Origin of the sequence: Lautropia dentalis (assembly GCF_003892345.1) — a bacterium.
Lineage (GTDB): Bacteria > Pseudomonadota > Gammaproteobacteria > Burkholderiales > Burkholderiaceae_E > Lautropia > Lautropia dentalis.
Window position 1 is genome coordinate 1,557,421 of the sequence record NZ_RRUE01000001.1, and the last position, 115,343, is coordinate 1,672,763.

The following is a 115,343-nucleotide window of genomic DNA, read 5'->3' on the forward strand; positions in this document are numbered from 1 at the left end:
GCTGCGTCGGAGAAGCACATGAAGACGATCGCGTTTTTCAACAACAAGGGTGGCGTCGGAAAGACTTCGCTTGTGTACCATCTGGCGTGGATGTACGCCGATCGTGGCCTTCGGGTACTGGTGGCCGACCTCGATCCGCAGGCCAACCTGACAGCCATGTTCATCGATGACGACAGGCTGATCGATCTGTGGGAAGGCAAGCCGGGCAATACGGTTGTCGACAGCCTGAAGCCTCTGGTGGAAAGAACAGGGGACATCCGGGAGCCTCATGTCGAAATGGTCGGTGGTCAGGGGATCGGGCTCGTTCCCGGCAACCTGGCGTTGTCCCGCTTTGAGGATTTGCTCTCCCAGAACTGGCCAGATTGCCTGTCTGGCGTGGTTGCTCCCTTTCGGGTCATGTCGGCATTTCACCGGATCGTCATGATGGCGACGCACCAGATTCAGGCAGATATTGCGCTGATCGACGTTGGCCCCAATCTGGGGGCCATCAACCGGGCTGCCCTGATTGCGGCCGATCAGGTCGTTCTGCCGCTGGCACCAGACCTGTTTTCCCTGCAGGGGCTCCGAAATCTGGGTCCCACGCTGCGCAGCTGGCGAAAGGACTGGAAGAAAAGGCTGGGTGAGTTTCCAGCGGGTGAAGACCTGGATGTTCCCGAAGGAAACATGCTACCGCTTGGTTATGTGGTCATGCAGCACGGAGTTCGCGAGAGTCGGCCGGTCAAGGCATACCAGCGCTGGCTGAACCGTATTCCTTCGGTCTACCGAACGGCTGTTCTGGATGAATCCATCGACCAAAGGGATGTACCCGCGGTGGATGCAGATCCTCACAGGCTTGCCCTGCTCAGGAATTACAGGTCCCTGATGCCGCTGGCCATGGATGCGCACAAGCCCATGTTTTTCCTGAAAGCTTTCGATGGTGCCATCGGTGCACATGCGGCTGCCGTCAAGGCGTGCTACGACGATTTTCTGGATCTGGGTACGCAGATTTCCCTGAAGTCCGGGTTTGAGATGAATTGATTCCGCCCTTTCAGGCCAGGGGGCCGAAGTGCTCGCCCATTCCAGCCCAGGCTCCAATGTGCTCGAAGATTTTTGCAGAGACCTCTTGTGTTTCAGCGCTTTTGTTTTTCTGTTTGATCAGGAATGCATTGATGAATATTTCGGTATGGATGACGTACGGTGGCTAATGTCGAATTCAAACCCCAGGCCGCCATCCTGCTGGTCCAGCTGGGTACGCCCGACAGCACCTCGGTGCCCGATGTGCGGCGCTACCTGCGCGAGTTCCTGTCCGACCGGCGGGTGGTGGAAACCTCGCCCTGGATCTGGCAGCCCATCCTGCACACCCTGGTGCTGCCGCGGCGTCCGAAGGAATCGGCCCAAAAATACGCCGCCATCTGGACGGAGGCCGGCTCGCCGCTGCTGGTCAACACCCGGCTCACCGCCCAGGCCCTGTCCGAAGAGCTGAAGATCCGTGGCCGGCTGGTGGAGGTGCACTGGGCCATGCGCTATGGCAACCCCGGCATGGCCCAGGCCCTGCGTGACCTGCGCGACCGGGGCTTCGACAAGGTGCTGGTCGTACCCATGTACCCCCAGTATTCGGCCACCACCAGTGGCACGGTGTTCGACGTGATCGCCCGCGAGTTCCTCACCTGGCGTGACATCCCGTCGCTGCGCTTCGTGAAGAGCTTCCACGACGATCCGGGCTACATCGAGGCCGTTGCCGACAGCATCCGCCAGCGCTGGCGTCAGGCCGACGGGGGCAGGCCCGACCGGCTCATCTTCAGCTTCCATGGTCTGCCACAGTCCTGCGTCGACCAGGGGGACCCCTACCAGAAGCAGTGCGAGGAGAGCGGCGCCCTCATCGCCGCTGCCCTGGGGCTGGCGCGGGACGAATGGCTGGTCAGTTACCAGTCGCGTTTTGGCCGGGAAGAGTGGATTCAGCCCTACACCCAGCCCACCGTGGAGAAACTGGCGGGGCAGGGCGTGAAGACCATCGACGTGGTCTGCCCGGGTTTCCTGTCCGACTGCATCGAAACGCTGGAAGAGATCGACATGGAGGTGCACAACGCCTTCATGCGGGCGGGGGGCAGGCGCTTCCGCTATATTCACTGTCTCAACGATGCGCCGCTGTGGATCCACGCGCTGGCCGAAATCGTCGGCAGCGAGCTGTCCGGCTGGAAAACCCGCGAGGTCGATCTGGTTCGTCGCCGGTAGAAATTCGCGACCCATGGCCTCGCGGCGTGCGTCACGGGACATTGGCACGCCGGGCCGGCCCGGACAACCCGAAGCAGTCGACGATGAACAGCCCTTACCTGACAGAGTTTCTCAGCGTAGCCCTCGTGCACCTGCTGGCGGTGGTGTCGCCCGGGTCGGACTTCGCCGTGGCGGTTCGTCAGGCCGTGCAGCACGGCCGCCAGGCCGGCCTGATCAGCGCCGTGGGCTTTGGCCTCGGCATGCTGGTGCATGTGGTCTATACCCTGATCGGCCTGGCGGCCCTGTTGCGAACCGTGCCCGCCGCCATGCGGGCGGCCCAGCTGGTGGGGGCGGCCTATCTGGCCTGGCTGGCCATTCACTTCATGCGCAGTGCGCCACCGGCGGGTGATCCGCTCGATGCCGATGAGACTGCCGATCCGTCAACTGGCCCGGCATCGCCCGGATATTCACACAGGCCATACCAGCAGGCCCCGTCCTCCCGGTCTGTCCAGTCGCCTGCGCTGGCTACCCAGCCTGCCCAGTTCATCCAGTCAGACCGGTCCGCCCAGTCAGAGCCGTCCGCCCGGTCAGAACAGTGCTCTCAGTCAGAGCAGTCCACCCGGTCTGTCCACACCCAGTCCACCCGCCAGGCGTTCCTGACCGGCTTCTTCACCAACGCCACCAACCCGAAGGCCACGATGTTCTTCCTGGCCGTGTTCACCACCCTGGTCAGCCCGCAGACGCCGCTGGAAATCCAGACGCTCTATGGCCTGTGGATGTGCGTGGCCACCTCGATCTGGTTTGCCATCGTGGCGGTGCTGTTTTCCCACGAGGCGGTACGCCGCCGCTTTCTGGCCCACGGCTACTGGTTCGAGCGCATCATGGGGGCCTTCCTGCTGGCTTTTGCGCTGAAGCTGGTGTTCTTCTGAGCAGATGCCCGCGCAGGGGCGGGCATCATGGCCGGGCTGACATGCCCCCGGCAGTGAGCGCGCCGCCCGCTGCCGGCGGTATTCACCGGAGGGCAGACCTTACTGCGGCGGGATGCGCAGCGTCTGGCCCGGGTAGATCCTGTCGGGGTGCGACAGCATCGGCCGGTTGGCCTCGAAGATCCTGTTGTACAGGTTGGCGTTGCCGTAGAAGTCCTTCGCGATCTTCGACAGCGTGTCGCCCTTGACCACCGTGTAGAACTTCGCCTCGGGGGTGCTGCTGGCCACGGTCAGCTCGTCATTGACCTTGTCCACGCCGGCCACGTTGCCGCAGCAGAGCAGGATCTTCTCTTTCGTTTCCTGGTCGGCGGCCTGACCCGAGACGGTCACGGCGCTGCTGGCACCGTCGAACTGCACGGCCAGATTGTCGGCGCTCAGGTTCTGGGCGCGGATGTAGGTGAGAATGGCATCGGCAGCGGCCTGGTTGGCAGCCTCGGGGTTGCTGGCCGGGGTGGCGGCCTGGGCACTGCTGCCGCCAAAGAGTTTCTCGCCGGCTTCTTTCATGAAGGACATCAGACCCATGGTGTTTCTCCTGTCGATGAGGGGGAAGGCCCGCCGCCGTGATCCGGGGACCGTGCAGCGGGAAGGGGAGGGTGCAACGGGCGGGGCGTACCCGGTTCCACCAGCCCGCCGCGCAGGCTGCCGCCCGTGCAGAAACCCCGATCATAAGGGATGAGGTGCCGGCATGGCGGGGATGTGGTCAAATCCGGCTTGTGAATCCTTGTGTCGTTCCCATATGAGGGTCAACACAACGATTCAGCCAGATTCACATACGACAAGGGGTACTCCAGGACATGAATCATTCCAGGAAGGGCGGTTTCTCGCGTCATTCCGGCTACCCGGAGCAGGGACAGGGTACCGGTGAGCAGCCCATGTTCGCCAACGACGATCAGCACGGTTACACACGGTCCGGACACGCACAGGGCCAGACCCGCTTCGGTCCCGAGGCCAATCCGCAGTGGCAGACCCAGCCCGGGCAGCAGGCCACCCAGGCGCCGGATGCCGGCGCACCCGCGGCCCAGGGCCTCCACACCCAGTCCCAGACCGGCTGGGAACAGCCCGGTCCCGAAGAGGCCATGCATGCCGCACCGCCCGAATCTGCAGCCGGTTCCGATGCCGGTGCCGTCGAAGCCCTGCAGGCCGAAATCGAAGCGCTGAAGGCCGAGCTGGAGGCCGCGCAGAAGCAGGCCGCCCACAACCAGGAGCAGTTCGTACGTGCCAGTGCCGAAACGGAAAACGTCCGTCGCCGCGGCAAGGAAGAGCTGGACAAGGCACGCAAGTTTGCCATCGAGGGCTTTGCCGAATCGCTGCTGCCGGTCTGTGACAGCCTCGAAATGGCGCTGAAGGTCGAGTCTCCGTCGGTCGAGAGCATCCGCGAGGGGGCCGAGGCCACGCTGCGCCAGCTGCTGCAGGCGCTGGAGCGCAACAAGGTGCAGGTGGTGGACCCGGTCGGCCAGCGCTTCGACCCCAACACCCAGCAGGCCATCTCCATGCAGCCCACGCCGGGCGTGGCGGCCAATCACGTGGCGGCCGTGCTGCAGAAGGGCTACCTCATCAACGACCGGGTGCTGCGCCCGGCCATGGTGGTGGTCAGCCAGGGCTGATGTGCCAGGGCGCCAAAGCGCTGCAGGACTTTGGCAGAGGCTCCCCGGGGGATGTGCGCCGGAGGGCGGTCGCGGTGTGTGCGGTTCGTGGCCGATGTGCCGTGAGGCCGGCGACGTTCGCCGGTCCGCCCTGCGCCGCTGGCGCGTGGCGCCCCGGGACGGCCATGGGCGGGGCGACAAATTTTTGTTCCTGCCCCCCTTGAAAGCCATCGGGCCATCCCCAATTGCTGAAACATCTTTGAACCAGATTTCGCGGGAGCCGCGCCGGCGGGCCCCTCCGGCCCCCTGCATCGGGGCGGACGAGGCCCTGCAAACCGGCCGGCTCCCCGGCATACAAGAGGAAAAACATGGGAAAAATCATTGGTATCGACCTGGGCACCACCAACTCGTGCGTGTCGGTCATGGAAGGCAACACCCCGAAGGTCATCGAGAACGCCGAGGGTACGCGCACCACGCCGTCCATCGTCGCCTACATGGATGACGGCGAGATCCTGGTCGGTGCACCGGCCAAGCGTCAGGCCGTCACCAATCCGGCCAACACGCTGTTCGCCATCAAGCGCCTGATCGGCCGCAAGTTCAGCGAAGACGCCGTCCAGAAGGACATCGGCCTGATGCCCTACAAGATCGTCAAGGCCGACAACGGTGACGCCTGGGTGGACGTGCGCGACAAGAAGCTCGCCCCGCCGCAGATTTCGGCCGAAGTGCTGCGCAAGATGAAGAAAACCGCCGAAGACTACCTCGGCGAGGAAGTGACCGAGGCCGTCATCACCGTGCCGGCCTACTTCAACGACAGCCAGCGCCAGGCCACCAAGGACGCCGGCAAGATCGCCGGCCTGGAAGTCAAGCGCATCATCAACGAGCCCACCGCCGCGGCCCTGGCCTTCGGCATGGACAAGGGCGGCAACAAGGACCGCAAGGTCGTCGTCTATGACCTGGGTGGCGGCACGTTCGACGTGTCCATCATCGACCTGGCCGACGTGGATGGCGAAAAGCAGTTCGAGGTGCTGTCCACCAACGGTGACACCTTCCTGGGTGGCGAGGACTTCGACCAGCGCATCATCGACTACATCATCGGCGAGTTCAAGAAGGACCGCGGTGTCGACCTGTCCAAGGACGTGCTGGCCCTGCAGCGCCTGAAGGAAGCCGCCGAGAAGGCCAAGATCGAACTGTCGTCGAGCAGCCAGACCGAGATCAACCTGCCCTACATCACCATGGGTTCGGCCGGTCCGGAGCACCTGAACATGAAGATCACGCGCGCCAAGCTGGAAGCGCTGGTCGAAGACCTGATCGAACGCACGATCGAGCCCTGCCGCACCGCCATCAAGGATGCCGGCATCAAGGTGGGCGACATCGACGACGTGATCCTGGTCGGCGGCATGACCCGCATGCCCAAGGTGCAGGAGAAGGTCAAGGAGTTCTTCGGCAAGGAACCGCGTCGTGACGTGAACCCGGACGAAGCCGTGGCCGTCGGTGCGGCCGTGCAGGGTTCCGTGCTGGCCGGCGACCGCAAGGACGTGCTGCTGCTGGACGTGACGCCGCTGTCGCTGGGCATCGAGACCCTGGGCGGCGTGATGACCAAGATGATCAAGAAGAACACCACCATCCCGACCAAGTTCAGCCAGGTGTTCTCGACGGCCGACGACAACCAGCCGGCCGTGACCATCAAGGTGTTCCAGGGTGAGCGCGAAATCGCTTCCGCCAACAAGGCGCTGGGCGAATTCAACCTCGAGGGCATCCCGCCGGCACCCCGTGGCATGCCCCAGATCGAAGTGACCTTCGACATCGACGCCAACGGCATCCTGCACGTGTCGGCCAAGGACAAGGCCACCGGCAAGGAAAACAAGATCACCATCAAGGCCAACTCGGGTCTGTCCGACGCCGAGATCGACAAGATGGTGCGCGACGCCGAGGAGCACGCCGACGAGGACAAGCAGCGCGTCGAGCTGACCCAGGCACGCAACAACGCCGATGCCCTGCTGCACTCGGTCGAGAAGTCGCTGAAGGAACATGGCGACAAGGTCGACGCCGACGAGAAGGGCAAGATCGAGTCGGCCCTGGAAGCCGTGCGTGAAGCCGTCAAGGGTGATGACAAGGCCGCCATCGACTCGGCCAGCGAGGCCCTGACCGCCGCTGCCCAGAAACTGGGCGAGAAGGTCTACGCCGATGCTGCCGCCGCCGCGGCGGGTGCTGCCGGCGCAGCCGGTGCCGAACAGGCCGGTGCTTCGTCGGCCGAAAGCACCCATTCGGCGGAATCCGCCGGCGACGATGTGGTCGATGCCGACTTCAAGGAAGTCAAGCGCGACTGATCGCTGTAAAGTCCGCGGCTGACGCGGAAGGCGACCGGACCGGATATCATCCGGGCCGGTCTGCCGGTATCCGCTGGGCAGGGGACTCGAGGCGCTTCTGCAGAAGTCCTGCTGAACGGCCCGCCCGCGGATGATCCATACCCAATACCCGGTGCGCCGGGTATCTTTCTTTGTGCATATCCGGAAGGTGCCTGCACGAAGGTTTGACCAAGACCGGACCGCTTCCTCACGCAAGGGAGGGTACGCCGCTTGCAGCCGGAGCCCAGTGCGCAGTGCACTGGACTGCAGCGCGCAGCGAGCTGGGTGCCGGCGTCCGGTCAAACCTTTCCGGGGCCTTCAACAACCTGTCTGTCATGGCCAAACGCGACTATTACACCGTGCTCGGGGTGGGCAAGAACGCCACCGACGAAGAGATCAAGAAAGCCTATCGGAAGATGGCCATGAAGTACCACCCGGACCGCAATCCGGGTGACAAGCAGGCCGAAGACAAGTTCAAGGAAGTGGGCGAAGCCTACGAGGTGCTGGGCGACCGCAGCAAGCGCGACGCCTACGACCGCTACGGTCACGCCGGTGTCGACGGCATGAGTGGCATGGGCGGTATGGGCGGCATGGGGGGCGCCGGTGGTGGTGGCTTCGGCGGCTTTGCCGAGGCCTTCGGCGACATCTTTGGTGACATTTTCGGCGGCGGCAATCGTGGCGGCGGCACCGCCAACCAGATGTACCGGGGTGCCGATCTGCGCTATGCCATGGAAGTCACGCTGGAGCAGGCAGCCAACGGCTACGAAACCGAAATCCGCATCCCCTCCTGGGAAAACTGTACGACCTGCAAGGGCTCCGGCGCCAAACCCGGCACCAAACCGCAGACCTGTGCCACCTGTCATGGCCAGGGCCAGGTGCGCATGCAGCAGGGCTTCTTCTCGGTGCAGCAGACCTGCCCGACCTGCCATGGCAGTGGCAAGACGGTGAAGGATCCGTGCGAAGCCTGCAGCGGGGCGGGCCGCATCAAGAAGAACAAGACGCTGCAGGTCAAGGTGCCGGCCGGCATCGACGACGGCATGCGCATCCGCTCGGCGGGCAATGGCGAGCCGGGTGTCAACGGTGGCCCGTCGGGCGACCTGTACGTGGAAATCCGCATCAAGGAGCATTCGGTCTTCAAGCGTGATGGCGACGACCTGCATTGCGAGGTGCCCATCAGCATGGTCACGGCCGCGCTGGGCGGCACCATCCAGGTACCTACGCTGGGCGGCAGTGCCGAGATCGAGCTGCCCGAAGGCGTGCAGCCGGGCAAGGTGTTCCGCCTGCGTGGCAAGGGCATCAAGGGCCTGCGTTCGGCCGAGCCGGGGGCGCTGTATGCACACATCACCGTCGAAGTGCCGGTGCGCCTGACCGACAAGCAGAAGCAGATGCTGCGCGAGCTGGACCAGAGTCTGTCCGACGCCAAGCACAGCCCGCAGACCCGTAGCTGGAAGGACCGGTTGAAGGAGTTCTTCCAGTAAGGCAAACGCAGGAGCTTCCTCCGTAAGTTTCAGCACATCGACCCGCCTGTGCCTTCCATGTTGAAATGGAGCTGCACAGGGCGGGTTTTTTTGTGCGGAGAGAGGACTGGCCCTGGTAAAGGGCGGGCAATATGGGAGGCTGCCGTGAGTCTTTATGAACAGGACTTTTGGGCATGGTGCCGTGTGCAGGCGCAGGCCCTGTGTTCAGGGCATCTTGCAGGTCTGGATCTGGTCAATCTGGCAGACGAGATCGAGGAGGCCGGGCAGGCAGATGAAAACGAGCTGCTCTCCCGCCTCGAAGTCCTGTTCATCCACCTGCTGAAATGGCGTTTTCAGCCTGCGCGTCGTGGCCGGAGCTGGCGGCTCTCCATTGCCGAACAGCGACGCAAGATCGCGCGCCGGCTGGAGCGCAGCCCCAGCCTGAAGCACAAACTGCCCGGCATTCTCGTGGACGCCTACGGTGACGCCGTACTGGGGGCCGAGCGGGAAACCGGGCTGGACGCCAGCGTCTTTCCGGCCGAAAGCCCCTGGACCTTCGAGCAGATCATGGACGCAGCATTCCTGCCAGAAGAGGGGCACTGAGTCAGCCCATCGCCGCCGCCAGGCTCTTCTCTGCCAGCGCCACGGTCTGGTCGATATCCGCGTCCGTGTGGGCCGATGACAGGAAGAAGGCCTCCACCGGCGAGGGGGGCAGATAGACGCCGCCGTCCAGCATCAGGTGGTAGAAGCGTTTGTACTGCTCCAGATTCTGGTCGGTGGCTTCCTCGAAATACGTCGGGGGCGTGGCGCGGAAATACATGCCGCCCAGGCCGCCGAGCGCGCGGGCGCTGAAGGCGGCGCCGGTCTTTTTCGCGGCGGCGTTCAGGCCGTCCACCAGCCGATTCATCTTCCGGGTCAGTTCGTCATGAAAGCCCGGTTTCGAGATCAGGTCCAGCGTGGCGATGCCGGCCGCCATGGCAATCGGGTTGCCCGAGAGCGTGCCGGCCTGATAGACATTGCCCAGCGGCGCAAAGCGCTCCATGATTTTCGCCGGTCCGGCCACGGCACCCACCGGCATGCCGCCCCCGATCACCTTGCCGAAGGTGGTGAGATCGGGCGTGATGCCGCACCAGCCCTGGGCGCCCGTGAGCGTGACCCGAAAGCCCGACATCACCTCGTCGAAGATCAGCAGGGCGCCGTACTGGGTACACAGGTCCCGCAGCCCCTGCAGGAAGCCCCCGACCGGGACCATCAGGTTCATGTTGCCCGGAATGGGCTCGACGATCAGGCAGGCCACATCATCCGGGTACTGCTCGAAGAGCGCACGCACGCTCTCCAGATCGTTGTAGCGGGCGATCAGCGTATGCTTGACCACATCTTCCGGCACGCCGGCCGAGCTGGGGTTGCCGAAGGCCAGGGCGCCGCTGCCGGCCTTCACCAGCAGGCTGTCGGCCGTACCGTGGTAGCAGCCCTCGAACTTGATGATGCGGTTGCGCCCCGTATAGCCGCGGGCCAGCCGCAGTGCCGACATGGTGGATTCCGTGCCGGAACTCGTAAAGCGCACGCGTTCCACGTGCGGGAACATGGCGCAGATCTTCTCGGCGAGCACGCTCTCGTTCACGCAGGGCGCGCCATACGACAGCCCGTTGGCTGCAGCGGCCTGCACGGCGGCAATCACCTCCGGGTGGGCGTGCCCGACGATGGCCGGCCCCCAGGAACCCACATAGTCGATGTAGCGCTTGCCTTCCACATCCCACAGGTACGCACCCCCGGCCCGCTGGATGAAGCGCGGCGTGCCTCCCACGGCCCGGAAGGCCCGTACGGCCGAGTTGACCCCACCGACCAGAACCTGGCTGGCCCGGTCGAATTCCTGCTGGTTGGTCTGCTGCGTCATGCTGGTTCCTTGCAATGCGGATGGAGAAGACGGATGCCCCGCATTGTGCGTCCATCGGTGCGCGGATGCAAAGATCACCGCGCAGGGTTGCTGCAGCCGCAGCGCCCCGTTCTGCCCCGTCCGTCGGCCAGAGGCATCCTTCCATCGTCCCTGGCCCATGTGCATCCCCCGTTTTTGTTGGTCTGTTTCTACACGGACGATCCAGTGCCCCCGCTGGCCAGTATGATGCGTGACAGGTCTGTTCTACTGTGAAATACCACCATGAAAAAACTGATTTCCGTTGCCCTGGGCGTTTCCCTGCTGGGTCTGGCCGGTTGTGCCACCGAAGGCTCGCGCGTGGTCGAGAGCCAGAAGGTCAACACCTACAACACGCCTTACCACGGCCAGAAGTCGCTGATCGCCGTGGGCAAGTTCGCCAACAAGTCCAGCTACATGAACGGCATCTTCCAGGATGGTGAAGACCGTCTGGGCAACCAGTCCAAGAGCATCCTGATGACGCACCTGCAGCAGACGGGGCGCTTCCGTGTGCTGGACCGCTCCAACATGGACGAAACCGCCCAGGAAGCGAAGATCAGGGGCCAGGCCCAGAACATGCAGGGCGCAACCTACATCATCACGGGTGATGTGACCGGGTTCGGTCGCAAGGACGTGGGTGACAAGCAGCTCTTCGGCCTGCTGGGCCGTGGCAAGCGCCAGGTGGCCTACGCCAAGGTCATGCTCAACGTGGTGAACGTCAACACCACAGAAGTCGCCTTCTCGGCCGAAGGTGCCGGTGAATACGACCTCTCCAGCCGTGAGGTGCTGGGCTTTGGCGGTACCAGCGGCTATGACGCCACGCTCAACGGCAAGGTGCTGGATCTGGCCATCCGCGAGGCGGTGAACAACCTGGTGGCCGGCATCGAATCGGGCCGCTGGACGCCGGACAACTGAGCAGGGGGTCGGCCATGAAAAGCCGGTTCTGCCGACTGGCGCTGGCAGCGGCCCCCGCGCTGCTGCTGGCTGCGTGCGCGTCGGCGCCGAAGCCCCTCTTTCACTGGGGGGAGTATCCCGATGCCGTCTATGGCTACTACCAGGACAGCGGTGACTGGGACAGCCAGGAAAAGGTGCTGACCAAAGCCATCACCGAGGCCCGCTCGAAAAATCTGAAGGTGGGCCCGGGCATCTACGCGCAGCTGGGCCTGGTCATGGCCAAACAGGGGCGGGATGCCGAAGCGCAGGCGGCGTTCAGGCAGGAAGCCATGCTGTATCCCGAATCTGCCGTGTTCATGCAGCGTCTGACCGGCATGAAACGGGGCGGCAAGGACACCTCCGGCACGCCGCAGGCCCCGAAGGATGATGCGCCAAAGGCCGGGCAGGGAGGTTCTGCATCGTGAAGCTCATGTCTGTCTTGCTGCCCGCCCGGGGAGGCCCTGCATCATGAAGAAACTGACCATTTCGCTTGCCGTGCTGGGGGCCATGCTGCTGGGAGGCTGTGCGTCCCAGAAGCCGGGCTACGATTACACGGCATTTCGCCAGGCCCGTCCGCGCTCGATCCTGGTGGTGATGCCCACCAACGATTCACCGGACATCAAGGGCGCAACCAGCGTGCTGGCCCGTGCCACGGTGCCGCTGGCGGAAAAGGGGTATTACGTCTTTCCGGTGGCGGTGGTCGATGAGATGTTCCGGCAGAACGGCCTGACGGGTGGACACGACATCCAGTCGGCCCCCATCCGGAAGGTGCGGGAAATCTTCGGTGCCGATGCCATTCTGTACCTGCACGTGGAAGAGTACGGTACCAGCTACCAGATCCTGAGCAGCGACACGCGCGTGTCGGTGAGCGGCAAGCTGGTGGACCTGAAGACCGGGCAGACGCTCTGGGAGGGCCGCGCAAAACACGTGGACAACGGTTCGAACGGCGGCGGCGGCCTGATCGCCTCGCTGGTTTCTGCGGTGGCCAACCAGATCATCGGATCGGCCACGGACCGTGGTTATCAGGTGGCCGCCACGGCGGATGCACAGCTCTTTTACTACGGCGATCGGGGTGGAGTGCTGATGGGGCCGTATCACCCCGATTACCAGAAGGATTACCAGAACGACCGATGACGCCTGCGCGCCTGCCTTCAGGACGGGGGCAGGCAACAGTTGCAGTGAAGGCAGCCCGACAGCTGCCCGATGGCGGCTACCACCACATGGCGGCTTCATGAGCCTGCTCCCGCAAGGGAGGGGGACATGAAGTCGCCATTTCTGTTGGCATGGCAGTTCTGTCTGTAGTCGTGGCAGTTCTGGCAACGCCCCGGATCTGCGGGGCGGAGCTTGATGGTGCAGGGGCTCCCATGTCCGGAATGCACATCCATTTCGATCCTGCCTTCCGGGCAGACATATCCTCTTTGGTCCTGCCTTCGGGGAAGGCCGAAACTTGCCAGAAGCTTCGCCGTATCAGGGTAATTTCTCCCCCGGAGTTTCCCGAAAAAACCGGTGTGCAGAAATATTTGCTGACAAAACCGGCTGTTGGTTCACATGCACGCCTGTCTGCCGTGTCAGTCTGCAAACCGTGGCCTGGTGAATGAATGCATGACACGCTCAAGGGCGGGGGGGACAGACATGGCGCACGGTTCGGAGCCTGTTCGTGTGGGCATGATTGCCAATCCGGTATCGGCAAGAGATGTACGGCGCGTGCTCTCGGATGCGGCGGGGCTTACCCTGGGAGAACGTGTGGCCATGCTGCTGCGCGTGCTGCGGGTGCTGGCTTCGATGGGCGTGGACGAGGTGCTGCTCATGCCCGAGCGCGAAGGGCTGCGGGCGCTGCTGGATCGCCAGCTGCTTCGGGAGAGCAGTCAGGCGTATCGCCGGCTGCCCACGCTGCGCTGGCTGGACATGACGGTCAGCGGATCGGTGGCGGACACGCTTGCGGCGGCATCGCTCATGCGTGATCAGGGGGTGCGTGCCCTGATGGTGATGGGCGGCGATGGTACGCATCGCGCAGTCGCCTCGGTATGCAGGGATGTGCCGATCGTGGGAATTTCCACGGGTACGAACAACGCATTTCCGCCCATGCGGGAAGTGACGGTCACCGCCATGGCCACCGCGCTGTATGTCAGGGGGCGTATTCCGGAAGCCGTGGCGGTCAGAAATGAAAAGCGCCTGGATGTGCGCTGCATCGATACCCAGAGGGAGCGTGTACGGGAAGATATTGCGCTCATCGATGTGGGCGTGCTGAACGAGCGGATTCTGGGGGCGAGGGCCATCGGTGATGCCGGCTCGCTTCATACGATTCTGGTGACGCAGGCTTCTCCCGAGGCCGTGGGGCTGTCCGGCGTGGCGGCGATGCTGCAGCCGGTAGGGCGTCATGAACCGGGGGGCCTGATGGTGAGACTGGGCACGGGGGACGAAACCCTGCGGGAAGGGCAGATGCATCGCGCACCGTGGACGCTGCATGCGGCGCTCGCCCCCGGGCTGATCACAGCAATACCTGTCCGGTCGTGGCGATGGCTGCCTGCCGGGGAGATCTGGGAAATCAGCGGACAGGATGGCCTGCTGTCACTCGATGGCGAGCGGGAAATGGCATTCCGTTCCCATGAGCGGGTGGAAATCTGCCTGCATGATCAGGGCCTGAAAACACTCGATGTCCCGGCCTGTCTGCATTACGCGGCACGGGAGCACCTGCTGCTCGAACATGAAGCGGCAGGATGACGCGTCGCGCTGCGCGTCCCTTCCGGAATTTGCTGCACACACGCAAGTATCCCGAATACACCAGATACCAGGACACCCTGGGAATCTCACGCCACCGATGACAGCATGGGGAGCGCGCCCCCCCATCCTGCACCGCCCAGTCCGGTGCGGGCATTTCGAGCCCGGGCGCACAGGAGGAGAACGATATGAGTCATGAAACGCCGCTCGACCGGGAGACACTGCTGGATGTGTACCGGAAGATGCGCACGATCCGCGATTTCGAGGAGCGTCTGCACATCGATTTTTCCCGGGGAGACATTCCGGGATTCGTGCATCTGTATGCCGGAGAGGAAGCCGTAGCCGTGGGTGTGCTGCGTCATCTGCATGACGACGACCGCATTGCCAGTACACACCGGGGACACGGGCACTGCATTGCCAAGGGCGTGGATGTGCACGGCATGATGAAGGAGATCTACGGCAAGCGTGATGGCGTCTGCCATGGCAAGGGCGGGTCGATGCACATTGCCGATCTGTCGCGCGGCATGATGGGGGCCAATGGAATCCTCGGTGCGGGCGCACCGCTGGTATGCGGCGCAGCACTGGCAGCGAAATACCGGGGCAAGGGAGATGTGGGTGTGACCTTCTGCGGGGATGGTGCCGCCAACCAGGGCACGGTGCTGGAGAGCCTGAACCTTGCCGCGATCTGGAACCTGCCTGTCATCTTCGTGGTGGAAAACAATGGCTATGCCGAATCGACCTCACGCGATTATGCAACGGCCGTCAGCAGCTTTGCCGACCGGGGCGCCGGGTTCGGCATTCCGGGCGTGACCGTGGATGGCAATGACTTCTTTGCGGTTCATGAGGCTGCGGGCGAGATCATCCGCAGGGCGCGCGAAGGCGGGGGACCTGCGCTGCTCGAATGCAAGACCGACCGCTTCTATGGCCATTTCGAGGGGGATGCGCAGACCTACCGGGCGCCTGGTGAGGTGGACATGCTGCGTGCCGACCACGACTGCCTGAAGATCTTCCGGGCCCGGGTCGAAGAGGCAGGCGTGCTGGAGGCAGCCGAACTGGACGCCATCGACCGTGAGGTGGCCACGCTGATCGAGGCCTCGGTCGTGGCGGCACAGGCCTCGCCCGAACCGTCGGCAGCCGATCTGCTGGCCGATGTCTACGTGAAATACTGATTCAGTGCCCCAGCGCTGCGGAGACGGCAAACCGGCAGCGGCGCGAAGCACAGCATGAAGGAGACGAACAAATGGCCAGAAAACTGAGCATGAAGCTGGCGATCAATGAAGCCATTGCCCAGGAAATGGCACGCGATGAAAGCGTGATCATGATGGGAGAGGATATCGTGGGGGGCGCAGGTGCTGCAGGTGAGGACGATGCCTGGGGCGGTGTGCTGGGGGTGACCAAGGGGCTGTACCAGAAATTCGGCAATCGCCTGCTGGATACTCCGCTGTCGGAATCGGCATACATCGGTGCGGCCATCGGTGCGGCATCCTGCGGCATGCGACCGGTTGCCGAGCTGATGTTCATCGATTTTGCCGGGGTCTGTTTCGACCAGATATTCAACCAGGCCGCCAAGTTCCGCTATATGTTCGGCGGCAAGGCACGTACCCCGGTGGTGATCCGGGCCATGGTGGGCGCGGGCTTTCGGGCGGCTGCCCAGCACAGCCAGATGCTGACGCCGGTATTCACGCACATTCCGGGCCTGAAGGTGGTCTGTCCATCCAGCCCGTATGACACGAAGGGGCTGCTGATTCAGGCCATCCGCGATGATGATCCGGTGATTTTCTGCGAGCACAAGAGCCTGTACGGACTGGAAGGCGATGTGCCTGAGAGCAGTTACGCCATTCCCTTCGGTGAGGCCAATGTGGTGCGCGAGGGCAGGGATGTCACCATCGTGACCTACGGCCTGATGGTGCACCGGGCGATGGAGGCTGCAGCGCAGCTGGAAAAGGAAAGGATTTCGTGCGAGGTGATCGACCTGCGTACCCTGTCGCCGCTGGACATGGATACGGTGCTGGAATCGGTGGAGAACACCGGGCGCCTCGTGGTGGTGGATGAGGCCAGCCCCCGCTGCAATATCGCCACCGATATTTCCGCACAGGTGTGCCAGGAAATCTTCGATGCGCTGGAAAGCGGCATCCAGATGGTGGTGCCGCCGCATACCCCGGTGCCATTTTCGCCCACACTGGAAGACCTGTATCTGCCCTCTGCCGAAGGCATTGCCGCGGCTGCCCGCAAAACCATGAAAGGAAACTGAGAGATGGCTGAAATCACACCGATCGTCATGCCCAAATGGGGCCTTTCGATGAAGGAAGGCAAGGTCAACGCCTGGCTCGTGGAGGTGGGTACGCGTATCGAAGTGGGCATGCCCATTCTCGATGTGGAAACCGACAAGATCGCCAATGAGGTGGAAGCCCCGGATGCGGGACTGCTGCGCCGTCAGCTGGCGGCCGAAGGTGACGTGCTGCCAGTCAAGGCACTGCTGGGCGTACTGGCCGAAGAAAGTGTTTCCGATGCGGAGATCGATGCGTTCATCGCCGCCTATCAGGTACCCGATGAAGGGGACGGGGAAGAAGATGAAACCGGCCCCAGCGACCAGCATGTCGAGGTGGACGGCATTCGTGTGCGCTACCAGCAGACCGGCAGCGGAAGCCCTGTACTGCTGATCCATGGATTCGGTGGCGATCTGAACAACTGGCTCTTCAACATCGATGAGCTGGCCAGCCGGCATACGGTCATCGCGCTGGATCTGCCGGCCCATGGCGCATCGGACGTGCGCTTGCCCGCATCGCACGACCTGGCGGGCATGGCAGCCTTCGTCCACCGTTTCCTGCAGGAAACCGGATACACCAGGGTGGACATCATGGCCCATTCGATGGGTGGTGCCATTGCTGTACAGTTGGCGCAGGATGTACCCGATGCCGTTGGCAAACTCGTGCTGGTGTCGCCCTGTGGATTTGGCGAAGCCATCAACATGGGTTATGTGGATGGCTTCATCGATGCCGAATCGAGGCGGGATCTGAAGCCGGTGCTGGGCCTGCTGCTGGCAGACCCTTCGGCCGTGACCCGGGCGATGGTGGACGAGAGCCTGCGCTACAAGCGGCTCGATGGCGTGCAGGATGCCCTGCGGGCACTGCGTGACGCGATGTTTGCCGATGGCCGCCAGCGTGCGCTTCCCGGCCTGGCACTCGATGTGAAGCGGCATCCGCTGCTGCTGCTGTGGGGGCGGGATGACCAGGTGGTGCCCGTTGCGCACGCAGAGGCGGTGCCGGACGGTACGAAAACCGTGCTGTACGAGGCTTCCGGGCACATGTGCCACATGGACCATGCGGCCGAGGTGAATCCGGTGGTGCTGGCGTTCCTGGAAGGGAGCTGATCTGCTTCCCTGGTCGTGGGGTCGTGGGGTCGTGGGGTCGTGGGGTCGTGGGGTCGTGGGGCGTGAGGCGTGGGGGTGAGACCGTTGCGCCCCTGCTGTTGCGGGGAATGGCCGCCGAAAGTCCATGTTCGTGTCCAGACTGCGGGCAGGCGTGGTTACACTATGCCCCGTATCAGGACACACCCCCATGGCCAAAGCAGACTACCCCGTTACCACCGCCGTGCGCTTTCTCCGGGCGCACGGCATCGACTTCATTCCCCACGTGTACGAGTACGAAGAGCACGGCGGCACGGCCCAGGCCGCCCGTGAAGTGGAGGCGCCGGAGCATGAGGTCATCAAGACCATCGTGCTGGAAAATGAACAGAAAAAGGGCCTGATCGTGCTGATGCACGGTGGCCGGCAGATTTCCACGCGCAACCTGGCGCGCGAGCTGGGCATGAAGCACATCGAGCCTGCCGACCCGAGGCAGGCCAACAAATGGACCGGCTATCTGGTGGGGGGTACCAGCCCGTTCGGCACGAAGACGAAGCTGCCGGTGTATGTGGAGCGTACCATTCTGGATCTGCCGCGGATTTTCATCAATGGCGGCAAGCGCGGGTTTCAGGTGGAGATTTCACCGGCCGCGCTGAAGGCGCTCGATGCGCAGCCGGTGAGTGTGGCGACGGAGTGAGCAAGATGACAGGTTTCTGACAGGGGCTGCCCGGTTGCCATGTGCCAGAACAGGACCGGCTGCTGTTTGCCAGTCCTGTGCAGGGGTGAAGATTCACCCCACCAGCTGCGTCGTGATCCGGATCCGCACCGTCAGCGTTTTGTGCACCGGGCACTTGTCGGCAATCTCCAGCAGCCGCTGGCGCTCGGCATCGCTCAGCTCGCCTTTCAGCGTGATCTGGCGCTCGAACACGTCCTCGGTCTGGGTACTGCCATGGCTGGCAGCCCCCGCTGTGGAGGATGATTCCGCACTTCCGGTGCTCCCTGCCGGCAGGGTCTCGCGCCGGTGCACCAGATCCACCACCACATCATCGAGCTTCATTCCCTTGCGGTTGGCGTACATGCGGATGGTCATCGAGGTGCAGGCACCCAGCGACGAGAGCAGCAGCGCGTAGGGGTCGGGCCCCAGATCGCTGCCGCCCATGCGTACGGGCTCATCGGCCAGCCAGGTGTGGCGGCCAGCCTGGATGCCACGCAGGAATCTGTGATTCAGTTCCGTCAGGCGCACGGTACCAGCCGGCAGGTTCGGATCGAACGGAATGGTTGGCACGTCCAGTGCGTCCCGGGTTGCCGGGGAAGCGAAGGGGGCAGAGGAGGCAGCGGATTCTCCCGACGTTGCGCCAGCCGGTGACGCAGCGGCCTGTGACGCAGGTGTGCCTGTGGCGGCGCGGGATGCATCCGCCGGTGGCTGTGTGCCCCCATCCTGGAAACTGCGCGCGGCAGCCGCCAGCGCCCCCGGTGTCACATAGCGCGAGGCCCAGGCAACGATGCAGCTGGCCACGTATTCGGCGTCCTGTGCGTTGCTGAGCAGGTGGTCGGCGTCGTCCAGCGAGATGAAGCTCTTGGGGTGACGGGCCGCCTCGTAGATTTTCTGGGCCTGCTCGATGTGGACGGTGGCGTCCTTTGGCGAATGGAATACCAGCAGGGCCTTGCCCAGCTGGGCGATGCGGCTGGCCTGATTCTGTTCGGCCACGTCGTCCAGAAACTGACGCTTGATGGTGAAGGGGCGACCGGCCAGCGAGACGGTGGACTGGCCCTCCGTGCGGATGGTGTCCACGCTGCCGCTGAACTGGCGCAGGATGTGGCTGGCCTCGGCCGGGGCGGCAATGGTGGCCACGGCTTTTGCCTCCGGCACGGCGTGAGCGGCGGCGAGCACGGCGGCGCCGCCCAGACTGTGGCCGATCAGCAGGGCAGGGGCCTGGTGGTTCTGGCGCAGCCAGTCGGCGGCGGCCAGCAGATCGGCCACGTTGGAAGAGAAGTTGCTGTCGGCAAAATCGCCGTCGCTGCCGCCCAGACCGGTGAAGTCGAAGCGCAGCACGGCTACGCCGCGGTCATGCAGCGCACGGCTGATGCGGGCGGCGGCCTTGATGTCCTTGCCGCAGGTGAAGCAGTGCGCAAAGAGGGCAAAGGCGGTGGGAGATTCGGGCAGTTCGAGCACGCCGGCCAGCTGGTGGCCCTGGGCGTTCGGGAAAGTGATGCGATTGATCATGGCGGCGACTTTGGCGGAAGGAGAAAAGCATGTGTCCTTTTTGGTCGCCGCGCCATCCGGTTCTCTTACAGGGACGGCCCGGGCCGGTGAGCGGCCGCCGGACGTGGCGCAGGGACCGCATGGGGCCGTGCGTCCCGCCGGTACGTCACAGCCCGGCACGCCTCAGGTGATGAGCGCGAGTTTGCGGGTGTGGGGAGTCATGAGAAAAATCTCCTTCGACGGGGTGTTGCAGGGATCCTCCGGCCACTGTGTCCGGATAACCACAGCCAGTATGGAGGCTTCGGGACGGGCTGTGGGCGTTTTTGGCCAGGATCCCGGCAAAACAGGGAGGGGTTGCAGTGGCAGCGGGGACGCATGAGTCCCTGACGCACGCCAGCCACGCCCTGGCGTGCGCTATCGATATTGAGCACAACACGCCTCACCCTAACCCACGCCAGCCACGCTCTCTCTAGCCCTGTACCGGAGGCAGGCCGGCCCGCTGCCGCAGGGCGTTCACATAGGCGCTGGCATCCAGCGGGCGTCCGTGGCGCTGCGACTGCCACAGGGCCTCGACCAGGCATTCCTGGGCCTGGTGGGCGGCGTCATGGGCACTGCCCAGCTGGCGCTCCAGTACGTCCATGGCCTCGCGGATGCCCCGCGGCTGGTCGATGGCGCGCTGTTCGGAAATGGCCAGGTGCAGCGACAGGTGCAGGAAGGGGTTGCTCCGGCCGGCCTCCGGGCTGTATTCGGCCTCCAGCGCCCGGTTCACGTCGGCCAGCTCTTCGTGATACTCGGGGTGCTGCCTGATCCATTCCCAGGCCACCATCTCCAGTGGTTCCATGGGGGTGCCGTTCTGATGTTTGTTCCAGATGCCGCAGAAGTAGCGGCGGACGTCGGCGACGGAGGGGTTGAAGAGCATGGTGGCGGGGGATGAAAACGCGGGGATGAGGGGATGGTGCTGGCTGGACAGACCGTTTGACCATCAGGGGGCGTCCGGTGCAGGACGGGCTGTTCAGTGGGGGAGCGGGGCGTCCGGCCCGTGGCCGGGACTGTATGGTGCCGAAGTCGTCCGGGTCCTGGGCAGGGCTTCGTGGCGTCATGGCCCCTGGTCCAGCGCCGACCTGCGGGGTGGGGGCAGCGTCTTGGGCTCGAAGGCGCAGAGGTCGCTGATGGGGCAGCGCCAGCATTCGGGCGTGCGGGCCTTGCAGATGTAGCGGCCGTGCAGGATCAGCCAGTGGTGGGCGTGCAGCCGGTATTCCTTCGGCACCACTTTCAGCAGCTTCTGTTCCACCTCGTCCACGTTCCGGCCGGGGGCCAGGCCGGTGCGGTTGGATACGCGGAAGGTGTGGGTGTCCACGGCGATGGTGGGGTGCCCGAAGGCCACGTTCAGGATGACGTTGGCGGTCTTGCGGCCCACGCCGGGCAGGGCTTCGAGGGCCTCGCGGTTATCCGGTACCTCGCCGCCATGCTGGTCGATGAGGATCTGGCTCATGGTCAGCAGGTTCTTTGCCTTGTTGCGAAAGAGCCCGATGGTGCGGATGGTGTCGGTGATGCGCTCCAGCCCCAGTCCGACCATGGCCTGTGGGGTGGGGGCCAGCGGAAAGAGCCGCCGGGTGACGAGGTTGACACTTTTGTCGGTGGCCTGGGCGGACATCAGCACGGCGGCCAGCAGCTGGTAGGGGCTGCCGTACTCCAGCTCGGTCTCGGGTTCGGGGTTGGCCGCGGCCAGGCGGCGGAACATCTCCAGCCGGTGCTTTGGGCTCATTCGGCAGCCGGCCGGGGGTGGGCCGGTTTCATGCGGGCACGGATGGCGGCCAGTCGCCGGGCCTTCTCGTCGGTGCTGGCGAGCGCAATGTTAGGGTCGCGGCTGGCGGTTTCGGCCCTTCCTGCCTCCACCCGTATTTTTGCCCCTCCTGTCTCTTCTGGCCTTTCTGACGTTTCCGCCGTTTCCGTCCCGATGGACGGGTCGATGGGCCTTGCAGCGACCGGCGAAACCGGGCGGGGGGCGGGGACGGGACGGCGTGCCTGCAGGCGATGTTCGCGGCGCTGGTGATGGCGGCGGCCGTGGCTGGCGTCGGCATCCTGCCAGGGCTGCTGCACGGGAACCAGCGAGATGCAGTCCACCGGGCACGGAGGCAGGCACAGCTCGCAGCCGGTACATCGGTCGGCCAGCACCTGATGCTGAAAGCGCGGGGCGCCGACGATGGCATCGACCGGGCAGGCGAGGATGCACTTGGTACAGCCGATGCAGTGCAGCGGGTCGATGTGCACGACGTGCCGCACGGGCATGGGGTCGAGATCGCCGGCCAGCGGCAGCGCCGGGCGCCCGAGCAGCTGCGACAGGGCCGCGATGGTGGCATCGCTGCCCGGCGGGCACCGGTTGATGGCGGCCTCGCCACTGGCGATGGCCTGCGCGTAGGCGTGGCAGTCGTCGTAGCCGCAGCGCCGGCACTGGGTCTGCGGCAGCAGCTGGTCGATGCGGTGGATGAGGGCAGTGGAAGCGGTCATCGGCGGGGATGGGGGGGTCGCGGGGATGAGTGGGTCCATAACACGCGCTCGGGGCCATTGTAGCGGTCTGCTCCTGCTGCAGTGAGTCACCCCTGCCGCCGCGCGATGCGGTGGCGCGCGCCAGCGCCGGCATTCATGCGGTTCCGGTTGGAGCGTACGGCTTGCTGCTGCCAGCGCCTGCCCATGTCGTCTGCGCTGGAGCGAGCTGGCCATGTCGTCCGTACCGGGCCGGTCTGACCATGTGTCACAGAATCCGTGTGGCAAAAAGCCCGATAACCCCACGGGGAGCAAGGCGGAATATCCCTGATGGAGAGCAGTTAATGAGAGCGGTACGCAGTCGTATAATGGTTAACCGAAAAAGACGGGATGAAAGGAGGCGCTGCTGCAGGATGGATACGAAAGGGCCAGCGGCAGGTGCGGGAGGCTTTGCCGGCGGCTGCCGGCGGGTACGGTCAGTAGTCTTCGAGGAAAGGCAGCTTGTTGGGGGTGCCGTTGAGGTCGTCGGCACCCGGCAGCGGGGCCTTGCTGCGGGTGATGGCGGGCCACTTGGGCGCCTTTTCCGCGTTGAGCGGAATGAAGTTTTCCTGGTCGGCAGGAACGTCTTCTTCGGCGACAATGGCTTCTGCCGGGCATTCCGGCACGCAGACGGCACAATCGATACACTCGTCGGGGTCGATGACGAGCATGTTGGGGCCTTCGCGGAAGCAGTCCACCGGGCATACATCGACACAGTCGGTGTATTTGCAGCGGATGCAGTTATCAAGCACGATGTGGGCCATTGCAGGATGGGAGCGAGGTAGGAAAGGATAGGGGGAGCCCCGTATGGGGGAAGGCCCGTATTTTATCCCCTTGCATGCCCGTCTGGCGATCTGAATTCATGGAAAAGTCGATGATCATTGCCTCTTTACTCGATACCGACCTGTACAAGTTCACGATGATGCAGGTGGTGCTGCATCACTTTCCCGGGGCGCAGGTGGAGTACCGCTTCAAGTGCCGCAACGAGGGGGTGGACCTGGTGCCGCTGATCCCCGACATCGAGCACCAGATCGAGGCGCTGTGCTCGCTGCGCTTCACCGAGGCGGAGCTGGACTACCTGCGGCAGTTCCGCTTCCTGAAGAGCGACTTCATCGACTTCCTGGGGCTCTTCCAGATGAACCGGAAGTACATCGCGATCAGCCCGTCGGCGGCCGGCAACGGCGAGATCGACATCGTCATCAAGGGGCCATGGCTGCACACCATCCTGTTCGAGATCCCGGTGCTGGCCATCGTCAACGAGCTGTACTTCCGCCGCATCGCTCCCAGCCCGGACTACGCCGAGGGCCGGCACCGGCTCGACGACAAGATTGCCACCATCGTCGATGACCCCGAGATGCGCGGCATCCGCATTGCCGACTACGGCACGCGCCGGCGCTTCTCGGCGCGCTGGCAGGAGGAGGTGCTGCAGGTCTGCTCCGACCGGCTGGGCGAGGTGCTGACCGGCACGTCGAACGTGATGCTGGCCATGCGCTACGGGCTGCGGCCGCTGGGCACGATGGCACACGAGTACCTGCAGGCCTGCCAGGCGCTGGGCCCCAGGCTGCGCGATTCGCAGATCTTCGGTTTCGAGACCTGGGCGAAGGAGTACCGCGGGGATCTGGGCATCGCACTGTCGGACGTGTACGGGCTGGATGCCTTCCTGCGCGACTTCGACATGTACTTCTGCAAGCTATTCGACGGCGCGCGGCACGACTCGGGCGATCCGTTCGAGTGGGGCGAGCGGCTGATCCGCCACTATGCGGCCAACCGGGTCGATCCGTCCACCAAGACACTGGTGTTCTCCGATTCGCTGACCTTCGACCTGATGAAGGCGCTGTACCTGCGCTTCCGTGACCGGGTGATCGTGCGCTTCGGCATCGGCACGAACCTGACCAATGATCTGGGCTACACGCCGCTGCAGATCGTCATCAAGATGGTGGCGTGCAATGGCCAGCCGGTGGCCAAGATCTCCGACAACCCGGGCAAGAACATGGTGACGGACCTCGACTACCTGCAGTACCTGCGCAAGGTGTTCGACATTCCCGCCGAACTGGCGCCGGCACCGGTGTCGCCCGTGGGGCAGATTGCCGGCGGGGAGTGAGGGTCTGCGCAAGGGACCGTGCTGGCAGTACCCTGAAACCATCGGGGATTCTGTGACACTGCTGCCCGGACTCCACGCTTCCTGTCCGTTCCCGCTCCTCCCCGTCAATGCTGTGATACTGTCGCCCAGACTCCACACTTCCGGAGAGGGCACGCGCTGTCGCCTGCTGTGTTCAGAAGAACAGCCGGATGCCCAGCAGCACGAGGCTCTCGGGGCTGGCGCTGCCCGACTCGGCCGCGTAGCGGCTCTCGGCGAAGGTGGCCATGTCGCGCGACAGGCGCGAGGTCAGGCCCAAGCCGATCATGCCATGCGTCTTGTAGCGCTGCCTGATGCTGCCGGTGCCCTCGGTGATCTGGTGGCGCAGTTCCAGCTGCAGGCGCGGCTGGATCGAACCCAGAAACCCGAACCAGTCGGTCTCCATGATGCTGCCGAACGACAGGCTCGAAAGCTGCCGGTTGCTGCGCAGGCCCTGTCCCTGGAGGCTGTCGCTGTCGAGCTGGGTGGCCACGAGGTCGTAGCGGCTGTAGGGCGAGAAGGTCCAGCCGAGGAGATTCTGCGGTGCCCGGTTGATTTCCAGACTCAAGGCCTGGGAGTGGCCGGAGATGCCCAGACCCGGTGCCGTGTAGCCCTTCAGGAATTCGTGGCGGGCGCGGTGGGCGCCCAGCGAGATGCTCATGTCGACCAGGACGGCCGGCAGGGGCTGCAGCGACAGATAGGCCGACAGCAGGGTGCCCGAAGCCTTGCGGGTGCTGATGCGCCCGGCGGCAAAGCCGATGGCCACGTCCTCGTTGACCTGCTGGTCACTGCCGATCATGGTGTCGGGGGTGGTCAGCCCCAGGCCACTGCTGTTGTTGATGCTGTAGAGCGTGCCGCGCACGTACACATTGGTCTTGCCCGGGGCGCTGTTGAGCAGGCGGGCGTAGCCGGGTTGCGGGCTGCTGGCCACGGTCAGCGGGATGCTGCTGGCACGGTCCTTGAGCTGCAGCTGGTTCTGGAAGCGCGGCACGTCGCGGCTGCTGGCCTTGGCCAGCCGTTTCTGGCGGGCGCGGATCTGTGCCTGGTGGGTGGTGATACCACCCTGGGCCTGGTCGAGAAACGATTGCGAGGCCTTTTCCTGGCTGGCGACCCAGTCGGCCTCCGTGGCATGGGCAAGGGCAGGCAGGGTCAGCAGCATCGCCAGGAGCAGGGGAGCGGTGGGGCGTCCGGTAAACTTCGACCGGCCGGCGATGAGGACCGGTGGACGCGAGGGCGATGCAGGGGCGAACATGGTTGCTACACGCTCAGGGACGTTGTTACAGGGTCAGCGCGTTGCCGGTACCCGGTTCGGGGTGTGGGAGAAGGCTGGTGTTCTCCCGCAGCAGAATGGATTTCCTCACAGGAGTCATGATTTTTCGGGAAAACGCGGCGGCTTCCACCGTGGCCGGATGAGTGGTCGCAAGCGGCCATCGGCCGGCGGGTGAGCCTGCAGCGCGCCGGCCGATGCCCGCACGGGCGCTGGCAGGAGCGGCGTCCGTGGACGTTCACTGCCGACCCAGCACGGGCACCGGCAGGAGCGCCGTCCGTGGATGTTCACCGCCGACCGGCACAGGCACCGGCAGGAGCCCCCCGGAGTGTTGTTGCGAAAGCCATGGCGGGCTTTTGCCGCAACGTTCCTGGCTGTATTGTCGTCCTTTTATTTCAGCAGCGCGTCTTTTGTATCAATATGGAAACATCGATGCCCAGAAACAGTGTCCCTGACCCCAGAAACAGCGGCCCTGACCTCAGAAACAGCAGTCCTGATCCCAGAAACAGCAGCCCTGACGCCGGAGCGCGGGCAGGGGCGTCCCCGTCCGTGCAGGGCTTTCCGCGTCCGCGGCTGGTGGGGCTGATTCCGGCGGCCGGGCGGGGGACACGGCTTTCACCGCTGCCGTTCAGCAAGGAGCTGATGCCGGTGGGCTTCACCCATGCCAGCGAGGGCGCCGACCGCAAGCCCAGGCCGGTGTCGCAGTACCTGCTGGAGCGGATGCGGCTGGCGGGCGCCGAGCAGGTGTTCTTCATCACGCGGCCGGGCAAGGGGGACATTGCCGACTACTACGGCGACGGCAGCCGGCTGGGCCTGCGGTTTGCCTATCTGCAGGCCGGGCTGCCATGGGGGCCGCCGTTCTCGCTGGCGCAGGCAGTGCCCTTCATTGGCGATGCACGGGTGGTGTTCGGCTTTCCGGACATCCTGATCGATCCGGTGGATTCGTTCTCGCCGCTGCTGGCCCATCAGGACGAGACGGGGGCCGACGTGGTGCTGGGGCTCTTTCACGCCACGGCCTGCGAGCCGGGGGATGTGATCACGCGCGACGACGCCACGGGGCGGATCCTGAACCTCGAGACCAAGGAAGAGCGCCCGCAGCGGCCGGATCATTACACCTGCTGGATGTTTGCGGTGTGGAACGGGCGTTTCTCGATGTTCCTGCACAAGGAATGTGGCCGGCTGGCGGCGCAGGCCCGGGCACGCATCGCGGCCGATCCGCAAGGCAAGGCGCCGGAATGGCCGGTGGGGGCGGTGATTGCCGCGGCCATTCGCGCCGGGCTGCATGTGAACAGCGTGTGGTTCCCGCAGGGGCGTTTTCTGGACATCGGCGAGCCGGATGGCATCACGGCGGCGGCGGCCTTTCCGGGGGTGTGGGACGGGCTGGGGGCATGACCTTTGTTCACGAGGGTGCGGTGCGTTCACGCGTCGCACGGGCGCTTCAGGGAGAGAGCAGGCCGATGCTGCCCTGCGCCTGGTGGCTGCTGCCGGCGCAGCCGCAGCACGCGCGACTGCAGCGGCTGATCGGCCAGCTGGCCGGCGAGTTCGGCGGACCGGTGTTCGAACCCCACATGACGCTGGCGCTGGGCGAGTTGCCGGCCGCGTGGCTATATGCACAGACAGGGGGTGTTGCCGGTGAGTCGGGGCGGGCATGTGCGACTGGGGCGGCCGGAACGGCAGGGCCAGTGAGGCCTGATGATCCGAGGGGCAGGGCAATTGAAGCGGGAACCCTGGGTGCGGGCGGTGCGGCAGCCGGTACGGCAGGTCCTGCGGGGACACCGGCGCCTGCGGCACGCTGGGCGCAACGGCTGGCCGGGCTGCTGCCTGCCATCACACTGAACACCGATGGCATTGGCCACGTACCGCATCATTTCCGGATCTTTCATCTGCGGCTGGCACCGTCGGCCGGGGAGCGGGCCATGCTGACGGCGTGGCGGGCCTGGTTGCGCGCGGCTCTGAGGGCGGCCCAGGTGTCGCGGCTGGTCGTGGATGTGTGCGACCCCGGCTTTCGGCCCCATCTGAGCCTCGCCTACGGCGACTGGCCCGAAGCGCAGCGGGCGGCGCAGGCCATGCGGGTGGCGCCGATGCTGCCGGCATGCCTGGCGGCCGGGGCGGGTAGCCATGGTGCCGGGGAGGGAAGCCGTGGCAACGGTCTCCTGCAGTTCGACACCCTGCTGGGCATCTGTCCGCGGCCGGGGGCACAGGACATGGCGCGCGTGGCGGACTGGCACGTGTTTGCGCGCGTGCCGCTGCGGCCCTGAGTTCATGCCAGTGCGCCAGCCCTGTGGCGGCCAATGCTGCAGGATTGCGGCAACAGGGCAACAGAAAGCTTCCCGGAGGGCCGTGGGCAGGGATATCCCCAATCGGCCTGCGGGGCGGCGAGGCGTACGATGATGCAGTGCGGGAGTCACAGGTCCATCGTGCGGCCGGCAGTGGCCGGTGGATGTCCCGCCCGGAACCAGCCCCGTGGGGTCTGGTCGGACCTTTCACGGGGAGCGGTTGTCTTCCGTGTCCGTTGGGCTGCGCCCGGCAAGGTGGCGCGGCCCGGAAGGCAGCGGAACCGCAAGCGGACATCGCATGACCGGAGGAGGGTTACGTCATGTCCAGTCTCGAAGCCGATTTCAGGCGCGCCCAGCTGCAGGCCAGTTCGCTGCAGGATTCGCTGGAACGCATCGTTCGGCTGCGGCTCTATGCGCTTTTCATGCAGGCAACCTCCGGCGACGCCAGCGGGCACCGGCCCGGTTTTTCCGATTTCGAGGGGCGCTCGCACTGGGACGCCTGGCACGCCCTGTCCGGGGTGAGCCGCGAGGACGCCATGGCCGAGTACGTGTTCGAGGTCAGCCGGCTGAAGTCGCGCCAGCTGCAGGGAGTGACGGAGTAGGTCAAGCCCCCATCCACTTTGGATTTTCCGGTTTACGCGCTATCATCCCGAGTTCCTTGCCACACGGCCAGACAGACGGTCCGGCCGGGCGCTTCGGGGTGTTTCCGATGCGGCCCGCCCGTTGCTGCCGGTGGCTTTCTTCCCACGGAAATCCACAAGGGTAATCCATGCGACATTATGAAATCGTCTTCATGGTCCATCCGGACCAGAGCGAACAAGTGCCTGCCATGATCGAGCGCTACAAGCAGATGGTCGAAGGCGCCAATGGCAAGATGCACCGCATCGAGGACTGGGGGCGTCTGCAGCTTGCCTACCCCATCCAGAAAATCGGCAAGGCACACTATGTGCTGATGAACGTCGAGTGCGACCAGCACACCCTGGGCGAAATCGAAAACGCCTTCCGCTTCAACGACGCCGTGCTGCGCCACCTGGTGGTGCGCATGGATAAGGCCGAGACCGGCCCGTCGGTGATGAGCAAGCGCCTGCAGAAGGAAGAGTCCCGCAAGACGGGTGGTTCCGACGCACCGGCCGCAGCCGGCGAAAACGCGGCTGCCGAGTAATCGACGCCCGCGTGCCGGATGCATGCACCCGAACAGCCGGTGAATCCGCCTTCCGACGCCCCCCTGACGGCAGGGGAAGACGGCGAGAACCATCTGCTGCTCACCGCCACGCTCACCGGGCGGGAAACCCTGCGCTACAACCTGTCGGGGGTTCCTGTCACGGAATGCACGCTGTCCCACGCTTCCCGGCAGCTCGAGGCCGGTATCGAACGCCAGGTCAGGCTGGACATCTCCGCCGTGGCCCTGGGTGATCTGGCCAGGGAGCTGGCCGGTATCGATCCCGGAACGCGGCTGACGGTCAGCGGTTTTCTGACGCCGCTGCGCCGCTCCGGACGTGCACTGTGCCTGCATCTGACACGCATCGATCAGTACTGACAAAATTCTCAAGAGGTTTCATCATGGTTGGTTTTCGTCGCGGCAGCAAAGACCGCAAACCCAAACGTCCCGCCCAGTCCGCCCTGTTCAAGCGCAAGAAGTTCTGCCGCTTCACGGCCGAGAAGGTGGAGTGGATCGACTACAAGGATGTCGATACGCTGAAGGACTTCGTCACCGAGCAGGGCAAGATCATTCCCGCACGCCTGACCGGTACCCGTGCCCACTACCAGCGCCAGCTGGGTGTTGCCATTCGCCGCGCCCGCTTCCTGGCCCTGATGCCCTACACCGACAACCACTGATTCCCCACCGCGGGGCCGCAACAGTGCCCGCCTTCACTGAAGGGGGCGCGCGGCCCGGCAGGAGCGCATGATGCAGATTATTTTGCTTGAAAAAGTCGTCAACCTCGGCCAGCTGGGTGACGTCGTCAAGGTTCGCGATGGCTACGCCCGCAACTACCTGATCCCGCAGGGCAAGGCCCGTCGTGCCACCCAGGCCGCCGTGGCCGAGTTCGAGGCCCGTCGTGCCGAGCTGGAACGCATCCAGGCCGAGAAGCTGGCTGCCGCCCAGGCCGAAGGCGAGAAACTGGCCGGTCGCCAGTTCTCGCTCACCGAGAAGTCCGGTGTGGACGGCCGCCTGTTCGGCTCCGTCACCAACGCCAACATCGCCGACGCCCTGCACCAGGCCGGCTTTGCCTCAGTGCAGAAGTCCATGGTCCGGATTCCCGAAGGTCACATCAAGACCATCGGCGAGCACCCGGTTCAGGTGGCCCTGCACACCGACGTGCTGGTCGACATCACCATCAACGTGATCGGCGACCACGCCTGATGCCGGCGGGGGCTTCGGCCCCTGCGGTCGTGCGGTCTGCCTGCCGGCAGACAGCCGCAATCGGGTTCGGGCGTTTGCCCGGGTCTTGCACGAAAAAGGGGCGTCCCTGCGGACGCCCTTTTTTCGTCGATGTCTGCTGCCCCTTTCCTGGGCGACAGCTTTCCGCCAGGTGTCGTTGTGCCCGAACCATGGGCATGTTCACGCCATGCCGTACCATGCCATGTTCAGGCGATGCCGGCGTTCCGGCGCGTGGTGCGGGCGTCTGCTGCTTTTCGTTTCTCCCGATTCTTGCCTCATGGACAGCGAAGTTGCACAACTGCGGTTGCCGCCGCATTCGGTCGAAGCCGAACAATCGGTGCTGGGCGGTCTGCTGCTCAACAACAGTACCTGGGAAGACATTGCCGACATCATCAACGATGATGACTTCTACCGCCATGATCACCGTCTGATATGGCAGCACATCTCCATCCTGCTGCGGGCCGGCAAGCCGGCCGATGCGCTGACGGTCAAGGATGCGCTGCAGCTGGCCGGGCGTCTGGAAGATGCCGGGGGCGAGCAGTATCTGGTGATGCTCTCCAATGCGGTGATCTCGGCCAGCAACATCCGCCACTATGCCGAGATGGTGCGCGACCGGGCCGTGCTGCGCCGGCTGATTGCCGTGTCGGACCAGATCGCCACCGAAGCCTTCAATGCGCAGGGCCGGCCGGTCAACGAGGTGCTGGACGCGGCCGAGGCCGAGATGTTCAAGATTGCCGAGGACAGCGGCAAGAAGCGCAACGATTTCCAGCACATCGGTCCGCTGTCGGGCAAGGTGTTCCAGCGCATCGACGAACTCTACAGCCGCGACAACCCCAGCGAGATCACCGGCATTGCCACCGGTTTCATCGATCTGGACCGGATGACCTCCGGCATGCAGCCGGGGGATCTGATCATCGTGGCGGCCCGTCCTTCGGTGGGGAAAACGGCCTTTGCACTGAACATCGGCGAACACGTGGCCGTGCACGAGAAGCTGCCGGTGGCCGTGTTCAGCATGGAGATGGGTGCCGAGCAGCTGGTGATGCGTCTGATCGGCTCCACGGGGCGCATCGATCAGCAGCGGCTGCGTACCGGCCGGCTGACCGAGGACGACTTCATCCGGCTGACCGACGCCATGGGCAAGATGCAGGATGCGCCGATGTTCATCGACGAGACGCCGGCGCTCAATCCCTTCGAGCTGCGGGCCCGTGCCCGACGCCTGGCGCGCCAGTACGGCCACCTGGGGCTCATCGTCATCGACTACCTGCAGCTGATGACGGGGGCCAATCCGGGCGGGCGCGAGAACCGGGCCACCGAGGTGGGCGAAATCTCGCGGGCACTGAAGTCGCTGGCCAAGGAGCTGAAGTGCCCGGTCATTGCGCTGTCACAGCTTTCCCGCGAGGTGGAAAAGCGCCAGGACAAGAAGCCGATCATGAGTGACCTGCGCGAATCGGGCTCGATCGAGCAGGATGCGGACGTGATCTTCTTCATCCATCGCGACGACCGCTACGATCCCGATGCCGAGACCAAGGGCATGGCCGAGATCATCATCGGCAAGCAGCGTAACGGCCCGATCGGTTCCGTCACGCTGGCCTTCCACGGCCAGTACACGAAGTTCGACAACTTCGCCGCGGGGAATTGAGGTCGGGCCGCGGGGAATTGGGGTCGGGGGAAGATGCCTGACCGGTGCCCGGTGGGTACCGATGCCTCGCAGTGCAGGGGAGTCAATGTCCTGCTGCCCGGAAAACAGACAGGCCGGCCCCGCATGATGCAGAAGCTGGCCTGTTTTTTGCGTGATGGTCTGTACCTGTACCGCGGGGGATGAACCCTTCAGGGGGTGGGCGCCCGCAGGTTTGCAGTGGTCACGACAGTGGTCACGAACCCTGCACCCGTGCCGCTGCTCCGCCGGCGGCTGCCCCCAGGGGCGCCTGGCGGACACCCGTGCGGCCGGGCCGGCCTTTTCTGTCCGGCCCACCGCTACCCCGCGGGGTGTCGCGCCGGCTGTGCAGCAGCTTGCGGCTCAGGTAGTTGCGCACCGGCAGCTCATAGAGCAGGTAGGCGGCGGTGGCCACGGTCAGCGCGGCGGCAAACATCACGGCCGTGTAGGCCGGCAGGCCCAGTTTCAGTGCGCCCAGCCGCTTGAGCATGCCCATCACATAGATATGGAAGATGTAGATGGGGTACGACAGCTCGCCCAGGAAGTTGATGCCTGTCTTCACGGGCTGGCCCAGCCGGCGGAATGCCTGCTCGCAGGCCAGCGTGAGCACCACCAGGGCGGTGCTGGGCAGGCCGATGGCCAGGATGCGCTGCCATTTGACCAGGGCGATCTGCTGGGTGATGAAGCCCGTTTCCGGCAGCAGCAGCCAGCAGTAGAGGGCCAGGCCCGCCACGGCGGCCACGATCGGCAGCCGGGCGTGTTCGATGAAGCGGGTGCGCAGGATCAGCTGGGCCAGCAGCATGCCGTAGATGAATTCGATGATGTAGGCATCGCTCCAGAAGGCCAGTGCCGATTGCGGCGCGGCCAGCGGATGCAGCAGGGCCAGACCCACCAGCAGGGCCGAGGTGATCAGCAGCCGGTGGGGAAACGAGATCTTCAGGGCCACGAAGAAGATCAGGTAGAAGAGGATCTCGTAGTTCAGCGACCAGCCCAGCAGCAGCAGTGGCAGGTGGTACTGGAACGATTCATTCCAGACCGGAATGAAAAAGAGCGAGCCCAGCAGCGTGGTCGCATCGAACTGCAGGCCGTGCAGCATGCTCGGTGCCTTCATGGCCACGCCGGCCAGCAGCAGGGTGCCCAGCCAGTACAGCGGCACGATGCGGATCAGCCGGCGGGTGAAGAACTGCGGCGCACCCTCGCGGGTGACGTAGTAGATGATGAAACCGGAGATGACGAAGAACACGTCCACGCCACTGCTGCCGAAGGGGGTGAGCCGGAATTCGGTACGGATGTGGCTGATGACCACCAGGGCCGCAGCAATGAAACGCAGGGCCTGCAGCGAGTAGAGCGTCCGGTCGGCGGCAGGCGCGCCGCCCCTGCCACTGGTGGACTTCGGACCGTGACCAGCCCGGGGATCGAGGGGGCCGGTGGCGGCGCGAGAGGGGAGCGCTTGGTTACTTTTCATCATGAATGCCCGCAGAACGCAAACATGCTAGAAAAGTTTTCCGACACCGTCACCGAAAAATGCAGGTCATCCGACAAGAATCATATTTCGTCATGAAAATGATTCATAGGTTATCGAAGGGACAGTGGGACGAAATCGCCCATTTGCTGCCTAACAGCCGTCATCTGGCGTCAACAGCGGGCATCGGGCTTCCTGGAGGGGCTTTGGCGCGGCCGGGGGGACCGGGACGTGCCGGGCGGACGGGCCTGCAGACCCGTCAGGGGGCTTCGGTTGTTTCGCAACGCAGCCAACCGTTCGTGACCGAAATGCTGCCGTTCGTCGGCGAAGGCTGTATGGGCGGGCGGGACAAGGCGGCAGCGTCACAGAATCCCCGATGGCTTCAGGGCACTGCCAACACTGTCATCCATGCCCAAAGGAGGGGTGGATGGATGCCATGACACGCACTACAGCACGTCGGCCGCAAAATCGGCCAGCCGCGAGCGTTCGCCGCGCTGTAGCGTGAGGTGCCCGCCGTGCTTCCAGCCCTTGAAGCGCTCGACCACGTAGGTCAGGCCGGACGATGCCTCGGTGAGGTAGGGCGTGTCGATCTGGGCGATGTTGCCCAGGCAGACGATCTTGGTCCCCGGGCCTGCCCGGGTGGCCAGCGTCTTCATCTGCTTGGGCGTGAGGTTCTGTGCCTCGTCGATGATCAGGTACTTGTTGTTGAAGGTGCGGCCGCGCATGAACGACATGGATTTGATGCGGATGCGCGAGCGGATCAGGTCGGCGGCGGCCGCCCGGCCCCATTCGCCGCCGGCGCTGCCCTGGTTCAGCACTTCCAGGTTGTCTTCCAGCGCACCCATCCATGGCGCCATTTTCTCTTCCTCGGTGCCGGGCAGGAAGCCGATGTCGTCGCCCACAGGTACGGTGGCGCGGGTCATGATGATTTCGGTGAAGCGCTTCTGGTCCAGGGTCTGGGCCAGGCCCGCCGTCAGGGCCAGCAGCGTCTTGCCGGTGCCGGCCTGGCCGAGCAGGGTCACGAAGTCGATGTCCGGATCGAGCAGCAGGTTCAGTGCAAAGTTCTGCTCGCGGTTGCGGGCCGTGATGCCCCAGATGGCGTGGCGCGCCTGGGTGAAGTCGCGCACCACGCGCAGCACGGCGGTGTTGCCTTCGCGCTCGCGTACCTGGGCGAACAGCGGTGTGCCGCCATCTTCCAGATAGAGGAACTGGTTGACGAGCATCTGCGGCACCAGCGGGCCACGGATGCGGTAGAAGCTGGCGCCATTGTCCTGCCAGGCTTCCATGTCCCTGCCGTGGGTCTCCCAGAAGTCGGCGGGCAGGGCGAGCGAGCCGCTGTAGAGCAGGTCGAGGTCGTCGGTGACCTGATCATTGAAGTAGTCCTCGGCCGGCAGGCCCAGCGAGCGCGCCTTGATGCGCATGTTGATGTCCTTCGACACCAGCACCACCTGCTGGGCCGGAAACACCTGGCGCAGGGCGGCCGTCACCGACAGGATGCGGTTGTCGGCCTTGCCGGGGGGCAGCGCCTCGGGCAGCGGGGCATCGAGCACGCGCGTCTGCAGGAACAGCCGCCCGGTGGCGTCACTGTGGCCCAGCCGGTTCAGGGGGATGCCCTGTTCGATGCTGCCTTCCACGTCGGCCAGCAGTTCGTCCAGGCTGCGGCTGACCTGCCGTGCATGGCGCGAGACCTCGCTCATGCCGCGCTTGTGGTCGTCCAGCTCTTCCAGCGTGATCATCGGCAGGAACACGTCGTGCTCCTGAAAGCGGAACAGCGCCGTCGGGTCGTGCATCAGCACGTTGGTGTCCAGCACGAACAGCTTGCGGGCGGTGGCGTCCGTACCGGTGGCCCGGTGACGGCGGTGGTGCGCCCGGGTGCCCTGGCCGCCAGCGGTGGTGGGGTCAGAGGTGACGGCCTGGGGTGTGTCGCTGGCAGGCGCGGCGGCGAAGGCCGGGATGCCTGCAGGTGCTGGTGTGCCTGCTGGTGTCTGGGCCGGTATGGCGGCAGCCGTTCGTGGGGTGGTACCTGCCACCCCCGGTGCCGTGGCCGTCGTGTGTGATGCGACGCCTGTCGTGGTGCGGGTCTCGACCTGTTCCAGCGGCAGCGGCGCATCGGGCCGGGCGGCAGCGGCCCGGCGGGCACGGCCCCGGGTGGCAGCGGCCGGCTGCGGGGCTGCAGGCTGGGCGGCTGCCGACCCGGCGACGGCAGGCCCGGCAGCAGCAGGCTGGTCGGTGGCGGGCTGTGGTGCCGGCGCGGCGCTCAGCAGGGCAGGTTTCTGTGCACTGCCCGGCTGGCCGGTCGGTGGCAGCGGTGTGGCCGTGACCTGCGATGCGGGGATCGTGGCCTCGCTGTCGGCCCCCGCGTCGGCCGCACGGGTCCGGCGCCGGCGGGCGGCCGGCAGTTTGGCCTTGTGCCGGGACGCTTCCTTGATGTCGAGGCGTTCACCGGGGGTGGTCGGAGCTTTGGGCAGAGGCATGATGGTCAGTGCAACGGAAAGATGGGGGTGTTCCGGTATGTCACCGGAACACCTGGGACGCAGAGATGCGGAACCCCGCGCAGGGCAGTGGCCTGATACGGTGCCGGAAGGGGCTGGTCACCCGGAAACGGGCAAACCGGCGCCTGATGGGGCATGCCGGCATGAAATGGGGGAAGCATCGGTCAAGAATCATGGGCCAGTACGGGGGCGGATGCATTCATGACACCTGTCAGCCCTGGGGCAGGGTTCCGTGGTCACGATAGTGCCGCACGGCGGCCAGCACCTCGGCAACGTGGCCGGGCACCTTCACCTTGCGCCAGGCCTTGACCAGCACGCCGTCGCGGTTGATCAGGAAGGTCGAGCGCTCGATGCCGCGCACCTGCCTGCCGTACATGTTCTTGAGCTGCATAACACCGAACAGTTCGCACAGCGTCTCGTCCGGGTCGCTGACCAGCTCGAACGGCAGTTCGCGCTTTGCGCGGAAGCTGGCGTGGCTCTTCAGGCTGTCGCGCGAGATGCCATAGACCTCGGCGCCCGCCTTCACGAAATCCTGCCAGGCGGCGGCAAAGTCGCCGGCTTCCGTGCTGCAGCCGGGGGTGTTGTCCTTCGGGTAGAAGTACAGCACCACCAGCTTGCCGTTGAGATCGGAAAAATGCAGCGGGCCGCTGGTGGTTTCGGCGGTGAAATCGGGTACGGTGTCGCCAGGCTGCAGGGCAGGGCGGGTGGCCGGGGAGGTCTGTTCCATGAAGCAGAAAAACGGGAGAAATCGAAGAGAGGGACTGCAGTGTACGGCGATGTGAGAAATCATCCCGTAGGCAGCAGCGCGGCCAGGACCTGGCGCCCCTCGGCCATCAGGATGTTGTAGGTGCGGCAGGCCGCCACCGTGTCCATGGCCTCCAGGCCGATGCCGGCCTGCTGCAGTGGGCGGGTCAGGCGCGGATGCGGAAACTGAAGCCGGTTGCCGGTACCCAGCAGGATCACCTCCGGCCGGGGGAAGGCGGGCGCGTCGCCCGATGTGGCGTTTGCCGGCAGGCCACCAGGGTGGTCGTGCCCCGCCTGTGGTGGGAGCACTGTTTCCGGCGTGGTATCGGTCTGCAGGGGAGTGGCACCGGTTCGCATCGGGGGAGGGGCGGCCTGCACCGGGGGCGCCGCTGTTCCTGCGGCAGTACCGGCAGGCACCGTGCCAGCTGCAGGTGCCAGCACCGTCGGCCCGCCCAGCGCCAGCAGGATGTCCGGCGTCAGTGCCTCGAAGCCCGCCACATCCCAGGGCAGCACCGGCCCCTCCGGGCGGATCAGCAGGGCGCCCCCGTGACGGATGCCGCTCACTTCCACCCAGCCCTCACCGTAGGCGGTGATGGCATTGAGATCGTCGTGGCGGTCGGCGTGCAGTTTCATCGGGTGGGAAAACCAGTCGTTCGGCGGGACGTGCGGCGCGTGTGCGGGGGTCGTTCACGGCCCTGCGGGGGCAAATACGCTCATCACACGTTTCAGTGGTCGCGTCCCGGTGTACATTATGCGATTGCTTCCATAGTAACGCACCTTGGGGGAAGAACCGGGGGCGCTTCAATGGCCTGCAGGGCACCGGCAGCAAGTCTGGCCCCGGTATCCGCGCATCGCCTGCGTTGCCGCCCCGTTCCGGTGGTGTCCCCTGTCTCATCATGAAAACCATCCACAAGTCTGCAAAACTGGCCAACGTCTGTTACGACATCCGTGGCCCCGTCCTTGCCCGGGCGAAGCAGATGGAAGAAGAAGGGCAACGCATCATCAAGCTCAACATCGGCAACATGGCGCCGTTCGGCTTCGATGCACCCGACGAAGTGCGCCAGGACATCATGGCCAACCTGGCCGATGCCTCCGGCTACTCCGACTCCAGGGGCCTGTTCTCGGCCCGCAAGGCCGTCATGCACTATTCGCAGCTCAAGGGCATTCGCGGTGTGACGGTCGACGACATCTACATCGGCAACGGCGTGAGCGAGCTGATCGTGCTGTCGCTCAACGCGCTGCTCGATGCCGGCGACGAGGTGCTGGTGCCCACCCCCGACTATCCGCTGTGGACGGCGGCCGTGAGCCTCTCGGGGGGCACGGCCGTGCACTACATGTGCGACGAGGGCGCCGGCTGGCTGCCCGATCTGGACGACATGCGCGCGAAGGTCACCGAGCGCACGAAGGCCATCGTCGTCATCAACCCCAACAACCCCACCGGGGCGCTGTATCCGGATGACGTGCTGCAGGGCATCATCGAGATCGCCCGGCAGAACGAGCTGATCATCTTCGCCGACGAGATCTACGACAAGATCCTCTACGACGGCGCCACCCATACCTCCATCGCCTCGCTGGCCGACGACGTGCTGTTCATCACCATGAACGGCCTGTCCAAAAACTACCGGGCCTGCGGCTATCGCGCCGGCTGGATGATCGTCTCCGGCGACAAGCGCCACGCCGGCGACTATCTGGAGGGGCTGACCATGCTGGCCTCCATGCGGCTGTGCGCCAACGTGCCCGGCCAGATGGGCATCCAGACGGCACTGGGCGGCTACCAGAGCATCAACGAACTGGTGCGCCCGGGCGGGCGGCTGGCCCGCCAGCGTGACCTGGCCTGGGACATGGTCACCAGCATCCCGGGCGTGAGCTGCGTCAAGCCGCGGGCCGCACTGTACCTGTTCCCGCGGCTGGACCCGGCGTTCTACCCGGTCAAGGATGACCAGCAGTTCATCCTGCAGCTGCTCGAGCACCAGAAGGTGCTGCTGGTGCAGGGGACCGGCTTCAACTGGCCGGAACACGACCACTTCCGGGTGGTGTTCCTGCCCAATTCGGATGACCTCACCGAGGCGCTCACCCGGGTCGACCGTTTCCTGGCCGACTACCGGGCTGGCCGCGTCAAGGGGGTCTGAGGCCATGACACGCTCTGGGGCCAGGGATCGTTGCCCTGTGGCCGTCAGGGCGAGCCGTTACCCGGACGGGTGCCACGTTGCGGTGAGGGGGCACGCCGTTCATGCACCGCCGTCCAGCCGGTTGCCTTCGCCGAAGTGGCGGGGCCGGACAGGACACATCCGCCCGGCGGGCGGATACAGACAGACAGGGGGCTGCGCCGGCACGGGCATCGATGGATGCCTCACCCGGCGGCCCGCCACACAACCAGGAGTCATTACCAGCGTATGAAAGAGATCAAGGTCGGACTGCTCGGACTGGGAACGGTCGGCAGTGGTGTGTTTGAAGTTCTGAAGAACAATGCCGACGAAATCAGCCGGCGCTCCGGCTGCCGGATCCGCGTGACGCGGGTGGTGTCCCGTGGCCTGGATGCGGTCCGCAAGATGGTCGGGCCCGACATCGCCATCAGCGAGGATCCTTTCGACATCGTCAACGACCCGGCCATCGATGTGCTGGTCGAGGTGATGGGCGGCACCACCGTGGCCCGTGACGTGGTGCTGGCTGCCATTGCAAGGGGCAAGCAGGTGGTCACGGCCAACAAGGCGCTGCTGGCCGTGCACGGCAACGAGATCTTCGCAAAGGCCCGCGAGCAGGGCGTGATGGTGGCCTTCGAGGCCGCGGTGGCGGGGGGCATTCCCATCGTCAAGGCGCTGCGCGAGGGGCTGGCTGCCAACCGGATCGACATGCTGGCCGGCATCATCAACGGCACCACCAATTTCATCCTCTCGGAAATGCGCGACAAGGGGCTGTCGTTCGACGCGGCACTGGCCGACGCGCAGCGGCTGGGCTATGCCGAGGCCGATCCCACCTTCGACATCGAGGGGGTGGATGCCGCGCACAAGGCCACGCTGCTGGCCTCGATGGCCTTCGGTGTGCCGGTGCAGTTCGACAGGGCCTACATCGAGGGCATCAGCAGGCTGGCGGCCGAGGACTTCACCTACGCCGGCCGGCTGGGCTATCGCATCAAGCTGCTGGGCATTGCCCGCCGCCGTGCCGACGGCATCGAGCTGCGCGTGCACCCCACACTGATTCCCGAGCGCCGCCTGCTGGCCAACGTCGAGGGCGCCATGAACGCCGTCTGGGTCAAGGGCGATGCCGTGGGCGAGACCCTCTACTACGGTCCGGGTGCCGGCAAGCTGCCCACGGCCAGCGCCGTGGTGGCCGATCTGGTGGACGTGGCGCGGATGACCGACGTGGCCGACGAACACCGTGTGCCCTATCTGGCCTTCCGCCAGGACCAGCTGCAACCCGTGCCCGTACTGCCGGCCGACCAGATGGAAACCGCCTACTACCTGCGCGCGCAGGTAAGGGACGAGCCAGGCGTGCTGGCCGACATCACGCGCATCCTGGCCGACGAGGGCGTGTCGATCGATGCCGTGATCCAGCGCCAGCCGGCCGAGGGCGAGCCCACCACCGACATCATCCTGATGACGCACCGCACGGTGGAACAGCGTATCGATGCCGCCATCGGGCGCATCGAGGCCCTGCCGTCGGTGCCGTCCAGCGTGGTGCGGCTGCGCGTCGAACAGCTCAACTGATGGCCTGACCGGCCCGCCACGGCATCACCGTCCGCGGGCCGGGTCTGGCTTTTGCGACCCATTCCGTACTCATTGTTGCAGGGCGCACGGTACTTCTGCCCAATCTGAACAGGACGACCATGGAATATCTGTCCACCCGGGGCGGCATGCCCCCCCAGCGTTTCTCCGACATCCTGCTCGGCGGCCTGGCGCCCGATGGCGGCCTGGTGATGCCGGCCAGCATTCCGCAGATCGACGACGCCACGCTGCAGTCGTGGCGCGGCCTGTCCTACGCCGACCTGGCCTTCCAGGTGCTGTCGCGCTACTGCGATGACATCCCGGCCGACGACCTGAAACGCCTGATCGACGAGACCTACACGCCGGCCATCTTCGGCACCGAAGACATCACGCCCCTGGTGCCGCTGGAGCCGGCCTCGGACGCGCAGGGCCCGCTGTACATCGAGCAGCTCTCTAACGGCCCCACGCTGGCCTTCAAGGACATGGCCATGCAGCTGCTGGGCCGGCTGTTCGAGTACACGCTGCTCAAGCAGGACCGCTGGCTGAACATCGTCGGTGCCACCTCGGGGGATACCGGCAGCGCCGCCGAGTACGCGATGCGCGGCCGCCAGCACCTGCGCGTGTTCATGCTCTCGCCGGCCGGCCGGATGAGCGCCTTCCAGCGCGCGCAGATGTTCAGCCTGATGGACGACAACATCTACAACATCGCCATCGAGGGCGTGTTCGACGACTGCCAGGACCTCGTGAAAGCCGTCGCCGGCGACCTCGCCTTCAAGGAAAGGCACAGCATCGGCAGCGTCAATTCCATCAACTGGGCACGCGTGGTGGCCCAGGTGGTGTATTACTTCCGGGGCTATCTGCTGGCCACGGCCGGCCAGCCGTACGGCGCCGACGGCCAGCCGCAGCAGGTCTCGTTCACCGTGCCCAGTGGCAACTTCGGCAACGTGCTGGCCGGTCACATCGCCAAACGGATGGGCCTGCCCATCCGCCGGCTGGTGGTGGCCACCAACGAGAACGACGTGCTGGACGAGTTCTTCCGTACCGGCCGCTATCGCGTGCGCAGCGCGCGCGACACCCATGCCACCTCCAGCCCGTCGATGGACATCTCCAAGGCGTCCAACTTCGAGCGCTTCGTCTTCGACCTGCACGGGGGGGATGCCGAACGGGTCAGGGCACTGTGGCAGCAGCTGGGCGAAACCGGCGAGTTCGACCTCGCCGGTACCGATGCCTTTGCGAAGGCGGCCGCATGGGGCTTCGTGTCCGGCCGCAGCACCCACGCCGACCGGCTGCAGACCATCCGCCACTGGCACCAGAAGGCCGGCGTGCTGGTCGACACCCACACGGCCGACGGCCTGAAGGTGGCGCAGGCGTACCGCGAGCCGGGCATTCCCATGCTCTGCCTCGAAACCGCGCTGCCGGCCAAGTTTGCCGAAAGCATCGTCGAGGCCATCGGCCAGCAGCCGCCGGTGCCGGCCGGACTGGAAGGACTGGAGGCGCGTGCCCAGCGCTGGGTGCGGATGCCGGCCGACGTGCGCCAGCTCAAGGCCTACGTGGCCGCCCGGACCTGAGCGCCATGGGTGAGCGTGCCGAAACCGCAGACCATGCCTTCCCGGCGGCGGGGCAGGGCGAACGGACTCCCGTCGGGGCAGGCGGGAATCCTTCGCCGGTGTACCGGCAGGAACAGGCCGGGAAGGACGTGGCGCCGGTACAGCCCGGGCCGGTGGTCTTTGGTTTCGCCGGCTGGTCCGGCTCCGGCAAGACCACGCTGATCGAGCAGCTCATTCCCCGCTTTATCCGGGCGGGGCTGACGGTGTCGGTCATCAAGCACGCCCACCATCGGGTCGATATCGACAAGCCCGGCAAGGACTCGTGGCGCCACCGCGAGGCCGGTGCCACCGAGGTGCTGGTTACCACCGACCAGCGCTGGGCGCTGATGCACGAGCTGCGCGGCGCCCCCGAGCCCACACTCGAAGAGCACCTCGCGCACATGAGCCCCTGCGACCTGGTGCTGGTCGAGGGCTTCAAGCACGCCGCCATGCCCAAGATCGAGGTGCATCGCCCCGGCGTCGGCAAGCCGCTGCTGTATCCGGACGACCCGGACATCGTGGCCATCGCCACTGACGAAGCGCTGACGGTGCCGCTGCCGCAGCTCGACATCAACGACCCGGATGCGGTGGTGGCGTTCATCCTGCAGCAGACCGGTCTGAAACGCGCCTGCGCGCTGTGCGGCACGGCGCAGTGAGGCTGCCGTGAGCGGCCTGGTGCCGGAGTGGGGCAGGGTATGGGGCAGATTTGGGCAGGATATGGAGCCGGAATGAGGGCGGGCGTGTGTCCGTTTGCGTGGTGACGGGAAGGGGGACCAGCGCCGGGACCGTGGACCCTGTCTCCGTCCGGTAACGGCCGCGGCATCGCTGGCAAGCGGACCGGCGCGCAGGCTGCAGGAAGATAGTTGTAAAAAGTAGTAATTAATTGTAACTATTTGATCCGCCCGAAATGCCGGGAGGATGGTGTACAGGCTCCTGCCGGCTGGCGATGCTGAAGGGTGGGGACACCTGCCGGAAAGGACCGGTTTCGGGCAGAACCGGAATAGCGCTTTTGCAGGTTGCCGGGGGCGTGGGTGAGCGGAGCAAAGGCAGCATGAGGTGCGCCAGAAACGAGGTGCAGGAATAGCGCTTCGGGCGCCCGCAGGGGGCAGGGCGCAGGCGTGGAAATGGCGGGTAAATGCCCGTCGATTCAGGCGATTTTCATCTGGCGGCAGCGCTTACAGTAGATACAGCCCTTGCGACGATGGCGCATGAAGTGGTGGGTTGCGTGACAGAATCGCGCGGCGCGTGTCCCCGTGCCGTGCCCACAACCGCTACTCCGCGCTCAAACCGCATCCTCCGTTCGTCTGTTTTCGACCATCCTGCCGGATGGCTGCCACCTTTCGGACCTGCCCGATGTCATCACTGCTCGCCTTTGACGAGGCCTTTCAGCGCCTGCTCGCGCGTGCCCAGCCCCTGCAGGGTATCGAAGTCGTTCCGACCATGCAGGCGGACGGCCGGGTGCTGGCCGAACCCGTGATCTCGATGATGGACATCCCCGCCTGGGATACCAGCCAGATGGATGGCTACGCCGTGCGCGCAGCGGAGCTGGAGGCGGACCCGGACCGGGTGTTCCCCATTTCCCAGCGCATTCCGGCGGGGCATCCCGGGCTCGCCCTGCGCAAGGGGACGGTCGCACGCATCTTCACCGGCGCCGCCCTGCCGGTCGGGGCCGATGCCGTGGTGATGCAGGAAGACGCCGAGGAAGTGCCGCTGAAGGATGGCAGCAAGGGCGTGCGTTTCCGCCTCCGTGTCCAGCCGCAGCCCGGTGAACTGGTGTGCCGCAAGGCCGACAATGTGCAGGCGGGCACCGAAATCCTGCCGGCGGGTACGGCGCTCACCCCGGCAGCCATCGGTCTGGTGGCCTCGGTCGGTCTGCCCGAGCTGACCGTGCGCCGCCGCCCGCGGGTGGCGTGCTTTTTCACCGGCGACGAACTGCTCATGCCCGGCCAGCCGCTGTCGCCCGGTGCCATCTACAACTCCAACCGGTTCGTGCTGGCGGCGGCCCTGCGGCGACTGGGCTGCGAGGTGATCGACCTCGGCATCGTGCCCGACAGCCTGGAGGCCACGCGGGCGTCCCTGCGCCAGGCCGCGCTGGACGCCGACCTGATCATCACGGCCGGCGGGGTGTCGGTGGGCGAGGAAGACCATGTGCGCCCGGCCGTCGAGGCCGAAGGCGAAATCGATCTGTGGCGCATCGCCATCAAGCCCGGCAAGCCGCTGGCCTACGGTCGCGTCCGGCGTACACGGGATGCCGGCCCGGAAGGCTACGCCCACTTCATCGGCCTGCCCGGCAATCCGGTGTCGTCGTTCATCACCTTCCTGCTGCTGGTGCGTCCCTTCATTCTCAAGCTGCAGGGAGCCCGCAGCTGGGAACCCCGCCGCATCCAGATGACGGCCGACTTCGCCTGGCCACGTCCCGACAAGCGTCGCGAGTTCCTGCGTGCCGTGTTGCAGCCCGATGGCAAGCTGCTGAAGCTGTTCCGCAACCAGGGCTCGGCCGTGCTGACCTCGGCCGTCATCGGCGATGGCCTGATCGACAATCCCCCCGGGCAGCCCATCCAGCCCGGCGATACGGTACAGTACATCCCGTTTGCCGAACTGTTGGGGCTGCGCTGAACCGACGGGGCCTGGAGCCTCTGCGGAACAGTCGGAGCCGCGTTGGCTGGTCGGCCCCAGGTCTCAGGACCATCCCGGTCTGCGGCCCGGCGTCGTCATGCGGGCAGAATCCGTTCGCCGGCATCCGTATGCCGGCACTCCTGCGCCCGGACGCCGGTGTCCATGCACCTGAATGTCGGTGCCCCGCGCTCGGCTCCCATACACCGTCCCCGTCATACCGTCATGAAGATCGAACTGCTGTTTTTTGCCAGCCTGCGCGAGCGGCTTGGCACGGCCCGCGAATCACTGGTGCTGCCGGCCGGTGTCGGCACGGTGGCCGACCTGCGGGCGCATCTGGCGTCCCGCGGCGGGGTCTGGGCCGAGGTGTTCACCCCGCCGGCCACCGGCCGCGACACCCTGCGCGCCGCCGTGGCACAGGATCTGGCCACGCTGGATACACCGCTGGCCGAGGGTGCCGAGGTGGCGTTCTTTCCGCCCGTCACCGGGGGCTGAGGGGCTGCGCCATGAGCACGACCGCACCGGATTCGGCCCGGCCCGTGGGAAAGGACACGGTGCAGGATGCGCCGCAGGCCAGTGAACCGGCGCCGCCAGAGCATTCTGCGATCACGGCCGCTGCGGGCGTCGAGCCCATCGGGAGAGCCACGGCTACGAAGTCTCGTCATATCTGCGTCCAGACCGGCGATTTCGACGTGGGGGCCGAGCTGCGCCGCCTGCAGCGCCTCACGCTGGAAACCGGGGGTGTGGCCTCCTTCGTCGGCTATGTGCGTGACACCAACCAGGGCGACACCATCGGCGGTTTCACGCTGGAACACTATCCCGGCATGACCGAACGTTCACTGGAACGGATCTGCGCGCAGGCCGAGGCCCGCTGGCCGCTGCTGGGCGTGACCGTCATCCATCGCGTCGGCCCCCTGGCACCCGGTGACCAGATCGTGCTGGTGGCCACCGCCTCCCGCCACCGCGATGCAGCCTTCGAGTCCTGCCGCTTCATCATGGACTACCTGAAAACCGAGGCGCCGTTCTGGAAAAAGGAAAGCACGCCCGATGGCGAGCGCTGGGTGGATGCGCGCGACAGCGACGAGGCGGCGCGGAGGCGGTGGGAATAACTAACTGATGGTGGCCACGGCTGGCGGGCCCGTTGTCCGGTTTTCGTGGTGAAATATCCGGAGCGTGTCATCCGCGGCCCTGACCCGCACGCCCAAGGGGGTTTCGTGGGGACGAATGGGTCCATGACACGCGCCAGTCGCCTGACCCTGCAGCAGCCACAGGGTGTTCACTCACGAGTATGGACGCAACGGCCCGAGACGTACCCATGAAAACCCGTATCCACATCGAACAGATGGACTGTCCCACCGAAGAGGGGATGATCCGCAGGAAGCTGGGCCGCATGTCCGGTGTGGGGGCACTGCAGTTCAATCTGGTGCAGCGCATCCTGACGGTCGAGCACGACGAGCACCGGCTGCCCGAGGTGCTGGCCGCCATTCGCAGCCTGGGTTTCGAACCGCAGCTCGAGCTGCCCAGGCGCAGAAGGCATGCCCAGCCCGCGACGGCCGGGGGCGGCGGCGGGCATGATCATGCCCATGGTGAGGAGCATGGTCACGGTCATTGGCCAGCAGCGGCAGCAGGTGACCGCCAGGGAGCGGGCGATCATGGCCACAGCCACAGTCAGGCTCAGGCTCAGGGTCACGGCAGCGGACACGAATGCTGCAGCGGCCATGAGCATGCCGGGTCTTCCGGCCACGCCCACCGGAACGCCTCCGGGCAGGATGCCCACACGCACGCCGACATGGGCACGGCGACTTCATCCTGTTGTGGCAGCACACCCGAAGCCGGCGGGGAGGACACTGCCACGCCCCTGCATCTGCCTTTTCTGGCCGCGCGCCTGTACGCCTTTCTCACCGCCACGCCCCTGCGCCGTCTGGGCAATGCGGCCATCCTTGCCATCCTGTCCGAGGCCTGCCACTGGTTTGCGTATCCGGAATGGCTGACGGCCATGCTTGCGGTGGGAGCCGTGCTGCTCTGTGGCCTGAGCACGTACCGGAAGGGCTGGATCTCCATCCGGACCGGGACGCTCAACATCAACGCCCTGATGAGCATTGCGGTCACGGGGGGCCTGCTGATCGGGCAGTGGCCCGAAGCGTCGATGGTGATGGTGCTGTTCACACTCTCGGAGATGATCGAGGCACGCTCGCTGGACCGTGCCCGCCACGCCATCGAGGGCCTGATGCGTCTGGCGCCCGACACGGCCACGGCACAGCAGTCCGATGGCAGCTGGCAGTCCGTGCCGGCCGGGGAGGTGGCGGTGGGAACCCTGGTGCGGGTCCGGCCGGGCGAGCGCATCGCGCTGGATGGCCAGGTGGAGCAGGGCGCTTCCACGGTGGACCAGGCGCCCATCACGGGCGAAAGCCTGCCCGTGGAAAAGGCCGCGGGTGATCCCGTGTTTGCCGGCACCATCAACCAGTCCGGTTCCTTCGACTTCCGCGTGACGGCCGAAGCCGGTGACAGTACGCTGGCGCGCATCATCGAGGCGGTGGAGGCGGCGCAGGGCCAGAAGGCGCCCACCCAGCGCTTCGTCGACCGCTTTGCCGCCGTCTACACGCCCATCGTACTGGTGCTGGCCATCGGGGTGGCGCTGGTGCCACCTTCCTTTTTCAACGGTGACTGGTTCGGCTGGATCTACAAGGCACTGACGCTGCTGGTGATCGCCTGCCCGTGCGCACTGGTCATTTCCACCCCGGTCACGGTGGTCAGCGGGCTGACGGCTGCCGCGCGGCAGGGCATTCTGGTCAAGGGCGGCGTGCATCTGGAAGAAGGTCGCCACCTGAAGTGGCTGGCCCTGGACAAGACCGGCACGATCACCCATGGCAAGCCCGTGCTGACCGAGATGGCCGTCTTTCTGAACACGCAGGTGCACCGGCTGGCGGCCTCCCTGGCGGCGCGCTCCGACCATCCCGTGTCGCAAGCCATCGTGGAGGCGTTCCGCGCAGGCCGGCAGGCGGGGGCATGGGATCCTCCCGCGGAGGCTGGTCTGTCTGGCCAGTCCGTGTCCTCCAGCCCATCCGTGGCCTTCAGTCCGTTTGCACCGTCTGGCCAGAAGATGATGAACCGGTCCGCCCAACCGGCGGCACATGCCGCCCACGCGACCGGGCCGGCACGGTCCGCGGCTGCCGGCCAGAAGCATGGTGCAGCGTCTGCTTCACCGGCGGCCCCGTCCGCCTCTCCTGTCCCGCTTTTCAGCGTCGATGCCTTCGAGGCGCTGGCCGGTCGCGGTGTGCAAGGCCGCATCGATGGCGTGCACTACGTGCTGGGCAACCACCGCCTGATCCACGAGCGCGGCCAGTGTTCGCACGAGCTGGAAGCACGCCTGCTGGAACTGGAACGGCAGGGAAGGACCGTGGTGGTGCTGGCCAGCGAACAGGTCGTCATGGCCCTCTTTGCCGTGGCCGATACGGTGAAGGAGAGCAGCCGCGCCGCCATGGCCGAGCTGCACCAGCTGGGTGTCCGCACGCTGATGCTGACCGGTGACAACCAGCACACGGCCGATGCCATCGCCCGCGAGGTGGGTATCGATGAGGCGCAGGGCAATCTGCTGCCCGAAGACAAGCTGGCCGTCGTCGACGGGCTGGTGCGTCGTGCACAACCGGTCCACGAGGCCGGTGAGGTCTCCCGCGTGGGCATGGTCGGCGATGGCATCAACGACACGCCCGCACTGGCCCGGGCCGACATCGGCTTCGCCATGGGGGCGATGGGCACCGACAGCGCCCTGGAGACGGCCGATGTGGCCCTGATGGACGACGATCTGCGCAAGATACCGGCCTTCGTGCGCCTGTCGCAGGCCACACACCGCATTCTGGTGCAGAACATCGCGTTCGCGCTGGGGGTGAAGGCCGTGTTCATGGCGCTGACGCTGGCCGGCTACGGCACCATGTGGATGGCCGTGTTCGCCGACGTGGGCGCCAGCCTGCTGGTGGTGGCCAACGGGCTGCGCATGCTGCGGCGGTGAGCAGGGAGACGAAGCCTGCTGCGCGGTGCATGCACCATCTGGCATGCAGACCGACCCGTTTGACATTTGGAGGGACATCACCCCCCGGATCATGGATGACCGGGGCAGCAATCATGCCGGGTCTGGCTGGCCAGGCCCTGGTTGTCCGGGACACGAACATGGTAACGGGGCATCGCCGGGTTCATAATGGTTTCCTGATTTGCACGGGCGGTGCCCGGGGGCATCGACCATCGATACAAGGAGAGACCCATGAAACATGCAGTTCTGGCCGCCACGCTATTGACCCTGGGGGCACCCGCCTGGGCCGCGGGTGCGTTCACGCTGAAGGCCGATGACATTCCCAATGGTCACTTCGGCAAGGCCCAGCAGCTGAGTGCGCGCTACGGCCTTGGCTGCTCCGGTGACAACGCCTCGCCGGCCCTGTCCTGGCGCAACGCCCCGAAGGGCACCCGCAGCTTCGTGCTGACCATCCATGATCCGGATGCACCCACCGGTGTGGGCTGGATGCACTGGGTGGTGGCCAACATTCCCGCAGATGTGAATCACCTGCCCGACGGCATCACGGCCGAGGGAGACAGGCTGCCGGCTGGTGCGCTGCAGACCCGCACGGACTTCGGCGTACCGGGCTATGGTGGCCCCTGCCCGCCGCAGGGCAGCCGCCACCGCTATGTCATCACGCTGACGGCACTCAAGATCGATCGCCTGCCCAACATCACGGCCGAGGCCACACCGGCCATGGTGGGCTTCTTTGCCAATGCCAACGCACTGGGCAAGGCGAAGGTGGTCATCATGGATCAGCGCTGAAGCCGCCGGCAGCAGGGGGAGGCATGACACGCTCTACAGCAGCGGCGCCGCCAGCCGCGCAAGGCTTGCCACCAGCCGCTGGTTGAAGCTGTCGGGCTGGTGGTCCGCATGCAGCTGGGTGGATGATTCCAGATCCTTCAGGAACTGCCGCGCCATGTCCGACGTGGTCTTCTTGTCGTAGATGGCCGCCATCACCTCGAAGTTCAGCCGGAAGCTGCGGTTGTCCATGTTGGCCGTGCCGATCACCGACAGCTCGTCGTCGATCACCAGCGTCTTGGCGTGGATGAAGCGCGGCACATAGGCATACACCTTCACCCGTCGGGTCAGCACCTCTTCCACGAAGGTGGAGGCCGCCAGCCCGGTCAGCAGCTGGTCGGATTCCATCGGAACCAGCAGCCGCACGTCCACACCGCGACCGGCCGCGGTGGTCAGCGCCACCATGATCGCCTCGTCCGGGATGAAATAGGGCGTGGTGATCCAGATGCGCCGCCGCGCCGATGACATCGCCGCAAAGAAGAAGCGGTAGATGGCGTATTCGCTGCGGTCCGGCCCGGAATCGATGATCTGCACCCAGGGCTGGGCCTCGGCCGGGCGGTTCTCGCCACGCTTTTCCGTGTCCCTCTCCCGGTTTTCCTGGTCTTCCCGGTTATCCCGGTCTCCCCGGCCTTCCGAGCCTTCCCGATTCTCCCGCTCTCTCCCGGCCAGCCGCTCCCGGCTTCCGTCGCGCCCCCCGTCACCTTCCGGTGCCGGCGGAAACCACGCCAGAATGTCCTGCGGCGTGGTCAGGGCCTTGTCCAGCCGGGCCAGATGCACGAAACGGGCGCCGGCATACAGCCAGTCTTCCAGAAAGAGACGCTGCAGATCCTGTGCCGCGTGGCCCCGCAGTCGCAGATGGGTGTCACGCCAGGCGCTGTCCCCGGTGCAGCGGGCCGATTCGATCTGATCGATGTTGATGCCCCCGGTGAAACCCACGTGCCCGTCGATGACCACGATCTTGCGGTGATTGCGGAAGTTCACCATGCTGGGCCGGAACGGCACGACCTTCGGCGGATTGAATACCCGCACCTCGCCCCCTGCCTCCAGCAGCGGCTGCCAGAAGCTCATCCGCCGGCAGCGGGGCGAGCCCACGGCATCCACCAGCATGCGCACCTTCACGCCGGCCTGCGCCTTCTCCGTCAGCAGGTCGCGCCAGCGTGTGCCGATCTCGTCTGCCTTGAAAATGTAGTACTCCACGTGGATGTGGTGCCGCGCCGCCTGCATGGCCGCTTCGATGGTCGCATAGGTGGCATCCCCGTCCACCAGGATCTCCAGCTGCTCCACCGGCCGGGGCGGGGCGCTGCCGCATTCGGTGGCTACCCGGGCCTGGGCCAGCAGCCAGTGGCGCGAGGCCAGCGTGTCGGGCAGCTGCTGGTGTCGGTGGGGGCCATGATGGGCGGCCTGGTGCCGCGCCAGCTCGCGGCGCACGTTGCGGCGCTTGAGCTTGCGGGGCCCGAACAGGAAGTAGAAGCCCACACTGAGCACCGGTACGAACAGGAAGGCCAGGATCCACGACAGCGTGGCCAGCGGCGGCCGGCGCTGGCCGAGGATGTACAGGATGCTGCCCAGCTCCAGCACGCCATAGAGCAGCAGCTGGTGCGATACCGGGATGCTCTCCCAGATGGCCGGGATATCCTTGAGGAACTGGAGCAGGTGGCTCATGGGGGACGGGATCAGGAGGAACGGAAGAAGGCGGCGCGCTGCCGGCGTTGCCCTGCATGCCAGGGCGGCCAGCTCTGCCTGCGCAGTGTGTCTTGCAGGCCCCCGTATCTGGGGCCGGCGCGGGGAAGAACGCGTTCATGACACGCTCTGGCCGGAAACCATATCACACCCTCCCGTCACACCCGCGCGACGGAGGGGGCAGGTGTTGCGGCTGCGCGCGTTGCCGGGATCAGCGCGGGGAAGAATGGGGCCGTGCCATCGCCAGGCCATGCCGTCGGCCCTGTCCGCAGCCTTCTCTCCCGTGCAGCCCGGTGCCATTCGGGCGCAAAACGCCGGTCCTGTCTGTGCAGCCTGTGCCCCGGTACGGTTCCGTGGTCGTTCAAGCGCAAAAAAATATTGCACGCAGGGGGCTTTCATGTCTTGAAACCCGACAGGCAAGCCTCATCTGCTGATCATTCGAAAAACCGAAACAGAACATCATGCGTATAGAAAAACTCACCACCCAGTTCCAGCAGGCCCTGTCCGATGCACAGAGCCTGGCCGTCTCGGCCGACAATCCCTACATGGAGCCGGTACACGTGCTGGCCGCCATCATCGCCCAGCCGGACGGTTCCGGCCGTGCGCTGCTGGAGCGCGCCGGCGTGCGCATCTCGGTGCTCAAGCACTCGGTCGATGCCGCGCTGAAGAGCCTGCCGCAGGTCAGCGGGCAGTCCGGCCAGCCGCAGGTCAGCCGCGAGCTGCTCAAGCTGCTCAACCAGGCCGAAAAGGATGCCGAAAAACGCGGCGACCAGTTCGTGGCCATCGAGATGTTCCTGCTGGCCCTCACCGACGGTGACGGTCGCCAGGGCGGCGAGGCCGGCCGGCTGCTCGTTCAGGCGGGCCTGACCCACAAGTCGCTGCAGGCGGCGGTCGATGCCGTGCGCGGCGGCCAGGCCGTGGAGTCGCAGGACGCCGAAGGCCAGCGCGAGGCGCTCAAGAAATACACGACGGACCTCACCGAGCGGGCTCGCCAGGGCAAGCTCGACCCGGTCATCGGCCGTGACGACGAGATTCGCCGCACCATCCAGATCCTGCAGCGCCGTTCCAAGAACAACCCCGTGCTGATCGGTGAGCCCGGCGTGGGCAAGACCGCCATCGTCGAAGGGCTGGCGCAGCGCATCGTCAATGGCGAAGTGCCCGACTCGCTGAAGAACAAGCGCGTGCTGGCACTCGACATGGCCGCGCTGCTGGCCGGTGCCAAGTACCGTGGCGAATTCGAGGAACGCCTGAAGGCGGTGCTCAAGGACATCGCGGCCGACGAGGGGCGCACCATCGTCTTCATCGACGAGATCCACACCATGGTCGGTGCCGGCAAGACCGATGGCGCCATGGACGCGGGCAACATGCTCAAGCCGGCGCTCTCGCGCGGCGAGCTGCACTGCGTCGGTGCCACCACGCTGGACGAATACCGCAAGTACATCGAGAAGGATGCCGCGCTGGAGCGTCGCTTCCAGAAGGTGCTGGTGGGCGAGCCATCGGTGGAATCGACCATTGCCATCCTGCGCGGCCTGCAGGAACGCTACGAGATTCACCACGGCGTGGAGATCACCGACCCGGCCATCGTGGCCGCGGCCGAGCTGTCCAACCGCTATATCACCGACCGCTTCCTGCCCGACAAGGCCATCGACCTGATCGACGAGGCCGCCTCGCGCATCAAGATGGAAATCGACTCCAAGCCCGAGGTGATGGACCGCCTGGACCGCCGGCTGATCCAGCTCAAGATCGAGCGGGAGGCCGTGCGCAAGGAAACCGATGACGCCTCCAAAAAGCGCCTGGAGCTGATCGAGCAGGAAATCAACCGGATCAGCAAGGAATACGCCGACTACGAGGAAATCCTCAAGGCCGAGAAGGCCGCCGTGCAGGGCAGTGCGCAGATCAAGGGCGAGATCGACCAGCTGCGTGCGCAGATGGCCGAACTGCAGCGCAAGGGCCAGTATGAAAAACTGGCCGAGCTGCAGTATGGCAAGCTGCCCGAGCTGGAAAAACGCCTGGCCGAAGTCAACGACGCCGAGAAGAACCTCAAGGAAGACGAGGCTGCTGCCAGCGGCAAGCCGAAGCTGCTGCGCACGGTGGTGGGCGCCGAGGAAATTGCCGAAGTGGTCTCGCGTGCCACGGGCATTCCCGTGTCCAAGATGATGGAAGGCGAGCGCGAAAAACTGCTCAAGATGGAAGAAGAGCTGCACAAGCGGGTGGTTGGCCAGGACGAGGCCGTCACGCTGGTGTCCGACGCCATCCGCCGTTCGCGTGCAGGGCTTGCCGACCCCAACCGGCCGTGGGGCTCCTTCCTGTTCCTGGGGCCCACCGGCGTGGGCAAGACGGAGCTTTGCAAGGCGCTGGCCCGCTTCATGTTCGATTCGGAAGACCATCTCATCCGCATCGACATGAGCGAATTTATGGAGAAACACTCGGTAGCCCGCCTGATCGGGGCGCCTCCGGGCTACGTGGGCTATGAAGAGGGTGGCTACCTGACCGAGGCCGTGCGGCGCAACCCGTACAGCGTGATCCTGCTCGACGAAATCGAGAAGGCGCACGCCGACGTGTTCAACATCCTGCTGCAGGTGCTGGACGATGGTCGCCTGACCGATGGCCAGGGCCGCACCGTGGACTTCCGCAACACCGTGGTGGTGATGACCAGCAACATCGGTTCGGCCGAAATCCAGCGCCTCTCTGCCGACCGGACGCTGAACGACCCGGACGTGATCAAGGAGGCCGTGATGGGCGAGCTGCGCCAGCACTTCCGGCCCGAGTTCATCAACCGGATCGACGAGGTGGTGGTCTTCCATGGTCTGGATGCCAAACACATCCGCAGCATCGCCGGTATCCAGCTCAAGAGCCTGGAAAAACGCCTGGGTGAACGCGACCTGAAACTCTCGGTCAGCGAGGCGGCGCTGGACGAGCTGGCCAAGGTGGGCTTCGACCCGCTGTATGGGGCCCGGCCGCTGAAACGCGCCATCCAGCAGAAGCTGGAAAACCCCATTGCCAAACAGGTGCTGGAAGGCAAATATCCCCCGGGGGCGACCATTCCGGTGGACTTCCGTGACGGGGCGTTCACCTTCGCCTGATGCAGGAATCCGGGCCGGGCAGGGTACTGCCCGGCTCGGGGGCGGGACAGGCAGCGCGTGCCCTCCATCATGAATCAGGTAGCCATGCCAATCAGGCTCCCTGTCCGGAAGCCCCTGAAGCTCCTGTCCTGCTATCAGCTCCCTTTGACAGCACAACAGCCCGGCCCGTGTGCCGGGTTTGTTTTTTGTGTCGCGGCCTGGCGCTGCCAGATGGCGTTTTCTGGCTCATCCCGATCAGGGGCTCGAGCGCTCGCACACTTTTGCAGGGATGCTTTGGAGCATGGCCATCTCATGACGGTACGTTCATGCCATTCCCGGTGTCATGGTTGTACCCGGCAAAACCGGTAGGGGGTCCGCGCTGACAGAATGTGATTTTCTGGTCTGGCGATTCTGCATTTTCGTTGTGTTGTTCACACCCGCAGGACATGACAGGCATCCGTTCGTTATTTGCCGGACATCATGCAGGCTTTGCTGCATTGAATTGAAATAAAAACAATCATAACGTCACAATTGCGCGTGACGAACGGTGGTCGGGCGTCAACCGGTTTTCATTTTCTGACCATGATGTCTGAATTAGCATGGCCGCTCCATTCACGAACAGGAGCAGGTCAAGACCATGCTGATCAAGGCAAATTCCTCAACCGCACCCGCAACCAGACCCCTGTTGGGGACGGCGCTGCTGGCACTGGTGCTGGCGGGTTGTGGTGGGGGTTCCGACGGTGGCGGTACCAGTGATGCTGGTGCCAGCGATGCGGGGGCGATCACGCCCAAGACCGTGGCGAACGGGGCTCATCAGGACACCTCCAGCGCCAGTGGCGCTGCGGACAGCGGGCATGCCGCGGCCGGTGCCGATGGCCAGAATGCTGCCCAGAACGGCGGAAATGCCGCGCCTGCAGATGGCAGTGCCGGTGCAGCGGCACAGCCCGCCAGCGGCGCAACGCCCATTACCGAGGCGGGTATCAGTACCGAACTGTTCGCGCAGATTCTGAGCACGCAGACCGCCTATGTGAAGCTGGGTCAGCGTGACATCCCGATCATGTATGGGTACCGGGCTGCGGAGCTGGAAAGTACGAACGATGGTCAGCGCCCGCCGACACTCGACAAATGGAAGGAGAGCGGTGCGGCAGATTTCGTGTCGTACCAGCAGCCGGTCGATGGCAAATTCGTGGTCGAATCCTGGGGCCTGGATCGCAACCGCGACAAGGAAAAACCCGAAGGCGAACATATCAGCGCCCGCGCCTTCTTCGGATATGCTTTCCCGAAAGCAGGCGATGCGGCCGGTGGGCGTGTGACCCTGACGAGCGAAGCCGAACTGAAATACGGCTACCAGCAGGCCCAGGGCGGTGGCACGGAATATCGTGAAACCCTGCCGCTGAAGGCCGATGCCGACAAGGTCATCCCGCGTGATGGCGTCATTGCCTTCAATGAGCCTGTGCAGACCTGGAGAGACGCAGGTGGTCCGTTACCGCAGATGACTTTCGGCGGCCTGCTGGAGCTGCGTATCGAAAAAGGGGATGCCGCAGATGAGGTGTTGTTCTGCCTCGAGCAGCGTTCCAGAAGCCTTCCGCAATCCGTGGATACCAGTGGCAACCCTGGCGGGCCAACGCGTGCGGATGTGCAACGCAAGGTCTGCAGCGAATGGCAGGTGCCGGCCACCTGGAAACCGCAGCAGAAACTGATCTATCGCGGTATCTACGTGATGGATGACCTGGCGACGGATGACAGTGGCAATCCGGAGCTGATCCATTTCTATCACACGAAACCAGAGCGCTCCGGACGCGCGGCGTCTGCCAGCGACGCAGCTGCGGCCGGTAACGCCGGTGCCGCTGCGCAGCCGGCCGGCCAGGCCAGCGCCTCTGCGGAAGCAACGGCTGACGTCACGGCGTCCATCACGCAACCGCCTGCCGATGCAACCGCGGTAGCCAGCGCGGCTGCCCAGGCCGACAGCAGGGGCAACGGCGCCCTGTCCGTCGACACCTCGTCCGGTGCGGCAGCCATTGCAGCACAGCAGAACGGTGGGGCGGCAGGCGATGCAGCCCAGGCCGGTGCCGCTGCGGGCAACGCAGCCCAGAATGGTGCTGCAGCCGGCAATGCTGCCCAAACGGGTGCCACGGCTGACCAGGCTGCAAACCAGAGTGGTGCTGCCGCGGGTGCTGCGGCCCAGCCCGCTGCTTCCGGTGACGCTGCTGCCCAGCCTGCTCCGGCTGCCAAACCGGATGCTGCTGCGCCGGCTGCAGATGGCGCTGCGCATGCGGCTGATACGTCTGCCGCAGCCGCCTCCGGATCGCAGCATGCTGCAGGTGACACGCATGTGGCAACCGGGCATGATGCCGGTAACCAGCACGGCGCCGACAGTGGCAAGCATGATGCCGACAGTGGCAAGCACGGCGCCGACAGTGACAAACATGAAGGCGACGGTGACAGGCATGGCGCCAGCGGTGACAAACACGACGTCGGTGACAAACACGATGATGGCGATGACGACGACGAAGACCGGGACGATGAAACGACCTGAGCGTTCGTGAGCCGATAACCGGCCTCTTCTGGCCGGTATGTCGCCGGTGGCCTGAAGCGTTTTGTCGTGACAGGCCATTTCCCTGAACCCGCCGGGAGGATGCGTTCTCCGGCGGGTTTTGCGTGTGCGCCCAGCATGGGCGCACACCTGCGGGTGCAAGTCCCGCCACAAGCTGGCCACAGTGAGTGAAGTGAAGCGCAACTGCACAAGGGCGACCGAGTGTGGGAAGGAAGCGTGGAGCGTAATCTGCGGGCCGATGTACAAGAACCGGATACAAGGCGTTGCCGAGCAGGGCGAACGGGCATGTAACCGCGAAGCTCTTGTGGCCAAGGCGAGGTGACGTAAATCCGGCGGTCGTGCAGAGAAGGTGTGCGTTCTTACCTGGGGAGATCTCGCCTTATGCTCGAAAGGGCGACGGTGTCGAGCCGGAGCGAGAAGTCAGCAGAGGTCGTAGTAGCAGGACCAGCCCCATGATGGGACACAGGTCAGGCGAAGGACCGAACGAGAGGATGTGTTGACAGGATCATGTCGATGTCAAAGGCCATGCATCAGAAGCCTGCACGAGTGGGGCGACATGCAGTGAGTAGGGGTGAAGCCCCGAGGGGCGCATGTCGTGATGAAGCCTGCGGCCCGCGACATGACACCGAAGACACAGGAGCAGGGCTGCTCGATGCAGTTCTGGAAAGAGCCAACATGCAGCGGGCGTGGAGGCGGGTGAAGGCCAATCGGGGAACGGCCGGTGTGGATGGTCTGGACATCGACCAGACAGCCCGGCAGCTCAAGACCGAATGGCCGCGAATCCGCGAAGCACTGTTGCAGGGGACGTACCGGCCCAGCCCGGTACGACGGGTCATGATTCCGAAGCCGGGAGGTGGACAGCGAGAGCTGGGCATCCCGACGGTAACGGACAGACTGATCCAGCAGGCACTGCTGCAGGTACTGCAGCCGATGATTGATCCGGGCTTCAGTGAACACAGCTACGGCTTTCGGCCGGGACGGCGTGCGCACGACGCGGTGTTGGCCGCGCAGTCGTACATCCAGTCCGGCAGGAAGATCGTGGTGGATGTCGATCTGGAGAAGTTCTTTGACCGGGTCAATCACGACATCCTGATGGATCGCGTCAGAAAGCGCATTGGAGATGATGGCGTATGCCGTCTGGTCCGGGCGTATCTGAACGCGGGAATCATGGATGGCGGCGTGGTCGTAGAGCGGCACGAGGGGACACCGCAAGGTGGACCGCTGTCGCCGCTGCTGGCCAACCTGCTGCTCGATGAGGTGGACAAGGCGCTGGAGGCGCGCGGGCATTGCTTCGTTCGGTATGCCGACGACTGTAACGTATATGTGCACAGTCGTCGGGCAGGCGAACGGGTGATGCAGCTGTTGCGCCGGCTGTACGGCAGGCTGCATTTGCGGATCAACGAATCCAAGAGTGCGGTGGCCAGCGTCTTCACTGGCCGCAAGTTTCTGGGCTTCAGCTTCTGGATGGCTCCGAAAGGGGTCGTCAAACGGAGGGTGGCCCGGAAAGCTGTGATGGCCTTCAGGCAGCGTGTGCGCTGGCTGACCCGCCGCAGTGGCGGACGCAGCATACAGCAGGTGGTCGATGGGCTTCGCCCATTGCTGCTGGGATGGAGAGCCTATTTCAGACTGGCGCAAACGACAGGCGTCTGGCGAGAGCTGGATGAATGGATACGTCACCGGCTGCGGGCCATCCAGCTCAGGCAGTGGAAGCGGGGCAAGACCATGTTCAGGGAGTTGTGCGCCATGGGCGCAAGCACGGAAGTGGCCCGGAAAGTGGCGGCAAACAGCCGGCGCTGGTGGCACAACAGTGCGATGCTGCTCAACAGCGTGCTGACCCTGTCATGGTTCGACAGTCTTGGCCTGCCCCGTCTGGCATCATCCTGAATGTCCTCTCGAACCGCCCGGTGCGGACCCGCATGCCGGGTGGTGTGGCAGGGGTGCAGCCCAGAGGGCTGCCCCCTATGCCGATGAGCGGTGTGCGCTGCAGGAACGTTGTGTTTTCTGGCCGTCGGGTACATGGGCAAGGTGACCTCTTGCCTGTCCATTCCCCCGTACGCCGCAGAGGGCAGTACGCGGCAGGGACAGCAGGGGACGAGCAGGTTCATGAACGCGCACCAGATCGACAGGTCCATGGGAATTGCCCGGCAAAAACGGTAGGGGTATTGACGGCGCAAACATGAATTCAATTTGAAGAAAACATGAATTTTCCGGTGCGGGGCAGTGTCTGCAGGACCAGCCGGAAGGAGGCCACCTTTTGGGGCGCGCATGACCGTGCTCGGCGGGCCTGAAGCCATGGGTAGTTTGTGGCCCTGCTGTCTTGGGAGCCTTTGCAAAAAGCCCTGCCCATCCCAAAAAGGAGGTTTCGCGGTGACGAATGCGTCCATGACACGCGCCAGGCAATAAGCAATGCGTGATGAACGCATGGCAGAAGCGCCGCATTGCCAGAAAACGAACACAACGAAATGTGTGCAAACACTGTCATAAATGGTTGCCGGTCAAGTTATGGGTTTTCCCGTGTGGAGGTGGAAGCTCAATTAGCATCGCTGGCTGATGAAGGGGAAGCGGACGGAAACAAACATCGATCCATATTTTTGCTCCCCCTTTTTTTCATCCCTATCCACAGATTTCACGACACGGAGGCCTCACCTCATGCCGATCAAGCCACACACTTCAACCCCGCCCGCCACCAGGCCCTTGGTCGGCGCGGCCCTGCTTGCGCTGGCGCTGGCAGGGTGCGGCGGGTCCAGCAGTGGTGATTCCGGTGGCGCCGGTGCCAGCGATGCTGGTGCCATCACGCCGAAAACCAATGGCTCGCATGCATCCAGCGGGGGCGATGCGGCCGCCGCCGGCAGCCAGAATGCCGCTCAGAACGGAAACGCTGCGTCGTCGGGTGACAGCAACGCCGATGCAACGTCCAAACCCGCCAGCGGTGCAACGCCCGTGACCGAAGCGGGCATCAGCACGGAGCTGTTCGAGCAGATGCTGAGCACGCAGACGGCCTATGTGATGGTCGGGCCGCATGCGGTTCCGATTTCTGCAGGCTATGCGGCCGAACAGCTCAGAGGATGGGACCCGAATACCCAGACCGTCGATCGCAACGACTGGGGTGATCCAGGCAACCCCAACAGCCGGGCAGATATCCTGTCCTACCAGTACACGGGGGGTGATCGCTTCTTCCAGACGGTTCGTGACTACGACAGCACGGGCAAGCGAACCGAGGAACAGCATCACCTGTACAGCGAAAGCTCGTTCGGTGTCGTTTTTGCCAAGGAAGGCGAATCGCGCGACCAGCGGCTGACCATCAAGACCGATGCGACGATCAAATATGGCACCAAACCCGGAAGCCACGAGCTGACCGAAACGGATAATCTGACCGCCCCGGCCGATAAAGTCATTCCTCGCGATGGCGTGGTGCCGTTCGATCAGCCCGTCCAGGAATGGACGGGGCCGGACGAAGCGGGCCCTGATGGCCACCAGTGGGGGCCTGCCTGGATGAAACTGACCGTCGAGAAAGGCGATGCTTCCGATGAAGTGCAACTGTGCCTGTACAGCTACAGTCTCAAGAAGGCCAAGGAAGGCAACAATGTACCGCCCAACCCCCGGGGAGATCTGCAGCGCAAGGTCTGCAGCGAGTGGCAGGTTGCCAATGACTGGACCAGCTCGCAGCGGCTGACCTATCGCGGGATTTTCGTGGAGGAGGACAACACCACGGCAGATATCCCGAATCAGGAGAACAGCTGGTACTTCCGCACCAGACCCGAGCCGGCAGGCCGGGACGCCACGACCGGCAGTAACGGTGGCGCGGCGGCCGGTGGCAGCAGCACCGAAACGGTGACCCAGGCGCTGACCAATCCGCCGGCGGTGGCAACCGAGGGTGCCCGTATCGCCCAGACCCAGGGCGCCGGTGCGCTCTCCGTCAGCACGGCATCGGGTGCTGCTCTGGTCGCTTCCCGTCAGTCCAGTGCGGGTGGAGATGCGTCCGGGCAATCCGGGTCGGGGACGGGCGGTGAGGCCGCCCAGCAGTCAGGCGCCGCCGCGACGCCGTCCACGGGAGGCGCCGCATCCGGAACGGATACTGCCAAACCTGACGCCGCTGCCCAGCAGGGCTCCGCTGCGCAGGGTGATGCTGCCCAGACCACCCCGGCCGCTGACGCCACGGCGAAACCGGACGCTGCTGCCCAGACCGCACCGGCCACGGATGCAGCCGCCAAACCGGGCGCTGCAGCGCCTGCTGCCGACGCCACCACCCCGGCACCTGCCGATGGTGCCGCGGCGAAACCCGACGCGGCTGCCCAGCCCGCTCCTGCGGCCGATGCAGCCCAGCCTGCAGGCGATGCCGCGACCGCGCCGGCAACCGGCAATGCAGCGCCCGCCCCTGCGGCTGATGCCACGCCGGCAACGGGTGATGCCGCCGCCAACCCGGCGCCTGCCGCCCCCGCAACGGGCAATGCCTCGACCGGCAACGCTGCCAATGGTGAGGCCGGCGCCGATGCGGCCGTACCGGCCGATGAGCCGCAAAGCAGCTCGCTGCCGGCTTCCTCGGCACATCACACCGATGCCAGCACCTCGGCCAACGACAACCCGCCGGACAGTGATCCGATTGGTGCGCTGGTCAAGTGATGATCCTGGAGCCGTCTGACTGAACCCGCCTTCCGGGGCACTCCCTGGTCAGACTGTCGTACCGAAACCCGCTGCAGCGTCATGATGGCCTGCGGCGGGTTCTTTCGTGTGGGGATTACCGGGGCGTTTTCCTGCCGGTCAGTCTTCCCTGTTCGCAGGTTTTTTCAGGAGGCCCCCGACCCCTTCGTCGGTCGTCTTCGGCCGGCTGTGTCCGGATGTAGGTTTTTTGCAACGCCGCGTGCTAACGTGCCACCGTTCACAATCTCCCCCGGAGTGGCACGATGTCTGGCAGCAGTCTTCTGAAACGGTGCGTCGGCGGTGCCACGTCCCTGGCCGTGCTGGGCGTCGTGCTGACGGGCAGCCCGGGGGATGCCTTGGCGGCACCGCGCAAGGCGGGCAGGGGGACTTCTGCCGCGGTGGCGAAGTCCACGACTGCCGCAGGCACGGGAGCAGCTGCTTCCTCGGCAGTGGGGGCTGGCGTTGGCACGGCAGCCGTGGCTGGCACGACAGCGGCGACCGGCGTGGCTGCTGGTACCACCGCCGCAGCAGGGGGGGTACAGCGTGGTGATCCCTCCCGGCGGGCGGTGTCGCCTGCGGAGGCTCTCCAGGACAAAAACGCCCGGGAGACAGCCCGGGAAACGCCGTCAGCCAGCCTCCGGTCCGGCATCGATTTCGGTACCTTTCGTACCTGGGCCAATGAGGATCTGGCACGGCTCGATGGTGGCTACCGGATTCCTGCCTCGGCCCAGCCCGAAGACAGCGGTGCGTCGCCCTGGCGGATCGCCCGCATTCTGCTGAAGGATGGGCTGCTGGCCATGGTGTTCGTCGATCCGCAGCGTGGTCATGTGGTGCGGATCATGTCGATGGTCAGCCCGCTGGGGGACATCGAGACGATCATCCGCAATGCCGTGGGGGGCATTCTGCTGGCCAGCGCGGCCGATGGAGAACAGGGCGAACGTACCGTGCAGCCCGCCATGATGCAGCTCTTCCAGCGTCTGACGGACGAGGCGCTGAATACCTCGGGCCTGAAGGGCGAGGTGGAAGACGGTTTCGTGAGGGAAGGGGTGCGCTACACGGTGAAGGTCAGCAAGACCATGGGTTTCTGGTTCACGGCCGAGCTGGAGGGCATGAAGAAGCTGTGACCCGGCTCCGTTCGGCCTTGCAGTCGAACGAACGGGGTCTTTCGGTCTTGCGGCAAAGCCCCGGGCCACCCTGCCGGCCACCCGGGGCTTTGCAGTCGGGTGCTCGCCCGTCAGCGCGCAGCCTTCATCACCCGGTTCACCAGCAGGGTGGCGCCGACCACGAAGGCGGCCAGGCCCAGCCACGAGGCGGCATCGTCCCAGTTCTCCAGTGACAGGGCCAGCGGCGCATCGGAGCCGCCGCTGGTCACCGAGAAGGTGATGATGAACGCCATGATCACGCCCATCAGGCTCTCGCCGACGATCAGGCCGGCGGCCATCAGGGTGCCGGTCCGCTCGGCCCGCTTCAGGTACGGCTCCGCCTGCGTCTTGCCGCCATGGCGGCGCTGGATGCGCTTGCGCACGAGGGTGGCCAGCACCATGCCGATCACGATGGGCATGGTGACCGCGGGCGGCAGGTAGATGCCCATGCCCACGGCCAGGACCGGCAGGCTCAGGTTGGTTCCCGGGCGGGACCGCAGCAGCCGGTCGACGATGATCAGCGCCACGCCGATACCGATGCCGGTGAAGATGTAGTTCCACTGCAGGTTGTGCGAGAAGATACCGGTGGCGATGGTGGTCATCAGCGTGGCCTGCGGGGCGGCCAGTGCCTGTTTCACGTCCATGCCCTCACGCGGCATGGCGCCGGTGAAACCGTAGGCCTGATAGAGCATTTCCAGCACCGGCGCGATGACCAGTGCACCCACCACGCAGCCGATGATCAGCGCCACCTGCTGTCGCCACGGTGTGGCCTGGATCAGCCAGCCGGTTTTGAGATCCTGCAGGTTGTCGTTCGATACGGAGGCTACCGACACCACGGCCGAGCCCACGAACAGTGTCAGCGCCAGCATGAACTGCCGGTTGCCCTCATGGGCAAAGAGACCCGCCGATTCGCCATAGACCAGCAGCACCAGCGAGACGATCACCACCGAGACGATGCCCACGCCGGAGATCGGGCTGGACGACGAACCGACCAGGCCGGCCATGTAGCCGCAGGCGGCCGCCACCAGAAAGCCGATGAAGAAGGCCATCAGCGTGCCCAGCAGCACCAGTACCCAGCCGGCCGTGTCGGAAATGGCGGCCGAGTCCACGAAGTGGTGAAAGCTCAGTCCCAGCATCACCAGCATGCCGACGGTCCAGCCGATCATGGCCCTGGGGCTGAGATCCTGCTCGACGCGGCTGCGCTGGTAGTCCCGCGGGGCGCGCATGGCGGCAAGCGACAGGCGCATGCCCTCGGCCACGGGTTTGAGCAGCATGATCAGGGTCCAGACGGCGGCCACACCGATGGTGCCGGCGCCGATGAAGCGCACCTTTTCCTTCCAGAGCGTGAGGGCGAAGGTGGCCATGTCCACATCGGCCGGCTGGGGCAGGGTGGCCGAGAAGTACGGCACCAGCACACCCCAGGCAATGACGATGCCCAGCAGGATGGCGATGCCACCGGCCAGCCCCACCATGTAGCCCGCACCCAGCAGGGCCAGTGAGTAGCCCATCGGGATCTGGAAGATGGCGTTGCCGGCCTTGAACCAGTAGCTGGCGCTGTCGGCCACCACCCGCAGGCCGCCTGCGCAGAAGCTGAGGACGCCCGAAATCAGCCCGCCGGTGGCGATGTCGGCAATGCCGCTGCTGGTCTCGTCCTCGTCACTGTGTTCGGCACTGCCGGCCTTGAGAATCTCGGCGGCGGCCACCCCCTCGGGGTAGGGCAGCGTGCTGTTGACCACCATGGCGTGGCGCAGCGGTACGGTGAAGATCACCCCCAGAATGCCGCCCGACATGCAGAGCAGGGCGGTCTGCCAGAATGGAAAGCCGCTCCAGTAGCCGGCCATCAGCAGGCCGGGCAGGATGAAGATGACCGAGGACAGGGTGCCGGCCGCAGAGGCCTGGGTCTGCACCATGTTGTTCTCGAGGATGTTGCTGCCTTTGGCAAAGCGCAGTAGCGCCATCGAGATGACGGCAGCCGGGATGGATGACGCGAAGGTCAGGCCCACTTTCAGGCCCAGATACACGTTGGAGGCGGTGAACACCACGGTGATCAGCGCGCCCAGGATCATGCCGCGCAGCGTCAGCTCGCGGTAATCGGCGTAGGGGTCCTGCGCTGCCGGCGCGGTGGCAGAGGGCGGTGCGGACATCGAGCTTGCTCCTTTGTCGTTGTGCAACATGAGTCCCCGTTTCGGGGACGGCGGGGGCGGCTGCTTCAGACGCGCCTGTGGAGGATGGGACCAGACCCTGTTTCAGGGCCTGTTGTATTTTCCATCATCATGGAATGTTGTGTCATGCAGAGGTGGCTGAATTTCCAGCCAGTTCCTGGCGTGCCGAAAGGGATGCCGGGACGACCGGAGCCGGGCGCGGGAACGAAATGGGGCCATGAGATGCGCCGCAGTCCGCCTGTCCATGGTGGCTCAGCGCCCGGGTTCGCCTGCCGGTCCGGCAAAGCCGGGCCAGTAGTGGCTGTCGGGCAGGGCACGGGCACCGAAGATGGCCTGGCCCACCCGCACCACGGTGGCGCCTTCCTCGATGGCGATCTCGTAGTCGCCCGACATGCCCATCGACAGTTCGTCCAGGCCGACGCCGGCCGGGGCGCTCTGGCGCAGCCGGTCGCGCAGCGTGCGCAGCAGCACGAAGCACTGGCGCACCCGCACGGCGTCATCCGAGAAGAGGGCCAGCGTCATCAGCCCGCGCACGCGCAGGGCGGAGAAGGCCGGCAGTTGCTGGATGAAGGCGGCCACCTCGTCGGGCGCCAGACCGAACTTGCTGGGCTCTCCCGAGGTATTGACCTGCACGAACACGTCCAGCCCGCGTCCCTCGGCCTGCAGGCGTCGGTCCAGCGCCTCGGCCACGCGCAGGCTGTCCAGCGCCTGGAATTCGCTGGCAAACCGTGCCACCACCTTGGCCTTGTTGGTCTGCAGGTGGCCGATCACGGCCCACTTCAGGTCGGGCAGGTCCTGCATGGCCTCCCACTTGCCGAAGGCTTCCTGCACCTTGTTCTCGCCCAGAAAGCGGGCGCCGGCGGCGTAGGCCATGCGGATGCGCGTCTCGTCCACCGTCTTGCTCACCGGCAGCAGGCGCACCGAGGCCGGATCGCGCCCGGCCCGCTGGCAGGCGGCTTCGATGCGCGCCTGCACGGCGGCCAGGTTGTGGCGAAAGTCCTCCACGCTGCTGGCGACCGCGTAGCGGCCGTGCTGGTCATGGCTGGTTTGGGTGCCGGAGGCTGGCGGTGTGGCGGCGGTGGGAGAGGCAGGAGAAAGGGTAGCGGGGGGCGTGCTGGATTCGGACGTGCTCATGGTGGAGGATGCCCCGCCTGCCTGCAGATGCCGGCAGAACGGGGACGGGCGGGATCATGAAGGAAACGTGCCGGCTGACGGCAAACCGGGCTGCCACGGGTACGGACAGCGCCGGATGGCGTAAAGCCGGGACAGATGCACTGATTCTAGAGCGTCTCATGAACTGGTTCGTCCTCGCGCCGATCCCTGCCCTAGAACCGGTACTGCACCCCCACCGTCACCAGCCGGCCCACGTCCGGCTGCAGCGAGATGGTGCCGATCGATCCGGTATAGAAGGTCCGGTCGAACAGGTTGTCGACGGCCAGTGTCAGCCGCAGCTGCGAGGTGGCCTGCCAGTAGCCGCTCAGCTTGACCGACGTGTAGGCGGGCAGGCGGTAGGTGTCGGTGGCGTTGCCGGTCCGCTCGCCCACATGAACCAGGCCGCCGCCTGCGCCGTATTCCGACCCGTTGTCCAGCCGGTCATGCCAGAGGGCGAACAGGCCCGCACTGACCCGCGGGACATTGGGCAGCCGTTTGCCCAGCAGGTTGGCCGTGTTGTCGCGGGTGACCTTCGTGTCGGTCAGCCCTGCGCTGGCCGTCAGGCGCCAGTGTGGTGTGATATCGCCAGCCAGATCGGCCTCGACGCCGCAGCTGCGGACCTGGCCAGCGGCCATGTTGAAGTCCGCGTTGTTTGGGTCCTGGGTCAGCACGTTGTTCTTCGTGATGTGGAAGGCGCTGATGCTGGCCACCACGCCAGGCTGGCCGGCGTCCTGCCGGCCTTCCCATTTGTAGCCCAGCTCCCAGGCCGTACCCTTCAGCGGTTCGAAGGCATTGCCGTTCACATCGCTGCCGGTATTGGGCTTGAACGAGCGTCCCCACGACAGGAAGGCGGCGCTTTCGGGGCTGAACATCCAGGTCACGCCGGCACGGGGTGTGAGTTCGCTGTAGTGGTGGTTGCTGCGGGTCGTGCGGTTGCCGCGCACGCTGTCGGCGCGCTGGTGAAAGCGCTCCACACGCAGGCCCGCCATCACCTTCAGCTGCTCCGTCACGTCCAGCTGGTCCTGGGCGTAGAGGGCGCGGGTGTTGTCATGATTGTTGGACACGACCAGGGCGCCCGTGTAGGGCGGCTGTGCCTGGCCATAGACCGGGGCGTAGACATCGATGCCGAACGGTGCGGTGCGCAGGTCCGAACCGCGGATGTCGGCGTGATGGGTATAGCGGCTCACCTCGAAGCCGGTCAGCACCGTGTGCCGCAGGGTACCGGTCTGCAGCCTGCCGGTGGCTTCGGCCTGCATGCTGGTGTTGCTGGAGGGCATGGAGCGCCATGCCATGCGCCGGGTCAGGGTCCGGCCGTCGCGCTGCAGGGCGCCGGGTTCGGTTCCGTGGCCGGTGTTGTCCGTCTTGCGGTGCATCAGGCCGGCCCGCACGCTCCACTGGTCGTTCAGGGTGTGGTTCAGTGTGAGCTGGTGTACATCCCCCCGGATGTGCAGGTTGGGGATGGACGGTTCACCCAGATAGCGGTCGCGCGGCAGGGCGTCGGTGCGGCCATTGATGACGGGCAGGCCGCGGTCGTAGGGCGTGCGGATGCGGGTGATGTCGGCCTCGTAGTTCACGATGGTGCGTGCCGTGGGGGCCCAGGTCAGGGACGGCGCCACGATGTACTTCGAGGTCTCGATCAGGCTGGTACGGGTGGCGCCCTTTTCGGCCACGAGGTTGAGCCGCCAGGCCAGGGTGGAGGAGAACGGGCCGGTGGCATCGAAGGTGGCCCGGCGCAGACCGCGGTTGCCCACCTTCAGGCCGGCCTCGCGCATCGGCCTGAACTGCGGCTTTTTGGTGACGATGTTGTAGGTGCCGCCGGGTTCGCTGCTGCCGTAAAGGGCAGCTGACGGGCCCTTGAGGACTTCCACCCGTTCGATGGTGCCGGCATCGCGCCGGGGGCCGCACTGGCAGGTGCTCGAAAAGCCGTTGATCAGCGAGCCGGGGCTGGCCTCGAAGCCCCGCAGGGCAAAGCTGTCCCAGGTGCCGCCGTAATCGTTGCCCTGCGACATGCCGCTGACGAAGCCGACGACATCGGCCAGCCGGGTGGCACCCAGATCCCCGACCAGCTTCTGCGGGACGATGCGGACATTCTGGGGGACTTCGATGAGCGGCGTATCGGTGCGGCTGGCCGCGGTGTTGCGCTGCTCACCGGCATAGCTGCGGGCGTCCCGGCTGGCGCCCACGCGGATTTCGGACAGGGGGGTGGGTTCGGCGCCCTGTGCCGGGCCGGCGGCCAGCAGCGAGCCGGCCGTGATGCCCAGCAGGGACAGCGTTCTGTGTGCGTTCATGATGAAGATAGGCAAGGGTAGATATGGGAGCGCGAATGATATCTAATAACACTATGAATATCCAGAAGCCTGATAGTCAGAGACTGAACCGTATGAGGTACGACCCGGACCTGTTCCGGCCCGCGGGCGTTTCTGTCGTGAAGGCACCCTGCAGGGGGGGCTATCGTGTATCGGAAGGGCGTCGTAGTGACCGTGGTTGAAGGCCGGGCGAAGGTTTCCGGCGAGGCTTCCTGCGGCTTTGCTGCCAGGTCCGGTATGCCTTGAAGTTGAATTCGGTGGCTGAAACGATGGCTTCCTGCCGCAGGGACAGATATATTTCGGCGTCCACCTGCTCGTAGTCGGTGGTGAAGTTCACCCGTAACGTATCCTTGTCACGATAGCCACTCATCAGGGGCATGATGGAGATGTCCTGGTCCATGCCCAGGGTTTCCGAGGGTTCGCCCATGCTGATGATCTTGCCCACATAGACCTTGCGGTCATCCATCATCAGCATTACATCCTTGTTTTCGATGGAGAGCCTGAACAGCAGGTCGTCCAGGGGGCTGTCGTCCAGCAATTCCTGAATGATGAAAAGGTGCGGATTCCATACCCCGGAGCGCATGCGAAGGCGCAGCAGGGCGCTGCATTTGAGTACCCAGGGCGACAGGCAGGTCAGGGTCGAGAGCACCAGAAACCAGCTGGTGCGCAGCGTTTCATCCTGGTCGGAAATGCCGGCGTGTTGCAGCACACTGGCGAGCCCGGAAGGCAGAGACCAGTTGTCAGGCATGAGCCAATGGGCTGCAAGGCATATGACGAAGGCAATGGCAAAGCACTTGAGCCCGGTCTCTGCGCTTTTGAGGTAAAGATACTGGCCTTCGTAACGATGGAGCTTGTAAGAGAATACCGGATGGATGTGACAGGCCATGAATCCTGCCACGAGAATCGGGACGATCAGCAGGGCAAACATGATGACCCCCTGCCGGTGTCACTGGGCGTTGACGATTTCCCGGGCCAGCTTCCTGGCCTGCTTGAATTCTTCGCTGGCGGCCACTTCCCTGGGATCGATCTTGATCGTGCCACGGCCGACCACGCGCAGTGTTTTGTAGGCGTTCCTGCTGATCATGGCCGCAACCTTCTTGCGCCGATCGCGTTCCGCGGCACGCTGGTCACGCACATGCTGGTAAAGTCCTTTAATGAAATCAATCACTTGATCTGTCCTCTAAGCCCTGTGGACGAAGGGGCAACACTGCCATCATACCGTAAACCCGGTGGTCATCGCATGCCGGATGGACATACGGTCCATGCGAAGCGCTACCTCCTCGGGAGCGGGCAGGGGGACGAATGAGTCCATGACACGCGCCAGAGGACGCGGCGGGCTGCCGGCGGGTGTCTGGACCTTCTGCATCGCCATATCCCTGCCTCCGCCATGCCCTTGCCATTGCATAATTTGATAAATATCTATCATTCGTATCCGCTTCTGTTCCTTTGTTAACCATCTGGGGCCTCCCGGCCCGCTCCTCCATGAACAAGAAGAACATGTCCGGCACCCGCCAGACCCGCGCCCTGCTGGGCGTCACCTCCCTGTCCCTGCTGGCCCTCGGCCCGGTGGCCATTGCCCCGGTTCACGCAGCCGAGCCCACGGCGCTTTCGGAGATCCGCGTGGGCGCCAGCCAGGACACCGGCACCTACACCGGCAGCGCCCGCCGCACGGCCGCCAGCCGTACCGATACGCCGCTCATCGAAGTGCCGCAGAACGTGCGGGTCATCCCGGAGAAGCTGGCCGAGGACCTGGGCGTCACCCGCTTCGGTGACCTGATGAACTACGCAAGCGGCGTGGCCTCGGCCAACGACTTCAGTGGCACCTGGGACAACTACACGATGCGCGGCTTCGATGCGGCCACGGGTTCGCTGATCAACGGTTTCGTGGCCAGCTGCAACTGCGGCCCGCAGCGTGATGCGGCCACGATGGAGCGGGTCGAGTTCCTGAAGGGGCCGTCGGCCGCCCTCTATGGCAGCAGCGAACTGGGTGGCACCTACAACCGCGTGACGAAGAAGCCGCAGTTCACCGCCCGGCACGAGGCCGGCCTGAAGGTCGGTACCCGCGGGCTGCGCCGCGGCACGGTGGACCTCACCGGTCCGCTGTCGCAGACGGTGGCTTACCGGCTGATTGCCGTGGCCAAGAAGGGCGCCACCCGCACCTCGCTGATCGACAGGAAGAAATATGTGCTGGCGCCGTCCATCACCTGGACGCCGGATGCCCGCACCGTCGTGCACTACGAGGCCGACATCACCCGCATCCGCACGCCCTTCGACCGCGGGCTGATGGTGATCGACGGCAACGTCGATGCGCTGCCGCGCGACCGCTATCTGGGCGAACCGGGCCTGCCCAACATGCATGTGAAGGGAGACGTGCACCAGCTGACCGTCGACCATGCCCTCGATGACACCTGGAGCGTGCGGGCCGGTGTCATGCACCTGAAGAACCTGCTCGACGGGCTGGGCGTGGAGCCCCGTACCGTGCAGGCCGACGGCCGTACGCTGACCCGTCGCAGCTCGTGGCGGCGCATTCCGTCGCAGGATATGTCGCTGCAGGCCGAGATCACCGGCAAACTGGATACGGCCGGCATCCGGCACACCGTGCTGGCCGGGGCCATGCTGTCGCGCTATGTCTACGAGAACGACATCCGCTATTCCAGCGAGCGGGTCGCTCCTTACAGTATCGACATCTACGCGCCGGTCTACGGCCAGCCGATGCCGGCCTACAGCGCCACGCGGTCGGCCCGTTACCAGCGCGACACCACCCAGGCCCTCTACGTACAGGACCAGCTGGACCTGAGCACCCGGTGGAAGCTGATGGCCGGGCTGCGTCTGGACCGCTTCGACCAGCATGCCCGTGCGCTGACGGGCAGCGGCTGGACCGGTGAGCAGCACCGCTACACCCAGCTGACGCCGCGCGTGGGGGCCACATACCTGTTCGAGCCCCACAGCGCCGCCTTCCTGTCGTATGGGCGCTCCTTCCGGCCCAACAGTGGCACCACGGCTGCCGGTGACGCCTTCGAGCCCGAAAAGGGCACGGCCTGGGAACTGGGCTACAAGTGGGATGCGCCGGATGGCCGCCTGAATGCGTCGGTGAGCGCCTTCCGCATCCAGAAGGACAATGTGCTGAGCACCGATCCGGACAACCCGGACTTCAGCATTGCCACCGGCCGGGTGCGCAGTCAGGGGGTGGAGGCCGATCTGGCTGGCGACATCACGCCGCAGGTGCGCCTGACGGCCAGTGCTGCCTTCATCGACGCAAAGGTTACGCGTGATACCAGCGCAAACCGGCAGGGCAAGCGCTTCAATGGTGTGCCGCGGGTCAGCGGCAGCCTGTTTGCGCTGTATCACGACCAGCTGGCCAATGGTTCGGACTATGGCGTGGGCGCCGGTCTGGTGCACGTGGGCGACCGGCCGGGAACGGCCACCGACAGCTACCGGCTGCCGGCCTACACCACGGTCAACCTCAGCAGCTACTGGCAGTTCAGCGAACCGTTGCGGCTGACGTTCAACGTCGACAACCTGTTCGACAAAACGTACTACACCGGTTCACTGGCCACCTTCTCGCTGCAGCCTGGCCTGGGGCGACTGGTGTCGGTGGGGGTGCAGTACCGGTTCTGAGCCGTTCCGGGGATCTGGCAGGGCAGCCTGCCTTGCCAGTGCCGCGTTTCCTGCCAGCACACGGCCGGGGCCAGCGCGAGGACGAATGAACCCACGACACGCGCTGGCCGGTACCCTGCCGTGAGCGTCGTGCCGGGGGGGAAGACGCGTGACGTGCTTTATTGGTCGGCCCTTGCGCTGTCTGCGTTGCGGATGCCGCTGATCACATGGCCGGTCGGTGCCTCGGCACTGTAGGCGGACTCGCAGTGCCCGGTCTGGTCGTCGAAGAAGAAGTCGGGCTCGAACTCGCGCAGGAAGGGCCCCTTGTCCAGTCCGCCGAGGAACAGTGCTTCGTCCACTTCCACGCGCCAGTCCATCAGCGTGCGGATGGCGCGTTCGTGTGCGGGCGCACTGCGGGCGGTGACCAGTGCGGTGCGGATGCGCATCTGCGCCGGCGCATTCGTGCGCAGCCGGTACAGGGCTTCGAGCAGCGGCTTGAAGGGGCCGGGTGGCAGGGGCGTGGTGGCGTGGCTGACCTCGTGGTCGTGAAAGGCGCTCAGCCCCTGGCTGGCGTAGACCTGCTCGGCCTCGTCCGAGAACAGCACGGCGTCGCCGTCGAAGGCGATGCGCACTTCATCGGGGTGGGATTCGGCCCGCTGCGGGGACTGCGGGTAGACGCGGGCGGCCGGGAAGCCGGCCTCCAGCGCGGCGCGCACGTCGTCGGCATTGGCCGACAGAAAGAGATGCGCCCCCAGCGGCTTCAGGTAGGCGTAGGGCGGACGGCCGCGGGTGAACACACCGCGTTCCAGTGGCACACCATGATGGTGGGCCGAGCGGAAGGCACGCATGCCGCTGGTGGGGTCGTTGCGCGACAGCAGCACCACGTCCACGCGCCGTTCGTCCTCGCCGGGGCCATTGAAGGCCAGCAGTTTCTTGACCAGCGGCATGGCCACGCCGCCCTTGGCCGGCAGGTCCAGCAGGTCCAGCTGGCGGGCCATGTAGGCGTGGTCGTCGCCCTTCTCGAAGAGCAGGTTCTCTTCCTCGAAGTCGAAGAGGGCGCGGGAAGAGATGGCGACGACCAGCTGGTCGTGTGGACGTTTGGCCATGGGTGCAGTGGAAGGAGAAAAGGCAAAAAAAGGAAACGGCCGGCAGATACCGTCGTGCAATCCTAACGCGCAGACGGGCTGCCGCAAAGCCGGAGCCGGGGAGGGCTGACGGATGGCCGGACCGTTGTCCACAGGTCACGCGGCCCGCAGCGCGCGCGGTTATCGCAGGCCGACGGGAATGCCGGCGTTATTATGCGGGGCAGCCGGGTACCCGCCTGCATGACTGGACAGCAGGCGGATGTTCTGCGCTGCAGCGCGTGTCATGGACTTCCTCGTCTTCGCATCGGCCCCGGCCGTGTGCAGACAGGGCGTACAGCGCCGGCCGGTCAATCCCCTCTTTCTTCTCTCCTCCCCATCCGGACAACGACATGAAATTCCGCTTCCCCGTCGTGATCATCGACGAAGACTGGCGCGCCGATTCGGCCAGCGGCCTGGGCATCCGTGCACTGGCCAAGGCCATCGAGGACCAGGGCACCGAGGTGGTGGGTGGCTTCACCTACTACGACGTGGCCATGGTGGCCAACCAGGCCGCCCGCGCGTCGGCCTTCATCGTGTCCATCGATGACGAGGAGATCAGCGAGGAAGGGCCGGAAAGCGTGGCCATCCAGGACCTGCGTGCCTTCATCCGCGAAACACGCCGGCGCAACGCCGACATTCCCATTTTCCTGTTCGGCGAGACGCGTACCTCCCAGCACATTCCCAACGACATCCTGAAGGAGCTGCACGGCTTCATCCACATGTTCGAGGACACGCCGGAGTTCGTGGCGCGCTACATCATCCGCGAGGCAACCAATTACCTGAACTCGCTGGCGCCGCCGTTCTTCAAGGCGCTGGTGCACTATGCCAACGACGGTTCCTACTCGTGGCACTGCCCGGGGCACTCGGGCGGGGTGGCCTTCCTGAAGAGCCCCGTGGGGCAGATGTTTCACCAGTTCTTTGGCGAGAACATGCTGCGGGCCGATGTCTGCAATTCGGTGGACGAGCTGGGCCAGCTGCTGGACCACACCGGTCCGGTGCATGCGTCCGAGAAGAACGCGGCGCGCATCTTCAATGCCGATCACCTCTTCTTCGTGACCAACGGCACCTCCACTTCCAACAAGATCGTCTGGCATTCGGAAGTGGCCAATGACGATGTGGTGCTGGTCGACCGCAACTGCCACAAGAGCATCCTGCACGCCATCATCATGAGCGGCACCATTCCGGTGTTCCTGCAGCCCACGCGCAACCACCTGGGCATCATCGGGCCGATCCCGCTGCAGGAGTTCAGCCAGGAGAGCATCGAGGCCAAGATCAACGCAAACCCGCTGATCACCGACAAGTCGCTGCGGCCGCGGGTGATGACCATCACCCAGTCCACCTACGATGGCATTCTCTACAACGTGGAGATGATCAAGGCCCGGTTGCAGGACTATGTGGAGAACCTGCATTTCGACGAGGCCTGGCTGCCGCACGCCACCTTCCATCCGTTCTATCACGAGATGCACGCCATCGGCGCCAACCGGCCGCGCTCGACCAACGCCATGGTGTACGCCACCCAGTCCACGCACAAGCTGCTGGCCGGGCTGTCCCAGGCTTCGCAGATCCTCGTGCAGGAGTCGGAAACCCGCAGGCTCGACCGCTATCGCTTCAACGAAAGCTACCTGATGCACACCTCCACCTCGCCGCAGTACGCCATCATTGCGTCGTGCGATGTGGCGGCGTCGATGATGGAAGCCCCCGGCGGCACGGCGCTGGTGCAGGAGTCGCTGCAGGAGGCGCGTGATTTTCGCCGTGCCATGCGCAAGGTCGAACAGGAATATGATGGTTCATGGTGGTTCCGTGTCTGGGGGCCGGACAGTCTGGGCAGTGGCAAGGAGCTGCGCCAGGAAGACTGGCGGCTGCAGGCCAACGAGAAATGGCATGGCTTCGGCCCGCTCGAATCCGGCTTCAACATGCTGGACCCGATCAAGGCCACCATCGTCACGCCGGGGCTGGACATCGATGGTGAATTTGCCGGGTCCGGCATTCCGGCGGCGGTGGTCACCAAATATCTGGCCGAGCACGGCGTGGTGGTGGAAAAGACCGGCCTTTATTCATTCTTCGTGATGTTCACCATCGGCATCACCAAGGGACGCTGGAACACGCTGGTCACCGAGCTGCAGCAGTTCAAGGCCGACTACGACGAAAACCAGCCGCTCTGGCGCGTGATGCCGGAATTCGTGGCGGCGCATCCGATGTACGACCGCATGGGCCTGCGCGATCTCTCCACCCGCGTGCACGATGCCTACCGCAGGTACGACGTGGCCCGGGTGACCACCGACATGTACCTGTCGGACATGCTGCCAGTGATGAAGCCGTCGGATGCCTATGAGTGCCTGACACACCGCAACGTCGAGCGGGTGCCGATCGATGAACTGGAAGGTCGCATCACCACGATGCTGGTCACGCCGTACCCACCGGGCATCCCGCTGCTCATTCCGGGTGAACGCTTCAACCGCACCATCGTGGAATACCTGAAGTTCGTGCGCGAATTCAACGCGCAGTTCCCGGGTTTCCACACCGATGTGCACGGTCTGGTGGCCGAGCCGGGGCCGAATGGTCAGACCGAATACTTCGTCGACTGCGTGGACCGGGCGCACGAGCCACGGTGAAAGTGGCGAGTCGCTGTGCAGCCATGGGTGCTGTGTGTCAGCGACGGGTCGTCATGACAGCCACGCGCTGCTGTGCCATTCGTACGCTGCCGGCGTTGCCCTGTCTGGCAAGGTGCACAGCCTTGCCGGCGCAGCGCGCCGTCAGCCTGCTGCCGGGGCCGGCGCGGGGCCGAATCTGGCGTCAGGGCAGGAAGCGTGACTTGCGTCCGCTCACGGCATCGTGACGCACCAGCAGGGTGCCCGACAGGATGTCGTAGAGCGTGCGTCGCCTTTTGTCGATGATCGACCAGGCAAAGGGCAGCAGCCACAGCAGCAGCACGACGGGCGAGCTGAAATACACCAGCGCCAGCCCGCCCCAGAAGAAGCACGAGGCCACCGTGTAGCGCCACAGGGCCCGGGGCAGGGTGACGATGCTCTCCGGACGGGCCGGATCGGGGGCCGTGCTGCGCACCAGCTTCACGCCGATGGTCTTCATGGGCAGCGTCCAGCGGCCGTTGCTCCAGAACCAGCCGAAATAGGCGCCCAGCACCGCAAACATGAAGAGCTGAAAGGCGGTGTGCAGCGCGCCGGGCTCACCCCGGTACTGGGTCAGTGCCGAAAAGCCATAGCCAAAGAAGAACACCACACCAAACAGGATGATGCCTTCGTAGACGCAGGCCATGAAGCGCCGCCAGGGCGAGGCCGGTGCGGGAGATATCTGCAGCTGGGCATGTTCAGTCTGTGTGGACGGGGCCTGTGCCTGCCCGGTCGTCTCTGGCGTGGTGGCGGAAGGACTCCCGCCGGAACGAACGGCAGTTGCGGGCGTGATCAGGTCGCTCATGGGGGGCCTCCGCCGTCATTGCCACCCGGGCCATTCCCTGCGCCACTGCCTGCTCCGGCACCTGGCGATTCGGAAGACAGTACACGATCGGGGATGATGATCAGGGTCTCACCATCATTCACCGGGAAGGACGGCGACACGATGCTGCCCGGCATGCCGGGAGGGATGCTGTCCGGGCTGCCCGGTGCCTGCCGGTGGGGGGACATGTGTCCGGGCAGCACGAGCATGCCGGGTGGCACGGGGACTTCAAAGGCAGCGGCCCCCGGAGGCAGGGGTGGCTGCCGCAGCGGCATGCCTTCCACCGTGGGTGTGCCCAGCATCGGCGCGGCGAGCGAGGGGGGCGCGTGCCTGTCCGGCACTTCCGGTCCCTTCTGTGCGTGGGGTGCACCTGGGCCGTGTGCCCCGGCAGGGCCGTGCGGGTGCGCCGTACCGGGCGGGTCGATGTGCACGTGGGACGGCTGTCCCGGCGGCGCCGGAAAGACGTGCACGGTACCGGACTGCATGGCGTCCGGGGGCTGGGGGCGATCCGGCGGGGCAGGCTGCCAGCCCCGCAGGATGATGATGCGCATGGGCTGACCGGGTGGAGGGGGCTGGCCTGGCCCGCGCACGCCGGGCGGCAGGGTACCGAGCGCCCGGGCGCGCTGGACCGCCGCAATGTCGGTGGCCTCTTCCGAGTGGCGCAGCCGTTCGCGTTCGGCGTAGGTGAACGACTGGTAGCGCTCCCACTCCTTCACCCGTTCGGGCATGGGGCGCCGGCGGCTGTCCTGATAATTGAGCCGGGCGATGCGCCGTTCTTCGGGTGACATGTTGGCCCATTCGATGATGCGGCGCTGTGCGCGACGGCGCTGGTCGGCCGGCAGCTGCTGCATGCGGTCGGCAAAGGCAATCCACGAGCGCTTCTCGGCCGCGGACCAGGTGTTCCATTCGGGGGCGAAGGGCGCCAGCACCTGCCGCTGTGCCTCGCTCAGCTCTTCCCAGTCGGGCTGGAACAGTACGGCGATGATCTCGGGCAGCTCGAAGCCCTCGCCGGCGGCCACCAGCACGACGTGCCGGGGGGGCTGGCCAGACGCCGGGGGCATGGCCGCATCCAGGGCGAGCAGCAGGTCCGGGTCGGGCCAGCGGGTGTCGTCTGGCCACAGGGTGATATCCGCGGCGGCACCACGACCAGACATTACACCCGGGCTGGGGTGGGCGCCGGCGCCGTGAACGACGCTGTGCGTCGTCACCGCCGGCGCGGAGGTGGCCGGGGCAGGCGGGCAGCCTGCACTGGCGGCACGCGCGCACGACCGGGCCTGCGCCGGCAGACCGGAGGCGAGGGCGGGATCGCCGAGGGCCAGACCGGTGGCCAGCGCCAGGGCAGGGGTGGCGTGGATCAGGAAGCGCATGGGCTCAGCGGGACTGGGCGGCGGTCTGCATCATGCCGCCCCGCAGGTGGGCGGCAAAGCCATTGTCGGTATAGGCCGAGAGTGGCACGTCGGCGGTGAGCATCTCGGTGTAGGCGTCGGCCTGCTGGATGACGGTGCGCTCCTGGTTGAAGAGGCTGCCGGCCAGGGCGGCCAGCACCAGCAGGATGGCCGGGATGGCGGTGAGCGCCACCCGCGACCAGGCGGGTGTCCAGAGATGGTGCCACCAGCCTGTGTGGCTGTGCGTACCGGCGGCCCCGGCCGATGTACCGGAGCCCTGGCGGGCCAGTTCGTCGAACCGCATCAGGGCACGGTTGCGCGCCACGGCAAGCCTGGCCTGGATGTGATCGGGCAGGTCGTTCGCGGCAGAATCGAGCAGGCGGCACACCTCATGCGCCATCTGGTCCGGATGATGCGGGTTCATAGCGTAATGCCTCTGGCACGCAGAGCTTGTGACAGGGTATGGATGGCCCGGGAACAGTGCGTCTTGACGCTGCCCTCGGAGCATCCCATGGTGCGGGCCGTTTCGGCCACATCCATTTCCTCCCAGTAACGCAGCACGAACGCTTCGCGTTGACGGCGTGGCAGCCGCTGGATCTCGTCCTCGATCAGGCGCAGCGTTTCGGCCCGGCTGGCCTCGTCGGAGGCGTCTTCGGCGTGGCGTTCGTCCTGCGGGGCGAGCAGGCTGTCGAGGGGGTCGGTGTCGTCGTCGTCCGCATTGCCCATGCCGGGCAGGGACGAGAACAGGCTCACCCAGGTGCGGCGTACCTTCTGGCGGCGGAAGTGGTCGTGGGTGGCGTTCTGCAGGATGCGCTGAAAGAGCGGCGCCAGTTCGGCCACGGGACGGTCGGCGTATTTTTCGACGAGCTTGAGCATCGCGTCCTGGACAATGTCCAGCGCGGTGTCGTCGTCGCGCACGGTATAGACCACCTGCTTGAAGGCCCGGCGCTCGACCGCGGCGAGAAACTCCGATATTTCCGGTCGGGTCGCCATGGGGCGTTGATGGTAGCATGTCGCCTGCGCCGGACCTTGCAGGGTCCGGCGCCAGCCACATCCAGAGTGCTCACGAGGCATGCGGATGCACGGGGCCGGTGTGGGGCGTGCCGCAGACTTCTGCCGAGGTCTTCCTGTGGAGCGCGCCGGGCCGGCAATACAGGGACACCAGCCGTTGTCATGGTCTGTCTCGGGGCAGAGGTCTGCGCTGCGTCGGGGCCGGCGGACGGCCGGATACACTGAAAAAAGAGGAACAAAAATGGAACTCAACGGCGCGGAAATCGTCGTCCGCTGTCTGGAAGAAGAGGGCGTGAAGCACGTCTTCGGCTATCCCGGCGGCGCCGTTCTCTATATCTACGACGCGCTCTTTGCAGCCTCGAAGCTCGAGCACATCCTCGTGCGCCACGAGCAGGCCGCCGTCCACGCGGCCGACGCCTACGCACGTACCACCCAGGAGGTCGGCGTCTGCCTCGTCACCTCCGGTCCCGGCCTGACCAACGCGGTCACCGGCATCGCCACGGCCTACATGGACTCCATCCCGCTGGTGGTCATCAGCGGCCAGGTGCCTTCCAGTGCCATCGGCCAGGATGCCTTCCAGGAATGCGACTCGGTGGGCATCACCCGGCCCTGCGTCAAGCACAATTTCCTGGTCAAGGACGTGCGCGACCTGGCCATCACCATCAAGAAGGCCTTTCACATCGCCCGTACCGGCCGGCCCGGTCCGGTGCTGATCGACATTCCCAAGGACGTGTCGCGCGACCGCTGCGGTTTCTCCTATCCCAAGACGGTGTCGATGCGCTCCTACAACCCGGTGGTCAAGGGCCACCAGGGCCAGCTCAAGAAGGCGCTGCAGCTGCTGCTGTCGGCCGAGCGGCCGATGGTCTATGCGGGCGGTGGTGTCGTGCTGGGCAATGCTGCGAAGCAGCTGACCGAACTGGTCGATCGCCTGGGATTTCCATGCACCACCACGCTGATGGGGCTGGGCGGCTATCCGGCCAGCGACGCCAAATGGCTGGGCATGCCCGGTATGCATGGCACCTTCGAGGCCAACATGGGCATGCAGCACTGTGACGTGCTGCTGGCCGTCGGTGCCCGCTTCGACGACCGTGTGGTCGGCAATCCGAAACACTTCGCGCAGAACGCGCGGCGCATCATCCACATCGATGTCGATCCGTCGTCCATCTCCAAGCGCGTCCGGGCCGATGTGCCCATCGTGGGAGACGTGGGTGAATGCCTGTCGGCCCTCAACGATCTGCTCGAGGCCGCCTTCAGTGCCGGCGAGAGCACCAACACGAAGGCCCTGCAGGCCTGGTGGGGCCAGATCAACGAGTGGCGCAAGCGCGACTGCCTTGGCTACGAGCGCGACAGCGCAAGGCTCAAGCCGCAGTTCGTGGTCGAGAAGCTCTGGCAGGTCACCCACGGCGATGCCATCATCACGTCCGATGTGGGCCAGCACCAGATGTTCGCGGCGCAGTACTACCGCTTCGACAAGCCGCGCCGCTGGGCCAATTCCGGGGGCCTGGGCACGATGGGCGTGGGGCTGCCGTACGCCATGGGGGCGGCGCTCGCCAACCCCGACACGCCGGTGGCCTGCATCACCGGCGAGGGCTCCATCCAGATGTGCATCCAGGAGCTGTCCACCTGCAAGGAGTACAGCCTGCCGGTCAAGATCATCCTGCTCAACAACGGCACGCTGGGCATGGTGCGCCAGTGGCAGCAGATCGAATACGAGGGGCGCTATTCGCAGTCGTACATGAATGCGCTGCCCGACTTCGTGAAGCTGGCCGAGGCCTATGGCCATGTGGGCATCCTCGTGGAAAAACCGGAAGACGTGGAGCCGGCCCTGCGGGATGCCTTCGGCAAGTACCGCGACCGCACCGTGTTTCTCGACTTCCGGGTCGATCCCACGGAAAACGTCTGGCCGATGGTCCAGAGTGGCAAGGGGCTGACCGAGATGCTGCTCGGCACCCAGAACCTCTGATACATGCGGGAGACGAACATGAAACACATCATTTCCGTGCTGCTGGAAAACGAACCGGGCGCGCTCTCCCGGGTGGTCGGGCTGTTCTCGGCCCGCGGCTACAACATCGAATCGCTGACCGTGGCGCCCACCGAGGATGTCTCGCTGTCGCGGATGACCATCTGCTCGTCCGGCTCGGCCGAGATGCTGGAGCAGATCACCAAGCACCTGAACCGCCTCATCGACGTGGTGAAGGTGCTGGAGCTGACCGAGGCACCCTACATCGAGCGCGAGCTGATGCTGGTCAAGGTGCGCGCCTCGGCCGGCAAGGACCGCGAGGAGATGAAGCGGATGACCGACATCTTCCGCGGCCGGATCATCGACGTGACCGACAAGGCCTACACCATCGAACTGACCGGCAGTTCCAGCAAGCTCGACAACTTCCTGGCGGCGCTGGGCGAGGCGGTCATTCTCGAAACCGTCCGGACCGGCGCCTGTGGCATCTCCCGGGGAGAACGCGTGCTGCGGCTCTGAGTGCGCGGCGGCCCGACATGCACGCCGGAAACGGGCGCATGCCGGGGTCAGGGCCTGAAGTGCCGGTGTGTGTATGCAGGCGCGCCGGGCACGGACGCGCACCGGGCACAACCAGGCCCGGTACAGCCATTTTTTCCGGGAGCGTTCCCGTTTCCTTTCACCTTCAACCGACTGACCGTCTCCGGGCTGGCCGGAGGCGGATTCTTCCGGGTTCTTTCGCCGCAGGGCGCTTCAGGGTGCCATGCCGGCGGCAGAACCCGCTCACCAGGGATTTCACATGAAAGTTTTCTACGACAAGGACACCGACCTCAAACTGATCAAGGGCAAGAAAGTGGCCGTCATCGGCTACGGCTCGCAGGGCCACGCCCACGCGCTGAACCTGAAGGATTCGGGCGTCGACGTGACGGTCGGCGTGCGCGCCGGTGGCCCGTCGGAAGCCAAGGCAAAAGGGGCCGGCCTGAAGGTGGCTCCGGTGGCCGAGGCCGTCAAGGGCGCCGATTTCGTCATGATCCTCATGCCGGACGAGAACATCGCCGCGGCCTACCGGGCCGACATCGAACCGAACCTGAAGGAGGGGGCCGTACTGGCCTTTGCCCACGGCTTCAACGTGCACTATGCCCAGGTGCAGCCGCGCGCCGACCTGGACGTGGTGATGATCGCGCCGAAGGCCCCGGGTCACACCGTGCGCGGCACCTACACGCAGGGCGGCGGGGTGCCGATGCTGATCGCCGTGCACCAGGACAAGTCCGGTTCTGCCCGTGACCTGGCCCTGTCGTATGCGGCCGCCATCGGCGGTGGCCGTGCCGGCATCATCGAGACCAACTTCCGCGAAGAAACCGAAACCGACCTGTTCGGCGAGCAGGCCGTGCTGTGCGGTGGCGTGGTCGAGCTGATCAAGGCGGGCTTCGAGACGCTGACCGAAGCCGGTTATGCCCCCGAAATGGCCTACTTCGAGTGCCTGCACGAGATGAAGCTGATCGTGGACCTGATCTACGAAGGCGGCATCGCCAACATGAACTACTCCATCTCGAACAACGCCGAGTATGGCGAGTACGTCACCGGCCCGCGCGTCGTCACCGCCGAGACCAAGGCCGAGATGGCCCGCGTCCTGAAGGACATCCAGACCGGCGAATACGCCAAGTCCTTCATCCTCGAAACCCGTGCCGGCTCGCCGGTGCTGGAATCGCGCCGCCGCCTGAACGCCGAGCACCCGATCGAGGTGGTGGGCGAGAAGCTGCGCGCCATGATGCCCTGGATCAAGGCCAACAAGCTGGTCGACAAGTCGAAGAACTGAGCCCGTGCCGGGGGCTGCCTTCCCACACGCGGGACGGCGCCCCCTCATGGCCGAAGAACCGGGGCCGTGCTGGAGACAGCCTGCTGTGTCCGTCCGGTGCGGGCGGCACAGACCGTACCGGACGAAGCAGTCGCCACCGGATGGCTTCGTCCGGGCGGCGGTGAAATACCCGTCTGGCCGCAGTCCGTCCGGTGCATGCCCAGCCAGCGTCGCCGCCCGGCGTCTGTGGCTTGCATCGGCGCCCCGGCAGCGCTCTAATCGGGACCATGAGCGAAAAAACCACCCCTTCCCAAACCGGACCTGGCCAGGACGCCACGGCGGCGTCCGCCCATGGACACGTACATCTGCCCGACAGCTGGCAGGACTGGATCACCACCAACGTGCTGCGCGGCTGCGCGCCCGACGACATGGTGAAGATCATGGTCGACAATGCCTTCGACCCGGTGTTTGCCCGCCATGCGGTCAGCATCATCGGGGGCATCGGCTCGCGCCTGCAGGGCATGCCCGAAGGCGAGCGCAAGGCGGCACTGGCCCAGGCCGGTGGCACGCGCTATGCGGCCTCGCCCATCCGGCTGTGCTCGCTGCTGCCGCGCTTCACCGTGGCCGACCGCGAGGTCGAGCTGGAAGCCGTGATGACCGGCCCGAACATCGCCATCATCCGCAACTTCCTGTCGGATGAGGAGTGCGACGAGATCATCCGTCTCTCGCGTGGCAAGATGCGCGCCTCGCAGGTGGTCGACCGCGAAAGCGGCGGCAGCTACCAGAGCAGCGTGCGCAAGAGCGAGGGCAGTCACTTCGAGCGCGGCGAGAACGACCTCGTGCGCCGCATCGAGGCCCGCATCGAGGCACTGGTGGGCATCCCGGTCAACCGGGGCGAGCCGCTGCAGATCCTGCACTACGGTCCGGGCGGCGAGTACAAGGCGCATCAGGATTTCTTCGAGCCGCGGGATGCCGGCACGGCAAAGCTCACCCAGATCGGCGGGCAGCGCATCGGCACCCTGGTGATGTACCTCAACGACGTGCCCGAAGGGGGCGAGACGGCCTTCCCGGACATCGGTTTCTCGGCCAAGCCCCACAAGGGTTCGGTCGTGTACTTCGAATACATGAATGTCGCCGGCGAGCTGGACTACCGCTGCCTGCATGCCGGCATGCCCGTGATCCGCGGCGACAAGTGGATCATGACCAAATGGCTGCGCGAGCGGCCCTACGAACAGTGATGAATGGCCGTTCTTCCCGCCTCCGGGCGCGCCCCCCGGGCGTCAAGCGTTTCCGTCTGCGCCGGCACGGGCAGGCGGGGCAGGGGGGCGCAGCAGGTGCCCGTTCCGATGGCCTGGTCGATGCCATGCTCGACCGCATCGAGCAGGTCGATCCCGGGGTAGAGCCGCCGCAGGCGGCCGTGCGGCACCGGCGGGGCATCTACCTGCTGCCCAACGCCTTCACCACGGCCAACCTGTTTGCCGGTTTCTATGCCATCGTGATGGCCATGAACGGCGAGTTCCAGTGGGCGGCCATCGCCATCTTCCTGGCCATGTTCTTCGACAGCCTCGATGGCCGGGTGGCACGCCTCACCAACAGCCAGAGCGTGTTCGGCGAGCAGTACGACTCGTTGGCCGACATGATCTCCTTCGGGGCCGCGCCGGCGCTGGTCATCTACTCGTGGGCACTCACCGGCATGGGCAAGTGGGGCTGGCTGGCCGCCTTCATCTATGTGGCCGGTGCTGCCCTGCGGCTGGCCCGGTTCAACACCAACATCCAGGTGGTCGACAAGCGCTACTTCCAGGGGTTGCCCAGCCCGGCGGCGGCGGCGCTGGTGGCGGGCCTGGTCTGGCTGGCTACCGACTGGCATGCTTCGCGCTGGATCGCGGCCACCGGTGCCGAGCTGGGCTGGCTGGCCTGGATCATGACGGTCTATGCCGGCCTGACCATGGTGTCGAACTCGCCGTTCTACTCCTTCAAGGACTTCAACCTGCGCCGCAGCGTGCCCTTCGTGGTGCTGATCATCCTGATGCTGGTGATCGTGCTGGTGTCGTCCGATCCGCCCGGCATCCTGTTCCTGTTCTTCATGTGCTATGGCGTGTCGGGCCATGTCACGCAGCTGCTGCGCTACCTGAGACGCCGGCAGAAGAAGCAGGGCGCACCGTCCTGAAGCCGGCCCCGTGCAGGACGGAGCACGCCGGCGGGGATGATGACGCCGTTTTTTCCTGAAGCCGCGCCTTGTGAGAGGCGCTATCCCGTCCGGTGTCGCGTGCTGCCGTCCGGGGCAGGGCTTTGGTTTGACCCTGCTTTTTCACGGGCGATAGAATGATGGGAGTATCCCCCGCCTCACCCGGGCTGCGGGTGCGCTCCGTGCGGGCTGCTGCGGCCCGGTGCTGCGGGGGCATCCGGTTTCCCGGTGCCTGCAGGCCGTTTGGTGCGGCCGGCATCCCGCGGGCGGCCCATCCCCTCTTTGGAAGGTAACAATCATGCCAGATACAACAACCGCCAACGGCAAACGTCGCCCGCTGGTGATGGGCAACTGGAAAATGAACGGCCGTCTGGCCAGGAACGAAGCGCTGCTGACCGAGCTGAAGGCCGGTCTGGCTTCCGGCTTCGATGCCATCGACGTGGCCGTGTGCCCGCCGGCACCGTATCTGGGCCAGGCGTCCAAACTGGTGGCCGGCTCGGCCATCACCTATGGTGCACAGAACCTGTCCACCGAGCAGGATGGCGCCTATACCGGCGAGGTCTCTTCCGGCATGCTGACCGACCTGGGCGTCAAGTGGGTGCTGGTCGGCCACTCCGAGCGCCGCTCCCTGTACGGCGAGACCGACGAGACGGTCGCGAAGAAAACCCAGGTCGCCCTCGAGGCCGGCCTGATCCCGGTGGTGTGCATCGGCGAGACGCTCGAAGAGCGCAAGACCGGCGACACCGAAGTCGTGCTGGCCCGCCAGCTCGACGCCGTGCTGCCCGTGCTGGGCAGCCAGCCTGCGTCGGCCTTCGTGCTGGCCTACGAGCCGGTCTGGGCCATCGGTACCGGCCTGACCGCCACGCCCGAACAGGCGCAGGAGGTGCACCGGTTCCTGCGTGACCGTCTGGCCTCCAGCGGTTACGCCCAGGCCCAGGAAGCACGCATTCTCTACGGCGGTTCCGTCAAGGCCGCCAATGCCGGCGAGCTGTTCGCCCAGCCCGACGTGGACGGTGGTCTGGTCGGCGGCGCCTCGCTGGTTGCCAACGAATTCATCGGCATCGCCAAGGGTGCCGTGGCCAGTCTCGGAGCCTGATCGACCCGATGGGAAATCTCTTTCACACCATTTCTCTGGTGCTGCTGATCATTTCGGCGGCCGGCGTGATCCTGCTGGTGCTGCTGCAGCACGGCAAGGGTGCCGACATGGGAGCCGCCTTCGGCTCCGGTTCCTCGGGCAGCCTGTTCGGTGCCAGCGGGTCGGCCAACTTCCTGTCGCGCATGACCAGCGTCTTTGCCACCGTCTTCTTCCTCAGCACCACGGCGCTCGCCTTCATCGCCCACCCGGGTGACCATGGCCAGCGCAGCGGTGCAGGCAGCAGCGTCATGGAAGGTGTCGAGGTGCCGGCACCGGCGTCCTCGTCGGTTCCGGCGGCGCCCGGTGAATCACCGGCAGGTGCACCGGCCCAACCCGATAATGCCGTGCCCCAGGCGCCCGGCCAGTCGGGGGGTGCGGCTTCCCAGGCACCGGCGCAACCGGACGACGCCGTGCCCGATGCGCCGGCCGGCAGTGCATCCGCTGCCCCTGCGGATGCCTCCTCGCCCGCAGCTGGGGCAGCGCCGGCCGGCAAGACCGGTGGCGAGGCCGGTGGCAGTGCCGATGGCAAGAAATCGTCAAACGGCAAGTAATTACCCGCAAGGCACCCGATCGTCGGGTGCCAAATATGGTTACAATGTGGTGCACAACGCGTCGCCCGGCCAGTAGTCTGATTTGGATCAATGCGGGCGGCCAACAACAAAGGCATCATGAGACATCTGTCAGGTCAATGGCTTCCGTCACAAAACGAAAGTACAATGGCCCGATTGCCGACGTGGTGAAATTGGTAGACACGCTATCTTGAGGGGGTAGTGGCGAAAGCTGTGCGAGTTCGAGTCTCGCCGTCGGCACCATCACTTATTCGATACCCGGCAGATGTTCAGCAGAACCCTGCCGGTTCGTTTTTCAGAGCACGCCAACTTATCGGATCGAGAGGGCTACGACGTGGATTTGAACAATTACCTGCCTGTCCTTCTGTTCCTCTTCGTTGGTTCCATGGTCGGCGTTGGCCCCATGGTCATCGGCAAGCTCCTGGGCCCGCACCGGCCCGACCCTGAAAAACTCTCCGCCTACGAGTGCGGCTTCGAGGCCTTCGGCGACGCCCGGATGCAGGTAGACATCCGTTACTACCTCGTGGCCATTCTCTTCATCCTCTTCGACCTCGAAATCGCCTTCCTGTTCCCGTGGGCGGTTTCGCTGGGCACCATCGGTTTCATCGGCTTCATGTCGATGATGATCTTCCTGGGCATTCTGGTCGTCGGCTTCGTGTACGAATGGGGCAAGGGTGCGCTCGACTGGGAGTGATGGCCATGCCGTCCCTGCCGTCTGTCGTCGCGTCTGATCCTGCCATCTGCCGTACCCGGCCTTCCCGCCGCCCAACCAACCGCCCGTTTCCGCCAGAACAGCCATGAGTATCGAAGGCGTACTGAACGAAGGGTTCGTGACCACGAACCTGGACAAGCTGATCAACTGGACCCGTACCGGTTCACTGTGGTCGATGACCTTCGGTCTGGCCTGCTGTGCAATCGAAATGATGCACGCCGGTCTCGCCCGCTACGATCTCGACCGTTTCGGCGTGATCTTCCGTCCCAGTCCGCGTCACTCCGACGTGATGATCGTGGCCGGCACGCTCACCAACAAGATGGCACCGGCCCTGCGCAAGGTGTACGACCAGATGTCCGAGCCGCGCTGGGTCATCTCCATGGGCTCCTGTGCCAACGGTGGCGGCTACTACCACTACTCGTATTCCGTCGTGCGCGGCTGTGACCGCATCGTGCCGGTCGACATCTACGTGCCGGGCTGTCCGCCCACGGCCGAGGCGCTGATCTACGGCATCATCCAGCTACAGCGCAAGATCCGCGAAACCAACACCATCGCGCGCCAATGAACAACGATACCCTGGTTTCCGCCCTGCACGATGTCCTCGGCGAACGCATCCTGGGGCTGTCCACCGCCCTTGGTCAGGTCACGGTCGAGATCAGTGCCGACTGCCATCACATCGTCTGCGAGCGTCTGCGTGACCGTCTCGGCTTCGATGTCATGATCGACCTCTGCGGCATCGACTACTCCACCTACGGCAACACCGAGTGGGATGCCCCGCGCTTCGCAGTGGTGATGCAGCTGCTCAGCATCCAGCACAACATGCGCATGCGGCTGCGCTCGTTCTGTATGGATGACGAGGCTCCGCTCATCGAGTCCGTCACCGATCTCTGGCCCTGTGCCAACTGGTTCGAGCGCGAGGCGTTCGACCTCTATGGCATCGTCTTCTCCGGCCACCCCGACCTGCGCCGCATTCTGACGGACTATGGCTTCATCGGCCATCCGTTCCGCAAGGACTTCCCCATCTCCGGCTATACCGAGATGCGCTACGACGAGGCGCAGCGGCGTGTCGTCTACCAGCCCGTCACCATCGAACCGCGCGAGAACGTGCCGCGCATCGTCCGCGAAGCCCATTACGCAGACGGTATCGAGCGCAACGAGCAGTGAGACGAACATGGCCGAAATCAAGAACTACACCCTGAACTTCGGGCCGCAGCACCCGGCTGCCCACGGCGTGCTGCGCCTGGTGCTCGAAATGGACGGCGAGGTCGTGCAGCGTGCCGACCCGCACATCGGGCTGCTGCACCGGGCCACCGAGAAGCTGGCCGAAACCCGCACCTACCTGCAGACGCTGCCTTACATGGACCGTCTCGACTACGTGTCGATGATGTGCAACGAGCACGCCTATGTGCTGGCCGTCGAGAAGATGTGCGGCATCGAGGTGCCCATCCGCGCGCAGTACATCCGCGTGATGTTCGACGAGATCACCCGCCTGCTGAACCACCTGATGTGGATCGGCGCGCACGGGCTCGACGTGGGCGCCATGGCCGTCATGCTCTATGCCTTCCGCGAGCGCGAGGCGCTGTTCGACTGTTACGAGGCCGTGTCCGGCGCCCGGATGCACGCGGCCTACTATCGTCCCGGCGGCCTCGATGGCGACCTGCCCGGTACCATGCCGCGCTACAAGGCCACCAAGGGGGGGCTGTCCGAAAGCAAGGCGCGGGCGCTCAACCTCGACCGCGAGGGTTCACTGCTCGACTTCATCGAGTCGTTCACCAACGTCTTCCCGTCCTGCGTGGACGAGTACGAAACCCTGCTCACCGACAACCGGATCTGGAAGCAGCGTCTGGTGGGCATTGGCGTGGTCGATCCCGAGCGCGCCAAGGCGCTGGGTCTGACCGGTCCGATGCTGCGCGGTTCCGGTGTGGTCTGGGATCTGCGCAAGCATCAGCCCTACGCCGTCTACGACAAGGTGGATTTCGACATTCCGGTCGGTGTCAACGGCGATTCCTACGACCGCTATCTGGTGCGCATGGCCGAGATGCGCCAGAGCAACCGGATCATCCAGCAGTGTGTGGCCTGGCTGCGCAAGAACCCGGGCCCCATCATGGTCAACGACTACAAGGTGGCCCCGCCCAGCCGTGTGGCCATGAAGTCCAACATGGAAGAGCTGATCCACCATTTCAAGTACTTCACCGAGGGCATGCACGTGCCCGAGTCCGAAGTCTATGCGGCGGTGGAGCATCCCAAGGGCGAGTTCGGCATCTATCTGGTGTCCGACGGCGCCAACAAACCCTACCGCATGAAGATCCGTCCGCCCGGTTACGTGCACCTGCAGGCGCTCGACGAGATGGCCCGCGGCCACATGCTGGCTGACGTGGTGACCCTCATCGGTACCCAGGACGTCGTTTTCGGAGAAATCGACCGATGACATCTGCAACCCAGGCCGTGCCGGTCAAACGTCTGCTGTCGGACGAAGCCTACCGGCTCATCGACCGCGAAATCGCCAAGTATCCGTCCGACCAGAAGCAGTCGGCCGTGATGGCCTCGCTGACCATCGCCCAGGACGAGGTGGGCTGGATCTCACCGCAGGTCATCGAGGACGTGGCCAGCTACCTGTCCATGCCGCCCATCGCGGTGTACGAGGTGGCCACCTTCTACAACATGTACAACACGAAGGAAGTGGGCACCTGGAAGATCGGTGTCTGCACCTGTCTGCCCTGCGCGCTGCGCGAGGGGGACAAGGCCGGTGAGTACCTGAAGCAGAAGCTGGGCATCGACTACGGCGAAACCACGCCCGACGGCCGCTTCACGCTCATCGAAACCGAATGCCTCGGTTCGTGTGCCGATGCGCCGATCTGCCTGATCAATGACAAGCGGGTCGAGAGCTTCATGGACAACGCGAAGCTCGACGCGCTGATCGAGGAACTGAAAGTCCGGGAGCGTCACTGATGGATCGCAATCTGCAGATCGACGCCCGCGTGCAGGAAACCTGCTTCCACGGCCGTCACATCAATCCCCAGATCTTCGCGGGTCTCACGTCCGCCGACGACTGGAGCATCGAGAAATACGAGGCCCGCGGCGGTTATCAGGCGCTCAGGCGCATCCTGCTGGGGGCCGATGGCAAGCCGCCCATGACCCCCGAGGAGGTCATCGCCGAGGTCAAGGCTTCCGGCCTGCGCGGGCGGGGTGGGGCAGGCTTTCCCACGGGGCTCAAGTGGAGCTTCATGCCGCGCCAGTTCCCGGGCCAGAAGTATCTGGTCTGCAACTCCGACGAAGGCGAGCCCGGCACGTTCAAGGATCGCGACATCCTGCGCTACAACCCGCACATCGTCATCGAGGGCATGACCATCGCCGCCTATGCGATGGGCATCTCGGCGGGCTACAACTACATCCACGGCGAGATCTTCCGCGTCTACGAGCGCTTCCAGGAGGCCCTGGCGCAGGCGAGGGCGGCGGGCTACATGGGCGAGCGCATCCTGGGTACGGACTTCTCGTTCAACCTCAATGCTCACCACGGTTTCGGCGCCTACATCTGTGGCGAAGAAACGGCCCTGCTCGAATCGCTGGAGGGCAAGAAGGGCCAGCCGCGCTTCAAGCCGCCGTTCCCGGCCAGCTTCGGCCTGTATGGCAAGCCCACCACCATCAACAACACCGAGACCTTCTCGGCCGTGCCCTGGATCATCCGCAACGGGGGCCAGGCCTTCCTCGAGGCGGGCAAACCCAACAACGGCGGCACCAAGATCTTCTCCATCGGCGGCGATGTCGAGCGCCCCGGCAACTACGAGATTCCGCTGGGCACGCCCTTTGCCAAACTGCTGGAGCTGGCCGGTGGCGTGCGCTATGGCCGCAAGCTCAAGATGGTCATCCCGGGCGGTTCGTCGGCACCGGTCATCCCCGGCCACATGATGATGGACCTCACCATGGACTACGACGCCATCGCCAAGGCCGGCTCCATGCTGGGTTCGGGGGCCGTCATCGTCATGGACGAGACCCGCTGCCCGGTGCGCAGCCTCGAGCGCCTGTCGTACTTCTACGCGCACGAGAGCTGCGGCCAGTGCACACCGTGCCGCGAGGGCACGGGCTGGCTGTATCGCCTGGTGCACCGCCTCGAGCACGGCCAGGGCCGCCCGGAGGACATCGACGAGCTCGACCGCGTGGCCGGCAACATCCAGGGGCGCACCATCTGCGCACTGGGCGATGCCGCCGCCATGCCGGTACGGGGCTTCATCAAGCACTACCGTGATGAATTCGTTCATCACGTCGAACACAAGACCTGTCTTGTGCCGACTTCCCTTTGAGTGAATCTGACGGGACAGTTATGGTCGAAGTCGAAATCGATGGGCAGAAGGTATCGGTCGCCGAAGGCAGCATGGTGATGCACGCCGCCAACGCGGCGGGCGTCTACGTGCCTCATTTCTGCTATCACAAGAAACTCTCCATCGCCGCCAGCTGCCGCATGTGTCTGGTGGAGGTCGAGAAGGCGCCCAAGGCCCTGCCGGCCTGCGCCACGCCGGTCACCGCCGGCATGAAGGTGCACACGCACTCGAAGAAGGCCGTCGATGCCCAGAAGGCGGTGATGGAGTTCCTGCTGATCAACCACCCGCTGGACTGTCCGATCTGTGACCAGGGCGGCGAATGCCAGCTGCAGGACCTGGCGGTGGGCTACGGTCACTCCATGTCCAATTACCGCGAAGAGAAGCGGGTGGTGTTTCACAAGCACCTGGGGCCCCTGATCTCGGCCGAGGAGATGTCGCGCTGCATCCACTGTACCCGCTGCGTGCGCTTCGGGCAGGAAGTGGGCGGCATCATGGAGCTGGGCATGGCCGGTCGCGGCGAGCATTCCCAGATCCTCACCTTCCTGGGCCAGTCGGTCGACTCCGAACTGTCGGGCAACGTCATCGACATCTGTCCGGTGGGCGCGCTGACCAGCAAGCCGTTCCGCTACTCGGCCCGCACCTGGGAGCTGACCCGCCGCCGCTCGGTGGCCCCGCACGACTCACTGGGCTCGAACATCGTCGTGCAGGTCAAGCAGGATCGCGTCAAGCGCGTGCTGCCCTTCGAGAACGAGGCCGTCAACGAGTGCTGGATCTCCGACCGTGACCGCTTCTCGTACGAGGGGCTCGAGGCCCCCGACCGCCTGCTGGTGCCGATGATCAAGCAGGACAACGAGTGGCGCGAGGCGTCCTGGGAGTCGGCACTCGACTACATCACGCACGCGCTGTCCGACATCGCACAGAAGCACGGCCCGGAAAGCATCGGCATGCTGGCCTCGCCGTCGTCCACGCTGGAAGAGCTGTATCTGGGTGGCGCGCTGATGCGTGGCCTGAGCAGCGAGAACATCGACTTCCGCCTGCGCCAGAGCGACTTTTCGATGGATGCCGAACGCACGGGCGTGCCCTGGATCGGACACGCCATCGACGAGGTCGACAGCTTCGATGCGCTCTTCATCATCGGTTCGTTCCTGCGCAAGGATCATCCGCTGCTGTCGGCCCGCGTCCGTCACGCCGCGAAGAACGGCACCCGCGTGCTGTCGATGCACGCCACGGTCGAGGACTGGCTGATGCCGGTGTCCGTGCAGCAGGCGCTGGCCCCGCATCGCTGGGTCGATCACCTGATCGAGGTGCTGGTGGCCTGTGCCGGCCAGCTCCAGCAGCCGGCACCTGCCATGTACCACGAGGTCGAACCTTCGGCCGAGGCCCGCGCGCTGGCGGCCGCGCTGCTCGAGGGCGAGAACCGGGTCATCTGGCTGGGCAACACGGCGGTGCAGCATCCGCAGTATGGTGCCATCCTGCAGGTGGTGCAGGCCATCGCCCATCTGACCGGTGCCCGTTTCGGGGTGATCGGCGAGGCTGCCAATTCGGTCGGTGGCTATCTGGCCACGGCCCTGCCGGTGGTGGGCAGTCGCGGGCTCAACGCGGTGCAGATGATCGCGCAGCCGCGCAAGGCCTATCTGCTGCATGGCATCGAGCCGTCGTTCGATCTGGCCGACCCGGTGGCTGCCCGCAAGGCCCTGGGCCAGGCGGCCACGGTCATCGCCACCACGGCCTATGCCTCGCCCGACCTGATGGCCGTGGCCGACTGCCTGCTGCCCATCGCACCGTTCACCGAAACCGGGGGGTCCTTCATCAACTGCGAGGGCCGGCTGCAGAGCTTCAACGGCGCCGTGCGTCCCGCCGGCCAGGCCCGTCCGGGCTGGAAGGTGATGCGGGTGCTGGGGTCGCTGCTGGGCATTCCGGGCTTCGACTTCGAGAATGTCGAGCAGGTGCGCCAGCGTGCGCTGTCCGACGCCGTCGCCCCGACGCTGCAGGCTGCGCCGGCCAAAGCGGCAACCACCTCGTCGAACCGGCCGGGTGCCGGGCTGCGCCGCAACCTGGTGCGCAAGGAGGCCATCACGGCCCAGGCCATTCCCGACGGCCGTCACTTCGGACGCCTGCTGAACAACCAGATCAACGAGCAGCTGCCGGTCTGGCGGGCGCATCCGTGGTCTGGGGTGCTGCAGCGTGTGGCCAGCGTGCCCATTTACGCGGTCGATGCGCTGGTACGCCGGGGCACCGCCCTGCAGAAAACGGCCGACGCGCGCAACGTGGCGGTCCGCCTGCATGGCGACACCATCGCCCGGCTGGGACTGGAAGGGGTCGACAGGGTGCGCGTCTGCCAGCAGGAGGGCTCTGCCGTGCTGCCGCTGGCCCGTGACGACCGCATGGCCGCCGACGCCGTCTGGGTGCCGGCTGCCCTGGCAGCGGTTGCCACGCTGCCCGACATGTTTGGACCGATCACGCTGGAGGCCGCCAAGTGAATTTCGTCGACGTGATCACCCAGACCGGCCACGAATGGCTGGGCCCCGTCTGGCCCGTGGTCTGGAACCTCATCAAGATCATCGTGCTGGTTGCCCCGCTGATGATCTGCGTGGCCTATCTGACGCTCTGGGAGCGCAAGATGATCGGCTACATGCACGTGCGCATCGGCCCCAACCGGACCGGTCCGTTCGGCCTGCTGCAGCCCATCGCCGACGCCCTGAAGCTCATGACGAAGGAGATCCTGCTGCCCACCCAGGTCAGCAAGGGGCTCTTCTTCGTGGCGCCGGTGCTGGCCATCATGCCGGCGCTGGCTGCCTGGTCGGTCATCCCGTTCGGTCCCGACCGGGCGCTGGCCAACGTCAATGCCGGCGTGCTGCTGCTGCTGGCGCTGACCTCGCTGGAGGTCTATGGCGTCATCCTGGCGGGCTGGGCCTCCAACTCCAAGTACGCCTTTCTGGGTGCCCTGCGGGCCGCCGCGCAGATGGTGTCCTACGAGCTGGCCATCAGCTTCTGTCTGGTGATGGTGCTGATGGTGTCCGGCAGCATGAACATCTCGCGCATCGTCGAGGCACAGGGGCAGGGCTTCTTTGCCGGCATGGGCATCAACGTGCTGTCCTGGAACTGGCTGCCGCTGCTGCCGGCGCTGGTCGTGTACTTCATCTCGGGCGTGGCCGAGACCAACCGTCACCCGTTCGACGTGGTGGAAGGCGAGTCCGAGATCGTGGCCGGTCACATGGTCGAATACGCGGGCATGAGCTTTGCGGTGTTCTTCCTGGCCGAGTACGCCAACATGATCCTGGTGTCGGCCATTGCCGCCATCATGTTCTTCGGCGGCTGGCAGCCGTTCTTCACGCTGGGTCTGGACATCGGCCCGCAGTGGCTGTGGGACTGGTTCTGGCTGTTCATCAAGACCTTCTTCCTGGTCAGTCTGTTCATCTGGTTCCGTGCCAGCTTCCCGCGCTACCGCTACGACCAGATCATGCGTCTGGGCTGGAAGGTGTTCATTCCGGTCACGCTGGTCTGGCTGCTGGTGATTGCCGTCTGGATGCAGACGCCCTTCAACATCTGGAAGAGCTGAACGATGCGAGCGATCAAGGATTTCTTTTCGAGTTTCCTGCTGCTTGAGCTGCTCAAGGGCATGAAGCTGACCGGGCGTTACATGTTCGCCCGCAAGATCACCGTGCAGTACCCCGAGGAGAAGACGCCGCTGTCGCCGCGTTTCCGTGGCCTGCACGCGCAGCGCCGCTACCCCAACGGTGAAGAGCGCTGCATCGCCTGCAAGCTGTGCGAGGCCGTCTGCCCGGCCATGGCCATCACCATCGAATCGGCAGTGCGCGCCGATGGCCAGCGTCGCACCACCCGGTACGACATCGACCTCACCAAGTGCATCTTCTGTGGCCTCTGCGAGGAGTCCTGTCCGGTCGATTCGATCGTCGAGACGCATATCTTCGAATATCACGGCGAGAAACGCGGCGACCTGTACTTCACCAAGGACATGCTGCTGGCCGTGGGCGATCGCTACGAGGCCGAGATCGCAGCGGCCCGTGAAGCCGATGCCCCCTATCGCTGAGCAAGGACGGTCGGCAACATGGATGTCACAACAGTCTTGTTTTTCGTCTTTTCGCTGGTGACGGTCGGTGCCGCCACTCGCGTGATCACGGCCCGCAACCCGGTGCACAGCGCGCTGGCGCTGGTGCTTACCTTCGTGTCCTCGGCGGCCATCTGGCTGCTGATGAAGGCCGAGTTCCTCGGCATCGTGCTGGTGCTGGTGTACGTGGGCGCCGTGATGGTGCTGTTCCTCTTCGTGGTGATGATGCTCGACATCGACCTCGACAGGCTGCGTGCCGGCTTCTGGCGCTCGCTGCCGGTGGCGCTGTTCGTGGCCGCCATCATCGTGGTCGAACTGGCGCTCGTGCTGTGGGCCCATTTCGGCGGTGCGCTGGAGACCGATGCGCCGCCGCTGCCGGCCGACTACGACAACGCGAAGGCCCTGGGCGAGCTGCTCTACACCGGCTACATCTATCCGCTCGAGATCGCCGGCATGGTGCTGCTGGTGGCCATGGTGGCCGCCATCTCGCTGACCATCCGCCGGCGCAAGGACAGCAAGTCGCAGAACCCCGGCCAGCAGGTGCGCGTGCGTGCCGCCGACCGGGTGCGCCTGGTCAGCATGCCGGCCGTGAAGCCCGAGCCGCCGCAACCGCCGGCCGATGAGGGGGACGCGGCAGGGCAGGGGGCAGCACCGGCCGACGGCAAGCCGACCTCCGCCGCTGCTGCACCTGCAGGCAACGCGCCGGCGCCGGCTGCGCCTGCCCCGTCCGCGCCTGCTGTGACCCCGGCTGCCGGTCCCGCACCGGCCGGTACCGCCAGCACGCCTCCCTCCGGCCCGGCCCCGGCTGCGGGTCCGCAAAAATCGTGAGAAGGACGCAACGATGACCGCTTTACTGCAACTGGGCCTGGCCCATTACCTGACACTCGGGGCCATCCTCTTTTCGATCGGCGTGGTCGGCATCTTCCTCAACCGCCGCAACCTGATCGTCGTGCTGATGTCGATCGAGCTGATGCTGCTCGCCGTCAACATGAACTTCGTGGCCTTCTCGCACTACATGGGTGATCTGGCCGGCCAGATCTTCGTGTTCTTCATCCTGACGGTTGCGGCGGCCGAGTCCGCCATCGGTCTGGCGCTGCTGGTCGTCCTGTTCCGTCAGTTCCATTCCGTGTCCGTCGAGGATCTCGACCATCTGAGGGGCTGAGCCGATGAAAACAGCTTATCTGCTGGTGCCTTTTGCACCGCTGGTCGGATCGATGCTGGCAGGGTTTGCCGGCAGGGCACTCGGCCGCACCAACACCCACCGTGTCGCCATCCTGGGCGTGCTGGTGTCGCTGCTGGCCTCGCTGTGGGTCATGAACGATGTCTGGCAGGGCAACACTTTCAACGGGCCGCTCTACACCTGGGCCGTCATCGGCGAGCTGCGCATGGAAGTGGGCTTCCAGATCGACCAGCTCACCACGATGATGATGGTGGTGGTCACCTTCGTGTCGCTGATGGTGCACATCTACACCATCGGCTACATGGAGGAAGATCCCGGCTACCAGCGTTTCTTTTCCTACATCAGCCTCTTCACCTTCTCGATGCTGATGCTGGTGATGTCCAACAACCTGCTGCAGCTCTTCTTCGGCTGGGAGGCGGTGGGTCTGGTCTCGTACCTGCTGATTGGCTTCTGGTACACCAAACCGTCGGCCATCTACGCCAACCTGAAGGCCTTCATGGTCAACCGGGTGGGTGACTTCGGCTTCGTGCTGGGCATCGGCCTGATCTACACCTGGACCGGCACGCTCGACTACGCCGAGATCTTCCAGAAGGCGCCCGAGCTGGCCCATGTCACCATCAACCTCATCGGTGACGCCCAGTGGTCGCTGATCACCGTCACCTGCATCTGCCTGTTCGTGGGTGCGATGGGCAAATCGGCGCAGTTCCCGCTGCACGTCTGGCTGCCCGACTCCATGGAAGGCCCGACCCCCATCTCCGCGCTGATCCACGCCGCCACCATGGTGACGGCCGGCATCTTCATGGTCAGCCGCATGTCGCCGCTGTACGAGATGTCCGAGACGGCGCTGTCCTTCGTGATGATCATCGGTGCCATCACCGCCTTCTTCATGGGCCTGATGGGCATCATCCAGAACGACATCAAGCGCGTGGTCGCGTATTCCACGCTGTCACAGCTGGGCTACATGACGGTGGCCCTGGGCGCCTCCGCCTACAGTGTGGCCGTGTTCCACCTGATGACGCACGCCTTCTTCAAGGCACTGCTGTTCCTCGGGGCCGGTTCGGTCATCATCGGCATGCACCACGACCAGGACATCCGCCACATGGGTGGGCTGCGCAAGTACATGCCCATCACCTGGCTCACCTCGCTGATCGGCTCGCTGGCACTGGTCGGTACACCGTTCTTCTCGGGCTTCTACTCCAAGGAGTCGATCATCGAAGCGGTGCACCATGCCAACGTGCCCGGCGCCGGCATCGCCTACTGGGCGCTGCTCTCGGGCGTGTTCGTCACCGCCTTCTACTCGTTCCGGATGTACTTCCTGGTCTTCCATGGCAAGCCGCGCTTTGCCGCCGCCCATGAGGCGCACGGGGCAGGGCACGGAACGGCCGGGCACGGCGCTGCACACGGCCATGCCGATGCTGTCGTTGCCAGCGCGGCAGCCGCCGGCGTCAACGTCGACACGATCACCATCACGGGAGACGGGGCCGATACGATCACGATCACCGGAGACCAGGTCGAAACCATCACGATCACCGGAGATGCAGTCGACACGATCACCGGCCACGACGCGCATGGCCACGATGCACATGGTCATGGCCATGGCGACCACCACGCCCACGTGCCGCACGAGTCCCCGTGGGTCGTGACGGTGCCGCTGGTACTGCTGGCCATTCCGTCGATCATCATCGGCGCCATCGCTGCCGATGCCTTCATCACCGGCCGCTACTTCGAGGGCGTGATCACGGTCTTCGACAAACACCCGGCCATGGAGGCGCTGACGCACCACTGGCACGGCTGGGTGGCCATGGCCCTGCACGGCTTCACCTCGCTGCCGTTCTGGCTGATGGTCGCCGGCATTGCCACCGCCTGGTACTTCTACCTGGTCAATCCGGCCATCCCGGCCCGGCTGCAGAAGACCTTCAGCGGCATCTACACCGTGCTGGAGAACAAGTACTATCTCGACCGTTTCAACGAGTGGTTCTTTGCCGGCGGCGCCCGCCGCGTGGGGGGGGCGCTGTGGAAGCGTGCCGACCAGGGCCTGATCGACGGCCTGATGGTCAACGGCAGCGCCCGCCTGGTGGGCTGGTTCTCCCGCGTGCTGCGTCAGGGGCAGACAGGATTCCTCAATCACTACGCCATCGCCATGATCATCGGGCTGGCCTTCCTGCTGTTCTGGTTCCTTCCCTTCCTGGCCCGCGTGCAATAGACCGATCATGGAACAGATGACAGAGACAATGGGCATGGGCTGGCTGAGTGCCGCCATCTGGGTACCGATCATCAGCGGCGTCATCGTGCTGGCGGTCTGTAATGAGCAACGCGCCAATCTCGCGCGCTGGCTGTCGCTGCTGGGCTCGGTGCTGGGCTTTGCCGTCACCATCCCGCTCTACACCGGTTTCGACACCACGACGGCGGCGCTGCAGTTCGTCGAACGCATGCCCTGGATCGAGAGCCTGGGCATCAACTACGCACTGGGCATCGACGGCCTGGCCGTGTGGATGGTGCTGCTCACCGCCTTCATCACCATCGTGGTGGTGGTGGCCGGCTGGGAGGTCATCAGGGACCGCACTCACCAGTATCTGGGCGCCTTCCTGATCCTCTCGGGGCTGATGATCGGCGTGTTCGCGGCGGCCGACGGGATGCTCTTCTACGTGTTCTTCGAGGCCACGCTCATTCCGATGTACATCATCATCGGGATCTGGGGCGGCCCGAACCGCGTCTACGCCGCCTTCAAGTTCTTCCTCTACACCCTGCTGGGGTCGCTCCTCACCATGGTGGCCATGATCTACCTGTATCTGGCCTCCGGCAGCTTCGACATCCAGGTCTGGCACCAGCTGCCGCTGGGCATGACCGAGCAGGTGCTGATCTTCCTGGCCTTCATGCTGGCCTTTGCGGTCAAGATCCCAATGTGGCCGGTGCATACCTGGCTGCCCGATGCCCACGTCGAAGCGCCGACCGGTGGTTCGGTGGTGCTGGCCGCCATCATGCTGAAGCTGGGGGCCTATGCGTTCCTGCGCTTTTCGTTGCCCATTGCGCCCGATGCCAGCCACTATCTGGCACCGATGATGATCACCATGTCGCTGGTGGCCGTCATCTACATCGGTCTGGTCGCGCTGGTGCAGGCCGACATGAAGAAACTGGTGGCGTACTCGTCGATTGCCCACATGGGCTTCGTCACGCTGGGCTTTTTCATGTTCAACGAAACCGGCATGCAGGGGGCCGTCGTGCAGATGATCTCGCACGGCTTCGTGGCCGGCGCCATGTTCCTGTGCATCGGCGTGATGTACGACCGCCTGCACAGCCGGCAGATCGCCGACTACGGCGGCGTCATCAACCGCATGCCGAAGTTCGCTGCGCTGTTCCTGCTGTTCTCGATGGCCAACGCCGGCCTGCCGGCCACCTCCGGCTTCGTCGGTGAGTTCCTCGTCATCCTGGGCGCCGTGCAGTTCGACTTCTGGATCGGCTTCCTGGCTGCCACCGCCCTGATCTGGGGTGCCGCCTACTCGCTGTGGATGTACAAGCGCGTCGTCTTCGGCGCCGTGGCCAACCCGCACGTCGAGGAGATGGAGGACGTCAACCGCCGTGAATTCTGGCTGCTGATGCTCATGGCTGCCTTCGTGCTCTTCATGGGCCTGTATCCGAAGTTCTTCACCGACCTCATCCAGGTCTCGGTCGAGAACCTGCTGCAACACCTTTCCCACACCAAGCTCAAGTAAGAGGGATGGCCGTGTCACTGACCCTGCATGATCTCAATCTGGCAGCACTGGCGCCGGAAATCCTGCTGATGCTTGGCATCTGCGTCTTCCTGGTCATCGAGGCCGTCACGGGCCGGACCCGGCCGATGCCGGCCGACCGCCTGGCCCTGGCCACCCTGGTGCTGCCGCTCGGCGCCGTGCTCTGGCAGTATGGCCATGGCCAGCAGTACGCCTTCGGCACCATGTACATCGCCGACGAACTGGCGTACCTGCTCAAGCTCTGCGGCATCATCTGCACGGCCAGCATCATTGTCTACTCGCGGCGCTACGCGGCCGAACACAGCATCCGCCAGAGCGACCTGTACGTGCTGGCACTCTTCTCGCTGCTGGGCCAGATGGTGATGATCTCCGGCGGCAACCTGCTGGTGCTCTACCTTGGCCTCGAACTGATGTCGCTGTCGCTGTACGCCGCCATCGGCCTTCGCCGCGACTGGATGAAGGGCAGCGAAGCCGCCATGAAGTATTTCGTGCTGGGCGCGCTGGCCTCGGGCTTCCTGCTCTACGGCATGTCGATGGTCTATGGCGCCACCGGCTCGCTGGGCATTGCCGACATCGTCAACCGCGTCTACAGCGGCATGGCCTCGCAGCAGGTGCTGGCCTTCGGCGTGGTGTTCCTGGTGGCCGGCCTGGCCTTCAAGCTGGGTGCCGTACCGTTCCACATGTGGGTACCCGACGTGTACCAGGGCGCGCCCACGGCAGCCACGCTGCTGGTGGCCGCCGGTCCGAAGCTGGGCGCCTTTGCATTGCTGTTCCGCCTGTTGGGTGAGGCCACCATCGAGCTGGCCCCCATCTGGCAGCAGATGCTGGTCATTCTGGCCGTGCTGTCGCTGGCCATCGGCAACATCGTCGCCGTGGCCCAGAGCAACCTCAAGCGCATGCTGGCTTACTCCACCATCTCGCAGGTCGGCTTCGTGCTGCTGGGCGTGGTGGGCGTGTACGCGGGTGAGGGCTTTCCACCGTCCGACCAGGCCTTCGGCGCCGGCATGTTCTACATGATCAGCTATGTGCTCACCACCCTGGGCACCTTCGGCATGATCCAGCTCATCGCCCGTGAAGGCTTCGAGGCCGAGGAAATCAGCGACTTTGCCGGCCTGGCCCGTCGCAGCCCCGTTCTGGCCTTCATCATGGCGGTCATGATGTTCTCCCTGGCCGGCATCCCGCCGCTGATCGGCTTCTATGCCAAACTGGCCGTGCTGAAATCGGTGGTCGCCGCCGGTTACACCTGGCTGGCCGTGTATGCCGTCATGATGTCGCTGATCGGTGCCTTCTACTACATCCGTGTGGTGAAGGTCATGTTCTTCGACAAACCGGCCGACGAGGCGCCCTTGCCCGTCGACGGCCAGGCCCGTGCCCTGATGATGGCCAACGGCGCCGCCGTGCTGCTGCTGGGTATCATGCCCGGGTCGCTGATGGCCCTGTGCATCGCCGCCGTGCGCAGCGCCTGGAATCTGGGCTGACCGGGGGCAACGAACTACCTCTCTCATCCTGGGGACCCTCTGCAAAAGTCCTGCGGCACTTTGGTCTCCATGCTCGGGCGATCCGGCGTTGCCATTTGCCGCCAATAGCCCTGCTATTGCCAACAAATGGCGCCTTCTGGCTCATCCCGATCCTGGGCTCAAAGCGCTCGCAGACTTTTGCAGAGGGTCCCTGGTAACGCCGGACAGACTGGACACCGTTTCCGTCTGTCCGGCGTTTCTGCGTTCGGGCGCCACTGGAACTGTCCTGCGGCACTTTTCGGGCGTCACGGAAAACATTCTGTGCCACTTCGGTCCATACTCTACTGCCGGCAGGAGGCCGGAGCATCCCGCTTCGCGCCCGACAGGTAACGTCAAAATGGCGCAGTTGCCGGCAGGCTGCCTTCTGGCGCATGCCGATTCCTGGTCCAAAGTGCTCGCAGACTTTTTCAGCGGCTCCCAGGGCGATCATCTGGCAGAATGCCTTGCACAACCTATGGAAACCATGATGTCCCAGCCAGAAAACACGCCTTTCATCACCCAGCCGGTGCTGGATGTCACCAGCAGCATTCCCGATCACATCGACCCCGCCGTCGCCCGTACGCATCCGGGCCTGGCCGAAACCACCCTGAAACGTGAGCTGGTCTATCAGGGACGCTTTCTGAAGGTGCGGCGCGACACCGCCCGCATGCCCGACGGCAGCACCAACACCCGGGAGTTCGTCATGCACCCGGGGGCGGCCGCCATGGTGCCGCTGGACAGCGAGGGCAGGGTGCTCATCGAGCGGCAGTTCCGCTACGGCCCCGGCAACGTCTACATCGAGATTCCGGCCGGCAAGAAGGATCCGGGCGAAGACAGCTTCACCACCGCCCGTCGCGAGCTGATCGAGGAAACCGGCTACCGGGCGCACAGCTGGGCGCATCTCACCCGCATCCACCCCGCCATCGGCTTTGCCGACGAGGTGATGGACATCTACCTGGCGCGCGACCTCGAAAAGGTCGAACGCTCGCTGGATGCGGGCGAGTTCGTCGAAACCGAATGGGTCACGCTCGGCTGGCTGGTGGACGAACTGCGTGCCCACCGCCTGCTGGATGTGAAAACCCAGATCGCCGTGCACTGGCTGCAGGACTTCACCGAAGGGCGCCTGCCGTGGCCGGCGTTCGACCTGAAGGGGTAGAGCGGTCCACCGTGTCTGGTACCCGCAGGTATCAGGCCATCAGGTGGCGTTTGCTCCCGCGCGCAGCGACAGCCGATCCCACGCCTGCGTCACCTCTGCCACCGTGATGGCCGTCATGTCCGGCCGGCCCTCACGGAACGCCTGCAGCACATGTACGGGTGTACAGCCCCCACGCGGCCGGATTTCCACCGGATCGGCCACCCCGAACAGCACCACCAGTGGGCAGCCCACGGCCGCTGCCGTATGACCCGGCCCCGTGTCCACCGTGACCATGCCGGCTGCGCGTGCCTGCAGGGCCAGCAGACGCGGAATGGGCAGCTCCGTGGCCACATTGAAGGCACTGGGCACACCGGCCCGTTGCAGCAGCTCGTCATTCAGGTCTGCCTCGGGCGGTGCCCCCACCAGCAGAATCACCGCCTCCGGGTGCCTCCCGGCCAGCATGCGGATCACCGCGGCCCAGTTTTCTTCGGGCCACCACTTGGTGTTGGTGCTCATCCGGCGGCGCACACCCGTACGCATGGTGCGCCGGTTGCCCGCCTGCACCAGAATCAGCGGTCTGCCCAGCCACTGGTGGCTACCCAGCCAGTCTTTCACATCGGCCTGCATGGCGGGAGAAATGTGCAGGGTGGGATCCTGCATGGCCTGGGAAATATGCTCATCCTGCGCTGAGCCAGCTTCATGTACGCCACGGGCGTGTTCCCCGTCGGGTGGCTGGGAATTGGGCTGGGAGTCGGACTGGGACGTCAACCCCGCCGTGCGGGTTTGGGAACGGAATGCCGTCCACGCCGCAAACCTTTCTGGCATCTGCAACGCCACACGCTGGTGGAAATCCACCAGATGCTCACCATCACGCATGCCCACCGCCCGGGCGCGCACCACGCAGTCATCACCCAGACCTGCGCGGGCCAGCAGGGGCAGCAGCTTCTCATCGAAGTCGCAGTACCACACCGGGCGTGGTCCCCGTGCACGCAGTCCTGCCAGCAGCGCGCGTTTCTCGGCGCTCAGCCACCAGGGCAGCTTGCGCTTCTTCAGCAGAAAGATCTCTCCCACACCGGGCTGGCCCTCGTAAAGCGGACGCACCCAGCCGCCGGCCGACAGAATGTCCACGGGGGCGCCGAAGCGCTCGCTCAGCAGCCGGATCATCGGCTGGACCAGCACCAGGTCGCCCATGGCGCCGAAGCGCACCAGGAGCGGGCGGGGAGGGGAAGAAGCGGCGGATCTCGGTTCTGTCATGGGGGCGCGGGATGGGAGTGGCGCTGATGCAGATGGCGCATCAACCCGTGGACGTTGTGATGATAGCGCCTGCCTGTGTCGATCAGGCCGGCTTCGGGTAGAATGGCCGCTTCGCCAGTGGCGTACCCTGCCTGCAGGGTACGCCCCGTGCACCATCGCCGGGCCCGTCGCGCATGTGCCGACATCCTCGAGGCCCGAGGGTTTGCGGACCATCCTCGGTCCGGCAAAACCATCCGGAAGCGTGGGGGAGTGGTTTAACCCAGCGGACTTGAAATCCGCCGACCGGCAACGGTCCGTGAGTTCGAATCTCACCGCTTCCGCCAGTTTTCTGGCAGTTACATCCGCTCAGCCAGCAGGAAAAATTCGCCAGGAGCGTGACGCAGGACCTCGTTCGATAGCGCCAGCGATTGTCGGCCGTGCCGAGGTTCCTGATCATGGCGGCGATTCCAAAAGGAGCCCCGCCATGCCATCAAGTTTTCGGTTCCGCGAACCAGAGATTCTTGCTATTGAAAGAGAAATCCGGAGGCAGGAACGCAAGGAATCTCGCGAGCAGCTCTGCGATGCCATCGTCTGGATCGGCCTGACCATTCTGTTCTGGACCTTCCTTCTGTACTGATGGGCTGCTTTGCTCGACCCGCTCTGTGGCCACGAGCGATGTCCCTTCAATCCTGAGTGCCGGATGCCGTCCGGCGCGGGGCAGGGAAGTAGTCCACTCGGACCGGGGAGGCCCACCGGCACCGGGGTTTGGACTGGTGCAGGGAGAACTGCCTCTGCGGAGCGTCAGGCAGATATCGCCTCGGCCTTCGGCTGACGCGCCGTCTCGTCCTTCTGCTCGCGGACCATGGCCTCGCGCAGGATGGCGTTGAGCCGGCTCTGGTAGCCACTGCCACCGCTCTTGAGCCAGTGCAGCACATCCTTGTCGACACGGATGGTGATCTGTGTCTTGAGCGGGCGGAAGAATTTCCCCGGAATGGCGTTGCGCCAGCCTTCGGCATCCAGCTCCGGGGCCTCGCCCAGATCGATCTCGCTGTCCGGGCGCTCAGCCATGGCGCGCAGTTCGGCCGCGCGCTCGGGAGAGATGGGGGGAAGGTCAGCCAAAGTTTTGCGCACGATAGTCATCGTATTCCCTCTTTTCTGTACGAGTTGCCCGGTGGGCACTGATTCACGACAGACCAGCCCACCCCCATCTGTCGCTTTCGTGCCGACACCTGCCCCCAAACACCCCCGTCCATCCCTCAAGTGCCCTGCCTGCCACTCACTTCCCTGTGTCCGCTTGACATGGATCAGCCTGCCCCGTTGGCAACGCGGTATTTTCCCCACTGGATATGACAGTGACCCGTTGCCGGTGGCCTGCATGGCAGGGGCGGGGTTGCGGTCCAGCATCCAGCAGACTGTGTTCATGATGCAACAGTCGTGGTCACTCCTGCTTCGGCGGGGCGGGTTCCTGGGGTACGTCTGCCGCGCCGGGAGGAGTGACCAGACCGGTTGCCGCTGGCGTCCCGTTACGGGAACGCCGCGGTGGCCACGGTTGTCCCTGGCCAGGGGCCCGATCGAGTCGGGAACCGTCAGGTTATACTGAATCATTTAACAGGTCGGATGCCGGTGCAGGCCCAACCCGCTCCAGCTGCCCATCGGGGGGCGGCACTGGTTAATTACTTTCTTAATGGAATCTCTCGACATGGATCGTTTTGTTGTCATGGTGGATGCTGGCTATCTGCTGCATCAGTCGGCAGAAATCGTCAGCGAGCGCGCCTCGACCAAAAGACACCACCTTGAAGTGATGAATCCGGCAGCGCTGATCAACCTGCTGCTGGAAAAGACACGCACCGCACTGGGCCTGACCACCCGCGAGCTGCTGCGCGTCTACTGGTACGACGGTGTCATGGCCAGCGGCCTGTCACCGCAGCAGCGGGCCATTGCCGAGCTGCCCGATGTGCATTTTCGCTCCGGTATCGTCAATGCGGCCGGCCAGCAGCGTGGCGTCGATTCGCTCATCGTCACCGATCTGATCGAGCTGGCCAGCAACGGCGCAATTTCCGATGCTGCCCTGGTTACCGGTGATGGCGACTTCGCCATCGGTATCGAAATGGCCCAGAAAAAGGGTGTGCGTATCGCCGTCATCGGTGTCGAGGATACCGAGCTGGGTGTCTCGCACCGCCAGAGCTTCGAAATCACCAGCCGGGCCGACCGGGTGGCCCGTCTGGGTGTGTACGATCTCTCCGCCGTCATGCGCTATGTGCCGCCGGCCGTGCCACCCGGCGGGGGCGATTACGAATACAGCCAGCCGGCCTCCTATGCCAGCGGGCTGGTCAATACCGCCGTGGGCGCAACGCCGGCTGCCGGGGGCTATCAGGCATCGTCGTCGGCCTCGGGTTATCCGGGCCTGCGCAACGAGCACACGCCGCTGGACGACGAAAGCCGCCAGCAGATCATCGAGTCGGTCAAGGTGTTCGTCGAGGAGCAGGCTGGCCTGTGCTCCGAGGTCGATCCCACCAGCCGCCGCATCGATGCAGCGCTCGACCGTTTGCTCATCCACCACATCTATGCCGACCTGGGTCACGGCAAGCTCACCAACGCCGAAAAGAACTTCGCGCGTGACCGCCTGCGTGCCGAGCTGATCAACAACGGCGCCTGATGCCGGAATGGCCCGGCGTTGCTCTGCCGGGCGAGGTCGCCTGCCCTGTCTGTGCAGTGCGCCTCTTGTCTGCGGCGCCCCGGCTGCCGGCCGGGACCGGGGGGCGCGGGGACGAATGAGTGCCGAGGGCGAATGAGTCCATTGCCGAGGGCAAATGAGTCCATAAACGCGCTGACGGACCGCACTGACGGACGCAAAAAAGCCGGACCTTCACGGGATCCGGCTTTTTTGCGTCGTGTGCCGCTGGACTGACACCACCCGAACGGCCTGTGTGCCCCCCATTTTTGATCGAATCAGCAGCAGAACGATCAGCCAGTCATGGCGCAGACAGGGCCGCCAGCCCTGTCTGGTGTGACATTCAGGCCGTACGGGTGGGACCGGGCGGTATCAGGCGACTTTCGGTTCGGCCTGGTTTTCCAGCACTTCGGCCTGGGGCGCGGCAATGCTGGCGCTGTCGCGAATGTCGATGCGGCGCGGCTTCATGGCTTCCGGAATTTCCCGCACCAGGTCGATGTCGAGCAGGCCATTGTTGAGCGAGGCGCCCGTCACGCGGACGTGCTCGGCCAGCTGGAAGCGGTGCGAGAAATCGCGCGCAGCAATGCCGCGATGCAGGTAGGTGGGCTGGTTTTCCTGCGGACGCTTGCGACCGGTCACCTTCAGGCCGTCCTGTTCGACCTCGATCTCGATTTCCGAGCGGTCGAAACCGGCCACGGCCATCGTGATGCGGTAGGCGTTCTCGCCGGCAATCTCGATGTTGTAGGGGGGGTAGCTTGGCTGCGAGTCGTTGCGCATCGAATTGTTCAGCATGCGGGCCAGACGGTCGAAGCCAATGGCGGAGCGGTACAGCGGAGCAAAATCAAACTGGTTCATGGTTTTCTATCCTCGAAGTTCAAGCGATGAGATTCACGGGCCCGGCGTTTCGGCGCCCGTGCTTCGAAGATAGGGATGGCCGGTGGCGTTTCAAGGCCCCCGGTGGCCCTCCAGATAAAAAAAACCGCCGTCCGTTCCGGAAGGAACGCCGGCGGTCGGGCAGGGCAGTGGCGGCTCAGTGCAGCGGCCCGCCCCGGGTGACCAGAAAACGCTCGATCATCATCCGGGCGCCCTCGTAGCCCGGGTGACGGGCAAAGAAGTGCACGTCCAGCCAGTGCAGGTGGCTGTTGAGTTCATCGGCCGATGCGATGCTGAGCTGCTCCAGGTACTCCTCGAAGTATTCGCGGGCGATGTCGTACCAGCGGTCTTCGTTGAGCCGGCTGGCCGCGCCGGTGCCGGCGCAGGCCGTGGCATAGGCCTCATCGATGACGGCGGCGGACCGCTCGGCAAAGGTGGTGAAGGTCAGCAGCGTCGCGAAGGTTTCGGCCTCGCGTCCCGGCTCGATCGGGCCCACGAAGGCCAGGCGGCTGCCATCGACATCTACAGGGGGGGTCAGAAACTGTTTGGCCTCCATGAGCGGGATCGCCGTGTATGCAATCCCATGATCATCCGTGCCGCGGGCGAAGTTGTCTGTCGAATCCATCACGTTTCGTGCAGTGGCGCCGGGCGTCTTTGTTGCCGATCTGTGGCGGCGGCGCATCATCGGGCCGTTCGGGCGGCTGGCGCGGCAGGATGGGCGCGCGGCAGTGCTGTCGGCGCTGTCCTGCCTGGCAAGGGGGCCAGCCCTGCCTGTGCGGTGTTCTGTGACCAGCCCTCGTTCCGCTCCATGACAGGAGTGACCCGGCCAGCCCTGCCTGCGCAGTGCCCTGTCGGCACACGGCTGGAGCCAGCACGGAAACGAATGCGCCCATGGCACGCGCCCATGGCACGCGCCTGTGGTCTGCACAGGGACGGGGCGCCCATAACACGGTCAATGACACGCTCTATAATCCCGGGCAGTGTCCGTCCGGCCTTCCCACTTCCCACGTATCCAGCCGGCATGGCACCATTCATCCATGGCTTGCGTCTTTCTCCTCCCGGGCTCTGTCGCGCTGCATGTCCGATTCCCCTGATCTGATCCACCGTCCGGCCGGTACGGTTCGCATGGTGGTGAGCTGCCTGTGTGCAGACTGGTGTGGAACCTGTCGTGACTACCGCGCCGTGCTGGCCGGGGAGGCCAGCCGTCATTCCGACAGCGCCTTCGTCTGGCTGGATGTGGAAGACGATGCCGACCTGGTGGGTGACCTCGACGTGGAAACCTTTCCCACGCTGCTGGTCACCGCCGGGGATGAAGTGCTGTTCTACGGGGCCGTGCTGCCCGGGGCCGAGCACCTGCACCGCCTGCTGGCGGTCCTGCAGGCGCAGGGGCAGCAGCCGGTGCCGGTGGATGAGGGGGTGTTCACGCTTGCCGGGCGTCTGAATTCACTGATTGGAGTCCAGTCATGATCAAGAAGTTGTCGATCGCCGTTGGCGTACTGTTGGGCCTTGTGGTCGTGGCAGCCATTGCGGTCAGTTTTGTCGATGTCAACTATTTCAAGCCGCAGATTGCCGGCTTCGTGGCCGACCGCTACAAACGCACGCTGACCTTCGAAGGGGATCTCAAGCTGACGCTGTTCCCCAGCGTGGGGGTGTCGCTGCCGGTGGTTCGCCTGTCCGAGCCCAACCAGCCCGAGCAGAATGCGGCCAGCCTGAACGCGGCCCGGGTCAGTGTGGCACTGCTGCCGCTGCTCAAGGGTGATGTGCAGGCCGACTCCATCACTGTCGATGGTCTGCAGGCCAAGGTGGTGCGCAACGCCGACGGCACCCTCAGCATCGATGACCTGCTGGGGGCCGGTACGGCCAAAACCACACCCGAAGCCGACAAGCAGCCCGAAACCGCCTCGAATGGCAAGATCCCGGCCTTTCACATCAACGGCGTGACGCTCAAGAACGCACGCGTCACCTTCGATGACCGTCAGGCGGCCCAGACCTACACGCTGGAACGGGTCAACCTCGAAACCGGTCCGCTGGCCAATGTCGTCCAGACGCCGGTGTCACTGCAGCTCGGCTTTGGCGCCAGCTCGCCCGAGGCCCGGGGGGATTTCAACCTCAGCGGCCAGCTCTCCATCGATCTGGACGAGGGGCAGTACGGTTTCAGCGATTTCAGTGCCGGCCTGAAGGGGGCCATCGACACGCTGCAGGTGCAGCAGTTCGCGCTCAAGCTCAAGGGCTTTACCTTCAATCCGCAGGGGCCGGTCATCGACGTGAACGAGCTGGCCATGGATGCCCAGGGCCGCATGGGGGTCGACAGCTTCCGCACCACGGTGGCGGCGCCGCGTCTGGCCATTGCCAGCGACAAGGCATCGGGTGACACCGTGCAGGCCAAAGTGAGCCTGGGCGACAAGGAATGGCTGGCGGCCGCGCTGACGCTGGCCGGGGTCGGTGGTACCGCCGATGACCTGAAGATCAACAGTCTGGGACTGGATGCCACGCTGAAGCAGGACGGCCGTACCGTGGCCGCCAAACTGGCCACGCCGGTGCAGGCCAGCCTGGCCAATGGCCGTTACGCACTCAGCAAACTGGATGGTCAGGTCAACATCGAGGATCCGTCCGTGTCCAAGGCCGCCTCCTCGCTGAAGCTGGGTGGCTCGGTGTCGGCCGACATCAAGAAGGAAACGGCCATGGCCAACCTGACGGCCCTGCTCGACAAGGCCAACATGGCACTGAAGGCCGGCGTCAACGGCTTCAAGACGCCGAAGATCAACGTCGAGCTGGATGCCGACGAGATCAACGTCGATCAGCTGTTCCCGGCCCCCAAAACCACCACGGCTGCCGCCGAGCCGGCACCGGCCAGCACGGCTGAAACCCCGGTGGACCTGTCGGCCCTGAAGGGTTTGACGCTGGATGCCCGCGTGGGTATCGGCCACCTGATCGCCCGTGGTCTGGAAGCGCGTCAGATCAAGGCCAATGCGAAGATCGCCAACGGCCAGCTGACTGCCTCGCCGATCAGCGCGGCGCTCTACGGTGGTCGCCTCAACGGCAGCGCCACGGCTGCCACCGGCTCCTCGCCGGCGGCCAACAAGATCACGCTCAAGACCGATTTCTCGGGCATCTCCATCGAGCCGCTGCTCAAGGCCGTGGCCAACCAGGACATGCTGGAAGGGACCGGCAACCTGAACGTGGCCGTCAACACCGGCGGCGGTACCGTGGAGGCCATGAAACGCTCGCTGGGCGGCAACGTGGCACTCAACCTCAAGAATGGTGCGCTGAAGGGCATCAACCTGGGCGAGAAGCTGCGTGAAGCGAAGAACATGTTCAAGGCCAACACCGGCACGCAGAACCAGGCTGCCGACAAGAGCCAGAAGACCGACTTTACCGAGATGTCGGTGAGCTTCCAGCTGGCCAACGGCGTGGCACGCAGCAATGACCTGTCGCTGAAGTCGCCGCTGATCCGCGTGGGTGGTGATGGCGCCATCGACATCGGCCGCAGCGTCCTCGACTACACGGTGCGTGCCTCGGTGGTGGGAACCAGCAGCGGCCAGGGCGGTCGTGACCTCTCCGAGCTGCATGGTGTCACCATTCCGGTTCACCTGACCGGTACCTTCGATGCACCCGCCTGGCAGATCGACTGGTCGGCCGCAGCCAAGGACGCCCTGAAGTCCAAGGTGGGCAATGAACTCAAGGGCAAGGTCGACGACAAGCTGAAGCAGCAGCTCGACAAGAGCGGCCTGTCCGACAAGCTCAACGACAAGGTCGATACCAAAAAGGCCAAGGATGCGCTGAAGGGCCTGTTCAAGTGAGGACGGCCCAGGCGCTCAGGGGAGGGGTCGGGGGCGCCTTCCCCCTGCCCGGCGCTTTCCGACCTTCTCCGTGAGGCGTGCCTCTAGGGTGAGGCAGGAAAGCCTGTCGTCGCCCCATGAAAAAGCCGGCATCTGCCGGCTTTTTCATGGCGATGAATGAGTCCACCACACATGCCAGGGACATGCAGGACGGTGCAACGCTGGCCCGCCCCCGGGTGCCGGTAGCTGGCGCGGAGAGAAACTCAGAACGGCCGTGCCTTGCCCTCGGCCATGCGCTCCAGCGGCTCGGCCTCGCACAGCTGCCACTTGCGGCGCGAGCCGGTGATCCACCCCCGGCTCTGCCAGTCGGCCAGCAGGCGGTTGAGGGTTTCGGGGCGGATACCAAGCTGGGCGGCCACGTGGCGCTGGCTTTGCGGAAAGCTCAGCTCGTCGCCCTGCTGTTTGCGCAGCGAAATGAAATACGCCGCCAGCCGCTGCTGGGCGGTGCTGCTGGTCAGCCACTCCACCTCGTTCACGCGGTGATAGAGCCGAAGGCTGAAGCGCTGCAGCAGCCGCATGGCCAGTGGGGGGTGATTTTCGCAGGTGGCGCGCAGTGCAGCGCCCGAGAGCCTCCAGATGGTCAGCGGCCCGCTGCTGGCCCGCGAACTCATCGGGTAGCGGCCATGCTGCATGAACATGGCGGCATCGGCCACCAGCGACCCGGGTCCGAACGACTGGAACACGTGTTCGTCACCCTCCTGGCTGAAGCGCACCATTTCCAGCTGGCCCGTGACGATCAGCAGATAGTGGGTGGCGCTGTCGCCCTCGTGAAAGGCCGTTTCACCCGCGCCCAGCGATTGCGCCCATGCACCTTCCGCAAGCCGCGCCAGCACCTCTGGCGGCAGCCCCGCAAACAGCGGATACTGCGCCAGCAGCTCGATGAGCGGTGCGTGCGAAGTGGGCTGGGAATGGGGAGGAATCGGGATCATGGAGAAGGAGGCAAGGGAAACCGCCTGAAAGGGGACCACATGAGGGGGGAGGGAGCCACATTTTGCCATGCTCCTGCCGCAGGTTTCGTGAATGAATCCGGCATTTGGCCTTTTTCGTGGGCAGAAGCGTGCCGCTGTGAGCTGGCGTGTCAGACGCCCTGTTGTGCCGTACCGCCCCTGATCAGCTTCACGAAATCCAGCCCGTTGATGGCCATCAGCAGAATGGCCAGGGCCGCGCTCCACAGGGAATAGGGTACACCCAGCATGCCCACATTGGCCTCGGCGCAGTTGGCGCGGGGTTCGAACACCTCGGGCAGCCAGTCCGAAAGCCCGGAGGCCATCAGGAATTTGTCGGCTGCCGTGACCATGCAGGAACCGTCGGCTGCCGCCACGAAATTCTGGTACAGCGCCACACAGAGCGCCGATGCTGCCGTCAGCCCGACCAGCTGGTTGAACAGCAGCGCCAGGGCACGTCCGCCCCCACCCTGGCCGGACGGCACGCACCCCAGCAGCGCCAGGGCGCCCGCCAGAAGGTACAGGATACGCTGCGCGATGCACCACGGGCACGGCTGCATGTCAAGCACATGCTGCGTGAAAAGTGCCACGGCCACACTGCCCCAGGAGAAAAGGACGATCGCGAGGGACAGACGGCGGTGTGTTATACTATTAAATCTCATCGTGTTTCAAGAAGTGCTGAAAGCAGGGCGGGCTTGCAGTTTAGACCGTTTTTGGGGTGCCGTTTTCAATGGCATCTTCGCTTGACGCATGAGGCACGCCTTTCATTCTTAGCTTAACGGGACTGAGGGATGAAATCGACTCGTAAACCTAATTCAGCCATGACCGCACATCACCACAGTGCCATCGTCACGGCACGGCACGCAGCCCGTATGCGCGCCGGTCGCGTCGAATCGCGGCCGGAAGATTATGCGGACATCGCCGTCACCGAGCAGGCCAAGCGTCTGCGCGAGGCGCGTCGGGCCATCGAAGAGCGTAACATGCTCCGCGAACTGGGTCTGAGCTGATCTGTTCTACACAGACACATTATTTGCTTTTATTGACGCGCCGCACCGGTTTTCTCGGTTGCGGCGTTTCAGTTTCTGCGTCTGCCCATGCCGAGAATCCTGATCGTCAAGATGTCCTCCATGGGGGATGTCGTCCACGCCCAGCCGCTGGCCACCGATCTGAAGGCCCATTGTCCGGATGCCCAGATCGACTGGGTGGTCGAATCGGCCTTCTCGGCACTGCCCGCCCTCAATCCGGCCGTGCACGAGGTCATTCCCATCTCGTGGCGGCGCTGGCGCAAGTCACTGGGCAAGGCCGATACACGCAAGGCGCTGGGCGATTTTCTGCGCACACTGCAGACTCGCCGCTACGACTGGATTCTCGACTGCCAGGGGCTCATCAAGAGTGCGGCCGTCGTGCGTCTGGCACACCTCCAGGCTGGCGGCCATCGTGTGGGGCCCGACCGCGCTTCTGCACGTGAACCGCTCGCCGCACTGGCCTACGACCAGAAGGTCGACGTACCGCGTGACTGGCACGTCGTACGCCGCAACCGGGCCATCGGAGCGGCGGCGCTGGGCTATGGCATCGACACGCCGGCCCGCTTCGGCCTCTCGGTTGCGCCCTTGACGCCGCAGGAGGCCCCCTGGCTGCCCGGGGGGCGCCCGCTGGCCCTGCTGGTCACCGGTGCCAGCCGCGACGCCAAGCTCTGGCCGGAAGACCAGTGGGTCGAGGTGGCCGTGCACCTGCAGCGGGCCGGGCTGGATCTGGTCTGGTTCTGGGGCTCGCCTGCCGAAGAGGCAAGGGCCAGACGGCTGGCCGAGGCTTCGGCCCGCGTAGCGGGCGATCATGCCACCCGGCAGATCCTGCCTCCCTTCCTGTCGGTGCACGATGCGGCACGGGTCATCGGCATGGCGCGCATCGTCGTGGGGCTCGATACCGGCTTTACCCATCTGGCCGGTGCGCTCGGCCGTCCCACGGTCGGCATCTTTGCCGACTTCGACGCCGTCCAGTGCGCCGTATCCGGCGACAGCTTCTGCGCCAGCTTTGGCGGTGTGGGGGTCATTCCCACCACCGCCGATGTGCTGGGTGCCGTCGACCAGGGCCTGAAGGCCAAGCCGGTCGACGGGTTACCCGTCACCTGATGCTTCGGTCCTTTTTCATCTGGTTATCCTAATCATCCGTCTTTCCCGGCGCCGGCCTGGCAGGGTGCCCGGCCTCGCCTGGACATGATGTATTTTCGGACGCGATTCAACGGGGCCGCCCTGTCGGCACACGAGCGGGGCCAGCGCGGGGCTGAATGAGTTCATGACACGTTCCATTTGGCCGGCTGTTGTCGCCAGGGCCGCCGGGCGGTGCCACCAGACGGTACAGCTCTTTCCATTCATCGATCCTCCATGTCGCAGCCTTCCGCTTCCTCCCCGCGCATTTCGTCCCTTCGCCTGTCCTGGCTGTTGCTGTGGCGGGATTTTCGGGCGCGTGAACTGAATCTGCTGCTGATGGCGCTGCTGGTGGCCGTGGCCGCCGTCACCACCGTCGGATTCTTTGTCGATCGCCTCGATCGTGCGCTCAACGAGCAGGCATTGCACCTGCTGGGGGCCGATCTGGTGGTACGTGCCGACCGCCCCGTCCCGGAAGCCTGGGCGCAGCGTGCCACGGCGTCCGGCCTGCAGGTGGCGCACACCGTGTCCTTCCCCAGCATGGCCATGGCCGATCATGCGGGTCCGCAGCCCCATGCCGGCCCGCAGGACCGGGGTGATGCCTCCGACCCCGACCTCAACGCTGATGAGGAACTTCCACCCACCCAGCTCGCCTCGGTGCTGGCCGTCAGCCAGCGCTACCCGTTGCGTGGCGTACTGACGGTCACGCCCGACGCCGTGAATCCGGATTTCTGCACGTCGGGCGGTTCGGGGAATACGGCGGCTGGTGGGCACA

Annotated in this window: 97 protein-coding genes, 2 tRNA genes and 2 pseudogenes (1 of these 101 running past the window's edge); 71 read left to right on the forward strand and 30 right to left on the reverse strand. The window is 65.3% G+C overall.

Annotation, left to right across the window (positions count from 1 at the left end; translation table 11 throughout):
• The first annotated feature begins 18 nt into the window (after positions 1–18).
• The 3 genes from EHV23_RS05985 (at position 19) to EHV23_RS05995 (ending at position 3,119) form a co-directional block, all read left to right on the forward strand.
• Positions 19–1,017, forward strand: a complete 999-nt coding sequence (locus EHV23_RS05985) for a ParA family protein (RefSeq protein ID WP_125095126.1) — start codon at positions 19–21, stop codon at positions 1,015–1,017.
• A 159-nt stretch (positions 1,018–1,176) separates the two neighbouring features.
• Positions 1,177–2,211, forward strand: a complete 1,035-nt coding sequence (gene hemH / locus EHV23_RS05990) for a ferrochelatase (RefSeq protein WP_125095127.1) — start codon at positions 1,177–1,179, stop codon at positions 2,209–2,211.
• 83 nt (positions 2,212–2,294) lie between these two features.
• Positions 2,295–3,119 carry a LysE family translocator gene (locus EHV23_RS05995; RefSeq protein ID WP_125095128.1) on the forward strand — a complete coding sequence of 275 codons (825 nt, stop codon included), beginning with the start codon at positions 2,295–2,297 and terminating at the stop codon, positions 3,117–3,119.
• 99 nt (positions 3,120–3,218) lie between these two features.
• On the opposite strand, the gene lysM is transcribed toward EHV23_RS05995, so the two are convergent.
• On the reverse strand, positions 3,219–3,698 hold the full coding sequence (lysM, locus tag EHV23_RS06000) for a peptidoglycan-binding protein LysM (protein WP_125095129.1): 480 nt from the start codon (positions 3,696–3,698) through the stop codon (positions 3,219–3,221).
• Positions 3,699–4,252: 554 nt separating this feature from the next.
• Here lysM and grpE point away from each other — a divergent pair.
• The 4 genes from grpE (at position 4,253) to EHV23_RS06020 (ending at position 9,164) form a co-directional block, all read left to right on the forward strand.
• A complete protein-coding gene (gene grpE / locus EHV23_RS06005) occupies positions 4,253–4,780 on the forward strand; it encodes a nucleotide exchange factor GrpE (protein WP_125095560.1) in 528 nt (175 codons plus the stop codon).
• A gap of 347 nt (positions 4,781–5,127) precedes the next feature.
• Positions 5,128–7,086, forward strand: coding sequence for a molecular chaperone DnaK (gene dnaK / locus EHV23_RS06010; protein WP_125095130.1), 1,959 nt, complete (start codon positions 5,128–5,130; stop codon positions 7,084–7,086).
• A 353-nt stretch (positions 7,087–7,439) separates the two neighbouring features.
• The gene (gene dnaJ, locus EHV23_RS06015; RefSeq protein ID WP_125095131.1) at positions 7,440–8,582 is read left to right on the forward strand and encodes a molecular chaperone DnaJ; all 1,143 of its coding nucleotides are present in this window, start codon (positions 7,440–7,442) and stop codon (positions 8,580–8,582) included.
• Between the two features lie 144 nt (positions 8,583–8,726).
• Entirely contained in the window at positions 8,727–9,164 is a 438-nt protein-coding gene (locus EHV23_RS06020) for a DUF29 domain-containing protein (protein ID WP_238990303.1), read from the forward strand.
• Between the two features lies 1 nt (position 9,165).
• Here the strand turns inward: EHV23_RS06020 and hemL are convergent, their stop codons facing one another.
• Positions 9,166–10,455, reverse strand: coding sequence for a glutamate-1-semialdehyde 2,1-aminomutase (gene hemL, locus EHV23_RS06025; protein WP_125095133.1), 1,290 nt, complete (start codon positions 10,453–10,455; stop codon positions 9,166–9,168).
• Between the two features lie 261 nt (positions 10,456–10,716).
• On the opposite strand from hemL, the gene EHV23_RS06030 reads away from it, so the two are divergent.
• From EHV23_RS06030 to ybaK, 8 genes are all read left to right on the forward strand, one after another.
• Positions 10,717–11,385 carry a CsgG/HfaB family protein gene (locus EHV23_RS06030; protein WP_125095134.1) on the forward strand — a complete coding sequence of 223 codons (669 nt, stop codon included), beginning with the start codon at positions 10,717–10,719 and terminating at the stop codon, positions 11,383–11,385.
• A gap of 14 nt (positions 11,386–11,399) precedes the next feature.
• Positions 11,400–11,828 carry a DUF4810 domain-containing protein gene (locus EHV23_RS06035; protein ID WP_125095135.1) on the forward strand — a complete coding sequence of 143 codons (429 nt, stop codon included), beginning with the start codon at positions 11,400–11,402 and terminating at the stop codon, positions 11,826–11,828.
• 43 nt (positions 11,829–11,871) lie between these two features.
• Positions 11,872–12,537, forward strand: coding sequence for a DUF799 domain-containing protein (locus EHV23_RS06040; protein ID WP_125095136.1), 666 nt, complete (start codon positions 11,872–11,874; stop codon positions 12,535–12,537).
• A 498-nt stretch (positions 12,538–13,035) separates the two neighbouring features.
• Positions 13,036–14,124 carry an NAD(+)/NADH kinase gene (locus EHV23_RS06045; RefSeq protein WP_158615855.1) on the forward strand — a complete coding sequence of 363 codons (1,089 nt, stop codon included), beginning with the start codon at positions 13,036–13,038 and terminating at the stop codon, positions 14,122–14,124.
• A gap of 185 nt (positions 14,125–14,309) precedes the next feature.
• A complete protein-coding gene (locus tag EHV23_RS06050) occupies positions 14,310–15,290 on the forward strand; it encodes a thiamine pyrophosphate-dependent dehydrogenase E1 component subunit alpha (protein ID WP_125095138.1) in 981 nt (326 codons plus the stop codon).
• Between the two features lie 71 nt (positions 15,291–15,361).
• Complete coding sequence (locus EHV23_RS06055) at positions 15,362–16,372, forward strand: alpha-ketoacid dehydrogenase subunit beta (RefSeq protein ID WP_125095139.1); 1,011 nt, start codon at positions 15,362–15,364, stop codon at positions 16,370–16,372.
• 3 nt (positions 16,373–16,375) lie between these two features.
• Positions 16,376–17,491, forward strand: coding sequence for an acetoin dehydrogenase dihydrolipoyllysine-residue acetyltransferase subunit (locus EHV23_RS06060; RefSeq protein WP_125095140.1), 1,116 nt, complete (start codon positions 16,376–16,378; stop codon positions 17,489–17,491).
• Between the two features lie 187 nt (positions 17,492–17,678).
• Positions 17,679–18,161: a Cys-tRNA(Pro) deacylase gene (gene ybaK / locus EHV23_RS06065; RefSeq protein ID WP_125095141.1), complete on the forward strand. Its 483-nt coding sequence runs from the start codon at positions 17,679–17,681 to the stop codon at positions 18,159–18,161.
• Between the two features lie 93 nt (positions 18,162–18,254).
• On the opposite strand, the gene EHV23_RS16600 is transcribed toward ybaK, so the two are convergent.
• From EHV23_RS16600 to fdxA, 6 genes and pseudogenes are all read right to left on the reverse strand, one after another.
• Positions 18,255–18,707: an OsmC family protein gene (locus EHV23_RS16600; RefSeq protein WP_420813047.1), complete on the reverse strand. Its 453-nt coding sequence runs from the start codon at positions 18,705–18,707 to the stop codon at positions 18,255–18,257.
• A gap of 246 nt (positions 18,708–18,953) precedes the next feature.
• Positions 18,954–19,688 (reverse strand): annotated as a pseudogene (locus EHV23_RS16605) (alpha/beta hydrolase family protein); the annotation flags it as partial.
• A 448-nt stretch (positions 19,689–20,136) separates the two neighbouring features.
• Positions 20,137–20,586: a DUF1841 family protein gene (locus EHV23_RS06075; protein ID WP_125095142.1), complete on the reverse strand. Its 450-nt coding sequence runs from the start codon at positions 20,584–20,586 to the stop codon at positions 20,137–20,139.
• 177 nt (positions 20,587–20,763) lie between these two features.
• Entirely contained in the window at positions 20,764–21,432 is a 669-nt protein-coding gene (nth, locus tag EHV23_RS06080) for an endonuclease III (RefSeq protein WP_125095143.1), read from the reverse strand.
• Positions 21,429–22,175 carry an RnfABCDGE type electron transport complex subunit B gene (locus EHV23_RS06085; RefSeq protein WP_125095144.1) on the reverse strand — a complete coding sequence of 249 codons (747 nt, stop codon included), beginning with the start codon at positions 22,173–22,175 and terminating at the stop codon, positions 21,429–21,431. The genes nth and EHV23_RS06085 overlap by 4 nt, the downstream gene beginning before the upstream one ends.
• A 452-nt stretch (positions 22,176–22,627) precedes the next feature.
• Positions 22,628–22,954 carry a ferredoxin FdxA gene (gene fdxA / locus EHV23_RS06090; protein ID WP_125095145.1) on the reverse strand — a complete coding sequence of 109 codons (327 nt, stop codon included), beginning with the start codon at positions 22,952–22,954 and terminating at the stop codon, positions 22,628–22,630.
• 110 nt (positions 22,955–23,064) lie between these two features.
• Between fdxA and pncB the strand changes: the two genes are divergently transcribed.
• The gene (gene pncB, locus EHV23_RS06095) at positions 23,065–24,291 is read left to right on the forward strand and encodes a nicotinate phosphoribosyltransferase (protein ID WP_125095562.1); all 1,227 of its coding nucleotides are present in this window, start codon (positions 23,065–23,067) and stop codon (positions 24,289–24,291) included.
• A gap of 172 nt (positions 24,292–24,463) precedes the next feature.
• On the opposite strand, the gene EHV23_RS06100 is transcribed toward pncB, so the two are convergent.
• On the reverse strand, positions 24,464–25,558 hold the full coding sequence (locus EHV23_RS06100; protein WP_125095146.1) for an autotransporter outer membrane beta-barrel domain-containing protein: 1,095 nt from the start codon (positions 25,556–25,558) through the stop codon (positions 24,464–24,466).
• 564 nt (positions 25,559–26,122) lie between these two features.
• Here EHV23_RS06100 and EHV23_RS06105 point away from each other — a divergent pair.
• From EHV23_RS06105 to dnaB, 8 genes are all read left to right on the forward strand, one after another.
• Positions 26,123–26,965 carry a sugar phosphate nucleotidyltransferase gene (locus EHV23_RS06105; protein WP_158615856.1) on the forward strand — a complete coding sequence of 281 codons (843 nt, stop codon included), beginning with the start codon at positions 26,123–26,125 and terminating at the stop codon, positions 26,963–26,965.
• Positions 26,962–27,831, forward strand: coding sequence for a hypothetical protein (locus EHV23_RS06110; protein ID WP_125095148.1), 870 nt, complete (start codon positions 26,962–26,964; stop codon positions 27,829–27,831). The genes EHV23_RS06105 and EHV23_RS06110 overlap by 4 nt, the downstream gene beginning before the upstream one ends.
• Positions 27,832–28,169: 338 nt before the next feature.
• Positions 28,170–28,451, forward strand: coding sequence for an acyl-CoA-binding protein (locus EHV23_RS06115; protein ID WP_125095149.1), 282 nt, complete (start codon positions 28,170–28,172; stop codon positions 28,449–28,451).
• Positions 28,452–28,618: 167 nt separating this feature from the next.
• A complete protein-coding gene (gene rpsF, locus EHV23_RS06120; protein ID WP_125095150.1) occupies positions 28,619–29,011 on the forward strand; it encodes a 30S ribosomal protein S6 in 393 nt (130 codons plus the stop codon).
• A 39-nt stretch (positions 29,012–29,050) separates the two neighbouring features.
• Positions 29,051–29,386 (forward strand): primosomal replication protein N, encoded by a 336-nt coding sequence (priB, locus tag EHV23_RS06125; RefSeq protein WP_158615857.1) that lies wholly within the window; start codon positions 29,051–29,053, stop codon positions 29,384–29,386.
• Between the two features lie 23 nt (positions 29,387–29,409).
• The gene (rpsR, locus tag EHV23_RS06130) at positions 29,410–29,685 is read left to right on the forward strand and encodes a 30S ribosomal protein S18 (protein ID WP_005672388.1); all 276 of its coding nucleotides are present in this window, start codon (positions 29,410–29,412) and stop codon (positions 29,683–29,685) included.
• A 70-nt stretch (positions 29,686–29,755) separates the two neighbouring features.
• On the forward strand, positions 29,756–30,211 hold the full coding sequence (gene rplI, locus EHV23_RS06135; RefSeq protein WP_125095563.1) for a 50S ribosomal protein L9: 456 nt from the start codon (positions 29,756–29,758) through the stop codon (positions 30,209–30,211).
• Between the two features lie 295 nt (positions 30,212–30,506).
• Positions 30,507–31,868, forward strand: coding sequence for a replicative DNA helicase (gene dnaB, locus EHV23_RS06140; protein WP_125095152.1), 1,362 nt, complete (start codon positions 30,507–30,509; stop codon positions 31,866–31,868).
• A gap of 232 nt (positions 31,869–32,100) precedes the next feature.
• Here the strand turns inward: dnaB and EHV23_RS06145 are convergent, their stop codons facing one another.
• The 4 genes from EHV23_RS06145 to EHV23_RS06160 form a co-directional block, all read right to left on the reverse strand.
• Positions 32,101–33,351 (reverse strand): acyltransferase family protein, encoded by a 1,251-nt coding sequence (locus tag EHV23_RS06145; protein ID WP_125095153.1) that lies wholly within the window; start codon positions 33,349–33,351, stop codon positions 32,101–32,103.
• A gap of 440 nt (positions 33,352–33,791) precedes the next feature.
• Positions 33,792–35,819 carry a PhoH family protein gene (locus tag EHV23_RS06150; protein ID WP_125095154.1) on the reverse strand — a complete coding sequence of 676 codons (2,028 nt, stop codon included), beginning with the start codon at positions 35,817–35,819 and terminating at the stop codon, positions 33,792–33,794.
• Between the two features lie 229 nt (positions 35,820–36,048).
• On the reverse strand, positions 36,049–36,564 hold the full coding sequence (locus tag EHV23_RS06155; protein ID WP_125095155.1) for a peroxiredoxin: 516 nt from the start codon (positions 36,562–36,564) through the stop codon (positions 36,049–36,051).
• Between the two features lie 59 nt (positions 36,565–36,623).
• On the reverse strand, positions 36,624–37,214 hold the full coding sequence (locus tag EHV23_RS06160; RefSeq protein ID WP_125095156.1) for an Mth938-like domain-containing protein: 591 nt from the start codon (positions 37,212–37,214) through the stop codon (positions 36,624–36,626).
• Between the two features lie 263 nt (positions 37,215–37,477).
• Here EHV23_RS06160 and EHV23_RS06165 point away from each other — a divergent pair, with 263 nt between their 5' ends.
• The 9 genes from EHV23_RS06165 to EHV23_RS06205 all read left to right on the forward strand — a co-directional run bounded on the left by EHV23_RS06165 (position 37,478) and on the right by EHV23_RS06205 (position 49,291).
• Positions 37,478–38,710: a pyridoxal phosphate-dependent aminotransferase gene (locus EHV23_RS06165; protein WP_125095157.1), complete on the forward strand. Its 1,233-nt coding sequence runs from the start codon at positions 37,478–37,480 to the stop codon at positions 38,708–38,710.
• 264 nt (positions 38,711–38,974) lie between these two features.
• Positions 38,975–40,285 (forward strand): homoserine dehydrogenase, encoded by a 1,311-nt coding sequence (locus EHV23_RS06170; RefSeq protein WP_125095158.1) that lies wholly within the window; start codon positions 38,975–38,977, stop codon positions 40,283–40,285.
• A 119-nt stretch (positions 40,286–40,404) separates the two neighbouring features.
• Complete coding sequence (gene thrC, locus EHV23_RS06175; protein WP_125095159.1) at positions 40,405–41,850, forward strand: threonine synthase; 1,446 nt, start codon at positions 40,405–40,407, stop codon at positions 41,848–41,850.
• 5 nt (positions 41,851–41,855) lie between these two features.
• On the forward strand, positions 41,856–42,524 hold the full coding sequence (gene mobB / locus EHV23_RS06180) for a molybdopterin-guanine dinucleotide biosynthesis protein B (RefSeq protein ID WP_125095160.1): 669 nt from the start codon (positions 41,856–41,858) through the stop codon (positions 42,522–42,524).
• A gap of 697 nt (positions 42,525–43,221) precedes the next feature.
• On the forward strand, positions 43,222–44,484 hold the full coding sequence (locus tag EHV23_RS06185; protein ID WP_125095161.1) for a molybdopterin molybdotransferase MoeA: 1,263 nt from the start codon (positions 43,222–43,224) through the stop codon (positions 44,482–44,484).
• 222 nt (positions 44,485–44,706) lie between these two features.
• A complete protein-coding gene (gene moaD, locus EHV23_RS06190) occupies positions 44,707–44,976 on the forward strand; it encodes a molybdopterin converting factor subunit 1 (RefSeq protein WP_125095162.1) in 270 nt (89 codons plus the stop codon).
• A gap of 170 nt (positions 44,977–45,146) precedes the next feature.
• Positions 45,147–45,590 carry a molybdopterin synthase catalytic subunit MoaE gene (gene moaE / locus EHV23_RS06195; protein WP_238990376.1) on the forward strand — a complete coding sequence of 148 codons (444 nt, stop codon included), beginning with the start codon at positions 45,147–45,149 and terminating at the stop codon, positions 45,588–45,590.
• Positions 45,591–45,796: 206 nt separating this feature from the next.
• Complete coding sequence (locus EHV23_RS06200; protein WP_158615858.1) at positions 45,797–48,487, forward strand: heavy metal translocating P-type ATPase; 2,691 nt, start codon at positions 45,797–45,799, stop codon at positions 48,485–48,487.
• 249 nt (positions 48,488–48,736) lie between these two features.
• Entirely contained in the window at positions 48,737–49,291 is a 555-nt protein-coding gene (locus EHV23_RS06205; RefSeq protein WP_125095165.1) for a YbhB/YbcL family Raf kinase inhibitor-like protein, read from the forward strand.
• Positions 49,292–49,324: 33 nt separating this feature from the next.
• On the opposite strand, the gene EHV23_RS06210 is transcribed toward EHV23_RS06205, so the two are convergent.
• On the reverse strand, positions 49,325–50,989 hold the full coding sequence (locus tag EHV23_RS06210) for a phospholipase D-like domain-containing protein (protein WP_125095166.1): 1,665 nt from the start codon (positions 50,987–50,989) through the stop codon (positions 49,325–49,327).
• Positions 50,990–51,468: 479 nt separating this feature from the next.
• Between EHV23_RS06210 and clpB the strand changes: the two genes are divergently transcribed.
• The 5 genes from clpB to EHV23_RS06240 all read left to right on the forward strand — a co-directional run bounded on the left by clpB (position 51,469) and on the right by EHV23_RS06240 (position 62,385).
• Entirely contained in the window at positions 51,469–54,090 is a 2,622-nt protein-coding gene (gene clpB, locus EHV23_RS06215) for an ATP-dependent chaperone ClpB (protein WP_125095167.1), read from the forward strand.
• A 616-nt stretch (positions 54,091–54,706) separates the two neighbouring features.
• On the forward strand, positions 54,707–56,605 hold the full coding sequence (locus EHV23_RS06220; protein ID WP_125095168.1) for a hypothetical protein: 1,899 nt from the start codon (positions 54,707–54,709) through the stop codon (positions 56,603–56,605).
• 525 nt (positions 56,606–57,130) lie between these two features.
• Positions 57,131–58,507 (forward strand): group II intron reverse transcriptase/maturase, encoded by a 1,377-nt coding sequence (ltrA, locus tag EHV23_RS06230; RefSeq protein WP_125095169.1) that lies wholly within the window; start codon positions 57,131–57,133, stop codon positions 58,505–58,507.
• Between the two features lie 765 nt (positions 58,508–59,272).
• Positions 59,273–61,243, forward strand: coding sequence for a hypothetical protein (locus tag EHV23_RS06235; protein ID WP_125095170.1), 1,971 nt, complete (start codon positions 59,273–59,275; stop codon positions 61,241–61,243).
• 281 nt (positions 61,244–61,524) lie between these two features.
• On the forward strand, positions 61,525–62,385 hold the full coding sequence (locus tag EHV23_RS06240; protein WP_125095171.1) for a hypothetical protein: 861 nt from the start codon (positions 61,525–61,527) through the stop codon (positions 62,383–62,385).
• A 110-nt stretch (positions 62,386–62,495) separates the two neighbouring features.
• Here EHV23_RS06240 and EHV23_RS06245 read toward each other — a convergent pair whose 3' ends face one another.
• From EHV23_RS06245 to EHV23_RS06265, 5 genes are all read right to left on the reverse strand, one after another.
• Positions 62,496–64,547: an OPT family oligopeptide transporter gene (locus EHV23_RS06245; RefSeq protein WP_125095172.1), complete on the reverse strand. Its 2,052-nt coding sequence runs from the start codon at positions 64,545–64,547 to the stop codon at positions 62,496–62,498.
• 270 nt (positions 64,548–64,817) lie between these two features.
• Positions 64,818–65,699 carry a YggS family pyridoxal phosphate-dependent enzyme gene (locus EHV23_RS06250; RefSeq protein WP_125095173.1) on the reverse strand — a complete coding sequence of 294 codons (882 nt, stop codon included), beginning with the start codon at positions 65,697–65,699 and terminating at the stop codon, positions 64,818–64,820.
• Between the two features lie 191 nt (positions 65,700–65,890).
• Positions 65,891–68,005 carry a TonB-dependent siderophore receptor gene (locus tag EHV23_RS06255; protein WP_125095174.1) on the reverse strand — a complete coding sequence of 705 codons (2,115 nt, stop codon included), beginning with the start codon at positions 68,003–68,005 and terminating at the stop codon, positions 65,891–65,893.
• Between the two features lie 160 nt (positions 68,006–68,165).
• Positions 68,166–68,951, reverse strand: coding sequence for a hypothetical protein (locus EHV23_RS06260; RefSeq protein ID WP_203228888.1), 786 nt, complete (start codon positions 68,949–68,951; stop codon positions 68,166–68,168).
• Between the two features lie 18 nt (positions 68,952–68,969).
• Complete coding sequence (locus tag EHV23_RS06265) at positions 68,970–69,191, reverse strand: hypothetical protein (RefSeq protein WP_203228889.1); 222 nt, start codon at positions 69,189–69,191, stop codon at positions 68,970–68,972.
• A gap of 314 nt (positions 69,192–69,505) precedes the next feature.
• Here EHV23_RS06265 and EHV23_RS06270 point away from each other — a divergent pair, with 314 nt between their 5' ends.
• Positions 69,506–71,641, forward strand: coding sequence for a TonB-dependent siderophore receptor (locus EHV23_RS06270; RefSeq protein ID WP_238990305.1), 2,136 nt, complete (start codon positions 69,506–69,508; stop codon positions 71,639–71,641).
• Between the two features lie 158 nt (positions 71,642–71,799).
• Here the strand turns inward: EHV23_RS06270 and EHV23_RS06275 are convergent, their stop codons facing one another.
• A complete protein-coding gene (locus EHV23_RS06275; RefSeq protein WP_125095175.1) occupies positions 71,800–72,726 on the reverse strand; it encodes a 5'-nucleotidase in 927 nt (308 codons plus the stop codon).
• A gap of 368 nt (positions 72,727–73,094) precedes the next feature.
• Here EHV23_RS06275 and EHV23_RS06280 point away from each other — a divergent pair, with 368 nt between their 5' ends.
• Positions 73,095–75,356: an Orn/Lys/Arg family decarboxylase gene (locus EHV23_RS06280; protein WP_125095176.1), complete on the forward strand. Its 2,262-nt coding sequence runs from the start codon at positions 73,095–73,097 to the stop codon at positions 75,354–75,356.
• Between the two features lie 181 nt (positions 75,357–75,537).
• Here EHV23_RS06280 and EHV23_RS06285 read toward each other — a convergent pair whose 3' ends face one another.
• From EHV23_RS06285 to EHV23_RS06300, 4 genes are read right to left on the reverse strand one after another with little or no spacing between them, the layout of a single operon-like run.
• A complete protein-coding gene (locus EHV23_RS06285; protein ID WP_125095177.1) occupies positions 75,538–76,176 on the reverse strand; it encodes an RDD family protein in 639 nt (212 codons plus the stop codon).
• On the reverse strand, positions 76,173–77,561 hold the full coding sequence (locus tag EHV23_RS06290; protein WP_125095178.1) for a DUF3106 domain-containing protein: 1,389 nt from the start codon (positions 77,559–77,561) through the stop codon (positions 76,173–76,175). The genes EHV23_RS06285 and EHV23_RS06290 overlap by 4 nt, the downstream gene beginning before the upstream one ends.
• A gap of 4 nt (positions 77,562–77,565) precedes the next feature.
• Positions 77,566–78,003 carry a DUF3619 family protein gene (locus EHV23_RS06295; protein WP_158615859.1) on the reverse strand — a complete coding sequence of 146 codons (438 nt, stop codon included), beginning with the start codon at positions 78,001–78,003 and terminating at the stop codon, positions 77,566–77,568.
• Positions 78,000–78,572, reverse strand: a complete 573-nt coding sequence (locus EHV23_RS06300) for an RNA polymerase sigma factor (RefSeq protein WP_125095180.1) — start codon at positions 78,570–78,572, stop codon at positions 78,000–78,002. The genes EHV23_RS06295 and EHV23_RS06300 overlap by 4 nt, the downstream gene beginning before the upstream one ends.
• A gap of 259 nt (positions 78,573–78,831) precedes the next feature.
• Here EHV23_RS06300 and EHV23_RS06305 point away from each other — a divergent pair, with 259 nt between their 5' ends.
• From EHV23_RS06305 to EHV23_RS06415, 23 genes and pseudogenes are all read left to right on the forward strand, one after another.
• Positions 78,832–80,553, forward strand: coding sequence for an acetolactate synthase 3 catalytic subunit (locus EHV23_RS06305; protein ID WP_125095181.1), 1,722 nt, complete (start codon positions 78,832–78,834; stop codon positions 80,551–80,553).
• 18 nt (positions 80,554–80,571) lie between these two features.
• Positions 80,572–81,066, forward strand: coding sequence for an acetolactate synthase small subunit (gene ilvN, locus EHV23_RS06310; protein ID WP_125095182.1), 495 nt, complete (start codon positions 80,572–80,574; stop codon positions 81,064–81,066).
• Between the two features lie 277 nt (positions 81,067–81,343).
• The gene (ilvC, locus tag EHV23_RS06315) at positions 81,344–82,360 is read left to right on the forward strand and encodes a ketol-acid reductoisomerase (RefSeq protein ID WP_125095183.1); all 1,017 of its coding nucleotides are present in this window, start codon (positions 81,344–81,346) and stop codon (positions 82,358–82,360) included.
• Positions 82,361–82,626: 266 nt separating this feature from the next.
• Positions 82,627–83,577 (forward strand): 2OG-Fe(II) oxygenase, encoded by a 951-nt coding sequence (locus EHV23_RS06320; protein ID WP_125095184.1) that lies wholly within the window; start codon positions 82,627–82,629, stop codon positions 83,575–83,577.
• Positions 83,578–83,702: 125 nt separating this feature from the next.
• Positions 83,703–84,506, forward strand: coding sequence for a CDP-diacylglycerol--serine O-phosphatidyltransferase (pssA, locus tag EHV23_RS06325; RefSeq protein WP_238990377.1), 804 nt, complete (start codon positions 83,703–83,705; stop codon positions 84,504–84,506).
• Positions 84,507–84,822: 316 nt separating this feature from the next.
• A complete protein-coding gene (tpiA, locus tag EHV23_RS06330; RefSeq protein WP_125095186.1) occupies positions 84,823–85,620 on the forward strand; it encodes a triose-phosphate isomerase in 798 nt (265 codons plus the stop codon).
• An 8-nt stretch (positions 85,621–85,628) separates the two neighbouring features.
• The gene (gene secG, locus EHV23_RS06335) at positions 85,629–86,210 is read left to right on the forward strand and encodes a preprotein translocase subunit SecG (protein WP_125095187.1); all 582 of its coding nucleotides are present in this window, start codon (positions 85,629–85,631) and stop codon (positions 86,208–86,210) included.
• A 176-nt stretch (positions 86,211–86,386) separates the two neighbouring features.
• A tRNA-Leu gene (locus EHV23_RS06340) sits at positions 86,387–86,471 on the forward strand.
• A 91-nt stretch (positions 86,472–86,562) separates the two neighbouring features.
• Positions 86,563–86,922, forward strand: coding sequence for an NADH-quinone oxidoreductase subunit A (locus tag EHV23_RS06345; protein WP_203228942.1), 360 nt, complete (start codon positions 86,563–86,565; stop codon positions 86,920–86,922).
• 103 nt (positions 86,923–87,025) lie between these two features.
• Positions 87,026–87,505: a NuoB/complex I 20 kDa subunit family protein gene (locus EHV23_RS06350; RefSeq protein ID WP_125095188.1), complete on the forward strand. Its 480-nt coding sequence runs from the start codon at positions 87,026–87,028 to the stop codon at positions 87,503–87,505.
• Positions 87,502–88,104, forward strand: coding sequence for an NADH-quinone oxidoreductase subunit C (locus EHV23_RS06355; protein WP_125095189.1), 603 nt, complete (start codon positions 87,502–87,504; stop codon positions 88,102–88,104). Before EHV23_RS06350 ends, EHV23_RS06355 begins: the two co-directional genes overlap by 4 nt.
• Positions 88,105–88,111: 7 nt before the next feature.
• Positions 88,112–89,368 (forward strand): NADH-quinone oxidoreductase subunit D, encoded by a 1,257-nt coding sequence (locus EHV23_RS06360; protein WP_125095190.1) that lies wholly within the window; start codon positions 88,112–88,114, stop codon positions 89,366–89,368.
• Positions 89,365–89,889, forward strand: a complete 525-nt coding sequence (gene nuoE / locus EHV23_RS06365) for an NADH-quinone oxidoreductase subunit NuoE (RefSeq protein WP_203228890.1) — start codon at positions 89,365–89,367, stop codon at positions 89,887–89,889. Before EHV23_RS06360 ends, nuoE begins: the two co-directional genes overlap by 4 nt.
• On the forward strand, positions 89,889–91,238 hold the full coding sequence (gene nuoF, locus EHV23_RS06370) for an NADH-quinone oxidoreductase subunit NuoF (RefSeq protein WP_125095191.1): 1,350 nt from the start codon (positions 89,889–89,891) through the stop codon (positions 91,236–91,238). The genes nuoE and nuoF overlap by 1 nt, the downstream gene beginning before the upstream one ends.
• 20 nt (positions 91,239–91,258) lie before the next feature.
• Positions 91,259–93,736, forward strand: a complete 2,478-nt coding sequence (nuoG, locus tag EHV23_RS06375) for an NADH-quinone oxidoreductase subunit NuoG (RefSeq protein ID WP_125095192.1) — start codon at positions 91,259–91,261, stop codon at positions 93,734–93,736.
• Positions 93,733–94,815, forward strand: a complete 1,083-nt coding sequence (gene nuoH / locus EHV23_RS06380; RefSeq protein WP_125095193.1) for an NADH-quinone oxidoreductase subunit NuoH — start codon at positions 93,733–93,735, stop codon at positions 94,813–94,815. The genes nuoG and nuoH overlap by 4 nt, the downstream gene beginning before the upstream one ends.
• Positions 94,816–94,818: 3 nt before the next feature.
• Positions 94,819–95,307, forward strand: coding sequence for an NADH-quinone oxidoreductase subunit NuoI (gene nuoI / locus EHV23_RS06385; protein ID WP_125095194.1), 489 nt, complete (start codon positions 94,819–94,821; stop codon positions 95,305–95,307).
• A gap of 18 nt (positions 95,308–95,325) precedes the next feature.
• Positions 95,326–95,961: pseudogene (locus EHV23_RS06390) on the forward strand (NADH-quinone oxidoreductase subunit J); the annotation flags it as partial.
• Positions 95,962–96,166: 205 nt separating this feature from the next.
• Complete coding sequence (gene nuoK / locus EHV23_RS06395; RefSeq protein WP_203228891.1) at positions 96,167–96,487, forward strand: NADH-quinone oxidoreductase subunit NuoK; 321 nt, start codon at positions 96,167–96,169, stop codon at positions 96,485–96,487.
• Positions 96,488–96,491: 4 nt separating this feature from the next.
• Entirely contained in the window at positions 96,492–98,708 is a 2,217-nt protein-coding gene (gene nuoL, locus EHV23_RS06400) for an NADH-quinone oxidoreductase subunit L (protein ID WP_125095196.1), read from the forward strand.
• 7 nt (positions 98,709–98,715) lie between these two features.
• Positions 98,716–100,215, forward strand: a complete 1,500-nt coding sequence (locus tag EHV23_RS06405) for an NADH-quinone oxidoreductase subunit M (RefSeq protein WP_125095197.1) — start codon at positions 98,716–98,718, stop codon at positions 100,213–100,215.
• 5 nt (positions 100,216–100,220) lie between these two features.
• Positions 100,221–101,711: an NADH-quinone oxidoreductase subunit NuoN gene (gene nuoN / locus EHV23_RS06410; protein ID WP_125095198.1), complete on the forward strand. Its 1,491-nt coding sequence runs from the start codon at positions 100,221–100,223 to the stop codon at positions 101,709–101,711.
• Positions 101,712–102,213: 502 nt separating this feature from the next.
• Positions 102,214–102,885, forward strand: a complete 672-nt coding sequence (locus EHV23_RS06415) for an NUDIX domain-containing protein (RefSeq protein ID WP_238990306.1) — start codon at positions 102,214–102,216, stop codon at positions 102,883–102,885.
• Positions 102,886–102,924: 39 nt separating this feature from the next.
• Here the strand turns inward: EHV23_RS06415 and EHV23_RS06420 are convergent, their stop codons facing one another.
• On the reverse strand, positions 102,925–104,118 hold the full coding sequence (locus EHV23_RS06420) for a glycosyltransferase family 9 protein (protein ID WP_158615860.1): 1,194 nt from the start codon (positions 104,116–104,118) through the stop codon (positions 102,925–102,927).
• Between the two features lie 235 nt (positions 104,119–104,353).
• Here EHV23_RS06420 and EHV23_RS06425 point away from each other — a divergent pair.
• Both EHV23_RS06425 and EHV23_RS06430 read left to right on the forward strand, forming a co-directional pair.
• Positions 104,354–104,441: transfer RNA gene (locus EHV23_RS06425), tRNA-Ser, on the forward strand.
• Complete coding sequence (locus tag EHV23_RS06430; RefSeq protein ID WP_125095200.1) at positions 104,414–104,734, forward strand: hypothetical protein; 321 nt, start codon at positions 104,414–104,416, stop codon at positions 104,732–104,734. Before EHV23_RS06425 ends, EHV23_RS06430 begins: the two co-directional genes overlap by 28 nt.
• A 164-nt stretch (positions 104,735–104,898) precedes the next feature.
• Here the strand turns inward: EHV23_RS06430 and EHV23_RS06435 are convergent, their stop codons facing one another.
• The gene (locus EHV23_RS06435; RefSeq protein WP_420813034.1) at positions 104,899–105,228 is read right to left on the reverse strand and encodes a BrnA antitoxin family protein; all 330 of its coding nucleotides are present in this window, start codon (positions 105,226–105,228) and stop codon (positions 104,899–104,901) included.
• Positions 105,229–105,796: 568 nt separating this feature from the next.
• Between EHV23_RS06435 and EHV23_RS06440 the strand changes: the two genes are divergently transcribed.
• Complete coding sequence (locus tag EHV23_RS06440) at positions 105,797–106,753, forward strand: NYN domain-containing protein (protein ID WP_158615861.1); 957 nt, start codon at positions 105,797–105,799, stop codon at positions 106,751–106,753.
• 387 nt (positions 106,754–107,140) lie between these two features.
• Here the strand turns inward: EHV23_RS06440 and EHV23_RS06445 are convergent, their stop codons facing one another.
• Together EHV23_RS06445 and EHV23_RS06450 are read right to left on the reverse strand one after the other, a co-directional pair.
• Positions 107,141–107,623, reverse strand: coding sequence for an Hsp20 family protein (locus EHV23_RS06445; protein ID WP_125095203.1), 483 nt, complete (start codon positions 107,621–107,623; stop codon positions 107,141–107,143).
• A 175-nt stretch (positions 107,624–107,798) separates the two neighbouring features.
• The gene (locus EHV23_RS06450) at positions 107,799–108,266 is read right to left on the reverse strand and encodes a hypothetical protein (RefSeq protein ID WP_125095204.1); all 468 of its coding nucleotides are present in this window, start codon (positions 108,264–108,266) and stop codon (positions 107,799–107,801) included.
• A gap of 452 nt (positions 108,267–108,718) precedes the next feature.
• On the opposite strand from EHV23_RS06450, the gene EHV23_RS06455 reads away from it, so the two are divergent.
• Entirely contained in the window at positions 108,719–109,108 is a 390-nt protein-coding gene (locus tag EHV23_RS06455) for a thioredoxin family protein (protein WP_125095205.1), read from the forward strand.
• A complete protein-coding gene (locus tag EHV23_RS06460; protein ID WP_125095206.1) occupies positions 109,105–111,441 on the forward strand; it encodes an AsmA family protein in 2,337 nt (778 codons plus the stop codon). The genes EHV23_RS06455 and EHV23_RS06460 overlap by 4 nt, the downstream gene beginning before the upstream one ends.
• A gap of 242 nt (positions 111,442–111,683) precedes the next feature.
• On the opposite strand, the gene EHV23_RS06465 is transcribed toward EHV23_RS06460, so the two are convergent.
• On the reverse strand, positions 111,684–112,409 hold the full coding sequence (locus EHV23_RS06465; protein ID WP_125095207.1) for a Crp/Fnr family transcriptional regulator: 726 nt from the start codon (positions 112,407–112,409) through the stop codon (positions 111,684–111,686).
• A gap of 149 nt (positions 112,410–112,558) precedes the next feature.
• Positions 112,559–113,086 carry a disulfide bond formation protein B gene (locus tag EHV23_RS06470; RefSeq protein ID WP_125095208.1) on the reverse strand — a complete coding sequence of 176 codons (528 nt, stop codon included), beginning with the start codon at positions 113,084–113,086 and terminating at the stop codon, positions 112,559–112,561.
• A gap of 159 nt (positions 113,087–113,245) precedes the next feature.
• Here EHV23_RS06470 and EHV23_RS06475 point away from each other — a divergent pair, with 159 nt between their 5' ends.
• The 3 genes from EHV23_RS06475 to EHV23_RS06485 all read left to right on the forward strand — a co-directional run.
• Positions 113,246–113,431: a hypothetical protein gene (locus EHV23_RS06475; protein ID WP_005672504.1), complete on the forward strand. Its 186-nt coding sequence runs from the start codon at positions 113,246–113,248 to the stop codon at positions 113,429–113,431.
• Positions 113,432–113,518: 87 nt separating this feature from the next.
• Complete coding sequence (gene waaC / locus EHV23_RS06480) at positions 113,519–114,553, forward strand: lipopolysaccharide heptosyltransferase I (protein ID WP_125095209.1); 1,035 nt, start codon at positions 113,519–113,521, stop codon at positions 114,551–114,553.
• Positions 114,554–114,805: 252 nt separating this feature from the next.
• On the forward strand, positions 114,806–115,343 hold the start of the coding sequence (locus EHV23_RS06485) for an ABC transporter permease (RefSeq protein WP_125095210.1). It continues 2,366 nt past the right edge of the window; the window shows 538 of its 2,904 coding nt (coding positions 1–538); its start codon is at positions 114,806–114,808; its stop codon lies off the right edge, out of view.

Bases quoted from the DNA above. Each gene is read 5' to 3' on its own strand.
- EHV23_RS05985 (WP_125095126.1), top strand. From the start codon at position 19: ATGAAGACGATCGCGTTTTTCAACAACAAGGGTGGCGTCGGAAAGACT.
- EHV23_RS05995 (WP_125095128.1), top strand. From the start codon at position 2,295: ATGAACAGCCCTTACCTGACAGAGTTTCTCAGCGTAGCCCTCGTGCAC.
- lysM (WP_125095129.1), bottom strand. From the start codon at position 3,698: ATGGGTCTGATGTCCTTCATGAAAGAAGCCGGCGAGAAACTCTTTGGC.
- grpE (WP_125095560.1), top strand. From the start codon at position 4,253: ATGCATGCCGCACCGCCCGAATCTGCAGCCGGTTCCGATGCCGGTGCC.
- dnaK (WP_125095130.1), top strand. From the start codon at position 5,128: ATGGGAAAAATCATTGGTATCGACCTGGGCACCACCAACTCGTGCGTG.
- dnaJ (WP_125095131.1), top strand. From the start codon at position 7,440: ATGGCCAAACGCGACTATTACACCGTGCTCGGGGTGGGCAAGAACGCC.
- hemL (WP_125095133.1), bottom strand. From the start codon at position 10,455: ATGACGCAGCAGACCAACCAGCAGGAATTCGACCGGGCCAGCCAGGTT.
- EHV23_RS06030 (WP_125095134.1), top strand. From the start codon at position 10,717: ATGAAAAAACTGATTTCCGTTGCCCTGGGCGTTTCCCTGCTGGGTCTG.
- EHV23_RS06035 (WP_125095135.1), top strand. From the start codon at position 11,400: ATGAAAAGCCGGTTCTGCCGACTGGCGCTGGCAGCGGCCCCCGCGCTG.
- EHV23_RS06040 (WP_125095136.1), top strand. From the start codon at position 11,872: ATGAAGAAACTGACCATTTCGCTTGCCGTGCTGGGGGCCATGCTGCTG.
- EHV23_RS06045 (WP_158615855.1), top strand. From the start codon at position 13,036: ATGGCGCACGGTTCGGAGCCTGTTCGTGTGGGCATGATTGCCAATCCG.
- EHV23_RS06050 (WP_125095138.1), top strand. From the start codon at position 14,310: ATGAGTCATGAAACGCCGCTCGACCGGGAGACACTGCTGGATGTGTAC.
- EHV23_RS06055 (WP_125095139.1), top strand. From the start codon at position 15,362: ATGGCCAGAAAACTGAGCATGAAGCTGGCGATCAATGAAGCCATTGCC.
- EHV23_RS06060 (WP_125095140.1), top strand. From the start codon at position 16,376: ATGGCTGAAATCACACCGATCGTCATGCCCAAATGGGGCCTTTCGATG.
- ybaK (WP_125095141.1), top strand. From the start codon at position 17,679: ATGGCCAAAGCAGACTACCCCGTTACCACCGCCGTGCGCTTTCTCCGG.
- EHV23_RS06075 (WP_125095142.1), bottom strand. From the start codon at position 20,586: ATGCTCTTCAACCCCTCCGTCGCCGACGTCCGCCGCTACTTCTGCGGC.
- nth (WP_125095143.1), bottom strand. From the start codon at position 21,432: ATGAGCCCAAAGCACCGGCTGGAGATGTTCCGCCGCCTGGCCGCGGCC.
- EHV23_RS06085 (WP_125095144.1), bottom strand. From the start codon at position 22,175: ATGACCGCTTCCACTGCCCTCATCCACCGCATCGACCAGCTGCTGCCG.
- fdxA (WP_125095145.1), bottom strand. From the start codon at position 22,954: ATGGCCCACATCGTGCTTGATAACTGCATCCGCTGCAAATACACCGAC.
- pncB (WP_125095562.1), top strand. From the start codon at position 23,065: ATGATCATTGCCTCTTTACTCGATACCGACCTGTACAAGTTCACGATG.
- EHV23_RS06100 (WP_125095146.1), bottom strand. From the start codon at position 25,558: ATGTTCGCCCCTGCATCGCCCTCGCGTCCACCGGTCCTCATCGCCGGC.
- EHV23_RS06110 (WP_125095148.1), top strand. From the start codon at position 26,962: ATGACCTTTGTTCACGAGGGTGCGGTGCGTTCACGCGTCGCACGGGCG.
- EHV23_RS06115 (WP_125095149.1), top strand. From the start codon at position 28,170: ATGTCCAGTCTCGAAGCCGATTTCAGGCGCGCCCAGCTGCAGGCCAGT.
- rpsF (WP_125095150.1), top strand. From the start codon at position 28,619: ATGCGACATTATGAAATCGTCTTCATGGTCCATCCGGACCAGAGCGAA.
- rpsR (WP_005672388.1), top strand. From the start codon at position 29,410: ATGGTTGGTTTTCGTCGCGGCAGCAAAGACCGCAAACCCAAACGTCCC.
- rplI (WP_125095563.1), top strand. From the start codon at position 29,756: ATGCAGATTATTTTGCTTGAAAAAGTCGTCAACCTCGGCCAGCTGGGT.
- dnaB (WP_125095152.1), top strand. From the start codon at position 30,507: ATGGACAGCGAAGTTGCACAACTGCGGTTGCCGCCGCATTCGGTCGAA.
- EHV23_RS06145 (WP_125095153.1), bottom strand. From the start codon at position 33,351: ATGATGAAAAGTAACCAAGCGCTCCCCTCTCGCGCCGCCACCGGCCCC.
- EHV23_RS06150 (WP_125095154.1), bottom strand. From the start codon at position 35,819: ATGCCTCTGCCCAAAGCTCCGACCACCCCCGGTGAACGCCTCGACATC.
- EHV23_RS06155 (WP_125095155.1), bottom strand. From the start codon at position 36,564: ATGGAACAGACCTCCCCGGCCACCCGCCCTGCCCTGCAGCCTGGCGAC.
- EHV23_RS06160 (WP_125095156.1), bottom strand. From the start codon at position 37,214: ATGAAACTGCACGCCGACCGCCACGACGATCTCAATGCCATCACCGCC.
- EHV23_RS06165 (WP_125095157.1), top strand. From the start codon at position 37,478: ATGAAAACCATCCACAAGTCTGCAAAACTGGCCAACGTCTGTTACGAC.
- EHV23_RS06170 (WP_125095158.1), top strand. From the start codon at position 38,975: ATGAAAGAGATCAAGGTCGGACTGCTCGGACTGGGAACGGTCGGCAGT.
- thrC (WP_125095159.1), top strand. From the start codon at position 40,405: ATGGAATATCTGTCCACCCGGGGCGGCATGCCCCCCCAGCGTTTCTCC.
- mobB (WP_125095160.1), top strand. From the start codon at position 41,856: ATGGGTGAGCGTGCCGAAACCGCAGACCATGCCTTCCCGGCGGCGGGG.
- EHV23_RS06185 (WP_125095161.1), top strand. From the start codon at position 43,222: ATGTCATCACTGCTCGCCTTTGACGAGGCCTTTCAGCGCCTGCTCGCG.
- moaD (WP_125095162.1), top strand. From the start codon at position 44,707: ATGAAGATCGAACTGCTGTTTTTTGCCAGCCTGCGCGAGCGGCTTGGC.
- EHV23_RS06200 (WP_158615858.1), top strand. From the start codon at position 45,797: ATGAAAACCCGTATCCACATCGAACAGATGGACTGTCCCACCGAAGAG.
- EHV23_RS06205 (WP_125095165.1), top strand. From the start codon at position 48,737: ATGAAACATGCAGTTCTGGCCGCCACGCTATTGACCCTGGGGGCACCC.
- EHV23_RS06210 (WP_125095166.1), bottom strand. From the start codon at position 50,989: ATGAGCCACCTGCTCCAGTTCCTCAAGGATATCCCGGCCATCTGGGAG.
- clpB (WP_125095167.1), top strand. From the start codon at position 51,469: ATGCGTATAGAAAAACTCACCACCCAGTTCCAGCAGGCCCTGTCCGAT.
- EHV23_RS06220 (WP_125095168.1), top strand. From the start codon at position 54,707: ATGCTGATCAAGGCAAATTCCTCAACCGCACCCGCAACCAGACCCCTG.
- ltrA (WP_125095169.1), top strand. From the start codon at position 57,131: ATGTCGATGTCAAAGGCCATGCATCAGAAGCCTGCACGAGTGGGGCGA.
- EHV23_RS06235 (WP_125095170.1), top strand. From the start codon at position 59,273: ATGCCGATCAAGCCACACACTTCAACCCCGCCCGCCACCAGGCCCTTG.
- EHV23_RS06240 (WP_125095171.1), top strand. From the start codon at position 61,525: ATGTCTGGCAGCAGTCTTCTGAAACGGTGCGTCGGCGGTGCCACGTCC.
- EHV23_RS06245 (WP_125095172.1), bottom strand. From the start codon at position 64,547: ATGTCCGCACCGCCCTCTGCCACCGCGCCGGCAGCGCAGGACCCCTAC.
- EHV23_RS06250 (WP_125095173.1), bottom strand. From the start codon at position 65,699: ATGAGCACGTCCGAATCCAGCACGCCCCCCGCTACCCTTTCTCCTGCC.
- EHV23_RS06255 (WP_125095174.1), bottom strand. From the start codon at position 68,005: ATGAACGCACACAGAACGCTGTCCCTGCTGGGCATCACGGCCGGCTCG.
- EHV23_RS06260 (WP_203228888.1), bottom strand. From the start codon at position 68,951: ATGTTTGCCCTGCTGATCGTCCCGATTCTCGTGGCAGGATTCATGGCC.
- EHV23_RS06270 (WP_238990305.1), top strand. From the start codon at position 69,506: ATGAACAAGAAGAACATGTCCGGCACCCGCCAGACCCGCGCCCTGCTG.
- EHV23_RS06275 (WP_125095175.1), bottom strand. From the start codon at position 72,726: ATGGCCAAACGTCCACACGACCAGCTGGTCGTCGCCATCTCTTCCCGC.
- EHV23_RS06280 (WP_125095176.1), top strand. From the start codon at position 73,095: ATGAAATTCCGCTTCCCCGTCGTGATCATCGACGAAGACTGGCGCGCC.
- EHV23_RS06285 (WP_125095177.1), bottom strand. From the start codon at position 76,176: ATGAGCGACCTGATCACGCCCGCAACTGCCGTTCGTTCCGGCGGGAGT.
- EHV23_RS06290 (WP_125095178.1), bottom strand. From the start codon at position 77,561: ATGCGCTTCCTGATCCACGCCACCCCTGCCCTGGCGCTGGCCACCGGT.
- EHV23_RS06295 (WP_158615859.1), bottom strand. From the start codon at position 78,003: ATGAACCCGCATCATCCGGACCAGATGGCGCATGAGGTGTGCCGCCTG.
- EHV23_RS06300 (WP_125095180.1), bottom strand. From the start codon at position 78,572: ATGGCGACCCGACCGGAAATATCGGAGTTTCTCGCCGCGGTCGAGCGC.
- EHV23_RS06305 (WP_125095181.1), top strand. From the start codon at position 78,832: ATGGAACTCAACGGCGCGGAAATCGTCGTCCGCTGTCTGGAAGAAGAG.
- ilvN (WP_125095182.1), top strand. From the start codon at position 80,572: ATGAAACACATCATTTCCGTGCTGCTGGAAAACGAACCGGGCGCGCTC.
- ilvC (WP_125095183.1), top strand. From the start codon at position 81,344: ATGAAAGTTTTCTACGACAAGGACACCGACCTCAAACTGATCAAGGGC.
- EHV23_RS06320 (WP_125095184.1), top strand. From the start codon at position 82,627: ATGAGCGAAAAAACCACCCCTTCCCAAACCGGACCTGGCCAGGACGCC.
- pssA (WP_238990377.1), top strand. From the start codon at position 83,703: ATGCTCGACCGCATCGAGCAGGTCGATCCCGGGGTAGAGCCGCCGCAG.
- tpiA (WP_125095186.1), top strand. From the start codon at position 84,823: ATGCCAGATACAACAACCGCCAACGGCAAACGTCGCCCGCTGGTGATG.
- secG (WP_125095187.1), top strand. From the start codon at position 85,629: ATGGGAAATCTCTTTCACACCATTTCTCTGGTGCTGCTGATCATTTCG.
- EHV23_RS06350 (WP_125095188.1), top strand. From the start codon at position 87,026: ATGAGTATCGAAGGCGTACTGAACGAAGGGTTCGTGACCACGAACCTG.
- EHV23_RS06355 (WP_125095189.1), top strand. From the start codon at position 87,502: ATGAACAACGATACCCTGGTTTCCGCCCTGCACGATGTCCTCGGCGAA.
- EHV23_RS06360 (WP_125095190.1), top strand. From the start codon at position 88,112: ATGGCCGAAATCAAGAACTACACCCTGAACTTCGGGCCGCAGCACCCG.
- nuoE (WP_203228890.1), top strand. From the start codon at position 89,365: ATGACATCTGCAACCCAGGCCGTGCCGGTCAAACGTCTGCTGTCGGAC.
- nuoF (WP_125095191.1), top strand. From the start codon at position 89,889: ATGGATCGCAATCTGCAGATCGACGCCCGCGTGCAGGAAACCTGCTTC.
- nuoG (WP_125095192.1), top strand. From the start codon at position 91,259: ATGGTCGAAGTCGAAATCGATGGGCAGAAGGTATCGGTCGCCGAAGGC.
- nuoI (WP_125095194.1), top strand. From the start codon at position 94,819: ATGCGAGCGATCAAGGATTTCTTTTCGAGTTTCCTGCTGCTTGAGCTG.
- nuoK (WP_203228891.1), top strand. From the start codon at position 96,167: ATGACCGCTTTACTGCAACTGGGCCTGGCCCATTACCTGACACTCGGG.
- nuoL (WP_125095196.1), top strand. From the start codon at position 96,492: ATGAAAACAGCTTATCTGCTGGTGCCTTTTGCACCGCTGGTCGGATCG.
- EHV23_RS06405 (WP_125095197.1), top strand. From the start codon at position 98,716: ATGGAACAGATGACAGAGACAATGGGCATGGGCTGGCTGAGTGCCGCC.
- nuoN (WP_125095198.1), top strand. From the start codon at position 100,221: ATGGCCGTGTCACTGACCCTGCATGATCTCAATCTGGCAGCACTGGCG.
- EHV23_RS06415 (WP_238990306.1), top strand. From the start codon at position 102,214: ATGATGTCCCAGCCAGAAAACACGCCTTTCATCACCCAGCCGGTGCTG.
- EHV23_RS06420 (WP_158615860.1), bottom strand. From the start codon at position 104,118: ATGACAGAACCGAGATCCGCCGCTTCTTCCCCTCCCCGCCCGCTCCTG.
- EHV23_RS06440 (WP_158615861.1), top strand. From the start codon at position 105,797: ATGGATCGTTTTGTTGTCATGGTGGATGCTGGCTATCTGCTGCATCAG.
- EHV23_RS06445 (WP_125095203.1), bottom strand. From the start codon at position 107,623: ATGAACCAGTTTGATTTTGCTCCGCTGTACCGCTCCGCCATTGGCTTC.
- EHV23_RS06450 (WP_125095204.1), bottom strand. From the start codon at position 108,266: ATGGATTCGACAGACAACTTCGCCCGCGGCACGGATGATCATGGGATT.
- EHV23_RS06455 (WP_125095205.1), top strand. From the start codon at position 108,719: ATGTCCGATTCCCCTGATCTGATCCACCGTCCGGCCGGTACGGTTCGC.
- EHV23_RS06460 (WP_125095206.1), top strand. From the start codon at position 109,105: ATGATCAAGAAGTTGTCGATCGCCGTTGGCGTACTGTTGGGCCTTGTG.
- EHV23_RS06465 (WP_125095207.1), bottom strand. From the start codon at position 112,409: ATGATCCCGATTCCTCCCCATTCCCAGCCCACTTCGCACGCACCGCTC.
- EHV23_RS06470 (WP_125095208.1), bottom strand. From the start codon at position 113,086: ATGAGATTTAATAGTATAACACACCGCCGTCTGTCCCTCGCGATCGTC.
- EHV23_RS06475 (WP_005672504.1), top strand. From the start codon at position 113,246: ATGACCGCACATCACCACAGTGCCATCGTCACGGCACGGCACGCAGCC.
- waaC (WP_125095209.1), top strand. From the start codon at position 113,519: ATGCCGAGAATCCTGATCGTCAAGATGTCCTCCATGGGGGATGTCGTC.